A 115,343-nucleotide genomic window follows, 5' to 3' on the forward strand; every position below is an offset into this window, starting at 1 on the left:
CGCAAGCCACCATCGACTGGCGCTTCTCCGTGACCGATGCCCGTGAAAAACTCAAGCGGCTTTATCCATCTCATTCATCGTGATGAACTACTAGGTACGGGACAGTTCCCCCATCTAGCCGCTCTACATGGTATTTGCTTTTGTCTGCCTGACTTAAGGAGTGCCGCGCTGCGGCACTCCTTTCCCGATCTCTCGATGTTACGGCTTTACTCCGATGAGTTTCCAACCGCCATCCCGAGAGAGATTTGCTCTGCTGGACGATCCCACATAGAGGACATCTTTCGTTGGTAGCATCGTCCGCACACCGGCGACGGTGTCGGGATGGCCGAAACCGTTTATGGTCCACGGTACTGCCTTGGAATTCCCATCGGGGAAGACCCAAAGGTCGGCACCGGGATTCTTGCTGAAGTTGACGCTGGATCCCGAGTCGAGCGTTCCCACGGCCAGCTTTCCTTGGAAAACCGCCATGGTCCAGGTATAGACATTGGTCGGAACGTCGAAGCCCGCCGCGCCGTAGAGCGGGGTCATGCCGCCCAGATTGTTATCCACCATGCTCCAAGTGCTGCCGTTGTATTTCGGTAACTGCTTTTCCCCGTAGAGCAGTTGAATCTCGGGACTGCTACCGAAATTGCGGCCGCGGAAGATCGGAATGGCCCGGCTGAGGTTCTTTTGGGTTTCGGTACGATCCTGGGGCTCTCCGTAGGTACTTACGAACGTGCTATAGACCGACCACGGCGGGTTCATATGTCCCCAGTAGAGGTAACCGGCGAACGAGGCCAAGTCGCCCACCCCTTGGGTCGAGGCAACGAGGTCGTCGACTTCGTAGTCATTTACTTCCCAAACCTTGGTCCAAAGAGGGGCATGGATAAGCCGCAAGCCTCCTGCGGGAATCGGCGGACTCATCCAGATCCCGGCCGGCGGGTTGTTGGTTCCGAGGAAGCTGCCGACCGAGCTGGACAGTGTCGACGGACGCCAGGTGGCCACGAAAAGACGCCCTTCGTGCACGGCCAGATTGACCGCATCGTTGTCTACCATACCCACTGTCGTGAAGCTGAAAGGATTGCTTCGAGTTCCCGTCCAGCGCAGTATTTCGCCGCTTCCGGTGAGTGTCTGCACGCCGGTATACATGGCGCCCTGCGCAGAGACGAATTTGCGGATGTTGGCGTATCGCAACAAAGTCGTCGAGCCGAGATATTGTTTGGTATCGGCATCGAAGGCAAACAAATTGACGCTCACCCCGAGCTGGCCCGGACCGGCGAGTATTGCCACGCCATTGGATACGCCGGCCGACCGCAAGCCCAAGGTCTCGTTGATGAGCGGGTCGTTCGGCGTCACATTGGTTTGCTTACCGGTGGCGATGTCATAAACCCATACCTGCGGCGGTCTCCAGTCGCCCAGGAATTGGCGCAATGGTACCGGAACGCCGGGGTATTGGCTCAGCGAGCCCTCGAGGACGTTGATGGGATTGCCGGTGGAATCGTTAGCGAAATCGCATTCCTGCAATCCGTCGCCTGCGGTTTGTCCTATACCCGCGACATTGGCTCCAGTTCCGATCCAGAGGGTCTGTTTCCATTGGGCCAGACCCCAAAGATAGGCCTGATTTCGCTTGGGCGTCGTGCCGGTGGGGCAGGCTCCATTTGCCGACGCGGCGACATAAGGCATGCCGCAACCGTTCCAACACTCATCCGGGACGGCCTTCGCCAAGACGGTAGCGGTCTGCGCGTGGGAAACCGTTACCGCCGAATGGAAAATAAAAAGAGATAAGGGAAAAACAACTCGCCAATTGCACTTGATCATGTCGATACTCCTTTTTCCAAAGTGCATGTTTCCTGTTCGTATCATATTGCCCGTAACCGGGCAGAACTCGCATATTTGGTATATGTAATCGTTGAATTAAGTGGTTGCTTTCATTCTCCTCCTGAGTTGTTTTTGAATTTTTATTACGAGATTTCGGTATGGCACCGAATATTTTATTACGCGAATCTTATGCCATATCTATATTTTTAATTAGATCAATTATTTGCTTGGAGATAGTAAAGTGTCTGTAAAATTTTCTGACACCTTGATATTGCCGATCACGCGGGGAAGTTATGCCAATTCTTTGGAAAAATGATATTCAGCGAACGTAGGCTGAGCCGAAATCGTAATATGTCAGGATCATGTGTATATTTATAATTATAATTATAGGTTAATTACTTGGCTTGGTATGGCGAATCGATTGTAAAATTTTCTGACACTGTTATTTGCTTGAAAGGCTAATTCCAAATCGCTTTCGATAAGGACTTGCTTTCGTAGGGTGGGTTAGGCGCACATCAGCACTGATTGACCGCCGATCACCGCGCTTTGCGTGCGCCGTAACCCACCCTATCGAAAGCCGAATGGAATAAAATGCCGGCTCTCAGCGAGTTTTGATTAACTGAAAAACGCCGGGAGTCTAATATTAATGAATTATTTTTTAGCCCATGAAAGCTCTTTGTATATTCGATGTCTATGCAGTGGACGGTGCAAGTTCAGGCAGTACTATTAAAGTTGCGATAATTCGGGTTTTTATTTCGTTTTATATACTCTTTCGGTTGCGGGAATTTCTTTTTCTAATGCCAGTTGCCAACGAAATGCCCATTTCCATTTAATATTCCTCTTTGCCTCAGAAAATTCGTCTGTCAGCCTCTCCAGGTCCTTTTTCCGGAATCCCCGCAGGATGGAGATTAATCCATCGTGACGGGTAATGGTGGATGAGGCTGTAACAAAGGCGAACAATTCAAAAAGATGATAAGCAACAGGACTTCTGTGCAGGTCGTTGACCACAACTGCCAACCTGCACTGCTCGTAAGAATTCTTCAACAATTCTTCTGCCTTTCGGTTGTCGAAATGGTGAAGAAACAAGCTCATCACGACGATGTCAAACCGCCTTTTTTTAAACTCGTCCGAAAAAACATCTATCTTTTCAAAGCGTATCTCCGGAAAATCTTTCGATTGCGAAGTCGCATACCGAATAATCGAGTCGTTTATATCGACGGCGGTTACTGAAACCGGGATGTTTTTCCTTCGACACCATTTGACGACTGCTCTGGGAAGATCGCCGCTACCGCAACCCAGATCAACAACTTCTATCGGACGGCCGAAATCATGCTGTTCAAGTAACGGTGCGATGGCCGAAACCAACGCTTTTTCTCCGCCCAGCCAGCGGTTGACCCTGGCGATATCCTCTAGGTTTTTGATCAGATCATCACCGCCGAGCGTTGGGTCGTCGAGGAGCTCGCTGAGATTGGAGCGTTGCGAAAAGCTGTTCATGATTATTCCTCCAATTGTTTCAAACCACTGTGTTTTCACCGGAATTGCCACCATCAAACGGATGTCCGGACATAACGGATAGTCTTTCGTCATGCGTCCCGAAACATTCGCAGAAATGCCGATGACAATTCCGAAATGAAACTTCTCCATGGCGGCATCGTTGGCCGTTTCCATCGCCAGCCATTTGTCTACGCTGCCTTTCGGTGCGATCCACCCGTTTTGCGGAACGGCAATAAGTTATTAATCAGGCCCGTAAATACCCTCCTGGTATTTCGGGCCGCCGCCCAGGCCCGGTACACGCCCGGCCTGGGCTCACGCGGCTTGTCGCCGCGCCGGGGCATCCTTGCCCCGGATTAACCCGGCCTATATTTATAGGCCGGGTTAATAATCGGAGCCTCCTCAACCTAAGCCGCATCATTCCTGCGCATAGGGGTGCCCAGTCCGCTCGCATACCCATAGCGTTCTATTACCTGCCCCCAGCGTCGAGTAATTTCCTCCCTCAGTTCCGGGGTGAGGTCGTAGCGATTGGTACGATAATCGTTCGTCTCTTCTAGGTACTGCTTCAATTTGGGAAGCATTCGCTCGAAATCGCTTAGTTCCAGCTGGTCATACAGCTTACGGAGTTGCCCGACCGGATCTTGCACGAGGTCCTCGTATCGCAGTTCATGGAAGCGGGGGGCGTGGAGCAGCGGGCGTGCTTCCTTGATCTTCTGGAACATATGCAAGAAATTTTCGAACACATAGTCTTCCAGATCGTCGTATTTCGGTTCTTGCAGGCCCTGAGCCTCGTACAAGGATTTCCACAAATGCATCGTCGAGAGAAACAGGGTGTAAGGGTCGCGCACGATATGAACGAACTGTGCATCCGGAAACAGCTCGAGCAAGACCTTGATTCGATAAGTGTGGGTGGGGGATTTCAACAGGATACGTTTGGGGTTGCGTATCGTCAGCTGCTTGAGAAATTTTACGAAGGCGTCTTTCCAGCGCTGCAGCTCCCGCGACGGGACGTCTTCCAGACTGAAATATTCGGGGCAGGGATTGCGATTGGGAAAGGCGATCTTCTGGTAAGGGGAGGGCAGTCCGAGATTGCACAGCGCAAACTCGTCTTCCTGAGGACGTTCCCAACCCATGGCCATGTTGTCGAACGGCCGCTGCTCCGGTAATAGAGCCTTGAACAGGAAACCGAGCCAGTGCGCATCGAACCGCTCCGTGAGCAGAAAGCGGTTAGGGTTGAAGCACACGTAAGTGGTTGGATAGGTGAAACGGTCGTCCAGGGCGAGAAGCTCGTGGAGCCACGTGGTGCCGGAACGCCAATGTCCGATGATGAACAAGGGCGCTTGCTTGATTTCCGTTCTGCGTACCCGACGGTTCCATATCAGCTCTTGCAGACCGTGGCTCAAGCTGCCCAGCAGTATGACGAATGTCATGGCCACAATCCGGGGTATGCGTCGCACCCCAACGTCAAATCTGTTGTGGGCCAACATTCTTAGCCAGCCGAGAAAATTGCCCCCGAGCCAGATTTTGGCATACGACTTCTTTTCGCTCCGTGTCTTGCTATCGGTTGTATTCGTGGACAAATCCATTTGGGCGATTCCTTCTGTAAGGTTTAAATGAGTGACAGCGAGGCGTTTCCTCTGCGACGCGAAGCGTTCACTACGGCACGAAAAGTCGGCATCGGGACTGCCTCATTGCGCACCTGCGGCCGATCCGCAGCGATCCCGCTCAAACTCGGCCTTGGTGCATGTCGTGACGAGCGGAAAGTACTCTCCCATGTGCGCCGTAATGGCGGCGGGGTCGTTGTTGGTGCCGGCATAGTAGAGCAGCGCCTCGGTAAACGCCGGGTTTGGCTGCATGTGGCGCAGGATCAACGCCGGTATGGTATCGGTCGTAGGTAACCAGTTGGCTGCGTTGGCGGGCCGGCTCTCCGGATTGGAGAAGGCGACCGTCACATAGCCATCGCCATCTTGCGCCACCTGGGCATCGTACAAGCAGCCGTTAGTAGTCCATAAGCTCGAAGTATTGTGCATGCACAGAGACCAATAGCGGAGCTGCTCGTTGCCGGAAATATCGTCCGCAATACCCTGGAGGCCCTGGGTGTCGGGGAAGCTGGGCGCCCTGAAGCGCATCACCGTCACCTCGCCGCGCCAGGGACTCAAGAACACCAATAGATACCCGGTCTGGGCGTTGTAGTAGGTGCCCCGGCCGTTTGGCTGCGGAGTCACGGCCCGATAACGCGCCAGACCGTTGTTGAAATCGGAGGCGGAGGGACTCGGTATGTCCCCTGCTGCGGATGGGCCATTGACCTCACGGAGGCGAAGCTCGTCTCTCTCGGCGGGTAAGATTTGTGTTTCCCGTGTTTCGTCCGGCGACTCGGCGCTTTCTACTAATCTGATAAGCGCTCGCTTTTCTGCCTCCTGGATCTTCCGCATTTTCTCGCACATCTCGTGAATGCCTTCCAGGCTGGTCATTGCAGGGACATCGACGACGAAATAGAAATCCGGCTGAGGAATGCCGCCGAGCGAATCCGTGCCCGGATCGGGCAGATACACCCGGTAGGCTACGGAGTTGTATTCCGTCGTGCCCCCATCGTAACGATAGCCGCCGTAGAGGATATTCGCCGGCCTCGGCGGCTTAGGCGGCCGTGCCTCGGGCGGCACGTCCAGTAGATCGACGGTGTAAGCGCTTTCCGGGACGTACGGTGTATTCGGGAGGAACGGGTTTTCGCCGCGGTCGGGCACGATGTCGGTGTCGGCCAGCAGTGCCGTCGAAAACCCCAGGAAATCGTGGTTCTGCCAGGACATATAGCGCGCTCGAGGGAACCCGGTACGGAACCGGAAGTGTCCGCCCGGTGGATATGCCGGGAGCCCCTGCAAGAACCAGTACACGGCATTGCTTTCTATGGCCGGCGCAGTGCTGCTTTGAATCAACCAGCCCGAACATTCCGTCAGGGGAACCTCCTGGCCTCGGACCAGGTCCCCCTGGGCAAAACTTTCGCCGGGAAGCAACCCGAGCAGGCCGCTTCCCATCACTCCTGATATCGTCACAAGCTTGCGGAACGAATCCTTCATTGCACACCTCCTTAAAGGCAATGGGCCAATCCTTGGCCAGTCGAAGACATCCCCGAGCTTTGTGCTTTGCCATTTACTGTATTTGCTGACAATTCCATTTGGGTGGTTCTTTCCGGTGTAAGCCCCAAGTAAATGACTAAGGAGCGAAGCGGTTCTTCGAAACGCCGCTTCGTCCGTGCCGCGCGTCAACGGCATCGCTCCTCATCACCGCGTACCTTGCGGCGCCAGCCCGCAGCGATCCCGCTCAAACTCGGCCTTGGTGCATGTCGTGACGAGCGGAAAGTACTCTCCCATGTGCGCCGTAATGGCGGCGGGATCGTTGTTGGTGCCGGCATAGTAGAGCAGCGCCTCGGTAAACGCCGGGTTTGGCTGCATGTGGCGCAGGATCAACGCCGGTATGGGGCCGCTAGCGACGGGCAACCAGTTGGTCGCGTTGGCGGGCCGGCTCTCCGGATTGGAGAAGGCGACCGTCACATAGCCATCGCCATCTTGCGCCGTTTGGGCATCGTACAAGCAGCCCGTGGTAGGCAGCCCGGCCGTGGCATCGTGCATGCACAGAGACCAATAGCGGAGCTGCTCGTTGCCGGAAATATCGTCCGCAATACCCTGGAGACCCTGGGTGTCGGGGAAGCTGGGCGCCCTGAAGCGCATCACCGTCACCTCGCCGCGCGAGGCGCTCAAGAACACCTGGAGATAGCCGGTCTGGGCGTTGTAGTAAACGCCCTGGCCGTTCGGACGCGGTGTCACCACGCGGTAGCGGGCCAGATCATTGTTGAAATCGGAGGCGGAGGGACTCGGTATGCCCCCTGCTGCGGATGGGCCGTCGATCACGCGCTGGCCAATTTCTTCCTTCGCAATATTTGAAAGCGGCCTATCCTGCCTTGTCGCCAGAGACTCGGTGGTTTGAGCTACTGCGATAAGCGCTTGCTTTTCTGCGTCCTGGATCTTCCGCATTGTCTCGCACATCTCGTGAATGCCTTCCAGGCTGGTCTTTGCAGGGTCATCGACGACGAAATAGAAATCCGGCTGAGGAATGCCGCCGAGCGAATCCGTGCCCGGATCGGGCAGGTACACCCGGTAGGCTACGGAGTTGTATTCCGTCGTGCCCCCATCGTAACGATAGCCGCCGTAGAGGATATTCGCCGGCCTCGGCGGCTTAGGCGGCCGAGCTTCGGGCGGCACGTCCAGTAGATCGACGGTGTAAGCGCTTTCCGGGACGTGCGGTGTATTCGGGAGGAATGGGTTTTCGCCGCGGTCGGGGACGATGTCGGTGTCGGCCAGCAGTGCCGTCGAAAACCCCAAGAAATCGTGGTTCTGCCAGGACATATAGCGCGCTCGAGGGAACCCGGTACGGAACCGGAAGTGTCCGCCCGGTGGATATGCCGGGAGCCCCTGGACGAACCAGTACACGGCGTTACTTTCTATGGCCGGTGCTGTACTGTTCTCCATTATCCAGCCCGAGCATTCCGTCAGGGGAACCTCCTGGCCTCGGACCAGGTCCCCCTGGGCAAAACTTTCGCCGGGAAGCAACCCGAGCAGGCCGCTTCCCATCACTCCTGATATCGTCACAAGCTTGCGGAACGAATCCTTCATTGCACACCTCCGTGTAAAGATATGAGCCAACTCCATGGCCAACTGGAGATATCCCGTGAACTTCGTGCTTCGTTATCGATTTGCCGATGAATTCGATTGGGCGATTCCTGATTGCATTAAGAAACATTAACCCGGAATGTGATGCGCGCCCTCGATCGCACGAGGTTTGCGACTGCGTTCGGGAAGGAAGCCATCGTCGCCGTATTCGCGCGTATCAACGCCAATATGCGCCAAGACGGCGTCCGCCATTTCTTCAGCGCTAAACCTTGCTGCGATCGCCCGAGTGTTCTCGGTCAGTTTCCTGTGCAGCATCTCATCGGTGAGCAGACGCTCGAGCTGTTGGGCCAGGTCCTCGCTGTTCCAGGTTTTGAAGGTCAAACCGCCCGCCTTTTCGCCGTGCCGAATCACCTCGGTGATCCCGCCGTAATCGGGAACCAGCACCGGTGTTCCATAGCTCATGGCCTCGACGGCAACCAAGCCGAAAGGTTCTCGATAGACTGACGGATACACCACACACCGGCTATGTGCGTAAAGCGCGTTGCGAACCTCGGGCGAAACAGTGCCGGCATGGTGGACGACTATGCCGAGATAGTCGGCGAGCTCCGCAATTATTTTCTTATACGCTCGGCCTTTAGCCGTGGCACCGCAAATGACCAGTTGCATGGGAATTCGGCGGACGTCGAGGAGTTTGGCTGCGTAAAGCAAAAGATCGATGCCTTTTTCAACCTCCTGGCGTCCGATGTACGAAACGATCGAAATTCCTTTAAGGAGATTCGGAAACGCGGTTTTGAGAATCGAAAGAGGAGGTTTTTCGGTCGATTCCGGGAGATCGACGCCGTTATAGATAACCCGCAACCGCTCCGGATCGAGAGCCATCTCGTCTACAATGCGATTGCGATAATCCTGGCTGATCACTATGGCAGGCCAGGGCGAACCTTGAGTGACCTCGTTCAGCCGCTCGCGATATTCTGCAAACAAACCGGCCCGCCGCGCGTACTTGGCAAAGTCCTCGTCTCCTTGAAAGGTCAATAGGTAGTCAAAGGGATGAGTACCGTTTTTCTTCGCCGCCAGAGCGAGAGGTCCGATCGAGCCGAAGCTCATCATGAGATGGTCGACTTCGTCCAGGGCAAGATATTTGAGCAGCCGCTTGACGAGGAAACGATCTGGATTCGGCGTTTCATAAAGAGACCCGATGAGGTTCACCAGCAGTCTATCGATAAAGCCGGGGAAGTTCTGGGCAAGTCGAACTCGCAATCTGAGCGGAATTAGGTACAGGAGCGAGCCTATGATTCTGTCCAGAAACTCGGACGGTCGTCGAAACTGATAGCGGGTTGCCCGGCAGAGCATCCTTTGCTGGATTCCGTCGGCCACGAGGTCCGGGTTGCATTCCAGCATCCAATAAACGGCCACTTTGAAACCCCGTCTATGCAGAGCATTGGCAAGGGTGATGTCGCGTACGGTGGAGCCGAGATAGGAGCCATTGCCGATTGTGACGAAGGCAAACGCAGGCTTGGAATTCATTGGAAAGTCTCCTCCCTGGGAAATTGCTGATTCTTCTATTCAGCCGGTACTTCATGTAAACGCACAGATCATTCCAACATCGCCGCTCCAGCGCGAACGCGACTGGTTCGTTCGATCGTCCGCTGTCTCCAGGCATATCCCTGCCTCGGAACAGGCCGATGGAACGCCGTCAGGGCTCCCGACACCGCTGCACCGGGGTTGTCGCCGCGACGCTAGAGAATTTTCCTCTTTCGTGTAGCGCCCCCACGGGTGTGATAGGTCGGCAATCCTTTGCCGACGCCCTGGATCGGTGAGAGGCTTTGTCGGCAAAGGATTGCCGACCTGCAACCTTCCCAACCCACGCCGCTAGACCGTAATGAAAAACGCGCTAGAACGTGTACGCGGCGCCCACGAAGAACGAATAATTCAAGAGGCTGCCGAACTCGCTGTCGCGAGAGCCCGTGAAACCGTTGGCAATGACGTACAACAGCGTATGGTCGGTGGCTTCGTATTCGAAGATGCCGATCAGGCGGTCGGACTGGTCGTTCAGATTGTGGATCACCCGGAAATTCACGTTGAAATCGTTCCAGATCTCGGTATCCGAATACTGGAGCATCATGTAGTCTTGGCGAAACATGGGATCGGTGGAGTCGATTTCGCCCCTAAGGAAACATTGATCGATGCGATCCCGCAGGCAGCCGTTTTCGTTATGGAAATATTCCAGGTTGACGGTCGGTCCGGCCTCGAAGGTGTACGAGGCGCCTCCCAGTAATTCGAAGTCGCCGTAATCGCCGTGGGCGCCTTCTCCGTAGAGAAGCAGCGCGTCGGTCACGTTCCAGCCGCCGAAAAAGCCGACCCGGTAGCCGGTGTGTTCCCGGTACGAAGGGATGACGGAAAAGTACTTGCCGTCCCCGGTCCAATCGATCTTGAAGGCATAACCCGGCTGAAATTCCTGGCCTTGTGCCGAGCCGTCGGCGAATCCCGCTTGGTTGAGACCGAAACCCTGCTGCCGTCCCAATCGGCCTTCATCCGTATTGGCGATGAACGAAACGGCCCAGGTGGAATTCGGTATCCACACGGCCCGCGCATAGCCGAGTCCGGGAACTTCCACTCTCGGGTTGTTCCGCCCGTTCTCCTTGTTGAACGGGTTGGACGAAGACAGGAGCACCGACGGCCCCCACTGAAGGTTCTCGCGGCCGTAGGAAACGAACAACTCGTCCATCAGCCGGTAACGGGCGAACCACTCGTTCGTGTAGAACTGCGCCAGGCTGTCTTCTTCGCCCTCCGGGAACCCTTCCTCCCAGCGCTGCCACAGGTAGATGAAGCGTTGTTTGATACCCAGTTCCAACCGGCGGAAGTCCAGGTTGAGATCCACGCGCGGGTTGATCGACGCCTGATAGGTGGATATCTCCAGGATATTATTGGGATTCAGGCGCGAATTCATTTCCGGTTCCTGGAAAATTCCGAAAGCCAGGACGTTGATCCGCGAATAGAAGCCGCTCTTGATCTCGTCGAAAATGCTCACCGGCCCCGTGGATACGATCACGGGTTCGGTGGCCGCGGCCGCCGTTCCCGATATTGCGCACATGACAAAAACCCATAGTCCCCACGTTAGTCCACCGTTTTTTTTCATTTCATAAAGAGGTTGAGATTGAATACGTAATCCGGAAGTGGCTCGAACCGAGGCTTGGTGAGGTTGAGATAGGTCACGTCCTCGCTCATCAGTTCGTCGTACATGGTGATCTTGGAAATGAACGGACGCTCCTTTCCGTCGATAAGCACTTTATTGCCGTATTCCATTTCAGCCAGTTTGAATTTCTTTCCCGATACCGTGAAGTACTCCGCTTTCACCCCCACCAGGCGCTTTTTCGAAATCCAGTATTTGATACGATCGTACGTGGTCTTGTCGTTCTTGCTGGTGAGATCGAAAACATAGCATTCCTCGTCGCCCACCGTGTCGTCGGGCAACTGAGCAGCATTGTAGTCCTCGGCGTAATTGGTCGAGGCGATGTCGCCGTAGGCCGCGTTGCCCATCAGTTTCTGGCGCTGCGAAATGGGGACCGCCTTGCTCAGCCCAGGTTTGTAGAACCACATGTTGTTGTTCGACATGAGCAGTTTGTTGCCCTTGTACTTCGGCGGTGCGAGGCTTATTCCGGAGATGTCGAAGCCGCGCGCCTTGATGTCGTAATTCAAAGAGTCGGTACGGCCGTTTTCGATGGACTCTATCACCACTTCCCAGGAAATGCCCAGGAGGTTGCCCCGCGATTGATCCGCCGTCTTCAGTATAGTCTTGACGTCCGGCGAAGCCGACAACGGCGCGGCGGACAGCAATCCGGCCAGGATTAGCAAGCTTCCGAGCAAGAGGGTCGTTCTCATCGTCTTCTCCTTGTACTTTATCTACTCCATCGAAGCGGTCAACTGTCGCTCCTAGGTTCAGGTATGTCCCAGAGCGCCGACGATCTGCATGCGAGCTGCCGTGCGCGCCGGGAGACTGGCTGCGGCCAGGGAAAGAACGATCAGCAGCAGGATGCTGTAGAGCATGTAATCGGGCACCAGGTAGACCTCCAATGGCACCCGGCGGGTGATTTGGGGCGGTATCCAGGTCGGTTTGAAAAATGCGACGCCCGACCAGGTGATCAGGGTGAGGGCCATGCCGAGCAGCGATCCAAGAATCCCCAATAACATGCTTTCGGCCGCGAACAGTCCGACGATGCCGCGGCGCTTGAACCCCAGTGCCCGCAGCGTGCCGATCTCGCGGGTCCGTTCCATGATCGCCATGCTGACGGTATTGATCACGCTCATGACGACGATGGTGAACACGATCAGGAAGGTGAACAGGAAGATCACGTCGAACATCTGCTTCACCTTGGTGTAAAAGGTGGAAAGCTCGTTCCAGGTCTTGACTTCCAGCTTCAAGCCTTCTGCCGCCAGTTCTCCGGCCAGCTGGGCGCGCACGGTTTCCGTTGTGTCGTCGTTCGTCAGCAGCAAGGTCAGGCGATCCACGCTGCCGGTATCGTAGAGGCTCTGGGCGAACTTGAGCGAAACCGACATGAGCTTGTCCTCCAGCGCTTCGACCGGGCCATCGAAGAGCTGAAACACCTGGGCGTCGAGCGCGTTGATCTGTCCCGACACGGTGGGCGCCATGGCGACGGCGTCGGAGCCCAAGTCCAGATTAAGCTGCTCCGCCAGTCCCCGGCTCAGGCCGATGCCGTGAATGACGTCGTCCTCCAGGGATTTGCCGTCGAACAACTGGATTTTCCCTATCATCCCGCGGGCATGCTCGTTGATGCGGCGCACGGCGGACGGCACTCGGCCGGCGGCGATGAAGATCGTCGACACCTTCCCGTTGCTCAGAAGTCCCGAAATGTGGAGCTGCGGTGCCACCACCACGATTTCCGGATGCCGGGCCAGCACCTGTTGAATGACTCCCATCTCTTCTTCGTCGATGAGATAACGGGTCGGATCGAGTTTGCCTTCCTGGAGAAAGCCGGTCTTGAAAACGCTGAGATGGCCGTTACCCTGCGCGTAGATGTAGGAATCCTTGAGGCTGGTGAAGATGTAGGCGGTGAATCCGCCCAGGGTGTTGACCGCCGCAAAGCCGAGGCCGATCGCCAGAATCGTGAACAGCGACCGGCGCCGATTGCGGAAGAGATTTCTTAAGGCGAGCTTGATCCAGGTCATCATAAGCCCACCGATCGGTCTAGCCGCATGGCCGGCTGCTCCGGCGACCTGTCATCGATGATCTCGCCGTCGCGCATCTGAATCTGACGCTCCACACGTTCCAGCAGGCGCTGGTCGTGCGTGGAGAACACGAAGGTCGTGCCGTTGTTGCTGTTGAGTCGTCGCATGAGCTCGGTAATCCTCAAGGCGTTTTCGGAATCCAGATTGGCCGTGGGCTCGTCGGCGATCACCAGTGCCGGATCGGTAACCAGGGCCCGCGCGATCGCGACGCGCTGCTGCTGTCCGCCGGAAAGCTTGGCGGGACGATGCGCCGCGTGGTCGTCCAGCCCCACTTCGGCCAGACGCTTGCGCGCCGCTCGCCTTGCCTGTGCCGTGGAAACTCCGGAGATCTGCAGCGGAAGCATGACGTTTTCCAGAGCCGAGAGTACCGGAATCAGATTGAAGCTCTGGAAGACGAATCCGATTCCGCGGTTTCGAAGCTCGCTGCGCTGGTCGTCCGACAGCGCGGCCACATCCTGGCCTTCGAAACGCACCGTACCCGAAGAGCATACGTCGAGCAGCCCGATAAGATTGCAGAGGGTAGACTTGCCGGAACCCGACGGACCCCAGACGGCCACGAATTCGCCCCTATGAATAGACAGATTCACTGTCTTGAGAGCCGTTATACGGCTTTCGCCGAGGTGATAAACCTTCCCGACCTGGCGAAGCTCTACCAGCAGCGGCGGACCAATCCTGCTCATTATTCAATCCTTTGTGTGTTGATGGCGTTTAGGCTTGCCCCGCTTCCGTCTCCGCAGTCGCGGCGCCGGCATAGGCAATGACGAACTCTTCCAGGCGTACCGTCCGTACCATAATCGTTCGGCCGCTGTCTCGATGGACGATGTGGATCAGACCGTCCTCGCCTATGGCCTGCGCCTCGTAGGCTTTCGGCGAGCCGTTCATGCCGAGACCCAGCAACTTGGCGGCGACCTCCTTGGCGCACCACAGGCGGGTGGCCCATTCGTCGGGGGCGCCGCTCGTGTCACGGAGAAGCGAGCGTTCCGATTCGCCGGCCATGGTCTCCACGAAGCTCGGCTGGCGCGGGCGGATCGGTTCGATATCCACGCCCACGGGTCCCGCATGGGCGATGGCGATAGCGCGATGTTCGCTATGGCTGATGCTGAGCTGCGGCAACCGGTTCGCCTCGGGGACCGGCGCCACCTCGGGCTGGCCCTGGTCGTTGTTGCGAATGATCAGGGCGGCCGGGTGCAGCATTTCTTCCGTCCCGGCTTGCCGCGCCAGCCAGTCGCGCACGGCATCCTTGGCTGCGATGCGCCCCAGCAGCCAATGCTGCAGGCCCGGAGCATGCGAGCGCATGTCGGAAAACGTCTCCATCTCGTCCAGATGAAGGCAGAAGCGAGCGAGGAGCGTACTGTCGAAGCCGGCGATGTCTTCGCCTGAGATCATGCGGCAGCTGGCGGAAGGCGGGAGTGCCGGCAGGTCGAGCGCATGGCTCAGCAAATAGCGGGTCGGCAGGCGGCGAAAATTAAGTAGCCGCTTGTCCCAGCGGAACTTCCAGTCCGTCCAGTCCCTGATCCGCATCCAAACGGCGCTCGCGCCGTCCTGAATCTCGATGTCGGCGGAAAGGAGCTTGCCTTCGTCGCGGGTGATTTCGATTCGCACCGGGCATTGCGTTCCCGGCGTCGGGGTAGGCCGGTATAGCTCGAGCTTGCCGATGCCGACGGGAAAGACGTAGCGCTCTTTTTCCATGGCCCAGATTCCGATCAATTGTCCGACCGCATCGAGCAACGCCGGCTCGGTCAGAAACTGGGGCTTGCGTATGGATCGGAACATGATCTCGGGCGCTTTGACCACCAACTCGCCGGCGGCGCCCCGATCGCCCAGCACGATCTCCCCGACCAGGCATTGATACACGGGTCCGTGGAATAAGTGGCGGCCCCGGTAAATTTCCTCGGCGCTTTTGGGATAGAGACGGGCATTGGCGAACTCCGTGAAGCTGAGCTCGAGATCGAGACGATAGTAGGGCGCGAACAGGACGCGAGCCTGGATCGCCGGAGTCGCTTGGTCTTCGATATGGATGGCGGCGGCGATATGGCAAGTGTTCCGTTCGGCATCCCATTGCTCGAGACGGGCCGAAATCCGGAGACACAGGCGGTCGGTGTCGGCCAGCTCGATCCAGCGCGTGGCCTTCACGTCCTCGAAGCCGATCAGCCCGTAGCCGGGTGCGAGGCAGGCAGCCGTTTCCGCCAGGATCTCCAGGCTTAGGGTCATGGGAACTACCGGCAGACAGGCGAATAGCGGTTTCACCCCGGGCGCATGGACGAAGGCGTGATCCGCGAGATGCAGATCCTCGTCCAGGGTCAACTCGCGCTCCACGGTAATCGACCGGCCGGGCACATGATCGAGAATGCGCCCGATGAAAGGCAAAACGGGCTCGTCGCCGCGTTCCGCATTTTGCCTGGTCCAGTCCTGTGCCGCCGATGCCGGGTCGAACGCATCCCTCGGCTCGTCGGTTGTCGCCGTCGATTCGGCTGGGGAAGGTTCTGGAGTTTCGAGCTCCCTCAGTGACTCCACCTCGTATACCCGCCCGATCAAGGGCGGAAGATCGCTTTCCGTTGCGCGGCTCGATAGTTCCTTCATGATCAGACCTTTTCCAAAACGAGACCCGTAATCGTGAGTCCCGGTCCAAAACCCAGGCAGACGACGCGTCTCCCGCGGGGAATCGACTTGTCGTCCAGGATCGTTTTCAGGATATGAGGCACGGTCGCCGAAGACATGTTGCCGTTCTCGCGGAACACCTCCTTGCTGACCTCCACCTGATCTTCCCGCAGACCCAGTTCGTCCTGAATGTGTTCCACGATCTTCGGCCCGCCCGGATGAATGGCAAAGGTCAGCTCATCCTTTTGCGCGTCGAAATCGATCTCTACCCGCCGCAATAACGACTGGACGAAAGACCGGATGTGCTTCTTGAGGACCACGGGCACCATGACCGACAGGGTCATGTGGAATTGATGAGACCCCGGCACCCAGGTCATGTCCTCGGCGGAATCGGGCAGGAGATGTTCGTTGAACGCCAGGACCTTGAGGCCGGGAATTTTTCTCTCACGCGCCACCGGTTCCGGATACATCGAGTAGCGGATGAATCCGTCCGCGAACAAGGTCATGGTGATGATGTTCTCGGCACGGAAGTCCTCGATGTTGTTGTGGATCGACAGCAGTTCGGTGTGGATGATGTCCACCCGCTCCTTGGGCGGAGTCACCAAGCATTGCGAGGACGACAGAAAACCGTGCGCCATCTTGATGGCGGGGAAGGCGCCGTAGCAGCCCATGTGATAGCTGTGTGTGACCGTGGTGTCGAACCATTCCTTCCGTGCGACCATGCGCTCGACCGGGCTCGGCGCCAGGTAACCGGAGCAGGTCACGTGAATGACATCGTCCGGCGCTTTGGCCCCGTCGTCGTACATCTGGTTCAGACATCCGTCGACCACCTTGCCGTAGCTCTCGTGCCGGGCTTTGAGGTCCACGCCCTTCGGATCGTTCTTGTCCTTGAACAACTGCAAGTACTCATACTCGGGCTCCGCCAACGTGAACTCGCCGTCCGAGAAGCGGATATCGGTGAGGCGGGGAAAGAACACCAATTGCCGGCGCTTGATATGGGAAGGCGAGAGCGCGTACTTGTCCAGCTTCTCTTTCACTTCCCTGTGAACCCGGCGAAAGCCTTCCTTGTCGCAGATGTCATTGTTCAGGCAATAAGCCTTGGCGAAACCGAAGGCCGCCAGTTCGAGAGTGATGCGCTGCGGGACAGGTTTCGATACCCTCACCGGAGTGAAGTCCGCCAGTACCGCACTGTGTAGATTTGCCATATCCATATGCTCCGTTTACTCCTTGTCGGGTTCACTAGGGGATTCGGTCGAGCGGTCGCGGGGCATCACGCCACCGCCGGTGTCAAAACGGTCGAATCGACCGCGCGCCGCGTGGTTTCATCGCGCGCCGAGGAACGTCCGAGTCCGGCGGCGATCGCCTCGATGCTCGCTGCGATCACGAGTTCAGGCTCCTGCCGGTCGCGGCGTTCCAGCACTTCCAGGCAATGCCGAACCCCGGTTTCTACCGGGATCGGGCGGATGTTCCGGGAAGCATAGAGCTTGCGCAGTTCGTCGTTCACCATGCCGGAGTCCCAAGGACCCCAATTGATCGAGACGGTGTGGACGTTCGGCCACTCCACTGTCAGTCGGTCGGCCAGCTTGTTCAATACCTCGTTGGCCGCGCTGTAGTCGCATTGGCCCACGTTGCCGAACCGGCCGGCCACCGAGGAAAAGAGCACCAGGAACTTCAGCTTTGACGGGTCCAGCTTCCGGGCCATGGTCAGCGCCGGAATGACCTTGGTGTCATAAACCGCGTCGAAGGATTCCGGCGTCTTGGCGCGGATCAGCTTATCGTCGATGACGCCTGCGCCGTGGAGCACGCCGTCGATTCGTCCCCAGCGCGCATAGATGTCGTCGATCAATTGTCCGAAAGCAGCGCTATCGCGCACGTCCAAAGCATGGTAATCGACTTCTGAACCGGATTCCTTGAGGGCGGCCAGGTTGGCGCGGATCTGTCGTTCCTTGAGAACTCGTCTGAGTGCGGCCTCGACCTCGGCCGGTTTGACCTTACCGCTCTCGCGCCTCATCTCTCCGATCAGAAATTGCCGCAAGGCATCCGGATCGGCGATATTTCGGGTGGATGCCGATTCAGGCTCGGGCATCGGACTCCGTCCCACCAGCACCAGCCGCAGGCGCCGATTTCGCGTCAAGCCTTTGGCGATATCGGCGGTGATGCCATACGCTCCGCCCGTGACCAGAACCACGGCGCCGGAGTCCAGCTCCAGTTCCGGCCTGATGGTGCCATGGTCCGGGCGCTGTTGCAGATCGAGCCGCCAGCGTCCCTCCCTGGTGTGGCCTATTTCCAAGGTTTGATCGTCCGGGCGCAACTCCATCAAGACCCGTTCGATCGACTGGCTGGTCCCCAGGTTCGGATCAAGATCGATGCACTTTACCTTTAAATGCGGCCATTCGAGGGCGGCGCACTTGGCAACCCCGAGGGTGCCCGCTCGCTCTGCCTCGAACAGCCGAGACCGTTTCAGGCCGAATTGTCCGTCCAATGCGGTCAGATTGATCAGCCAGCCGCCCCCGGCCCGAACGTTCTCCTTGAAGTCCTGTTCCAGAGCTTTCAAGGTCAGGAACAGTGCCCGCGCCTCCGAGGGCCGATAGTCCTCGCTGCCTTCTGGCGTCTCCGCGCTCAATAGATTGATCAGCCCGCCCAGCGGTTTCCCGCCGGCTTTAAGGAAATCGCGCAAGCCGTCCAAGCCTTTGGGCGAGGACAAATCGACTTCCAAGCGATCACCGTCCAGGGCGCGGGTTTCGCGACCCGGGACAAGCTGCCGCGTGACATAGCCGATGCTGTTCAGCGCGTTACGAAGCGCCTCGCTGAGCTCGGAGGCATGCCCCAGCAACAGCATCATGGGTGGCGTGCCCGGATTGATGACCGTTCCCCCTTCGAGCGGAGCGGGAGCGGGCTTCACGACGTAACAGGCCACGCAGTCCGGTTGTTTGGCACCAGCGGTAGACTCCACCATCTCAACCGGCGAGATCGATGGTGGAGTCTGCAATTTTTTTGGCGAATCGGCGCCTCCCTGCGCTGGTTTCGGTTCCCGCAGCCGGTCGTACCAGGCGATGATCTCGTTCAAGGTCTTGAGACCCGACAGCTCTTCGAGCACCGTTTCCTCGTCACGTCCTTCCAGCAGGTTATGGTGGTCTTTCAGGGCACTGAAAACTTCGATCCGTTTGATGGAGTCGATGCCGAGATCGGCTTCCATGTGGGCATTGAGATCGAGCATGTCTTCCGGATAACCGGTGCGCTCCGATACCGAGCGGAGCAGATCGGCCTTGAACTGCTCGGTGGGCGCGAGCCCGGTGCCGCCGGCTGCCGGCGCCTTCACCGCCACAAGCGGTGCGGTGTCGCCACCGCCGGTGGGTTTGGCGGAGACCGGTCCGCCGCTACGGACGGCGGGCGTCGGAATGACGGACAACGGCCGTTCCCCTGCCGCTTCGGCGGGACCCGCGGTACGAAGCTGAAGCGGCAAAACGGGTGCCGGCGGCACGCCGTTCAGAACCGCTCCGCCGGACGCGGCCGCTGTCGCGACCGGTTGCGCTTGTGCCATCGAGGAGATTTCGGGCGATGCGACCGTCCACTGCTGCGCCGACAACGATGCGCCCGCCAGGTTGGCGTGCAGAAAATCCAGGAAGGAGCACAAGGTTCTTTGTTGCTCGCGCTGCAGATCGATGAGCTGGGCGACGCAGTTCTGGATCAACGAGAATCTCGGATCTGATCCCGCCGGGATTCCCTCTGCTGGCGGCCCCAAAGCCGGCTTCGCGGAGTTGGATGCTTCATGGTTCATCACGGAATACCTCCTTGTGTTGGTTGGAAGATCTTGCACCACGGCCAAGGACGGGCGCGCGCCCGCGGCCTGAGTTGGCGCCATATCGGTGGAAGCCGCCGGGGATTTCAATCCTGTCGGCAACGGCACGACATTCTTGGATGTGTCCGCCGAGTCGTGCCAGGGTACCGCCCGGCCGCCGTTGACCCGCCAAATCAGCGGTCCCGGATTGGCTTTCGCCCGAGCCTGGGCGAACAGCTCCGGCAGCGGACGGTCCGTCAGCCCGCGGTGTCTGAACCAGGTTTCGAAGCGTACCGGAACGCCCAGCGCGAACAGTTGAGTCAGAAGGTGGGAGAGCTGGAGCCAGCCGGGGCGCCCCGGAGCGTCGAGACCCAGAGCGGTGTGCGGCCGATCGGCCAGGATGCGGTCGACGAGTCCGCTCAGCACCAGACCGGGACCGATCTCCAGAAAAATCCGGGCTCCCGCGTCGTAGAGACGGTTCACCTCCTCCACGAAGCGCACCGGCTCGGCCAGATGGCGGGCTAGCAGTGCCCGGATTTCGGCAGGCTCGTCCGGATAGCGGTCGGCCGTGGTATTGCTGAAGATCGGGAACTCGGGAGAGCGGAAGTCGATCTTGGCCAATTCGGCGGCGAGTACGGCGCTGGCATCGGCCATGGCGGCGCAATGGAACGCGCCTCTGACCGCCAGTTTGGTTACGCGTAGAGAGTTCTTGGCCAATACCGCCGCCGCCTCGTCGATGGCTTCAGCCGGGCCGGCGATGATGGTCTGGTCCGGAGCGTTCAAATTGGCAATGCAGACGGCAAGTCCGTGCTCGGCGATCAGCTTTTCGAGCCGAGCGCCATCCGCGTCCACGGCGGCCATTGCCCCTCGGGAACTTTGTCCCGCGTCGGCGGCGATGCGTCCGCGAACTTCCGAGAGCCGGATCAGGTCGTCGCGATCGAGAGCGCCGGCGGCGCACAAGGCGACGTATTCCCCGTAGCTGTGGCCAGCCGTGAAATCGGGATGGACGCCATAGTTCTTGAGCAGTTCGAACGCCGCCAGCTCGACCGCGCCAAGCGCGGGTTGCGCGATCTGCGTTGCATTCAATGCACTTTGTTGCCGTTCCCGTTCCTCGTCGCTGAACGCCGGCAGCGGATAAATGAATCGGGACAGCGGCTGAGGCAGGCGCTCGGCGAGGAGAGTATCCGCCCGCTCGAAGAAGCCGTGCAGTTCGGGCTGGGTCGCGACCAGATCGCGCAGCATGTTGATCTTCTGCGATCCCTGGCCCGGGAAGACAAAGCATAAGCCACCTGCGGCATCGGACTCCCGATAATAAATGCCTTGAGGATGCCTGATCTCCGCTTTGTCATTATCGCGCAACTCGCGAAGAGCTAAATCGAGCTTTTGCCTGAGATCCGCAACCGACGTGGCGACCATGGCCAGCCGGCAGGCGCGGACGCCCGCGCCGGTTCCCGTTTTGACTTGTTCCGATTGCAGCGAATACGCCAATTGGGCGAGATCGAGATGTTCGGTATATTCGAGTCCCTGCTGCAGGCGTTCCACCGCGTGAACGATGTGAGAACGATTCGGTCCAAAAAAAATGAAGGGTTCGGCGTCACGGGGATTCAGATCGATTGCATCGGTGTCCCGGTAGTCGCCGCCGTATTCTTCCAGTACTGCATGGAAGTTGGTACCTCCGAAACCGAAGGCGCTTACGCCACAGCGTCGCGGATGTCCGTCAGGGTGAGCGAACCAAGGCCGGGTTTCGGTATTGATATAAAAGGGACTGTTTGTGAAATCCACGCGCGAATTGGGCGTTTCGACACCCAAAGTCGGTGGCAGAACGCGATGTTTCAGCGCCAAGGACGCCTTGATCAGCCCGGCAAGACCGGCGCTGACCTTGGTGTGGCCAATCATCGATTTCACCGAGCCGATGGCGCAGGACTGGGGCGCCGGATTGCATTCGCCGAAGGCAGTGTTGATGGATTCGATCTCCGACTTGTCGCCTACGGCGGTACCCGTGCCATGAGCCTCGATCAAACCGACCGTCGACGGATTCACCCCGGCGTCCTCGTAGGCGCGGCACAATGCACGCACCTGGCCTTGCGGATGAGGCGCGGTAAGGCTGCGATTGCGTCCATCGCTGGAAGCGCCGATCCCCTTGATGACGGAGTAGATTCGATCGCCGTCCCGTTCGGCGTCGCTCAGGCGCTTGAGCACCAGTGCCGCGACGCCCTCGCCGATAGCGATGCCGTCCGCACTGTCGTCGAACGGCCGGCATCGCCCGCGGGGCGAAAGGGCATGAGTTTGGGCGAACGCCATGAAAGCCACGGCATTATTGGTGCCGTCGATGGAACCCACCAGGGCCACGTCGGCGTCGCCATTTCGCAATTGCTTGATTGCCACGTCCAGCGCTGCGAGCGACGAGGCGCAGGCGGCGTCGACCGCGAAGTTGGTTCCTCCGAGATCCAAGCGGTTAGCTACCCGGCCGGCCACTACATTGCCGAGGAAGCCGGGGAACGAATCCTCGGTCCAGTTGGGAAGCTCGCGCTCGTAAAGAGTTTGCATGATGTGCTTCCGGGTCGCCTCGGGCAGCCCCGGAACCTTGGGCAGATAATGGGCCAGCAAGGTGCGGAAGATATAAATCGTGCCGAGGTCGTTCATTCCCCCGGAAGCGAATATGGCCGAGGTCCGCTCCTTGGGGAACGGGCGGCGGTCGAGCCCGGCGTCTTCCAGGGCGCGCTTCGCCACGTACAGAGCCAGGAGCTGCATCGGTTCGATGGAGCGCAGAGCGGCCGGGGGAATACCGAACACCGTGGGGTCGAATTGGACGTCGTCGAGGAAACCGCCCCATTTCGAGTAGCTCTTGTCCGGCGTTCCGCGCTTGGGGTCGAAGAAATCGGCCGGACGCCAGCGGTCGTCGCTGACCTCCCGGATGGTGTCCACCCGCCGGAGGATGTTCTGCCAGTACTGGCGCACGTCGCCCGCCTTGGGCAGCAGGCAGGCCATACCGATGATGGCGATATCATCCCGGTTCTGTCGCCGCGTCCAGCGTTTCGCCTCGGGCTCGTGCGCTGCGCCGGCAAGCAGTTCCTGGCTGCCCGTGGCGACCGCAGTGTGAAGCTCGGCGATCGTAAGGGTATTGTTCCTCAGCCGCGCGACTTCGCCCAGCATGTACATGCCCTCGCGCCGTTGCGTCTGGACATTTACCTTGACATACCGGTCGTCCGGGGCTGTTGCCGCGGACTGGCTCTTATGAGCGATACCCTTGGATGCGATGCGCAGTCGGCCGATGTTGAGCAGTTCGAGCACCTTCAGCGTGCGCTCTTCGGATTCCAAAGCCATTTGCAGTTCGCGCCGCGTCCGGTTGAACTCGTCGCAGAATTCCGTCTTGGCGCAACGGGTATAGATTCCGACGCCGGATTGGAGCAAGGCGGTTTCTCGGCAGGCGATCGCCTGGGCCTGAAACTCGTTCACGATTGCGCCGGTGTGGACGATTTCTTCGGTGAAGAGGTATGCCGTGCCCATGACGACCCCGATACTCATGCCGCGGGCGACGAGCGGCGCCGCCAGGACCGAAAGCATCGCAGCCGAAAGCTCGTCGTGGATTCCGCCGGCGAACAGCACCTGAACCGACTCGGGATCCTCCAGCTCTGCCGCAGTCAGGACTTCGATGGCCGATTCCCAGAGGATGAAGCTGGTGCGCGGACCGGTGTGTCCGCCGCATTCGCTGCCCTCGAAAATAAATTTGCGGGCGCCTTCCTTGATGAAGCTGTTAAGCAGCCCCGGCGAAGGTACGTGCAGATAGGTCATTATCGAGAGCGCTTCCAGTTCGCGCGCCTGACTCGGCCTTCCGCCGGCGACGATGGCGAAGGGGGGCTTGATTTCGCGGATGACATCGAGCTGTTCCTGACGCAGTTCCAGCGGCATGAAGCCGAGCAGCCCCACACCCCAGGGGAGATCGCCCATGAGTTTACGGGTGCTGCTCAACAATGTTTGGATTTGCGGTTTGCGCATGACGGACAGGGCGAGAAACGGAAGCCCTCCGGCGTCCGCCACCGCCTTCGCGAACTGGGCGGTATCGCTGACCCGCGTCATCGGACCCTGAACGATAGGAAACCGGGTGCCGTGTTTGCGCGCCAGAGGCGAGTCGGCGGACAAGGCCTGGTGCGAGCGCGCTTGCTCGATCAGCGAATCCATGCTTTCTTTCACAGCGGTGAGGATGCGGCCTACGGTGCCGTAGCGCTTGGCCAAAGGAGCTGCGAACGCGATATCCTGCCCGAGAGGCAGCAACGCGTCTTCGGTTTCTCCGAGGCGCTGTACCAGCTGGTCCCGCCAGGGTTCACCGCGAACCACCCGTTGCTCCAATTCCTGGAGCTTATCGCGGCCGGAGCGTGCGAACAGCCGAAACGGGGCTTCTTCCGGTGCGAGCAGAATCGTTTCGCTGCCGTCCAACTGGCTCCACATGCCGCGCAGATTTGAATGAGCGAGCGGGCTTTCGTCGGTCAGCCACAGTTGTTCGCACAATACGACGCCGTTCGCGCCGGCGAGCGCCGCCGCTGCAGCGCTGCGCAGCCCGATTCCGCCTTGAATCCAGTAGGGAATGTTCAGCCGTCCCTTGAGCTCCTGCAGCAGAATGAAAGTCGAGTGGCGACTAACCGATCCGCCCGCTTCATGGCCTTTGACGATCAGTCCGTCGCAGCCGGCGGCGATGGCGGCCTGGGCCGACGGGAAATCATGGACTTCGACGAAAACTCGGCGGGCGATGGATTTGACTCGCTTCCGCAGAGCAGTCAGTTCGGCCGGTGTCGAACCGGCGAGGACAAGGATGGGAACTTGGTATGGTAGGAGTTCGGAAAGTCGGTTGAGGTCTCGGGCTGCCAATCCGAGTACGTCCCAGCGGACCCCCCACTGCGCCGATTGGCTGGCGGCGGACGCCAGGCTGTCAAGCGCCGACGACAATGCATCTGGCATCTCCCGGTAGCCTAGATCCAAGATCCCGATTCCGTGGGCTCTTACGGCCGCGATGGCAATCTGCGGATCAAGACAGTGTGCCGGCGTGATAGCAATAAGCGTTTCCATCCGTTCACCTCCTATGTGATGGATACTTTCCCTAGCTGGAATTCAGATCCTGTAGCTTAGGCGAGCAGGATTTTCCTGAACCCCAGGCATTGCACGCAAAGATAACTTAGAAGAAGCGAGCTAAATCAGTTGCGTGAATTTATGTAAAAACAAGGGGCTAAAAGCCCAATTGTTTCTCAATCCAGTCATTGCGAGCTGATCATACCCAAATTCTCAAAAAAGCAAAAGTACATTTTGCCGTTGACAAGTGCGCCTTAAATTTGTGATTGTGGACTCCGCTAGAAACGGAGCGCGATTATGGACAATCGAATCTCGATTGAGAAACTCATGGAATATGTCGTTCCTGTGACCGAGTCCGGGTGCTGGATATGGATTGGGTCAATGCAGGAGGACAGTAGGCGCATGAACGCAGAGTGGGAAAACGTGCATCCGGACGAGTACTTCTGGGAAGTCCATTTCGGACACATCCCGACTGGACAGTGCGTTTGCCACAAATGCAACGTTCAATGTTGCGTCAATCCTAGTCACCTGTGTCTCAAGGCCACGGAAGGGGTATCCGGCGAGACAGCTTAATCCATTCGATCCATCACCGACCCGGGCACCGCCCGGATCAGCGGCGGCTTGGCTTTATTCTACCTGGCGGCTTTTTGAATGAGCCCCCGTTCGTAATGCTGCTTGATATCGACGTTGTAGCTTCCGTTTTTCAGCATCGTCTTGACTCGATAGGGTTGCCCACAGGGATCCAGGTCGATTTTCGCCAGATCGACGATGCGATGGGGCTGCGGATTTTTTTCCGAATCGAGCAGCATGATGACTTTCGGTTTGAGTTTTTGCCGAGGGTTGACTTCGATAACGAGGGCTACTTCCTCGTTGCTCATTTCAACGAGGCTTCCGGCCGGGTAGATGCCAAGGCATTCGATGAATTTCGATGCTAGTTCGGCATCAAGATGTTTTCCGCTCTCTTTGTAGAGAATCGCGATCGCCTCCATGTGAGTACGCCCCGATTGATACACGCGATCGCTGGTGACGGCGTCGTAGGTATCGGCAACGGCGACTATCCGGGTAAAAGAGGGGATTTCGGCATCGGTGAGGCCGGTGGGATAACCGGTTCCGTCGAGGTTTTCGTGATGCTGGTAAGCGACCTCGATGGCACCGGGATAGATGCCGTGGGAGGACATGAGTATTTCTCGGCCGTGCACGGTATGCGCCTTTACCAGAGTCATTTCTTCATCGGAGAGCCGCCCCGGTTTGTTGAGGACCTCCAGGGGGACTCTCATCTTGCCCATGTCGTGCATGAGCCCGGACAAGCCGAGATTCCGTAGCTCGTCGACGGACATGCCCAAGTGGCGGCCGAGCACGATCGAGAAGATACAGACGTTCATGGAGTGTTGGGACGTGTACTCGTCCCGATTCTTGAGCTGGGTCAACAGCAGCATGGCGTCGGGATTCTTGTAGACGCTGTCCACGCATTCGGAAACGGCCTCTTTTGCAAGCTGAATATCGAGGCCGCGACCGAAGCGGATTTCGTCCATGAATGTCTTGACCAGCTTGCTTGTCTGCTTATGCGTGTTTTCGGCGTTGTCGATCTCTTGTTCGACGGATAGGTGCTTTTCGGGCGGGGCGGCGGTCCACGATATGGACGAGGATTTGGCGGGCTGCTGCGTGTGCTCCGTTTCCGGATATTTTGTTTGGTAGGAATCGATGTAGACGTAATCGCAGACCTTCCGAACGGCTTCGATGTCCGCTTGTGTCGCGAGCATGAATCCTTGAAACAGAAACGGTGAATCCAGCCAAGGACGATCGAGTTCGCATACATACATCCCGATCTTCAGATCGCCGACGGGCACCTTGACCTTACCCAGGGTGGTTATTCCGTGAGAATCAAAAGACTTGTCCATAGGAGGCATTCCAAAAACAATCCGAAAGGCACGATTATTAATCAGGCCCGTAAATACCCTCCTGGTATTTCGGGCCGCCGCCCAGGCCGGTACACGCCCGGCCTGGGCTCACGCGGCTTGTCGCCGCGCCGGGGCATCCCTGCCCCGGATTAACCCGGCCTATATTTATAGGCCGGGTTAATAACAAGTATAGTTGGTGTGATTTTTGAGAATCGTGCTTAAGCCGGTTGGTGCCGATGTCGCTACTTGTTTTGGAGTATTGCGAATGATTTTGAATTTGTTTGGCCGGGCTTGCGGTTATTCAACAAAAAGGGCCTTGGGCTAGGCGTCCAAAGCCCTTTTTGTTTTTCCGACAAAACCAGATCAACGAAACGCTGAACAACTTTGATGTCGTTCATTCTCTTCGTCCGGACCGAGGAGAATCTTCGACAGGTCCATCACGAATGGAATCAGAGCTTACGGTTCGTCGAAGGGCCTGAAGAGCTTTCCGAACATGGCCCGACAGAATTGCGGCATATAGGACTCGGTGTAGCGCGCCGGGCTTTTTCGGCGCTATGGGCTCAGTTTTACCGTTCGCCCGTTAGCCGCGGACTCCAAAGCGGCGACGATGATCCGGCAATTGTCCTTTGCGTCGTCCAGCGAAAGCTGGGGCGCTTTTCCGGTCAGCGCGCATTCGCTGAAATGCTCGATTTCCAGTGTGAAATGGTTGGCCGCGGGCAGACGTTCTTCACACTGCCGCCCGTCTTCGGTCCACCACGAAAGCACCGGGATATCGCCCGGAAGCTGCCAGACGGTATGGCATTTCAAGCCGCCCTTGGTGCCTATGATTTCGTATTCCGAGCGCCGCGCCCGTTCGAAGCTGAAATCGAAATGGGCATGTTTGCCGTCTCCGAAATCGATGATGCCGCTGGTCGTGATATCCGCGCCGCTCTCGACGTATTTCGCGATGGCGGTGACGGCGAGGGGCGGCTCGCCGAAAAACATGCGGGCCGAATGGATCGCATAGCAACCGATGTCCCACATGGCGCCGCCGCCGCGCTCGACACTTTCCGCGAGGCGATACAAGCGTGCCGGCCGCATCATGAACGAGTAGGTGGCGCGGACGGAGCGTATGTCGCCGACGAGGCCGGAGCGGATTAGCTCCCGCACGCGCGCATGCTGCGGGTGGAAGCGGTACATGAAGCCTTCCATCACGGTCACCTTGTGCTGGCGTGCCGCGGCTTCGATTGCTTCGATATCGGCGACGGTCAGCGCCATCGGTTTCTCGCACAGTACGTGTTTGCCGTGCTGTATGGCGCGCAACGCCCATTCGGCGTGTTCGTGGTTGGCGAGAGGCAGGTAAACGGCTTCCACTTGGGCATCGTCGAGCAGCGCGTCGAGCTTGTCATAAGTCCGGACTCCCTGTTGTTGTGGCGCGTATTTCGCCAGTGTCTCGGCGGCCGCTCCGGGACGGCGGCTGGCAATGGCGACCAGTTCGGCATTCGAGGCATCGACGATGGCGGGCATCAGGCGTTCGTTAACGCGCGCGGCACCAAGTATGCCCCAACGGAGTTTTCGGTCAGTCATGATTCATCCTTTTTGCGAATTAACGTGCACATCATAGTGTCGCAGGAATCGGTGATCGTCTCCACCGCAAGGGCTTTGACAGCATCGACCGATCCGCCCCGTCCGCCCGACTCTCGCACTTGACACCGGTTCAGCGCGAGCGCATGGTTGCTGAATGGAGAGCACATGGGGAGTGCTTTGAATTTCTTTACTAACGTTGCGCTTTTGTCTTGGCCGACAAGTCAAAAGAGCAATGCATTGGGTTTTAACACCCCGCAAGGAGCTCATCATGTCACTAAGATCTTTGATTTCCACCGGCACCAAACTCTGGCTCGATTCCATCGATCCCGAACTGGTCGAAAGAGACCGCGCTCTCGGGGCCACCGGCGCGACCTCCAATCCCATCATCATCGCCGACATCCTCAACACGGGCCGCTTCGACGATCATATGCGCGCGTTGCTCGATGAAGGCATGGACAATTCGGCCATCGCCTGGGAGATGACCGATTACCTGGTGCGCAACGCTCAGGAGGTGTTCTTGCCCGTTTGGGAAGAAACCCGCGGCAACGACGGTTACGTCAGTTTCGAGCTCGATCCGCTCCTCGAAGACCGCGAGCTGAATCTGCCTCACGCCAAACGCGTCAAGGAGTACATCGAGCTCGGCAAGCATTGGGGCAGCGGGCACGTCAACCGCCTGATCAAGGTTCCCGCGACCCCGGCCGGGCTGGATTCGCTGGAGGAATTGGCCGCTGCCGGAATCAATCTCAACGTCACCCTCATTTTCTCCGAGCGCCAGTACAAGATCGCCCGTGAGGCCGTTTGGCGCGGTGCGCAGCGGCGCCCGAGCCTCGCTCATTTCAAGAGTGTGTACAGCATCTTCGTCTCGCGTGTGGACGTATACACGGAAAAGCAGATTCCGGAGCTCAGTCCCGACGCCCAGGGACAGGTCGGCATCGTTAACGTCAAGCGTCTCTGGCAGCTTAATCAGTCCTTCTGGAAGGACAGGAATCTGCCACTCCAGCAGGAAATCGTCTTCGCCAGCACCGGCACCAAGAAACCCGGCGATCCGCCCGACAAATACGTGGAAGCCTTGGCCGGCAGCGACATCCAGACCAATCCGCCCGCCACCAACGACGCTGTCGAGGGGCTCAACAAGCAATACACGCGCAAGGTCGATCAACTGCCGACCCAAGCCGTCCTAGACGAGATCGACGCCAAGGTGGACGTGGCGAAGATGGAGCAGGTCCTGATGGATGAAGGGACGGCAAAGTTCGCCGATCCGCACAAGGCGCTGTTGAAACTCATCGCGGAAAAGCACGAGGCCCTTGCGTCGACGTGATTTAGTTCGCCTATCCGTTCTAACTGCAACCACCTAAGGAGATGCCATGACCATCAAAGTTGGAGATCGCCTGCCCGAGGGCAAGCTGTACGAGTCTACCGAGTTCGACCCGGCTATTGGCTGTCCGATGAAGCCGCAACCGTTGAATGTCGGCGATCTCGTCAAGGGTAAAAAAATCGTGATTTTCGGCCTTCCGGGCGCGTATACGCCGACCTGCTCCGCGCAACATCTGCCCGGTTACGTCACGAATTTCGACAAGCTGAAAGCCAAGGATGTCGACGAAATCTGGTGCATGGCCGTCAACGATGCTTTCGTGATGGCTTCATGGGGCCGGGATCAGAAGGCCGGCGGCAAGGTGCGCATGATGGCCGACGGCAGCGCCGAATACACCCGGAAACTCGGACTCGAACTCGATTTGACCGAAAAAGGCATGGGTGTACGCTGCCAGCGCTTCGCGATGGTCGTCGACGATGGCGTCGTGAAGCATCTGGCCGTCGAGGCGCCTGGCAAATTCGAAGTCTCGAGCGCCGAGGCGATGCTCGCCCACTTATAAGAACGCCTTACTGTCTCCGGAGCCGCGGAAATCGTCACGCTGCGGCTCTTTCGCCGTCTGATGTAGAATGGCCGGCCTGTTTTCTTAACGGCACGGAACAATGCAATCAACCGATCCTTCGCTTACCGACATCCTTGGTGCCGCCGTCACGATCGCCCGTGGCGCAGGGGCCATTCTTCGAGAGGGATTCGAAACCCGTCGCGGCACTGCGGTGCAGTTCAAGACCAGCGATATCGACCCGGTCACCGAATACGACATCCGCAGCGAACAGTTCATCGTCGGCGAACTGCGCAAGCTTTTCCCTTCTCACCAAATTGTCGGCGAAGAGGGCGGAGCTTATCGCGCCGAGGAATCTCGCCCGCCTGCGCGGAATTACCTCTGGCACATCGATCCGCTCGACGGTACCGTGAACTTCGCGCACGGGTTTCCGATGTTCTGCGTATCGATGGGTTTGCTGATCGACGGCGTGCCTTCGCTCGGCGTGGTGTATAACCCCGCCACAGACGAGACATTCGCCGCCGCGCTCGGTTTGGGTGCCACGCGCAACGACCGGCCGATTCACGTGTCCGCGACGCTGGTGCTGAATCGTGCTCTGGTGATTACCGGTTTCTCTTACGATACCCATACCAGCGACAGCAATATGAAGAATTTCCTCGGCTTTCAGCGCAGCGCGCAAGCCACGCGGCGTATTGGTTCGGCCGCGCTCAACCTGTGCTATACGGCCACGGGACAGTTGGACGGACATTGGGAGATGAAGGTCAAGCCGCACGACATTGCGGCCGGCATCGTGCTGGTGCGCGAGGCGGGCGGTACCGTTACCGATTTCGACGGCGGCGACGAGATCTTGAGTACCGGCCGCATCGTTTCCAGCAACGGTCTGATTCATCGCGAGATGCTGGACGTCTTGAAAGCCGCCGACGATCGCGGTTGATGGAGGAGCTTCTCCCGCGGTTATACTTTTTCGCCCGCTGTCCCGGTGAAGGACGCGGGTGTCCGCCTACCTTAAATCAATAAGGAGTCATCATGAAAATCGGCATCGCTTCTGATCACGCGGGATTCGCCTACAAGGAAGAACTGCGTACTTGGCTAAGTTCTCTTGGCCATGAGGTCGTCGACTACGGCTGTTTCAGCGACGAACGAACCGATTATCCCACGTGGATTCGCCCGTGCGCCGTGGCTGTCGCCAACGGCGAAGTCGAGCGTGGCATCGTGCTGGGCGGCAGCGGGAACGGCGAGGCCATCGTTGCCAACCGAGTCAAGGGCTGCCGCTGCGGCTATTGCTTCAACGAGGAAACCGCCTATCTCACCCGGTTGCACAACGATGCCAACTGTATCGCCATGGGCCAGCGGATCATCAGTCTCGAAATGGCAAAGAAGATCGTTGAAACCTTCCTGTCCACCGAATTCGAAGGCGGCCGGCACGTGCCGAGGATCAAGGCGATCGATGAGTGATTCGGGATGCGGCGATGTCCCCGATAAGATGCCGCTAACCGAGAGCCGTAGGATGGGCAAAGGCCAACAGGCCGTGCCCATCTTTTCAGATGTTGGCAAAGGATTGCCGACCTCCGACTTTTTTCCGTCCCATTCGGTGGGTTACGGTGCGCGTCTAGCCATGCGGCCAAATCCGGTTTCTCGCTGGCGCACCTAACCCACCCTACCATCTGCGACAGCTCAGGGCGTAGGATGTGCTGAGGGACGAAGCGCCCTTCGACTAGGCTCAGGACAAGCATCAATCGCGAACCATGCCGGACCATCCCTGTCCGGCACCGTCCGGGCGATGCTGCCGCGCAAACCGGCCTTGCCACGCTACGCTTCGTTCAGCACGTCCTATGATCTGTTCGTAGGTCGGCAATCCTTTGCCGACAACGCCGCTAAAGCCACTGTCTGCGATTGGAAGGTCGCGACTAAAATGATTCTTCCGAACGGGCCAATCAGTCCTTTGTAATTACGGCTTGAGTGCCGAGGCTTCGCGAGCCAAGCGCGTGATTTCAGCCCAATTGCCGCTGGCGACCAAGTCTTTGGGGGTGAGCCAGGAGCCGCCCACGGCGACGACATTGGGAAGCTTGAAGAAATCCGGCGCGTTCTGCACGTTGATCCCGCCGGTCGGACAGAAACGCACGTTCGGAAACGGACCTCTGAACGAGTCGAGCATCTTGATGCCGCCCGCAGCCACGGCCGGGAAAAATTTCATGACGTCGAGGCCGGCTTCCAAGACTTGCATCACTTCGGACATGGTGGCAACGCCCGGGAAAAACGGCAGCTTGCTGTCTACGATCGCCTTCAGCAGGGTGGGCGTCGTGCCCGGCGAAACGCCGAATTGCGCACCGGCGGAAATCGCGGCATCGAGCTGAGCCGGCGTGGCGATGGTGCCGACGCCGACGATCGCGTCCGGGATTTCTTGCTTGATCACCCGTACGGCGTCCAGGCCGGCGGCGGTACGCAAGGTGATTTCTAATACGCGAATGCCGCCTTCCACCAAGGCGCGGGACAGCGGTACCGCGTCTTCCACGCGGTCCACCACCATCACGGGCATGACACTGGTCGCGGCAATGATCTGGTCAAGGTTCATAACAGGAATCTCTTCGTCGGTTGCAAAAAAGGAGAGCCGTGTCAGTCGTCGAACTGGAAAGTGGCGCCGCCGCGTTCCGCGGTGTCGGCCAGTTGGCGCAAGCCGGTGAACAGCTCCCGTCCGCAGCCGAACTGGTTGCGCGACAGGTCGGCCGTGGCGAGCTCGCGGCTGTTCCATTCGGCGGCCGGGACCTCGGCCTCCAGGCGGCCTTCCACCGCATCGAGCACCAGCATGTCGCCATCGCGCACCTTGGCGAGCGGGCCGCCCATCACGCACTCGGGCGAAATGTGAATCGCGGCTGGAACTTTTCCTGAGGCGCCGGACATGCGGCCGTCCGTAACCAGGGCCACCTTGAATCCGCGCTCCTGGAGGACCGCGAGCGAGGGGGTGAGCTGATGCAGTTCCGGCATGCCGTTAGCGCGCGGCCCCTGGAAACGGACTACGGCGATGAAGTCCCGTTCCAGTTCGCCGCGTTTGAAGGCGGCAATCAAGTCTTCCTGGTCGTCGAATACGATGGCGGGGGCGCGCACCACCCGGTTTTCGGGTGCGACAGCCGAGACCTTAATCACCCCGCGGCCGAGATTGCCGGTAACCAGGCGCAATCCGCCGTCCGAGCTGAACGGTTCGCCGGCCGGTGCCAGTACCGCGGTATCGAGGCTCTTCTCGCTGGCGGGGCGAAAGGCCAGTTGACCATTGTCGAGCCAGGGTTCTTCCGCCCAGCGGCGCAGACCCAGCCCCAGGACGGTCTGGACGTCTTCATGCAGAAGCCCTGCATCCAGCAGTTCGCGAATCAAAAAGCCCATACCGCCGGCGGCGTGGAAATGGTTGACATCCGCTTTGCCGTTGGGATAGACGCGGGCCAGCAGCGGAACGACCGCCGACAGATCGTTGAAGTCGTCCCAGTTGATTTCTATCCCGGCGGCTCGCGCGATGGCGATCAGGTGAATCGTGTGGTTGGTCGAGCCGCCCGTCGCCAGCAGGCCGACGATTCCGTTGACCACGGCGCGTTCGTCCACGACGTCGCACAGGCTCGGGGAGGATTTGTCCTGGGCGAGTCGTACTGCTTGCCGTGTGGCGGCGCGGGTCAATGCTTCGCGAAGTTCGGTGCCCGGGCTCACGAAGGCCGACCCGGGCAATTGCAGGCCCATGATTTCCATCAGCATCTGGTTGCTGTTGGCGGTGCCGTAGAACGTGCAGGTTCCGGCGCTGTGATAGGACGCCATCTCGGATTCGAGCAGGGCTTCTCGGCCGACCTTGCCTTCGGCGAACAGCTGTCTGACTTTGGCTTTCTCGGCGTTCGACACCCCCGAGGCCATTGGACCGGCGGGCACGAAAATGGCGGGCAGATGCCCGAAACGCAGCGCTCCGATCAAAAGGCCCGGAACGATCTTGTCGCAGACGCCGAGGAACAGATTGGCATCGAACACGCGGTGGGCAAGCGCCACGGCCGTAGACATCGCGATCACGTCGCGCGAGAACAAGGAGAGTTCCATGCCGCTTTGGCCCTGAGTCACGCCGTCGCACATCGCCGGGACGCCGCCGGCAACCTGCGCGGTCGCCCCCGCTGCCCGCGCCTCGGCTTTAATCACCGCCGGGTATTGTTCGTACGGTTGATGCGCCGAGAGCATGTCGTTATACGCCGTCACGATGCCGATGTTCGGGACTGTGGCGGCTTTCAACACCAGTTTGTCATTGGTCGGCATCGCGGCGTAGGCATGCGCCACGTTGGTGCAGGCGATGCGATTGCGCTCGACGCCTTTCTGACGGGCGCGTTTCATGCGCTCCAGATAGGCCTGACGCTTGGTTTGGCTGCGGGCGCGAATGCGCTCGGTGACGGCGAGCAATGTGGGATGTAGGGACATATGTTTCCGGCTGAAGTGGCGTCTTGTTCGGGTTGCGTCGGCGATGGGCAAGAGCATGCCCTGCAACGGGGCGCAGGCGCCACATTTAATCCAAGCCGCAAAAGCGTGTCAAGAAACGCGGCCGTTCGGCCCAGGGGCGGCTGGACAGTGGGAGGGGCGGCGAGTAGTATTGCAAGGTTTTTTCATCCGGGTTTTCCGGGTCTGCCTTTATACAACATGAGCTCGGCCGAGCCATAATCGGCACGATCTTTAACAAGAGGTTTCTGCGGTGAGTCAGCTCCCATTTCCCCAATCGTTCAACCTGGTTTTTTTTGGCGGTGCCGGTGATCTGGTCACGCGCAAATTATTGCCGGCGATGTACCAGTGCCATAAGACCGGCCGGCTGGTGGAGTCGGGCCGCATCCTCTGTCTCGATCTGCTGGACCTGACGCAAGAGGCTTTCCTCGCCATGGTGGATGACAAGGTCAGGCAATTCGTGCCCAAGGCCGACTGGGACGATGCGGTGTGGGCGACGTTTCTCTCGCGCCTGACCTACCTGAAACTCGATGCCACCCAGCAGGAGCAATACGTGGCATTGAAAACCTTGCTGAAGCAGTCCCCTGCCGAGGTAACCGTATTCTATCTGTCCACCGCACCGTTCCTGTTTGCGACGATTTGCAGCAATCTCACCCGGCAAGGGCTTAATGGTCCGAATAGCCGCGTCGTGCTGGAGAAGCCGCTGGGGCACGATCTGGCATCGAGCAATGCGATCACCGCGGATGTGGATCGGTTCTTCTACGAAAAACAAGTCTATCGAATCGATCATTACCTGGGTAAGGAGTCGGTACAGAACCTGATGGCGCTGCGCTTCGGCAACTCGTTGTTCGAACCGCTGTGGCGCCGAATGTGGATCAGCAACGTTCAGATCACGATTGCCGAAGATGTCGGAATCGGCAGCCGCGGAGGGTTCTACGACAAAACCGGCGCATTGCGTGACATGGTGCAAAACCATTTGCTGCAACTGTTGTGTTTTGTCGCCATGGAGCCGCCGGCCAGCCTCGATTCCGACGCGATCCGCAACGAAAAGCTCAAGGTGCTCGAGTGTCTGGTGCCGTTCACTCGGGAAGATGTTTTGACCAAGACCGTACGCGGGCAATACCGCGCTGGCGTTTCGGGCGGCCGTCAGGTGAAGGGATATTTGGAAGAGGACAATATCCCGGCCGGCAGCAAGACGGAAACCTTCGTGGCCATCAAGGCGGAGATCGCCAATTGGCGTTGGGCCGGAGTGCCGTTTTATCTGTTCACCGGTAAACGCTTGCCGACTCGGTTGGCTGAAATCGTTGTCCATTTCCATGATGTGCCGCATCATATCTTTCCTCTGCCGAGCAGCGGTTCGCGCGCGCCGTCCAAGCTGGTCATCCGCCTGCAGCCGGACGAATACATTCGTTTGTACCTCAACGCCAAGGCACCGGGCGATTCGATGGAGCTTCAGCCGGTGTCGCTCGATCTCGACTTCTCGGGAAAATTCAAGGGCCGCCGGGCCGAGGCATACGAACGCCTGCTGCTCGATACCATCCGTGGCAACCAGGCGCTGTTCGTGCGCCAGGACGAGCTGGAGCTGGCCTGGCGCTGGGTCGAGCCGATTCTGAACACGTGGGCCGCCGATCCGAGCGGTCCGAAACCTTATGCGGCAGGAACCTGGGGGCCGTCCGCATCTTCCGAGCTGCTGTCGCGCGACGGTTTTGGCTGGCATGACGAGGGTTAAGACATGGTAGACATTCGATGGTTTGACGATAACGCAAGCCTCGCACCGGCACTCGCCGCCGCGGTGGCTGCCGACTTGCGCGCGGTGTTGCAGACCGAGCCTCGGGCCGCGTTGGCCGTATCGGGCGGCCGGTCGCCGGTGCCCGTGTTCGAAGCTTTGCGCGACGAAGACTTGGACTGGGCACGCGTGGTCGTCACGCTAGTGGACGAGCGATGGGTGCCTGAAACCGATCCGGCCAGCAATGCCGCCCTGGTCAAGACTCATCTGCTGCAAGGTCGCGCGGCGGCGGCTCGTTTCGTGCCGCTCTATACCGGCAATGCGTCCGCCGAAGACGCCGAGGCGATCTTGGCGGCCACTTTCGAAAGCCTGCCCCTGCCATTCGCGGCGCTGATTCTCGGCATGGGAGACGACGGTCACACCGCCTCGCTATTCCCAGCCAGTCCCAATTTAGACGCCGGTTTGGCTCTGGGAGGTTCGGTCGCGGATACGCCGCCCTGTCTCGCTCAAGTGGGCGCAGTCGCGCCAACCGAACGCATGAGTATGACCTTGCCTTGGATTTTGCACGCCCGACGAGTCTATCTACAGTTCGGCGGCGCCAATAAGGCGGAGGTGTTCACTGCCGCGCTGGCTGAGCCGAACCGTCAATACCCCGTGAGCTTCGTGCTCACGCAAACGCAGACGCCCGTGGTGGTGTTCGCTGCAAGAAGCTGAGTCAAAAAACTACGGCGCATCGGCCGATCGTGCGGCGCGTCGTCTTTTAACGTGCACGAAGGTCATTGAAGGCTCGTTTCTACGGGGGATTCAAGCCCGAGGACGGAAAGGTCGACATATCTCTGAGGGGCGGATTAAAGCTCGAGGACGGAAATTCTCTCAGCGGCGGATTGAAACCGCTCGGCTGCGAGATCACGGTTACGGGCGATTCGGTCACGATTCTGACGACGGTGCCGGATTCTCCGCCGATCTGCAAGGGCACTCGGGCGACGGAATCGGGCGTTCCGGTCAGCGACAATAAGATCAAATCACCCGAGCTTACCTGTGCCTGCCCCCGGATTTCTCCTTCCGGAAATGCGGCCGAGCTGACATTCACGAAGATGTTGCCGTCTCTCATGGCCGCAGCCAAATCCGGAAGCGTGGCTATGTTTCTTCCGATCGTGGAAACGCAATCTACCCCTTGAATGATATTGGCTCCGGTTATGGTCGATTGTACTTGCAGTGTGCCGTCCCAGCTGCCCTGAATCGCATTCAGAAGCGGAACGATTGCGGGCCCGGGCGCGCCTACTGGACCGCAATGCAGCTGGATTCCGGTGACGTTTACCCCATTGGTGAGAGCCAAGATGAACGACATCACGGTTTCGTCCGGATTGAATTCGAAACCCGCTTGGCCCGACATCGAGGTGGTCACTGGTGCGGGTATTTCCTCGGAACCGCTGAGAACAGCGTCGAACCGAAGGGGCAAGGTGTTTCCGTTGCTTCCATGAGCCATGCCCGCGGCAATAATCGAACAGAGCAGTATCGGTACAGTGCGGCGGTTCACGTCTGATCTCCTTAGTCGTATCTATCCACCGGAAACATCGAGCGAACGCGAATCTCCCACGTTACCAGCGACGTCGATGACTTTTCCCGGCAATCCAAGTGCACTGTCGGTTTTCTCTAGGATAAGGCTTTAACCTGAGACAAATACTTTTCCGGAGATGTTCCGAGTGATGTCGGGGCGGGTCGCCCCAATCGAACGTTTGTAGTGTTGATCGTCGAAGGCCCGGAAGTGTAAACAGTCGTACCCGATGCGCTATAGTTGCTCCTTCGAATGTTTTCGCAGAATGGCCTTAAGAAGATGGAGACAAGGGCTGCCAGACGTGTCCGCTTATACGGGACGTTGCGGTTTCGCCGGACTCGTCAGGCCCGATACACGCTACCGGAGGGTTTAATGAAGAAATGCTTGTCCTTCGTTGTTCTGTGCTTTGTCGTCGCTTTCGGTTCCGCGAGTAAAGCCGAGGTATATAAGGTAACGGGTCCCGACGGAAAAGTGACGTACACCGATAGTCGTGCGGAAGGCGGCAACAGTGCCAAAGTCGAACTCGTCGAGATTGACTCTTACTCGGGCTCGCCCGAAGTTTCATCGGTTGAAGGCGCCGCGGTATCCCAGAAAGTGACGATTTTTACCACCGAATGGTGCGGCGTGTGCCGGAAGGCGAAATCGTATATGGCAAGCCACGGTATTGCCTACGATGAATTCGATATCGAGAAATCTCGGTCCGCCAAGACTCGATTCGATCAGCTCGGTGGCAGGGCCGTTCCGGTCATCCTGGTCGGAAATGAAAAAATGACCGGATTTTCCCCGACGAAGCTTGAGACCATGCTGAAGGACGCTGGCATTTGATTTTCGAATCCGCCGTAGTATCCGATCGTGTAGAGATGCCGCAGGGACATCTACCGGGGAGAAGGTCGGCGTTTACGGAATCCAAGAGTTCATTTGACTTATGCAAGGGATGAGAAGATATGCAGCCGGAGAAGCAGAGAGTTTCGATTGTTCGATGGGCCCGGCGGGCCATAGTCATTGCTGTCGCGTTGGTCGTATTGATCGTGGCCGCCTTGTTTATCGTGGGCAGAAAACCGCCTACCGAAGAGGTTATCCCGCCGGTTCCGCCGGCGCCTCAGGAGCCCGGTAGAGCACCGATTCCGGAGCCGCAAGTAGAGGTTCCGGCTGCGGTCGAAATTTCCATCGCGGGACAGGGTGGGCCTGGTTGCGAAGCCGAGAAGAATGCACACGAAGTGATCGTCAAGGAAATGGGCGGGAAGGATATTTTCGATGCTTACGAAAAAGGCGTGTTGCTGACCGACGAGGAAGGCGTGACGAATAAGTATTACTTGGATGTCGATGGCGTGCCGGAAGACAAGAAGTCCCAACTGCCGGTCCTGTTCGCAACGGGAAACCATCTGAAAGTGCGATATGTGATTTGCGGGAGCGGAGGACTTCGGTTTCTGACGTCCGTACAAGCGCAGCCGAACGGTTGATGGAAGAAGGCTTGTTTCAGTTTGCGCTAACGGCTTTTCTGACTTTGGCCGTGGTCGTTGATCCGCCCGGCGCGGCACCGATGTTTATCGCTTTGACCCGCGGACTGGGAAAAAGCGAGCGGCGCAAGACCTTGAGCCGCGCTTTGCTCATCGCTTTCGGCGTAACGGTTTTTTTTCTGCTGGCCGGCAAATATCTGCTCGCGCATCTCGGGGTTACCGTGCACGCGTTCGCGATCAGCGGAGGCATTCTCCTTTTCGTGACCGCAATGCCCATGCTGTTCGGGCAGCGTGCCGGCCTTCAGGCGCCTAAAGTCGAGGAAAAGCGCACGGCAGGCGAAGACATCGCGATTTTCCCGCTCGCAATACCCTTGCTTTCCGGGCCCGGCACCATTACCGCCGTTCTGCTGCTAGCCAATAGAGCCGGTACGGATACCCGTCGCATGAGCGTGCTTGCCGGCGTCATCGCCGCAATTTATCTGATCACGTGGTTGCTGTTGTACGTCAGCGAAATCGTTACGGGATACCTCGGCGAAAGCAAGGTGCATATCATTACCCGCGTCCTTGGCATCGTGCTTGCGGCGCTTGCGGCGCAATTCGTTCTCAACGGCATCGCGGGTTTTTACCATTCTTTGATCCATCCTTTAAATTAACTGCAATAAAACCATGAAAGTACTGATAGTCGGCGGCGGCGGGCGTGAGCACGCTTTAGCCTGGAAAGCAGCGCAGTCTCCCAAAGTGGAGACGGTTTTCGTCGCACCCGGCAATGCCGGAACGCTTGCCGAACCGAAAGTGGAGAATCGTCCGATTGCGGCCGAGGATATTCCGGGCTTGTTGGCATTCGCTAAGGAGCGGGCCATCGATCTTACGATCGTCGGTCCCGAAGCTCCGTTGGTGGCCGGCATCGTGGACGAATTCCGCGCGGCGGGGCTCAAGTGCTTCGGCCCCACTCGGCTTGCCGCGCAGCTTGAGGGCTCCAAGGCATTCTGTAAGGATTTTCTGGCTCGCCACGGTATTCCGACCGCCGAATACCAAACGTTTACGGCGGTCGACGAGGCGGTCGCCTATATCCGGCGAAAAGGTGCGCCGATCGTGATCAAGGCGGACGGATTGGCCGCCGGCAAGGGTGTGGTCATCGCTCAGTCGGAACACGAGGCGGTAGATGCCGTAACCGACATGTTGTCGGGCAATGCCTTCGGTTCTGCGGGCCATAGAGTCGTGGTCGAGGAATTCCTGAGGGGCGAGGAAGCCAGCTTCATTGTCATGGCCAACGGGCTGGACGTCCTGCCCATGGCGACGTCCCAGGATCACAAGGCGCGGGACGACGGAGACAAAGGCCCCAATACCGGCGGTATGGGCGCTTATTCGCCGGCCCCGGTGGTGACGCCGGAAATCCATGATCGCATCATGAAGGAAGTGATCGAGCCCACGCTGCGCGGAATGGCGGCGGACGGCATCCCTTACTCCGGCTTTCTTTATGCCGGGGTGATGATCACGCCGGACGGCACGCCCAAGGTGCTCGAGTTCAACTGCCGTTTCGGCGACCCCGAAACCCAGCCAATCATGATGCGGCTCAAGAGCAATCTGGTCGATCTGTGTCTTGGCGCAGTGGAAGGGCGCTTGAGCCGGGTTAGCGCCGAATGGGATGAGCGCGCGGCACTGGGTGTGGTATTGGCGGCGGGCGGATACCCCTTCGATTACGACAAAGGCGACGAAATCGAGGGCTTGCCGGAAAGGGAGGGGGCCGATACCAAAGTCTTTCATGCCGGTACGGCGCGGTCGGACGGCAAGATCGTTACGGCCGGGGGACGCGTGCTCTGTGTGTGCGCCTTGGGCGAATCCGTTCTGGAAGCTCAGCGGAAAGCGTATGAAAAGGTGCGAGAAATCCGCTGGGAAAACATGTATTACCGCACCGACATCGGCTACCGGGCTATAGGCCGCTGACCGGGTTGAAGATGGGCGATCAGCGCGGCGCGGTTTTTAGCGGCAGGTTCACGACCTGCGGATAACCGTCGAGTTCGAGCCCGATGCGCAGGATTTTGGCGCTTCGGGCTTCTTCTTTTCCGGGAAAAAACAGATAGCCGTAAGCCAGTTCCCCTGGTTGCAATCGCTGGTTGCGCAGCGATTTTCCGATCAAATCCCGGCGTATGCGGTCTTCCAGGTCTTGCGAGTCTTGTCCTCCGCCGACGATTGCTCCGACACCGGCGCCCGCGGCGGCGTGTTCGGGCAGATCGTTGCTGAGTCCGTCGCCAAACCCGCCGTACAAGATCATCCCGATAGCGAACGAGGTCAGCGCACCGGCACCGGCGCCCCATGCGGCGCCTCGCGCCGCATTGCCCATCAGGGTGCCGAACTGCATGGCACTCGCCACGCGGTTATGGGCTTGCTCGCCGGTCAGCAGCGGCCACGCCTGGGCATCCTGATCGATCAGAAACGTTTGCTGCGGGTTGACCCTGACGACGCTCGCGCTTTGATTATCGATGAGGAGACGTACCGGGAGTAGTCCGGCTTTGCGTATGTCGAATCCGAACGCTTGCTCTGCCTGTTCGGGATCAGCGTAAGCTTCTGCCGCCACGCGAGCACCCTCCACGTCCACGTGATCGCGGTTCGACGAGGGCAGCGGCACGGGAGGAATGCGGTTCTCATAGGTCATACAGGAAACCAGCAGGGCGCACATCAATAAAAGCGCGCGTCGGCCGGCCGGGAGGAAAATCGGTAGTGTCGGAGATTGTTTCATTTTCTGAGAGGCCGGATCGGAGCAATCCGCGCGCTGCGGGACGATGACTTCAATTATAATCCATCGTTTTGAAGCGCCTGCGAATCGACTCACTCAAGAGGGATATACGTTACTCATGTTTCAAGAGAACGAAATTTCCGAAAGGACTTTATCGCCCGCTCAACAGGATGTGCAACGGCTCTTCCAGTTTGTGGCGGCCCAGGTAATCGGACAGGATACTCTGATCGAGCGGATGCTGATCGCGCTGCTCGCGGATGGGCACATTCTCGTGGAAGGTGCGCCCGGCCTTGCCAAGACTCGGGCGATCAACGTGCTGAGCCGGGCCGTCGAGGGCGATTTTCACCGCATTCAATTTACCCCGGACTTGCTGCCGGCCGATCTGACCGGCACCGAGATCTATCGTCCTCAGGACGGTTCGTTCCATTTTCAGCCCGGACCGTTGTTCCATAATTTGGTGCTGGCCGACGAGATCAACCGTTCGCCGGCCAAGGTGCAGTCGTCCCTGCTCGAAGCGATGGCGGAACGCCAGATTACCGTCGGTCGCGTGACCTACAAGCTGCCGGATCTGTTCATGGTGATGGCGACACAAAATCCCATCGAACAGGAAGGAACGTATCCGCTGCCCGAGGCGCAGTTGGACCGTTTCATGCTGTATATCCGGATCGGTTATCCCGAAGCCCAGTACGAGCGCGCGATTCTGCGGCTGGTGCGGGAAGAATCCCGGCGCGGACGTGCCGCCTCGGAGGCGGAGTTCAAGTCCGTCAGCCAAGAGACCTTGTTTACGGCGCGGCAAGAAGTGCTCGATCTCTATATGGCCGATACCCTGGAGGAATATCTGCTGCAACTGGTGCTGAGTACCCGCAACCCCGGAGCTTACGGCAAGGAACTCGAACGCTGGCTGCAATACGGCGCGAGTCCCCGCGCCAGCATCGCCCTGGATCGCTGCGCCCGTGCCCGAGCCTGGCTGTACGGACGCGATTACGTGACGCCCGAGGACATTCAATCCATTGCTCCGGACGTGCTGCGCCATCGCTTGATCTTGAGCTATGAGGCGGAAGCGGAAGGCGTGTCGTCGGACCGCGTTGTCCAGGAGCTGCTTCGCCGGGTAGCCGTGCCTTAACCGAGCCGCTTGCGCCGATGTGCTAAAGTTCAATAAGCACATCAGACCCTTTTCGTCGGCGAAGCGGTGCGAAATCATCGGCGCTACTCGCTCGCCGGCGGCTTTAGAAAACGAGATTACAGAGATATAGCCCGATACATGCAGCCATTCCAAGCGGAATTTATCGAATACGCACTCCAATGCGGCGTCTTGCGCTTCGGTGATTTCACCCTGAAGTCCGGTCGGCACAGTCCGTATTTCTTCAATACCGGGCTCTTTGATACCGGAGCCCGTCTGGCAAAGCTCGGCGAGTTCTATGCTAAGACCATGTTGCACGAGGGCATCAAAGCCGATGTCTTGTACGGCCCGGCTTATAAAGGTATCCCCCTGGTTTGCGCCGCGGCCATGGCCCTGGCCCGGGAAACCGGGGAGGAAGTCCCGTTCGCCTTCAATCGCAAGGAGGCTAAGGATCACGGCGAGGGCGGTTCGCTCGTGGGAGCGCCGCTTACAGGTTCGGTGCTGATCGTCGACGACGTGATTACGGCTGGTACCTCGGTGAGGGAGTCGGTGGACATCATCCGGGCTGCCGGGGCGGCACCGAGCGGCGTTCTGATCACCCTGGATCGGCAGGAAAAGGGACGGGGCGAGCTTTCCGCGGTGCAGGAAGTCGCCAATCAGTTTCAGTTGCCGGTTTATTCCATCGTCACGCTGCGCAATATTCTCGAATTTCTTCAGAAGGCCAATCGTCGCACGGACGTTGAAGCGATTCGGGAATACCAGTCCCGATTCGGCGTGTTATGACACCTCTAACCGGTTTTCGCGTTGCCTGGATCACGTTTGCCGTCGCCGTTTATGGGGCGGGCAGCGATGCCGCGACTTACCGGTGGGTCGACGAAAAAGGCGCCGTGCATTACTCCGACCGGGTTCCGCCCGAGGAGGCCAAGCACCGCCGCTCCAAGCTCGATGCCCAAGGGCATGAGGTGGAAGTGCTCGAGGGGGTCAAGTCGCCGGAGCAAATCGAGGGCGAAAACCAGCTCAAACAGTTGCGTCTCGACCAGGAGCGGATTTTGGCCGGGCAGCGGGATCGGGATTTGGCGCTGCTCAGAACCTACCGCAGCGAGGAAGAGATCAACCTGGCCTTGCAAGGAAAATTGAACATGCTGGATTCCTTGATCAAGGTGACCGAAGCCAATAAACAGCGCCAACAGGCGTTATTGGACGGACAGGAAAAGCGCGCCGCAGATCTGGAGAAAAAAGGGCAGGCGATTCCAAAAAGTCTACGCGACACAATGGAAGCGGCACGACGACAGATCGCCGGTCACGAGGCGAAAATAAAGCGCATCGAAGCCGAAAAAGCCTCAATTTCGGATAGCTTTGCCAAGGACATCGCCCGCTTCAAAGCGATCAACGACCCGAAGCGCGGCTTGAGATGGCATCAAACCTGGATCGAGTCGCCGAATAGCGCGGATAAGTCCGATACCGGGAACATCATCGTCAGCGCTGTTTCCTGCTCAGCGGGAGCGATGTGCGACAAGGCGTGGAGCCTTGCGCGAGCTTACCTGCTCGAACATACCGATACACCGTTATCCATCGATAACGACAAAATCCTGCAAACGGCGGCTCCCCGTGACGAGCGGGAGTTCACTACAACCGTTACCCGCATCACCCGCAAAACCGAGAACGTCATTTTTCTCGACATACGGTGCCGGCCGTCGACAGTCGGCGAAACGCTTTGCGCAAGCCCCGAAGTTCGCCAGATCCGTGCCGGTTTCAAGCCTTACGTAGAGGCCGGTTTGGCCGGTCCTGGGTGAGTTTCGTGAGCGGGCACCTCGAAAAACTTCGAGGTGCTCGTACGGGGCAGTGATGCCCCGTCGTTTTCGGCCGCGTAAGCGGCTGAAAACGTAAGCCAAGCCGAAACCGCGTTTGGGCTTGGCGAAGAGAAAAACCGCCGGGAAGGCGGTTTTTCGAGGTTTCAAGCGCCGGTTCCGTTAGCGACGCATCAGGAGCGTGCCGATCCCCTGATCGGTGAAAAGCTCCAACAGCACGGCGTGGTCGATCCGTCCGTCGATGATGTGAACGCTGGCGACGCCGCCTTTGAGAGCGTCCGTGGCGCAGCGCACCTTCGGGATCATGCCGGAGGTAATGGTGCCGTCCGAGATCAAATCATCCACTTCGGACAGGGATAGCCCGGTCAATAGACTTCCTTCCTTGTCCAGAATGCCCTTGGTGTTGGTTAAAAGTATCAGCTTTTCGGCTTTCAAGACCTCCGCCATTTTGCCCGCCACCAAGTCGGCATTGATGTTGTAGGAAAAACCGTCGGCACCGACGCCGATCGGTGCGATGACCGGGATGAAATCGCCCTGTACCAGCATGTCCACCACGGACGGGTCGATGCTCTCGACCTCGCCGACATGGCCCAGATCGATGATCTCGGGTTCCTCGGTTTCCTCGGTTTCCGGAGAACGTTGCTTGACCACGATCTTGCGGGCACGCACTAAGTCGCCGTCCTTGCCGCTCAGTCCGACCGCCGAACCGCCATGCCGGTTGATCAAATTGACGATTTCCTTGTTGACCAGGCCGCCGAGCACCATTTCGACTACATCCATGGTTTCGGCATCGGTCACCCGCATGCCTTGCACGAATTCGCTGGTCTTGCCCAAACGTTGCAGCAGATTGCCGATTTGGGGGCCGCCGCCGTGGACGACGACCGGATTGATGCCGACGAGCTTCAGCAACACGATGTCCCGGGCGAAGCTGTTCTTGAGCCGTTCCTCGGTCATGGCATTGCCGCCGTACTTGACGACTACGGTCTTGCCTTTGAAGCGCCGGATGTAAGGCAGCGCTTCGATCAGGACGTGCGCGATGTGGGTTGCGGAGTTGATTTCGATGGACTCTTGCTTTTTCACGGATGACTCCAGGAGAGTGGGGCGGAAGCACGCTGTTCCGCCGGATGTCTGAATCCTATTGATGCCCCGTATGTCCGAAGCCCCCAGCGCCTCTTCGGCTGGTTTCGAAGTCATCGACCCGTTCGAATTCCACCTGCACTACCGGCACGAACACCATCTGCGCAACACGGTCGCCGATCTGGATTTCGAAGGATTCGGTTCCCCGGTTCCAGCAGGAGACGAAAACCTGGCCCTGGTAATCGGAATCGATCAGGCCGACCAAATTGCCGAGCACGATGCCGTGCTTGTGTCCGAGTCCCGAGCGCGGCAACAGTACGGCGGCGAGATTGGGGTCTTCGATGTGGATGGCGAGCCCCGTCGGAATCAGTTTGGATTCGCCCGGTTCGAGCCGTAGCGGTTCGTCGAGGCAGGCCCTAAGATCCAGCCCGGCCGCGCCGGAGGTGGCGTAATGGGGCAGGGGAATCTCGCTCCCGAGGCGCTTATCGAGAATCTTTAACTGAATTTTGCGCATGATAACGTTCGGCAATGAGTCGTATGAGTTGTTCGGCAATGGTTTTCTTCGGAGCTAGCGGCAAATAGGTATGACCGCCGTTCCAGCAAACGAAGAGCGCGTTGTCGTCGTTTTCGAATCCGCCTTTGTCACGCCCGACCCAGTTGGCGGCCACCATGTCCAGCGATTTGGCCGCCAGCTTGTGCCGGGCATAGTCTTCGAGTTTATCGGTCTCGGCGGCGAAGCCCACGGTGAACGGGCGTTTCGGCGAGGCGCTGACGGCGCTCAGTATGTCCTGGGTCTTGCGCAGTGTCAGAACCATCTCCGACTGGTTTTTCTTGATTTTTTGGTTCGCTGTGGTTTCCGGGGAATAGTCAGCCACCGCCGCGGCGCCGATATAGATATTGGCGGACGGGACCTTGTCCATGACGCAGCGGTACATGTCCGCGGCGCTCTCGACCCATGAGACCTCGTGTACGTTCGGGACCTTCAGGGCCGTGGGGCCGGTCACCAGACTGACCTTCGCGCCAGCCCGCCCGGCGGCCTCCGCAAGCGCGTAGCCCATCTTGCCCGAGCTTCGGTTGCTGATGTAACGCACCGGATCAATCGGTTCGCGGGTAGGGCCAGCGCTGATCAGGACCGACAGTCCGGCCAGAACCCCGCCTCCGAAGAAGCTTTCCAACTCCTCCAAAATCCGTTGCGGTTCTAAGAGCCGGCCCATGCCGACCTCGCCGCAGGCCTGATCGCCTTCCGCCGGCCCGAGTATTCGAACGCCCCGGTCGGACAGGCGGCGGACGTTCTCTTGGGTCGCCGGGTTGTCCCACATGGCCTGGTTCATGGCGGGGGCGAAGGCGATCGGGGCGCGGGTTGCCAGGCACACCGTCGACAAAAGATCGTCGCCGAGTCCGATCCGGAGCTTGGCAATGAAATCGGCCGTGGCCGGCGCGATCAGCACCAGATCCGCCCACCGGGCCAGGCTGATATGCCCCATGGCCGATTCCTCGCCGGTATCGAGCAACTCGGTATGCACCGGATTGCCAGAAAGCGCCTGAAACGTCAGCGGAGAGACGAAAGCCGTCGCTGCATGGGTCATGACGACCCGTACCGAGGCGCCGGCATTACGCAAAAGTCTGGTCAGTTCGGCAGCTTTGTAGGCGGCGATACCGCCCGTAACACCCAAAACGATGTTTTTACCGGTGAGATAGGTCAATGTTGGCTGGTTTCGATAAGAGGTTGAGCCGCCGCATTATGGCAAGTTTGCGTTACGGCTTCTATGCTTTGCTGCGATTCGGTTTGAAACACTTTATTGGACGGGGGGAGCTATGCCCATCACGGATTGGCCCGACGACGAAAGACCGCGGGAAAAGCTGCTTCAAAAAGGACCGCTGGCTTTGTCGGACGCGGAGCTGTTGGCGATTTTCCTGCGCACGGGGGTCAAAGGCAAAACCGCGGTGGATCTGTCTCGCGAACTGCTGACCGAGTTCGGCTCGCTGAGGGCATTGCTGGAAAGCGACTTCGAACGGTTCAGCCGCAGCCGCGGGCTCGGGACGGCCAAATATGCCTTGCTTCAGGCCGTGCTCGAAATGGCCCGAAGACATCTCAAGGAGACGCTCCGGCGCGGAAGCGCGCTAACCAGTCCCGACCTGACCCGCCGCTATCTCGCCGCGCAGTTGCGCAGCCATCCTCACGAGGTATTCGCGGCTCTCTTTCTCGACAATCAGCACCGGATCATCGAATTTGAAGAACTGTTCCGGGGCACCATAGATGGAGCCAGCGTCTATCCTAGGGAAGTGGTGAAAAAGGCCTTGTCCTTCAATGCCGCGGCCGTGATATTCGCCCACAACCATCCTTCGGGCATCGCCGAACCCAGCGAGGCCGACAAGCACATCACGCACAGGCTCAAGCAAGCCTTGTCGCTCATCGATATACGCGTGCTCGATCATTTCATCGTTGGTGACGGGGAAGCCTATTCTTTCGCTGAGCACGGGTTGATATAGTGCGTTGCTAAGCGATCTTGTCGATGGAGCCGAACATGCAGCGTGTACCCGAGCCGGAATTGATGGACGAGGAAGATCAGGCCCGTGCCTATGCGGAAGCGGATTTTTCCGAGCCGCACGATCATTTCGTCTCCCTGTTTCGATCCGCGTTTCCGGACGACACGCTGGCCGGCGCAGTTCTCGACTTAGGCTGCGGTTCGGCCGACGTAACCGTGCGTTTCGCCCGCGCCTTTCCGAATTGCCGGATCGACGGCGTGGACGGCGCCGAAGCCATGCTCGAGTTCGGCCGTAAAGCCGTTCGCTCGGCAGGCTTGGAGCAGCGTATCCGGCTGATCAGAGCCTATCTTCCCGATGCCACCTTACCGCTGACGTCTTACGATGCGGTGATCTCGAATTCGCTGCTCCATCACCTGGCCGATCCCATGGTGTTATGGGCGTCCGTGAAGCGGTGGGGAAAATCCGGCGCGCCGATTTTTATTATGGACCTGCTGCGGCCCGAGAGCGAAGAGCAGCTAAACGAACTGGTCCGGCAGTATGCGGCCGACGCGCCGGAGGTGCTGAAACGGGATTTCTCGAACTCCCTTCGTGCGGCTTACCGGCCGGATGAAATCCGCGCGCAATTGGAGAAAGCCGGCCTAGCCGATTTTGCCGTCACTATCGTCAGCGATCGTCATCTCGTCGTGTCGGGCCGACTTTCTTTGCTGGAAACCCAGCGTTAAGCGGGTGACCGAGGCCGCTTTCATGGCCGAATAGAGTCAGTTCTTGCACGACGCATTTGTCGCGTTGACTCGAGGACCGCCGCCGATTCTGTCGTTGCTCCGGACTCCGGGCAAGACGCTCAGCACATTGTCGCCCGTGCCGCCTTAATGGCTCGGCGACACGGATCACCCTTATGCCGCATCTGTGTAAACATCTCAGACGCGGCGAATCGTCCCCGCGCATTGCTCGGCGTGTCACGGGAGGAGGCGCAGTAGAAAGGCTAAAGACAACATCGGACGCTGTGGAAAACAATCATCGTATCTGGCTGTCAAGTCCAATATAGCCGTATGGTGCAAATACCCTTGGCGGTTAGCCTAAGCGCCTTGTACTGCAAGGGTAATTGTTCTAATGTAGGCTTTTTATTAGGACTTTAGAACGATAAAGGGCGGCCATGGCCATTCGGAATGCATTTTATGCCCAATCCGGCGGTGTAACCGCCGTCATTAACGCATCGGCATGCGGTGTGATCGAAACCGCGCGGCGGCACCGTAATCATATTGGTAGTGTTTATGCCGGGCGGAATGGCATTATCGGTGCGTTGACCGAAGATCTTATCGACACGGCTCAGGAATCCGATCAAGCCATTGCCGGGCTGCGGCACACGCCGGGCGGCGCTTTCGGCTCCTGCCGCTACAAGCTGAAGGGACTCGAGGAGAGCAAGGCGCAATACGAACGGCTGATCGAAGTCTTCAAGGCCCACGACATCGGCTATTTCTTCTACAACGGCGGCGGCGATTCGGCCGATACCTGTCTGAAAGTGTCTCAGCTTTCGGAGAAGATGGGTTATCCATTGTGCGCCATTCATATTCCCAAGACGGTCGATAACGACCTGCCCATTACCGACAACTGTCCCGGTTTCGGTTCCGTAGCCAAGTACATTGCGGTTTCCACCCGTGAAGCGAGCTTCGACGTGGCCTCGATGGCGGCCACTTCAACCAAGATATTCGTGATCGAGGTCATGGGGCGCCATGCTGGCTGGATCGCTGCCGCCGGAGGATTGGCGGCCGATGCGGAACACGATATCCCGCTGGTGATCCTGTTTCCCGAAATTCCCTTCGATCAAACCGAGTTTCTGGCCGCGGTCGACGAGAGGGTCAAGCGTTACGGTTATTGCTCGGTAGTGGTCTCGGAAGGCGTAAAGGGGGCGGACGGCAAGTTTCTGGCCGATGCCGGTATCAAAGACGTTTTCGGCCACACCCAGCTTGGCGGTGTCGCCCCGGTCATTGCCGCTCTGATCAAGAGCTCGCTGGGCCACAGGTATCACTGGGCCGTGGCCGATTATCTGCAGCGCGCCGCCCGGCACATTGCTTCCAGAACCGATGTCGAACAGGCTTACGGCCTCGGTAAGGCCGCCGTCGAACTGGCTTTGGATGGCCGGAATGCGGTCATGCCCACGATCGATCGTATTTCCGATTCGCCCTATCGGTGGAAGATCGGTCACGCCGACTTGTCGGACGTGGCCAATGTGGAAAAGAAGATGCCGCGGGAATTCATTTCTCCAGACGGCTTCGGCATTACCGATGCTTGTCGCGCCTATTTGCTCCCTTTGATAGAGGGCGAAGATTACCCGCCGTACAAAGATGGCTTGCCGAATTACGTCGTGTTGAAAAATGCGTCGGTTCCCAAGAAGCTGACCAGCCAATTTGCAGTTTGATTTCCGAGTTCATGCCCCATGTGACGTAAAAACAAGAAAGCAAAAAGAGGAGGAGAAAATGGCTTATTTACTCGTCGCCCGCGCGCAAGAGGGCGTCCGGTTAGTGCTGAATGACCGTCGCTGTAAAATGATCGCCGGTTTGGGACTCATCGAGTTCCTATACATCGGTTTCACAATCGGCTGGGGAGTGGCTTTCGCGTTCACGGCTGCGGTTGCCGCCCTGATCTACGGAATCCTTTCCATTGCCTGGATTAATATTCAATCGCCGGGCAATGAGCGCATGGTGGAAATTGCCTCCGCCATTCAGCAAGGCGCCAAAGCTTATCTGAACCGCCAGTACAAGACGATCGGTCTGGTCGGCGGGGTTCTCTTCCTCGTTATCGGTGTCGCCCTCGGGTGGGCTGTCGCCATCGGCTTTGCCGTCGGTGCGGTGCTGTCCGGCGTTGCCGGTTACATCGGCATGAACATCTCGGTGCGCTCCAATTCCCGCACTGCACAGGCCGCATATCAAGGCATGAATGCCGCTTTCACCGTGGCTTTCCGGGGCGGTGCCATCACCGGCCTGTTGGTGGTCGGATTGGGCCTTTTGGGTGTCGCCGGTTACTATGTCATCCTGAAAGCCTCCGGCGTCGACGATCCGTTGCACGCACTGGTGGGACTCGCCTTCGGTGGTTCTTTGATTTCCATCTTCGCCCGTTTGGGCGGCGGCATCTTTACCAAGGGCGCCGACGTGGGCGCCGATTTGGTGGGCAAGGTCGAGGCCGGGATTCCCGAGGACGATCCCCGAAATCCTGCGGTCATCGCCGACAACGTGGGCGACAACGTGGGCGATTGTGCCGGCATGGCCGCCGACTTGTTCGAGACCTACGCGGTGACGATCGTCGCCACCATGCTGCTGGCCAGCCTGCTCACTGCCGGGTCGGAGAACGCCATCGCTTATCCCTTGGTGCTCGGCGGAATTTCCATCATTGCATCCATAATCGGCACTTCTTTCGTGGAGGTTGCCGAGGGACGCAAGATCATGAGCGGCCTCTACAAAGGCGTCATCGTCTCCGGCGGCTTGTCCGCCCTGGCGTTCTATCCGGTCACTCTGGCATTGTTCGGTGGCGATGTTTCGTTTGCGGGCGAATCGATTTCGGCCCACAGCATCTATTTCTCCGCCCTCATCGGTCTTGTTCTTACAGGGGTGATGGTCGCCATCACCGAATACTACACGGCAACCGAATTCAAGCCGGTTCAGCATATCGCATCGGCGTCGACCACCGGGCACGCTACCAACATCATCGCGGGGCTTGGCATCTCCATGAAGTCGACGGCGGGCCCCGTTGTTGCCGTATGTGCCAGCATCTGGGGAGCCTACGAGCTGGCCGGTTTGTTCGGAATCGCCGTGGCGGCCACGGCAATGCTGTCCATGACCGGCATGATCGTGGCGCTGGACGCCTACGGTCCCATTACGGACAACGCCGGGGGCATCGCTGAGATGGCCGATTTGCCCGCCGAAATCCGTAACATCACCGATCCTCTCGATGCCGTCGGCAATACCACCAAAGCGGTAACCAAGGGGTACGCCATCGGCTCCGCAGGGCTTGCCGCGCTCGTGCTGTTCGCCGACTACACCCATAATTTGGGCGGCGGCATTACCTTCGACTTGTCGAACCACATGGTGGTCATCGGGCTTTTCATCGGCGGCTTGGTGCCTTATCTGTTCGGTGCTTTGGCCATGGAGGCCGTGGGCCGTGCCGCAGGCGGAATCGTTAACGAGGTTCGGCGGCAGTTCCGCGAGATTCCCGGCATCATGGACTATACCGCCAAGCCCGATTATTCGAAGGCGGTGGACATGCTGACCGTGGCCGCGATCAAGGAAATGATCGTGCCATCCCTGTTGCCCGTGGCGATACCCATTCTGGTGGGGTTGCTGCTCGGTAAGGAGGCATTGGGCGGCGTACTCATCGGTTCGATCATTACCGGGCTGTTCGTGGCCATTTCCATGACCACCGGAGGCGGTGCCTGGGATAACGCGAAAAAATATATAGAGGACGGCCATTATGGCGGCAAGGGGTCCGAAGCCCATAAGGCGGCGGTGACCGGCGATACCGTCGGCGACCCGTACAAGGACACGGCGGGCCCGGCCGTGAATCCGATGATCAAGATCATCAATATCGTGGCTCTTTTGATCATTCCGTTACTGTAAGTGACGCGACGATCCAGTTATCGAGGCCGGCTTTGCCGGCCTCTTTGTTTCATGCATTTTTGATTCCTTTGTCTAGTCGGAATAGGCGAGCGATTAGGTCTAACCGAATATTCATTCGTTAATATCGGGTTTGAACCCATGGTGCGCAAAACAATCTTGAATGAGATCCACCGGCAGGCCGGCGGACGCATGGTGGAGTTCGCGGGTTGGGAGTTGCCGCTTCATTATGGTTCGCAACTGGAGGAGCATCATGCCGTGCGCCGGGATGCCGGTGTTTTCGATGTGTCGCACATGACCGTCATCGATCTCGACGGCGCGGATTGCGGGCGGTTTCTGAGAATGCTCCTGGCGAACGATGTCGATCGATTGAGCGGTCCCGGCAAGGCTCTGTATAGCTGCGTGCTTAACGAGAGCGGCGGGATACTGGATGACTTGACCGTTTTCCGCAGGGCAGGGGATCGGTTTCGGATTGTGAGCAATGCCGCTACTCGCGACAAGGTCATCTCTTGGATACAGCGGCAGGTCTCTGGATTCTCCGTGGGCTTCCTGCCCAGACAGGATCTCGCGATTATCGCGGCGCAAGGGCCGGAAACGAGGCGCAAAGCGCGTGATGGCCTGCCTTCCGAATTGCATGCGGCCGTTATGTCCTTGGCGCCGTTCGAATTTGCCGAGGCTGACGATTGGTTTTTGTCTTGCAGCGGATATACCGGCGAAGACGGTTTGGAAATCATCTTGCCTCAGGCCGATGCTGCTGCCCTGTGGGCAGTACTGATCGCTAACGGTTTTAGACCCTGCGGGCTTGGGGCGAGGGATACCTTGCGTCTTGAAGCCGGAATGCGGCTTTATGGATTGGACATGGACGAGACCGTAAGCCCTTTGGAATCCGGACTGGGTTGGACCGTGGCCTGGGAGCCGGTCGAGCGGCAGTTTATCGGTCGCAAGGCCTTGGAGGAGCAGCGGAAAATCGGGCAACTGCGCCGTTTTGTGGGACTCGTGTTGAACGATAAAGGCGTGCTGCGCCATGGGCAGAAGGTCGTCGTTCCGCCGTTTGGTGAAGGTGTTGTTACGAGCGGGATTTTCTCGCCTACACTGAATCGCTCGGTCGGCTTTGCTCGTCTGCCTCCCGGCAGCTATGAGCGTGCCTGGGTAGAGATTCGCGGCCAATCGAAAGAGGCGTGGATTACGCCGCCACGTTTTGTCAGGCAGGGGCACGCGGCTTTCGGCTTGGATCGAATTTAGCAGCTATTAAGCTAGTATTTATAGGGTGGTTAGCATGGGCTCGCCGAGTTGTATGTGAGGCGTGTCACATAAACGAAAATAATATTCCGCCTTGGAGTGTGAGCGGCTATAGATGAATACCCTCGTATTGGCAATCGGTATCCTCAGTCTCGGTGTGGCGGGCTGGCTCGGCTTCAAGTTGGTCGCCGCTAAAAGGACCGCTGCTCGTTCCGATATTCAGGATCCTTCGGATTCGTTTCTGTTGGACTCGCCCAGTGTCGAGCCCACGCTCATCCGAACCGAGCCGGTTCCTCCCGAAATTCTTAAGCGTTTGGCGCCGCTGGCAACACTGAGCGAGGAGGAACTGATCGCCTTCGCTTCCGGGCGCCTAATGGAGTTCTATCCGGCAGGTTCGACCGTGCTTCGTGGCGCTGAAATGCCCGAGACGGCAGTGTTTCTGCTTAAAGGCACGGTTATGGTCGGGCCGGAACGTGGCGGCAAGACGAAGGTGGATTCGGATAGCGATGCCGCACGCTTCCCGCTGAATCGCGACGGGCTGAGTTCGATTGCGGCGAATGCCTGGACGGACGTTTGGGTGCTGCGCGTGCCCGCAGTGATCTTGCGACAGTATGCGGAGAGATCGAGCGCCCGGACGATAGTTCCGCCCGATTTGACTCGATCGCCGCTTCCTCGTGAACTGGGTGGGAGCAATTTGTTTTATGTCTTCTGCCGTACCTTTCATAAAGGCAAGCTCGACTTGCCGGCTTTTCCGTCCGTGGCCTTCAAATTAAGGCAGGCCATGCGCGAGGAGATCGATTTCGTAAAGGCGACAAAAATCGTGCAGATGGATCCCGTACTTGCGACTAAGTTGGTGCAAGTGGCCAATTCTCCTCTCTATCTCACGGCCGAGCCGGTCAAGACGTGTCAGAGCGCCATTGCTCGGCTAGGTCTGGTGGCGACCCGCAACCTCATTTTCACCATGAGTATGAAAGGTCTCTTCAACGCGGGTAGTCCGCAGATCAGAAAACTCATGTTGGACGTGTGGAAGAGCAGCCTTCAACTGTCGGTGATTTCTTCCGTGCTGGCGGCGAGAACCGGTCAGGTCGATCCCGATAAAGCGCTGTTGGGCGGATTGATCGTTCGCATCGGCGCCATTCCTTTTCTGTCTTTTGCCGAAAAATTTCGGTCTGAGTATCACGGCTCGGCGGAACTCGAGGCAGCCCTGCCGATTATTCAAGGGCCGGTCGGCCAATATTTGCTCGCTAAGTGGGAGTTTGCCGACGAATATCTCGATCTTCCGATCATTGCCGAGCAATGGAACTACTCGTCGGGTACGGATCGGCTGGGTTTGGCCGATATCGTCCGGCTAGCGGCCTGGCACAGTTATGTCGGAACGCCCAAGATGGGAGATTTGCCCCCGATCACCGAATTACCCGCATACGCTAAGCTCAAAGATGCCACGCTGACTCCGGAGCAGTCGCTCAAGGTATTGTACGATGCCAAGGAGCAGATTGCCGAAACCTTGAGGGTATTCGGTCAGTAATGTATGTAACAGTTTTCGACAGTGTCCTGTGATAGAGTTGAGAAATGAGCTTGCTGACACGAATTTTCGGTTCTAGGAGGCAAACAGCCAGCCTCAAGACGCAAACACCGGTCGAGGACGGGGCGGACGCTTATCCGCAAGCTGCGAAAATCGTTCCTTCGTCACGGGAGGGGATGTCCATCAACTTGGACATCCTGAAAGAATTGTTTCCGATCCGCACCCTCAGCGAAGACGAATTGGACGCATTCGTTTTGGAGAGAAAGGCCGAGGTTTATGGACCCGGCACGATTCTGTTCAAGGCCGGGGAACCGATCGAATCGATTCATTACCTCTTGGGAGGGACGGTTCTGATGGATCTCGGTGACGGGAAAACTTACGAGATCAGTGCAAATACTGCCAAAGCGAGGTTTCCCTTGTGCTGCGGCAAGCAGTACAGCGCCACGGCGTACGCGCAGACCGAAATTCAGATATTGCGCGTCGCCAGCAAGATCATGAGTCGAGGCGTGGTCAGGTACGAATCGGCGCAAACTCTAATAGACTCCAACGATGAGCGGATTCCGGAAGCTGTTCGGGGAGGCCGGCTGTTTCAGGCTTTCGCCCAGTCTTACGGCGAGGAAGAACTGCGAATCCCCTCTTTGCCGGACGTGGCTTTCAAGCTAAGGCAGGCCATACAACACGATGTCGACATCCGTGAAGTCGTCAACATCGTTCAACTCGATCCCGCCGTTGCCGCCAAACTTGTTCATGTCGCCAATAGCCCTCTGTACTTGCCTGTTCGTCCGATCAATAATTGCCACGATGCAGTTTTGCGTTTGGGGCTGGCGGCGACCCGGAACCTGGTGACCAGCTTTTGTCTGAGGCAGGTTTTCCGTGGTCAAGACCCTTACATCAATCAAGCCCTTCACAGGCAGTGGGAAACGAGCATCAAGCTATCCAGCCTCTGTTATGTTTTAGCCGCCGAGAACGAAGGAGTGAGTGAAGAGGAAGCCTTGTTAGCCGGATTGGTTGCCGATATCGGCGTAGTGCCGTTTCTCTATTTTGCCGAAAAGTTTCCTCGCGAGTACTGGAGTCCGGACGAGATCGAGTCGGCGATGCCTCATATTCGGGGTCCGGTAGGGGCTTTCTTGCTGAAAAAGTGGGATTTTCCGGCCGATTTGATCGAAATCCCGATGCTGGCTGAAGAATGGTATCACGACAGCGGCAATGCCCTTGCTCTCAGCGATATCGTGATCTTATCCAGGCTGCATAGCTATATCGGTACGCGTCGCATGGCGGAGCTGCCGGCAATCAATTCCATTCCGGCATGCGCCAAACTCAAGGATAGTCGGTTGTCGCCGACCCATACCCTTAACGTCCTGCATGAAGCCAAGGAGAGGATCGATCGGACTATGAAGTTTTTCAAAACCTGACGTGGCCGTATTCCGTCCAACGTATATTTCCATTTGGTTTTTTTGAGTTTATGAGCAACCCATTACTTGATATGGATGGTCTTCCGCCGTTTTCGCGTATCAAAGCGGAGCATGTCGTGCCGGCTGTCGAACGGATATTGGAAGAAAACCGTGCTGCTATCGCGAAATTGCTTGAACATGGAAAAACAGATACCTGGGAACACCTGGTAGAGCCGTTGGAAGACTTGGATGACCGGCTAAACAAAGCCTGGTCTCCGGTAAGCCACATGAATGCCGTGGTGAACAGCGACGAGCTTAGAGAGGCCTACAACGCGTGTCTGCCGCTGTTGAGCGAATACGGGACGGAAATCGGCCAAAACGAGGAATTGTACGCGGCTTACCGCGGGCTTGCCGAAAGCCCGGGTGCAACCGAATTGGATACCGCGCAAAAGAAGATCCTTGAAAATGCGCTCAGGGATTTTCGTCTGTCCGGCGTTGAATTGACTCCGGAGAAAAAGTCCCGCTTCAAGGCCATTGCCCAAGAACTCTCCAAACTCGCCAGTCAATTTCAGGATAACGTGCTCGACGCGACGCATGCCTGGAGCAAGCACATCGAGGATGAAAAGCTGCTGAGCGGATTACCCGAGTCGGCGGTTGCGATGGCGCGCCAAGCAGCTGCGGCGCAGGGTAAGAGAGGTTGGCTGTTCAGTCTGGAATTCCCGTCTTATATTGCCGTGATGACTTATGCGGACGATCGGGATTTGCGCCGCGAGTTCTACACCGCCTACAACACTCGCGCGTCCGATCAAGGTCCTGATGCCGGACGCTGGGACAACTCCGAAGTCATGGAGAGGATTCTCGCCTTGCGCCATGAAGAGGCGCGGCTTCTCGGATTCTCGAACTATGCGGAATTGTCGCTTGCCACCAAAATGGCGCCCTCGACCGATGAGGTGATGCATTTTCTGAACGATCTGGCGCGCCGCAGCTTGCCTCAGGCGAGACGAGATCTCGAAGAGCTGAAAAACTTCGCAAGCCAAGAGCATGGTCAAGAAACGCTGGAATCTTGGGATCTGACTTATTATTCAGAGAAGCTTAGGCAGCATAAATTCGCCTTGTCCGAAGAAGAGATTCGAACCTATTTCCCCGTCAATCGGGTTGTTCCCGGGATGTTCGGCGTGGTCGAACGCTTGTACGGGCTTCAAATCCGGGAAAAATCCGGGGTGGATGTTTGGCATCCGGACGTCAGGTTTTATGAAATCCTTGGCCGCTCGGGCGATTTGTTGGGCGGTTTCTATCTGGATCTTTATGCGCGGCCGAAGAAACGTGGCGGAGCCTGGATGGACGAATGCGTCACCCGGCGCAGAATCGGCCAAAAGATACAGCACCCGATCGCGTATCTGACTTGTAATTTCACGCCTCCGACCAATGGCGAGCCGTCCTTGTTGCGGCATGACGAGGTGTTGACCTTATTCCATGAATTCGGTCATGGCTTGCACCATATGCTGACCAAGGTCGATTACCTGGGTGTTTCCGGCATCCACGGCGTGGAATGGGACGCCGTGGAACTGCCGAGCCAGTTCATGGAAAACTTTTGCTGGGAACCCGATGCGCTGGGACTCATATCGGGCCACTATCGGACCGGCGAGCCTTTGCCGGAAGATTTGCTTGACAAGATGATCGCAGCCCGCAATTTCCAGTCGGGCATGCAGATGGTCCGCCAGCTCGAATTCAGTGTGTTCGATTTCCGCATTCATTTGGAATACGATCCGAGCCGGGGTGGCCGGATTTATCCGATACTCGACGACGTCAGAAAGCAGGTGGCGGTATTTGTCCCGCCGCCTTTCAACCGGTTCCCGCACAGTTTCTCGCACATCTTCGGTGGGGGCTATGCGGCGGGCTATTACAGCTACAAATGGGCGGAAGTCTTGTCCAGCGACGCTTTCTCGCTGTTCGAGGAAGAAGGCATTTTTGCGCCGGACGTAGGCCGCTCGTTCTTGGAAAATATCCTCGAGCAAGGCGGCAGCCGCAAGGCCATGGAGCTTTTCACCGCCTTCCGCGGCCGCGAGCCGACGATCGATGCCCTGCTAAGGCACAACGGCATCGTTGAAGCGGCTTAGCGAATATACAAATCCTTATAATGAAGGCAGGGCGAGGGCGACGTAAGTTGCCCCGCTCGTTGTTTTGTCTTTTAACCGATATCCGCAGCTTGCCGTAGAGTAGGATGAACAGGCTCAGGCGCCGGTGCTTTGGGGGCGCCGGTTTTTCGTAACGAAAGTGAATCCATAACAACGACGTCTATGCCATACCGGCCGTTTGCCAGGGATTACGTCCTTCTCTGGTGCGTTCTCGTTTTCTCTGGCCTTGCCTTTAGGCCTCTTATACCCGTCGATGAAACCCGCGCCGTATCGGTAGCCTGGGAGATGTGGCTGCGAGGCGATTTCCTCGTACCTTCCCTGAACGGCGAACCGTACAGTCACAAGCCGCCTCTTTTCCAATGGATCATCCATTTGAGCTGGCTCATCTTCGGCGTCAACGACTGGACGCCGCGGTTGGTAGGTCCCTTGTTCGGCTTGGCCAATCTGATTCTGACCGAGCGTTTGGCGCGCCGGCTGTGGCCCGAGTTGGAGTCGGTATCCCGCCTGGCTCCTTTGATTTTGCTCGGTCTTGCGGTCTGGTCCATGTGGACCACCTTGACCCTCTACGACATGCTGGTGGCCTTTTTTGCCTTGCTGGGCGTGTTGGGTATTCTGCGCGCGGCTCAAGAACCTTCCTATCTCGGCTGGTTGATGACGGCTGTCGGGATCGGTGGAGGGGTACTGTCCAAAGGGCCCATCATCTTGCTGCTCATACTGCCGGTCGGTCTGCTGGCACCTTGGTGGATGGGGCGCGTTCCGCGTTCGGGCTGGGGCGGATGGTACGCCGGTATTCTGGCGGCTACCGTCTTGGGCGCGGCCATTGCCTTGGCATGGGCTATTCCCGCCGGCATGTCCGGGGGCGAAGAGTACGCCCAAGCCATCTTTTGGGGGCAGTCGGCTGGCCGCATCGCCAATTCCTTCGCTCATAAGCGATCATGGTGGTGGTATGCGGCCATATTGCCGATTTTTTTGTTTCCATGGATTCTTTGGCCGGGTCTTTGGCGCAAGCTGATCGAGCTAAAGGCGGATCTGAAATTGCGCTTCTGCATTCTTCACATTGCAGCCGTATTGATACTGTTATCGGCTGTCAGCGCCAAACAGATTCATTATCTGCTTCCTTCTCTGCCCATCTGGGCACTGATCTTCGCCCGGGTATTCGGCGATCCGTCGATTCAGGTCGGGCGCTTTGGTCAACGGGCATTCGGAACGGTCGTATTGGGCTTGGGGCTGGCGTTGGCTTTGCTTCCGGGTATCGCCGGTGTTCTCGGCTTTCCGAAAGCCGATAGCACAGTCGTGGCCGTCGCCGAAGCATCGCCCTTGATCGCGAGAGCGCTGATCATCGGACTGGGTGCTTTTCTACTGCTATGGCGGCCCGGTGACTCGGCAACGATGGTGCGGGCAGTCGTGGGAGCGATGATCGGCGTGGTGCTGGCCGCGCATCTCATTTATATCGAGGCAGGGCGATCTCACCACGACATGCGGCCTATGGGAACTCGTCTTGCCCAGTTGCAAGCGCTGGGAGCATCGATTGCGCATTGGGAAAAATACAGCGGGGATTTTCAATTCGTCGGGAGGCTGAAAGAACCGCTCAAGGTGCTCCACACGCGTAAGGCGCTGTCCGAATGGTTGGCCGCACACCCCGATGGTTATGTTGTCATCGTGTATCGCGGTAGCAAGAAGGCATTTGAGGAGAGTGCCGAATTTTCCCAGCCTTATCGGGGCAATCGCCGTATCGGATTATGGAAAGCGTCTGCTCTACTTGCGCGGCCGGATGTGGTTGCCCGACTGACAGGCTGAGCGGGCTAAACCTTGGCCATCTTTCCGAGCGCAGGCTGTGGCTTAACGAGTCCCATAGACGACGATCGTCTTGCCTTTGGCCGAAAGGAGTCCCTGTTCTTCGAGATTTTTCAGAACCCTTCCCGCAACCTCCCTGGAGCAGCCTACGATGCGGCCCAGTTCCTGCCGGGTGATGCGGATTTGCATGCCGTCGGGGTGCGTCAGTGCTTCAGGCTGCTTGCATAGCTCTATGAGGGTGTGCGCGATACGACCGGAAACATCGAGGAATGCGAGGTTGCCGACCTTGCGGCTGGTGTGTAAAAGCCGCCGGGACAGCTGACGCCCTAGGAGATTCAAAATGCCTACGGCATGTTCGGCGAGTTCGCCGTTGAGCAATTGAGAAAATCGAGCATAACCTATCTCGGCAAGTTGGCTCGGTTCACGGGTCGTGACCGTCACATCCCGAAGCATGGAGCCCATGAATACTCCGATTTCGCCGATAAACTCTCCCTTGTTCAGATAAGCGAGTACGATATCGTCACCGCTCGGCTTGTGCGCCAGACTGACCGTAACCGCGCCTTCGATGATGTAATAGAGCGTGTCTCCTGCATCTCCGGGCCGAATAATGTGCGTTTTGTTGGGATAACGACGGCGATGGCAATACGGCAGGAGATTTGCCAGAGCCTCGTCCGGTTTCGAGAGAGAATGCATAGGCGTTGCGGGTCTCGTGAATGGAAAGCGATCTATCAAGTTTAGCAGCGATTAATTTCGCTTGGCCCGGCGGGGAATTGTGATAAAGTATGCGGCTATTTTTACTCGGGGGTCTTCGATGAAGGCGCGCGTCAAGTGGGTAGAAAATGCGCTGTTCCTGGCTGAATCCGGCAGCGGTCACACGGTAGTCATGGATGGGCCGCCGGAATCGGGCGGCCGGAATCTCGGTGTGCGTCCGATGGAAACCTTGCTGATAGGGATGGGGGGATGTACGGCGTTCGACGTAGTACATATTCTCCGCAAAGGGCGGCACGATGTGCGGGATTGCGAGCTACAGCTCGAAGCTGAACGGGCGGAAACCGATCCCAAGGTTTTTACTCGGATCCACGTGCATTTCGTCGTTAAAGGCAAAGGACTGAGCGACGCAGTGGTCAACCGAGCGGTTCAACTCTCCGCGGAGAAATATTGTTCCGCATCGATTATGCTCGGGAAAACGGCCCAGATTACGCACGACTATGAAATCATCGAAGTCGAGTGAACGATGGACAGGTTTCTCGGTCTCATGAACTTTTGGCACCGGCCCTGCACTTTATTCGTGAGCGCGTGCGGTCAAGGGGCAGTTACAACCGACTACGGGGGTAATCGTTAGATCGATGGAAAAATTGCAGTTACACGGTTTCAATAACCTCACCAAATCGTTGAGCTTCAATATTTACGACATCTGCTATGCCAAATCGGGCCAGCAGCAGCGTCGTTACATCGAGTACATCGACGAGATGTACAACGCCAAACGCTTGACGCAGATATTGACCGATGTGAATGCGATCATCGGCGCCGAAATTTTGAACATAGCGCGTCAGGATTACGAGCCTCAGGGCGCCAGCGTGACCATGCTCATCTCGGAAGGGCACGTGCCGGATACCATCACCAATATCGAGGCGCCGGGTCCCGCGCCGGAATCCGTGGTGGCGCATCTGAACAAAAGCCACATCACGGTGCACACTTATCCGGAAAGTCACCCCTATGGCGGCATTAGCACCTTTCGGGCCGATATCGACGTATCCACCTGCGGCCGGATTTCGCCGCTAAAGGCGCTCAATTATCTGATCCACAGCTTCGAGTCCGATATCGTGATCATGGATTACCGCGTGCGCGGCTTCACGCGCGATATCAGCGGCCAGAAGCATTATAACGATCACGAGATCACGTCCATTCAGAACTACATTTCGGATGCGATGGCGGAGCGGTATCAGATGATCGACGTGAACGTCTATCAGGAGAAAATTTTCCACACCAAGATGATCCTGAAAGACTTCCATCTCGACAATTATCTGTTCGAGACCGACAAAGATGCGCTGACCGACGAGGAGCGTATCGCCATCCAGAAGCAGCTCAAGCAGGAAATGGCGGAAATCTTCTACGGCCGAAATTACAAACTGCGGCGATGAGGATCACGGTCTCTAGCACGACTCCGTAAACCCCATAACTCCAAAAAGCCGGCGCTGAGCCGGCTTTTTTTATCGAACGAGCTGCCGCGCGAGTAGCGTGACCGGATGCAGTACTTCGATATGGCCCAGCCCTCTCTGCTTAAAGCCGGCTCTTAAATGCACTGCGCAACCCGGATTGGATGTCGCCAGGAAATCAGGTTTGATAGCCGTCACCGATTCGAGTACATCGTCCCGCAGGTCTTTAGCCATTTCAGGGTGTTCCAGCATATAACTGCCCGCGGCACCGCAGCAGCGCTGGGAGTTGGGTAGGGATGCTACGTCGAGGGACGGTATGCGGTGGAGCAGGTCGGCGCCGTGACGTTCCGCCCGCAACACGTTCTTCAGGGTGCACGGGGTATGCACGCAAACCTTGGCGGCCAGGGGTTTGAACTCGATGTTGTCGGGCCAGGAGAGTTCTGCAAGGAACTGGCTGATGTCCTTGACGCGCTTGGCAAGATCGGCTGTGGCTTCCAATTGCCGATAGTCGCGCAGCATCGCACCGCAGCCGCTCGCGATGGTGATGATGGTGTCCGCGTCGGACAAATTAAAAGCGGCCAGATTGCGATCCATGAGCTTTCGCGCTGAAGCCTGATCGCCGGCATGATGATGCAGCGCCCCGCAACATACCTGCGTGTCCGGCACCCGAACGCCGACGCCGAGCCGGTTCAGTACAAGCAGAGTTGAAGAGACGGTCTCGGCATCCAGAAGGTTTGCCGTACAGCCGAGAAACAGGGCGACCCGGCCACGCTCGTTCTGGCCTTGTGCGGGATAAAAGTCGTTCCAGCGTACCGAAGTGGATATATCCGGAAGTCCCGCGTCGAATTGGGACAGTCCCAGTGCTTTCAGCAAGCCCGTCTTTTGTAGCAGTCCTTTGCTCTCGCGTCCCGATTTTTCTACCAGGCGTTCCACCCAGCGGGAAGCGCGCTTATTGGTCAGCGCAATCTTGATCCCGGCGGACTTGATGCGAGCCGATGTGGTTTTTCCCACCTCGCCGGTTTCGCCGCGAAACCGATCGACGAGGCTGCCGTACGGAACATAGGCCGGACAGACCGCCTCGCAGGATCGGCACAAGAGGCAATTATCGATGTGACTTACCAATTCCGGCGTCGCAGCGAGTGATCCTTGTGCCCAGCCCTGGATCAGGGCGATGCGTCCGCGCGGGGATTCGTTCTCGTCCAGAGTTTTGTTGTAGGTAGGGCAATGGGGCAGGCACAGCCCGCATTTGACGCAGAGGTCGGTGTCGGAAAACCGTTCGGATCGATTCAAAGAAGTTCGAGAAAAACTGTAACTGGTTAGTGGCGAAAATGCCGCGTGCCGGTAAAGACCATGGCCATGCCGTGTTCGTCGGCGGCCGCGATCACTTCCGGGTCGCGTATCGAGCCGCCCGGCTGAATGACGGCGGTGATCCCGGCCGCGGCGGCCGAATCCACCCCGTCGCGGAACGGGAAGTAAGCGTCCGAAGCCATAACCGAGCCTTGAACGGCAAGTCCTTCGTCCGCGGCCTTGATCGCCGCGATGCGCGCCGAATAGACGCGGCTCATTTGTCCCGCACCTATGCCGATGGTTTGGCGGTTCTTGCAATACACGATGGCGTTGGACTTGACGTACTTGACCACTTTCCAAGCAAACAAGAGATCGGCCATTTCGTCTTCGGTTGGGGCGCGCTGGGTGACGATACGCAAATCTTCCCGAGCAACAACGCCCAGGTCGCGGTCTTGTACCAGGAGACCACCGGATACGCGTTTGAAATCCCATTCCGGCGCGGGAGCGCTAGCCCAAGGACCGGATTCCAAAACCCGTACGTTGGCTTTTCCGCTGAGCACTTGAAGCGTACCCTCGCCCAGCCGGGGAGCGATGATCACTTCCACGAACTGTCTTTCGATGATGGCGCGGGCGGTTTGCACATCCAGCGCTTGATTAAAGGCGATGATGCCGCCGAACGCGGAGGTTGGGTCGGTGGCGTAGGCGCGGTCGTAAGCCTCCATCAGTGTCTTGCCCTGCGCGACGCCGCATGGATTGGCATGCTTGACGATGACGCAGGCAGGCGAGTCGTCGAAAGTCTTGACGCATTCGAGCGCCGCATCCGCGTCGGCGATATTGTTGTAGGACAGTTCCTTGCCCTGAAGCTGTTTCGCCGCAGCGACGGTGCCGCTGGGCACGCCGGGTACAACGTAGAATGCCGCTTTTTGGTGCGGATTTTCCCCGTAGCGCATCGCTTGGGCTTTGCGGAAACGCATCACGAGCGGGTCCGGGAATGTGTCCGAGTCTTCGGCCTTACCGAGATAAGCCGCAATGGCGCTATCATAGGCAGCGGTATGCCGGAAACTTTTGATCGCCAGCTTGAATCGCATGTCATCGGACAGACAGCCGGCTTGCGCTTGAAGTTCCCCGAGAACCTCGGGGTAATCGGTTGGGTCGACGATTACGCCCACCGATTCATGATTCTTGGCGGCCGCACGGATCATGGCGGGACCGCCGATATCTATGTTTTCGATGGCTTCGGCGAGTTCACAGTCGGGCTTGGAGATGGTTTGCTCAAAGGGATAAAGATTGACGACCACCAGATCGATGGGAGAGATGCCGTGTTGCGCCATCACATTCTCGTCGATCCCGCGGCGCCCGAGAATGCCGCCGTGGATCTTGGGATGCAAAGTCTTGATCCGTCCGCCCATCATTTCGGGAAAACCGGTATAGTCGGATACTTCCACTGCCGCGATGCCGTTTTCGCGCAAAAGCGCGGCTGTCCCGCCCGATGACAGGATCTCGATTCCAAGGTCAGCCAGTCCTCGGCAGAATTCCACAAGTCCGGATTTGTCTGACACGCTAACGAGTGCTCGGGAGACTTTGATTTTCATGAAAAGATGACGCGGGCAGCTGAAAATTAAAAAAGATTACTCAATGCCATACTGAAGCATCTTCTTGCGTAAGGTGCTGCGGCTAACGCCGAGTACCAGCGCCGCCTTACTCTGGTTATGACCGCATTGCTCCAATACGGTTTCGATCAAGGGCTTTTCCACTTCGCTGATGACCATGGCGTAGAGATCCGTTGCCTCATGCCCGTCGAGCTGAGCAAAGTAGCGCGTCAGGGTCATGCGTACGTGGTCGCTCAAGAGCAATGTGGCATCGGTTTTGAACTCGACGGCATTGGGCATTGCCTCGATATTCCTTGCTTGTGCTTTCATGCAGCCAATTTCCGACTTTCTTCGTTAAACAATTGGTTTATTAAATCCAGTTGCTGATTGGCACCGTCTTGAATGTTGAACAGCGGGCCGAAATCCGGCGGGCAGGAAAGATGGCTCAGGTACCAACCGACGTGCTTGCGCGCGATCCGCACTCCGAGATGTTCGCCGTAGAATGCATAAAGTCCGTTCAGATGTTCCAAAATGACATCCCGCGTTTCCTCCGCTCCGGGCAGTCCGGACTCGACGCTTCCGCTAAGAAAATGGTCGATGCGACGAAACAGCCAAGGGTTTCCGAGGGCGGCTCGACCGATCATGACAGCATCGGCACCGGTGAGTTCGAGGACGGCCGCTGCTTTTTCCGGCGAATCGACGTCGCCGTTGGCGATCACCGGGATGCCTACAGTTTGCTTGACCTGGTGAATTGTAAGGTATTCGGCTTGCCCGGAAAAGCCGCAGGCTCGGGTGCGACCATGAATCGTGATGGCGCGAATGCCCGCATTCTCGGCGATTTTCGCAACGGTGACCGCGTTGCGGTGGTTGGGGTCCCAGCCGGTGCGTATTTTTAGCGTGACCGGTATCTCCACCGCTCCGACAACCGCTTCCAAAATCCGCGCGACCAGGCGTTCGTCTCTGAGAAGCGCCGATCCGGCGGCTTTGTGGCACACTTTCTTGGCGGGACAGCCCATGTTGATATCGATGATCTGTGCGCCTCGATCGGCGTTGATTCTGGCGGCTTCGGCCATGGCGGCCGGATCGTTGCCGAGAATCTGTACGGCACGGGGTTCCGGCTCTCCGGCGTGATCGCTCCGTCGCAGGGTCTTGCGATCATGGCGCAAGGCGGGATTGGCGGACACCATTTCCGATATGGCGAGAGCTGCGCCGTAACGACGGCATAGCATTCGGAAGGGGCGGTCAGTTACGCCGGCCATAGGAGCCAGAATCAAGCGGTTAGCCAGTCGATACGGGCCGATATACATAGTGATGAGTCTATTGCGGGCGCAAAAGTCTAGCCGGATCAGGGTATGGACGCAAAAATTTTTCCTGCCATTCGTCCATGTTTTTAAGCCGCTGCAAGTCTTCAGGACGGTCGATATCCCACAACGGGGAGAGCTCCGCCCACCGCCAGCGCAGCTTTTCAAGCCGTTGCCGCGTCTCGTTCAGCACCTCCGCTCCGCCCCATGGCATGTTTCGGAACAGTTCGCCGTCGGTCCGGGTCAGCCCGAGCAAGCAGTAACCGCCATCTTCGGCCGGACCGACGACCGCATCGTTTCCGTTCATCAATGCGATGATCGCATTTTCCACATAAAGGGGATCGAGCGCCGGACAATCGGTGCCGATAATGATGATCTGGTTCGCCTTCTCGAGAGACTCGCGGGCAGCGTAGGCCATGCGCGCTCCGAGGTTGCCCCGGCATTGCGTTTTCAGGGCTGCTCCCAACAGTTCCAAGCCGACAAATTCGGGGTGGCCGGTATCGGGAGAGCACCAAAGCTGTACCGGGCACAGGTTTGCGTGCAGCATCTCCCGGCCCGTTTTGCGGAGTAGAGCAGTATGCAACCGTGCCGCCGCTTCCGCGCTTAGAGCGGGAATCAATCGGGTTTTTACTTGCCCCGGAATCGGCGCCTTCGCCATGATGGCCAGGGTGGCAAGCGGAAAACGGTAGTCCGACATACTTCAACGGAACGGCAAAATCAGCAGCCGCGAAAAGTCTAGCAGTTTTGGATCGCGTTGGTCTTTGAGGCCGATTTCCATGCCTTCTTGGCCCAGGAGCGGCGTTGCGCAATAAGTGCCGCACAGCTTGTCCCAGAACGGCACGGAAAATCCGAAATTGCTGTCCATTTCCGGCTTGTAGGTCGAATGATGGATGCGGTGCATGTCCGGGGTGATGAGAAACAGTCGGAGTCTCCTTTCCCACGGAGCCGGGATGCGCGCATTTCCGTGATTGAACAAAGCACAGGCGTTCAAAAGTATCTCGAAGACCAGAATGGCCGTCGGCAATATTCCGAAAGCGATGGCTAAAGCCATTTTGTAGTAGGTCGACAGGACGATTTCCAAGGGATGAAAACGGATGGCCGTGGTCGTGTCGAAACCGAGGTCGAGATGGTGAATCTTATGCAATCGCCAGAACAGCGGAACCCGATGAAAGGCGATGTGCTGGAGGTAGATGGCGAAGTCGAGCAGGAGTAAGCCAGCTGCGAAGGATAAACTGTAAGTCAGGGCGAGTTGGTTGAACAGGCCCCAGTGGCTTTCGAGTGCGAACTCTGCGGCGAAATATGCGCCTCCGCCGCTTAAGATGCGTGCGACGGCGGAGTTGAGGGTCATCAGGCCGAGGTGCCGCGCAAGCCGGCGTATCTTGCCTTCGGGAAACGTCCGGAATGGACTACGCCACTCCCATAACAGCATCATGCCAAGCACGCCGAGAAAGAAAACAAGACGGAGGATAGATTCAGTCATGGCGGTAATATGCGGCGGCTAACTTGGCCGGATTGGTCCCGAGAAAATAGAGCAGTCGCAGTTTCCACATGAGGAGGATAGTACGCACCGTTCCGTTTTGTTCCCATCGCCGGCTGGACGTTATCACCCGCTCCAGAAGGCAGGCGGGGCTAGCGATGCGTTTTAGCCGCTCGCTCAGCGCTATGTCCTCCATGAGTGGGATCTCCGGAAAGCCGCCTATGCGCTCGAAGATGTCTCGCCGCACGAATATGGCCTGGTCGCCCGTCGCGATGCCGGTCAAGCGAGAGCGCCAGTTCATCAGGGTTTCGACGATCCGCAACAACGGACGATTCCCGGACAGCCGCACGTCGAAGCGTCCCCATGCGGTCTGGGATTCGAAAACTTTTGTTAACGCGAGGAGTGCGTTCTCCGGCAATCGGGTGTCGATATGGAGAAATAACAGGTAGCCGCCCGTCGCTACGCTTGCGCCGGCATTCATCTGCGCGGCTCGCCCCTTGGGCGCGCGTACGATCGACGACACGAATTCACGGGCCAGGTTCGGACTACCGTCCGTGCTTCCGCCGTCGGCAACGACGATTTCGATTCCCTGACTTCTTAACGGCTGCAGCCGGGATAGCGCCTCCCGGATTATGTCCGCCTCGTTCAAAACCGGAATGATGACAGACCAACGAACGTTTGCGGGCATGTCGCGACACGAGTCGCGGGACGGTTCGGCGGCCGGCCTCTCAGCTAAGCCGTTCGATCTGTTTGTCATGCCGCCGACTCAACAGTGCAAGCGATATCAAAGCTCCGGTCAAGGCAAAAGCCATGTCCGATTGCGCATCCCACAGATCGCCTTGCATCGCCAGAAAATCCTCGGCCCCGTCTCTCAAGGCCACCGCAACGGCCCATTCAACGAGCTCGTAGGCGGCACTGAGCGCGAGGCACAGGGCCGCCACAATCGCGGCCAGCCAGCGTCGATCCCGAAAAACGCCGGAACGAATGAAAATTTCTCGAAAAACAACCGCGGGCGAAAACCCTTGAAAAAAATGAGCCAGCTTGTCGAAGTTGTTTCGCTGACTCCCGAATAGCGGTTTCAGCCAATCGAAAAAAGGAACTTTGCCGAACGAGTAATGCGCGCCGACGAGGATCAGCAGGCATAAAGCCAGGATCAGGCTATAGGCCAGAGGAGTCAGAGGAAAGAGACGATGCGTGGCGATTACTGCGACGAACGCGGCCATGGCGGGTATTGCATCCAAAAGCCAGACGCTATAGCTGTACGGCTGAACGACCGACCACGCCAGCACGGAAACAAATGCAAAAATAAAGATGTTGAACAATGATCTGATATCTCCAGCGGTTTCCATTAAACATTGACTAATTACGGCTCCATGAGTAGCCTTTACGCCAGCTTACGAGATTACTCTAAGTCGTCCGAACCACACTTCGCAAAATGGCCGTGCAACGTTACGGCCGTATCGAGTTCAAGGAGGGAGCATAGTGTACGTTAAGCCTTCAATCCGGTCGCATCGGGTGTTCAAGGCGACAGCGCTGCACGCAAAGGACGGCACTTTGCCGAATTTCAATCCATCGCCCTTGTTTTCTTCGCGGCATCGATCCGTTTTCGACAAGCCGCGGCGCGCCTCCTATGAAATCACTCGTCTGAAGAGTCAATCTTTCAAAACCTTGGCTTGTCGGAGGCAATCGAATCGTGGCTGAGGTGTTACTCATAAGCCGGTGCTGGCGCGCCGAATGTTTCGATCAGTTCTATTCGGTGTTGTTCCATCAACGTGTCCCGCCGATTTAGCGGTCGGCGGCAGGCAAGGAAGTGATAATGATAAAAAAATGCATAGTCTTCATTTGTGGGGCATTTTTGCTTGCGCTCGTAGATAGCGGTGTTTCCTACGCCCGTACGAAGGCGGGAGCGACGAAATCAGCGGTAGAGGACACCGTTCCTCGGAGTGAATACGAGAAACTGAAACAAGAAGTCGAGGCGCTGAAGGCGCAGGTCCAGATTCTCATCGAAAACGAAACTTGGGAGCGAGAGTCCTTGCCGCAGGCGCAGGCACAGAAAACCCAAGAAGCGGCGGCAGAGACATCCGAGCAAGGGGAGAAGACGGCGACGGCACAAGCCGAAACGGCTCCCGCCGCGCCCAAAAAAGTATCTCCGGAAATGGGGTTGAAGGAGGGGGACCGAGAAAAAGAGGCGGAGGAGGCCAAGATAGAACTCGATCAATTCCTGAGATCGCAAAAGGTCTTGTTCAAGAGAGGCGATCTGCAGGTCGAGTTCATCGCGAGTTACGCTCAAGATACATCCGAAATATCGCCATATAAATTGAGGGCTAGAGCGGCAAGCGCTGGTGTTTTGTTTCGCTACGGCTTGATCGACGATCTCGAACTGGATATATCCGTTCCATTTAATTTCCAAGAGCTAGAACTAGATACAATTCAGCCGTTTTTTGCTCGCGAAGGCTTTAGGCGGCAGGATGGTTCCGGACTGGGTGACGTCAGCGGCAGTCTGCGATGGGGCGCCTTGCACGAAGAGGGCCTCGTTCCGGAAACAACGTTGAGCCTGAACGTCAAATCCAATACCGGACACGAGGGGCGCGGCCTTACGAGTGTTTTAGGGCCCAGCGTAGGGTCCAATTTACTGATCGTAGATCCCAGTTTAGGCACAGGCTTTTGGAATGTCGGTGGCTCCGTATCGCTCGTCAAGACGGTAGATCCGGTAGTTCTCTTCGGTTCTCTGGGTTACAACGCGGTCCTCGAAGACGGCAGAATTGACCCGGGCGATCAAATTCCTTATTCCCTCGGTATGGGCTTCTCGTTGAACGATCGGGTAAGTTTCTCCACAGCCTTGAACGGTGCCGCGATACTGCGAGACAAGATCGATGGTCGAGAAATTACGGGTTCCGGCAGGGATATTCACTCGCTCAACTTGGCCGTTACCGTACAGGTGGCTAAGGGCTTATTTGTGGAACCCTTCGTAAATTTCGGCTTGACCGAAGAGGCCACGGATTTTTTCGCGGGCGTCAACGTTCCGTACCGGTTTGATCGACAGTATCCCCTGCCTTTTTTCCGATGAGCAGAGCGTCTATCTAACTAAAGGAGATTAAATGCTATGAGTAGCTGTTTTATTCAAGGTTTCATTCTCCCGGTTGGAGAAGAGAGTGGGGTGGCTCATTTTCGACTCCTTTAACGTAGTTGATCAGTAAAACATGGTGTTGGTAATAAGCCGGAGGTGTTTGCAAACTGCATAAGAAAGTTTTTGCATTGGATGCGGCTGCCTAAACGATATGACCTAGTTCGCGAAACAATTGACCCAGGCTAGGCAGGCTGACCGGCACCCTGTTATCGGTTTCGACGTTTTTTCTTAGCCAAAACTTGCACGGATCGCAAGGTTGGGAAGATTACATGGAAAGTATCAACGTTCTTTACCTCGCCCTCAAACCAGAGGCAGATGATGCCGTTTCATCGATAAGAAATGCGGTGGGACGCAATATTCATGTTACGTGTGATCCCGCACAAGCTCGGAATCTTTTGAGTAGTGGCGATTTTCATGTCGGGCTCATTCAATTCGAGCCATTCGACGAAAACTTTTTCCAGCGCGTTATCGGCGACATTTTTTATTATCCGGAAGGGTCATCCATGCAGTGGGTGGCTTTGGTATCTTCGTCGTCTATGGAAAACGAGGCGGTCTGCCGGCTTATCGCAGAGTATTTCTACGATTATCACACGTTGCCTTTCGATATCGACCGACTCAGGATTACACTCGGTCATGCATCCGGCATGGCGGGAGTTAGAAGGAAGGTATTTCCGCGTACAAGCGAATGGCTCAACAAAAGCGAGTTGATCGGCTCAAGCCCGGCCATGAGGCGGGTACTTCACAGTATCGACAAAGTTTTATCTTATGACTTGCCAGTTTTGATCACGGGAGAAAGCGGCACCGGCAAGGAATTGGCCGCGTTAGCCATTCACAATCATTCACCACGTTCCGAAGGACCTTTTGTTGCCGTCAACTGCGCCGCTTTGCCGTCCAATCTGATTCAGTCGGAACTTTTCGGTTACGAGAAAGGCGCTTTCACCGGTGCCCATCAGCGAAAACTGGGATTAATCGAAAAAGCCGGAGGGGGTACTCTTTTTCTGGATGAAACCGGTGAATTACCGCTTGATTTGCAAGCCAATCTTCTTCGCTTTCTCCAGCAGAAAACCATTTATCGAGTCGGCGGCCACGAAGAGATTGCCGTCGACGTCAGAATCATTTCGGCAACCCATGTCGACCTAGAGGAAGCTGTCCGCAAAGGGCGTTTCAGGGAAGATCTTTATTATCGACTCAATGTCTTGAGGGTTACCATGCCGCCTTTGCGTGACCGGGGTTACGATATTGAATTACTGGCGGAGTACTTTCTAAATAGTTTCAAGAAACAAAATGTCTGTAAGGCAAGGCAGTTCAGTCGGCGTGCGTTGAAGGTGATGCGGCACTACAGTTGGCCTGGAAACGTGCGCGAATTGAAAAACCGCGTAGAGCGTGCGCTGGTCATGTGCGACGACGCGTATATTTCGCCGGCGGATTTGGGTTTGGAGGAATATTCGCCGCAGCCTCTCGCGCTAAACCTGAAGGCTGTCAAGGATCAGGCAGAGAAGGACATACTCCACCGGGTATTAGATCAGGCGGGCGACAGCGTAGTGACGGCTGCTCAAATATTGGGGGTATCCCATGTTACGCTTTACCGGTTGATCAAGAAGCACGATATTAAACTTCAAAAATAATTTTTTCCATTTAAAAAACCTGTCGTTACGGTTGAGCTAGCGAAGCAGGAAAATCCTTTTACCCGTTTGACCGACGCACGTCTGGCTGCCTCGGAGAGAATTTGCAGCGATGGTGATATGCCTGCGCGCCTGCAAATTACCTCTGATACTCTCTTGGTTATGCTCTTCGGTTTTTGCGGCATTGGCTCAACTAAGGGCCATGATTGCTCGTTGCACGGGAGTGTCTTTAAGGATTTGTTAGTCGGCTTTTTTCAAAAAGTTAAATTCACTGAAAATATTAGTCACTCAATATAATCAGTCACTTAGAGTTGCTGGCGGTATAACTGAAGGATGGGAATAACAAAATTGTAAAAGTGGGCCGGTGTTTCGGGAGCCGCCTGGTTGGCGCGAGGCACTCGGGCCGGAAGCCAAGGACGCGGCGGGGCCGCTTCGAGGAATCTCAGCTTTGGGGCAGGGGGTAACCGTTTTGTTATACCGAATTCACCGCGATAAAGTCCTGTGATATGACCGGGTTATTCACCCTATTACAGCCGTGTAACACGGGTGGCAGTTATGGCCGGAGCGCTGACGTACCTTAACGGGAATGGGGCGGTTTTAGATCGGCTTGTTTCGTCTGGCTTACGCCCTTTAAACCCGGAAATAAAGGCGTGGCTCAATACCTCAGGCAACGCGGTGCGTTTACCTTTTTCAAAAACGTACATTTTCAAGCTGGAAAGCGGGCGGTGGAGGTATGTCATGCCGGCGGAATCTGGGGCGGCGGCAGGGGCGGCGCATATGGAAAATAAAAAACTCGTTTTAAAACAATTGAAAATGGCTGGTCGGGATTCTGGTGGTCAAAGGTGGCACGAGGTCTGCAATATGGTTATCGGTCGCAAGGATGCGACTCGAACAAAAGGGAATTTGATAACTGTGATCTTGCTGCGCACTGTTCTGAGGAACGGGTGCGATGGTAAGGGATGAATTCATTAGGCAAGACCTAGAAAGGAGTTCGATTATGAAATCGTATGCATTGGCTGCTGTGTTGTCTTCGGTGATGGTTGCCGGTCCGGCGTTGGCCGACAACGATTTTCGTGCTTTGGGGCAGGTGTCCAATCTGACGCCGATGACGGAAACGCAGCTCGCGGCCGTCGAGGGCGGCCAGTCTTGCTCGGGTGGTTTATTCAATCTTGCGAACACCTGTCTTAACGTAGCCGTACCTACCGTAGTTGCAATTAACCTGGGCATTTTGGGGAGTCCCAGCCAGTATATTAAGCAAATCACGTCACAGTATATTCAATAACAGCGAACTCGGAGTCCCGATGGCATCCTGATCGGGACCGGGGAATCAGGCGGGGGGCGATCATCAGTCGGCCCTCGCCTTTTTGATGAGAGCCTGGCGAGAGCCGAATGGGTTGAAAGTATCGGCTTGAAAGGTTGTTTTTATACGGAAAATGGGTATCGATGCGAATTCAGCACGATATCCTCAGAGCGCAAGAGTCTATATCGTAAAGCAATCCATTTTCTGTTTTGAGCGTTATTTCGTTCCCCAAATCTTCGGGTATTCCCTGTTGTGTTTTATCGGTTGATCAATAAGCACGATATCAAACTTCAAAAATAACTCTCCTCATTTACAAAAGCCTGCCATCGTGGCCGAGATTGCGGAGCGGAAAATCGGCTGTTGTCGGTACTGCTTCGAACGTCCGTAAGCGCTGTTGATATTCCCTACATTAACCCCGGTACGTCCAAATCGGTATCTTGCTGTTCTTTCTTCGCCGTGTCGGCGAAGAAGAGCGCCCCGACTGCCCGCTGACTGGAGTGGATCTAAACGCCCGGCAGCTCGGCAATATCAAGAAGTTAAATTCACCGAAAATATTAGTCACTCAATATAATCAGTCACTTAGAGTTGCTGGCGGTATAACTGAAGGATGGGAATAACAAAATTGTAAAAGTGGGCCGGTGTTTCGGGAGCCGCCTGGTTGGCGCGAGGCACTCGGACCGGAAGCCAAGGACGCGGCGGGGCCGCTTCGAGGAATCTCAGCTTTGGGGCAGGGGGTAACCGTTTTGTTATACCGAATTCACCGCGATAAAGTCCTGTGATATGACCGGGTTATTCACCCTATTACAGCCGTGTAACACGGGTGGCGGTTATGGCCGGAGCGCTGACGTACCTTAACGGGAATGGAGCGGTTTTAGATCGGCTTGTTTCGTCTGGCTTACGCCATTTAAACCCGGAAATAAAGGCGTGGCTCAATACCTCAGGCAACGCGGTGTGTTTACCTTTTTCAAAAACGTACATTTTCAAGCTGGAAAGCGGGCGGTGGAGGTATGTCATGCCGGCGGAATCTGGAGCGGCGGCAGGGGCGGCGCATATGGAAAATAAAAAACTCGTTTTAAAACAATTGAAAATGGCTGGTCGGGATTCTGGTGGTCAAAGGTGGCACGAGGTCTGCAATATGGTTATTGGTCGCAAGGATGCGACTCGAACAAAAGGGAATTTGATAACTGTGATCTTGCTGCGCACTGTTCTGAGGAACGGGTGCGATAGTAAGGGATGAATGCATTAGGCAAGACCTAGATAAGGAGTTCGATTATGAAATCGTATGCATTGGCTGCTGTGTTGTCTTCGGTGATGGTTGCCGGTCCGGCGTTGGCCGACAACGATTTTCGTGCTTTGGGGCAGGTGTCCAATCTGACGCCGATGACTGAAACGCAGCTCGCGGCCGTCGAGGGCGGTCAGTCTTGCTCTGGTCTTCTGAGTTTCGCGAACACCTGTCTTAACGTAGCCGTACCTACGATCACCGCGTACAACGTGAGTTTTCTCGGGCTACTTGGAGCTACCACCCAGAGCATTAAGCAAGTTACAAACCAGTATATTCAATAACGGCGAACTCGGAATCCCGATGGCATCCTGATCGGGACCGGGGAATCAGGCGGGGGGCGATCATCAGTCGGCCCTCGCCTTTGTGATAAGTCGGCGGCATACCTCGTTTGAACTCGGGGCTAATGTGTCGTCAAAATCGAATTGTTCATGCAGGAAAAGGAGTTCGATCATGAAAGCATATGCATTGGTTGCTGTGTTGTCTTCGGTGATGGTTGCCGGCCCGGCGTTGGCCGACAACGATTTTCGTGCTTTGGGGCAGGTGTCCAATCTGACGCCGATGACTGAAACGCAGCTCGCGGCCGTCGAGGGCGGTCAGTCTTGCTCTGGTTTTTTCAGTATTGGAAACACATGCCTCAATGTAGCCGTACCTACGATAACTGCGGTTAATCTGAGCCTCTTCGGACGAGCCTTCCAGGATATCGTACAGGTCACGAACCAGAGTATCCACTAACGGCAAACTCGGGGTCCCGACGGCATCCTGATCGGGACCGGGGAGTCAGGCGGGGGCGGTCAGTCCGTCCCCGCCTTTTTGCTGAACACGCGGTGAGAAACGAACGGGACCCAAGGATTGGCTCGCGAGCTTTTTTTCGCTACACCGTCTAAGGCGTATTGACCAACAATGGATCACTAAGGAAATCATGGAGAGACCTATGAAAACCTTATTCATACCGGGTGGCTTGATAACGCTTTCGTTATTGTCCATGATCTCGGTCCATGCTGAGTCCGATTTTCATGCGATGGAGAAGCTTTCCCTGCAAGATGCGGATATCGTGTCGTCTTGGCTGAACGACAGTGAGCTCGATCGAGTAGAGGGAGGGCTGGATATTTTGAGTGTCGCGTCAGGTCTGGGTGACACGGAGGTGCTGACGCAAGCCTATCTGGCGCAGGCGGCGCTTCAAAACGCCATGAACACGTCAGCAGCCGATGGCGGCATTACGCAAAATCAGGTGGACAGGACAACATCGCTACGTCAGGCTTGCGAATCACAAGCATGCACTCAAAGTGCGAACCTAACGACTAATTCGCGGATTTAGTGGTATAAGGAAACATCGTCCATCGCTGTCTGGTTTAGGGAAAGGGAATGACAAAGATAAGCGGCTTAATTGTGTGGGGGGTGTTGCTGTGCGCTGCCATGGCACACACGGTTGTGGCCGAGCCGAGAACGGCGCCCGCGATAACGCGGCATACCTTGATCGAGCTCCGGGATCGGGCGGTCGTCAAGCAGCGTCTCGATTATTCCTGTGGTGCCGCGGCATTGGCGACCCTGCTGCGGTACTACTATGGCGAGGATACCTCCGAGCAAGATATTCTGAATCGCCTTAATGCAATTTTGGTCAATTTGACCAAGGAGCAATGGGCACACAAGAAGCGGATCGGTTTTTCGCTGCTCGATCTCAAGAAGGTGGCTCAGCAAAAAGGCTACCGGGCAGCAGGCTTCGAATTGACGATCGATCAGCTAAAACAGCTGATAGCGCCCGTCCTGGTCTACGTGCATCCTTTCGGATATCACCATTTCGCCGTACTGAGAGGAATTGCTGGTGACCGGGTCTACCTTGCCGATCCCGGGCGCGGCAACCTGCGAATGAGTCTATCGCGCTTTCAAGACGAGTACGGCGGCGTCATCTTCGTGCTGGGAAAGCCGGGGGAAGAAAACATCGTGTCCTATCCACTGGCGCTGGGAAGGCCTTCCGACTACCCGGAAGTGCGGTTGCGGGATTTCGCCGAGCGAGCCGACATTCTGACCAGTTCCGCGACCAATCTGAATGTCAGGATACACCCACCGCGTTAGCTTAAACCCTATTGTCCGGGGGGGGCGGGTGCGGGAGATGGTCAAGGGTGCTGTTTGGGAGAGTCGAAGAAAACCAGACGGCCGCTCCCGTGCATGACGTATGCCCAGGCATCGACCGGGAACTTGATCGCAGCGATTCCGCAGGTCGGAAGAGTGCCGAGACTTTCGCCGGTCAGCCGAGTGACCAGTTCGCTGAGATCGGGGTTGTGGCCGATTAGGTAGACTCTGTTATGGATATTCTCTAGGGACCGAATCAATTCGAGGAGAGCCGGTGTCCCTTGCAGGTAAATGCTGTCACGTACCGCGATTGCCCGGCTGTCGTAGCCGACCGCTTCCGCGATCAGTTCGGCGGTTTCGAGAGCGCGTTTTGCCGGGCTCGTTACGATTAGATCCGGTTCCTGTCCGCGAAACTTCAATACATCGCCCATGACCGGCGCATCGCGTTTGCCGCGGTTGTTCAAGGGACGGTCGATATCCGCCAGAAACGGTTGATCCCGGTCGGATTTGGCGTGACGGATGACGATTAGGCTTTTCATGGCGGCGACCGCGCGCTGTTTCCAATTTGATCACGGCATTTTCATGAAACGATCTTTCCTGTACAAGAGGGGGAAGCTGGACGCGCTTTCGATGGAAGAGCTCGGACAGTACCTCGACGGAATGATTTTTCGTTATGCACCGGCAGGTTATACTATGCCCAAATGGCGTGTTTCCGCCGCGTTCTCATCCTCTTTCGTGGTCCTAAGATTCCGACTGAGTCGTATTTGAAGCAGTTCGTTCTTTTTAATACACCCGTTTTGCAAGCAAAGTCCGTAATACTCGATCACGACAGTGATCAGTCGAGTATTCTTGGCGTGCTTGTCGTTTAGTAATGCCTTGACAATATTGTGGGTTTTGCTATTTAGGGCTAATTTGCCCCGGCTTTTGAGCTCGGGCAAGGAAAAATGCATGTGAACGTAAGAGATCTGAGCCTGGTCCGCAGCACAAGATTTGGTTACTGAGTTTCCGAGGAAAAACACACTGTGAGCTTTCGAAGCTGGATTGTCGTCTTTTTGTGTCCTTTATTTTTCAATGATGCCTTGGCCGAGCCCGGCAAGCCGGCGCCGCCGCCACCCCAAGTTCCAGCTCCGAGCGCACCCGTTACACCTCCGGCCGACAAAGCGCCGGCCAAGCCTTTCGAGTTTTCGGATGTGGAGCAGAAGGCAAAGGAATTAGCCCGCAAGCCTTATGTGCGCGACGAAGCCGGGATGCCCGAGTTTCTGACCAAGCTGGATTACGATCAATACCGCGATATTCGGTATAAACCGGAAAAAGCCCTCTGGCGCGATGAGAACCTGCCCTTTCAAATTCAGGCGTTCCATCGCGGTTTTATGTTCAAGGACCGCGTGATCATCAATATCGTGGACCACGGAAATGCGACGCGGCTCGCGTATTCGCCGGAACTATTCGACTTCGGCAAGAATCAATTTCCCAATCCACTTCCCGCGGATCTAGGATTTGCCGGTATACGCTTCCATCATCCGCTGCGGAAAGACGACGTCTCCGACGAAATCGCCGTTTTTCTAGGCGCCAGTTATTTCCGGGCGGTCGGATTGGGACAGTTGTACGGCTTGTCCGCGCGCGGGCTGGCGATCGATACCGGTTTGCCTAAGGCGGAGGAGTTCCCGATCTTCAAAGAGTTCTGGATTGAAAAGCCGGCGAAGGACGCGAGTTCGCTCACGGTGCACGCTTTACTGGATAGCCAAAGGGTAACCGGCGCTTATCGCTTCGTCATTCACCCCGGCCTTGATTTGACCATGGATGTGACGAGTCACCTTTATTTTCGCCAGAGCATCGAACGGATTGGAATTGCGCCGCTAACCAGCATGTTCTTTCACGGCGAGAACACCGATCGTTTCATGGACGACTTCCGGCCGGAGGTGCACGATTCCGATGGCTTATTGATCGGGAGAAGCACCGGCGAATGGGTATGGCGTCCGTTGAACAACCCGCGCCAGCTTCGCATCAGCGTCTTCAGAGATGAGAAGCCCGTGGGTTTCGGCTTGATGCAAAGAGACCGCAATTTCGATCATTACCAAGACTTGGAAGCCAGCTATAACCGCCGTCCCAGCGCCTGGATCGAAGCTTTGGGCGATTGGGGGCCGGGCGCGGTTTACCTGATTGAAATTCCGAGCGACGCGGAGAAATACGACAATATCGTCGCTTTTTGGGTGCCCGATCAGCCAACCGGAGAAGGCAAGGAATATACGTACAGCTATCGTCTCCATTTCGAATTGGACGAATTCACCGCGCCTGGCGGCGGAAAAGTCGCGGCCACCCGTATCGGCGCGACCATTCCGGATAGTCCTAATCGCAAATTCGTCGTCGAGTTCGCCAGTCCTACGCTCAAGCTGCTCAGCGACAAGGCCTCGGTCGAAGCCGAGGTAAGTGCTTCCGCCGGTAAGATTACCAATACCGTGGTTCAGAAAAACAGTGAAAATGATCAGTGGCGTTTGAGCTTTGATTTAGAACCCGAAAAAGATAAAGACCCGGTCGAGTTGCGTGCGATGTTGAAATCCGGCAAGGATGCGCTTACCGAAACGTGGGTTTATCAGTGGAACCGTCGATGAATCAAGTACGGATTTTAGAAGAGATGATAACGTCCGGCGATGCGGACTCCGCTCCTCAATCATGGCTTCCCGGGATCAAGGAGCGGGTCGTCGCCTACCTGCAGAGCCTCGGCTTGTCTCGGCAGGATCTGATCGAGAACTTAGCCGACGACTGTCTGAACCGTGCCCGCCGCCGGGTCGGACGCGGGGCTGGAGACGAATTGCTCAAGCGTGCGATAGAGGAGGCCCAGCGGCGTTTCGACCACGCCTTGGCGCGAGCCATGCGCTTGTCTCCGTCCAAGGATCCTCATCCCATAGCGGCGGCCCGCGCCGCCTTGCTGCTGACCGGTTGCCCGTCGGCCAGCGACGCTCTGTTCGGAAATCCGGATCCGCCGTCTGAGACGGGTGAAATGCTAAGAGAAATTCTGCCCCGACCCACTCCGCCCGAGGACTCCGTTCCTATGGCCGAACAGCCGCTGAGATTCTGGCTGTTCAAATCGACTCATCAAAGCAGCTAACCCTTTTTCAAATATGTCTTCCAATGCCAGCGCTCTGCCGGGCTATGTCCGCACTTTAAGGCGAACGTTTTTCTTCACTCTGGTAACCCTGACGGCCTTCGCGGCGCTTGCCATGATAACGAGCGCTTTCCTGCAGAACGGAATAACGCCGCAGGAGATCGTGCTGCTCATACTTTATACCTTGCTGATTCTGTGGATCAGCACCTCGTTTTGGACCGCTACGCTCGGATTCTGGTGCTTGCTTCGGGGTGGCGACAAGCGCTCGATTTCGAGACTGGTCCCGAATCCGGACATGACGTCCGACCAGGAGCCGGCGCTCACGGCGCTGGTGATGCCGATCTACAACGAGGATCCGGTGCGGGTATTCGCGGGACTGCGGGCGATTTATCAGTCGCTCCGCGAAACCGGGCGCGCGGACGAGTTCGAACTGTTCATCCTCAGCGATACGCGCGATCCCGATACCTGGATGCAGGAGGAGGTAAACTGGTATCGCATGTGCCGCGACTTCAATGCGCACGGCAAAATCTTTTACCGCAATCGCGAGAAGAACATCGCCCGCAAGAGCGGCAACATCGAGGATTTTTGCCGTCGCTGGGGCGGCCGTTACCGCTACATGATCGTCCTCGATGCTGACAGCCTCATGGCCGGTGAGACGCTGACGAAAATGGTGGATCTGATGGAGGCTCATCCCCGCGTCGCACTGATTCAATCACCGCCGCTGCCGGTAAATCATAAATCCTTGTTCGCCCGTATCCTCCAGTTCGCCAGCAGTTTGTACAGCGACATCTTCATTGCCGGGATCAATTTCTGGCAGCTCTCGGGTAGCAATTATTGGGGGCACAACGCGATTATCCGCATGCAGCCCTTCGTTCGGCATTGCGGTTTGCCGAAGTTGCCGGGGCGGGAGCCATTCGGCGGCGAGATCTTGAGCCACGACTTCGTCGAGGCGACTTTGTTGCGCGAGGCCGGATGGGAGGTGTGGCTGGCGGCCGATCTCAAGGGCAGCTACGAGGAGCTGCCGCCGACGCTGATCGACTACGCCAAGCGCGATCGGCGTTGGTGCCAGGGGAATTTGCAACATTTGCGCATGGTGTTCGCCCGCGGCTTTTCTGGACTCAGCCGTTTGTATTTTCTGATGGGCATCATGTCCTATCTGTCCTCGCCGTTATGGTTGCTGTTTCTGGTTTTAACCGGCTTTGAGGCGTATGTGCAGAGCCAAACCATGCCGGTTTATTTTTTCGGCGACAATATTTTTCCGGTCTGGCCCGAGTCTTATGCGGTCGAGATGACGACGGTCTTGCTGGTGACGCTGGCCATGCTGTTTCTGCCGAAATTCTGGAGCTTTTTGCTGCTCCTGATGCGTCCCAGAATAATCAAGGGCTATGGCGGCGTGATACGCGCCGCTTTCAGCGTCTTTTTCGAAAGCGCATTTTCAGTGCTGACGGCGCCTGTGCTCATGCTGTATCAGAGCAAATTCGTCGTCGCCATTTTGCTGCGTCGCAGCGTCGGCTGGCCTCCGCAAAATCGCGGCGATCACCGTTTGAGCCTCAAGGAAGCCACTCTGGCTCACGGCGGGCAGACGCTGACCGGGTTGGGTGCCGGATGGCTGAGCTACGAGTATGTGCCTGACTTTTTCCTGTGGCTGATTCCCGTTCTGGCCGGGTTGGTCCTTGCCATACCCGTTTCGATCCTTTCCAGCAGCACGTCGGTGGGTTCGCTCGCCCGTAAACTCGGATTTTTCCTGACTCCGGAAGAGTATAAGGCGCCGCGTGTCGTCGAACTGCTCCACGAAAATCTTGCCCGTACCGAGCAAGCGGGTGCGCAAAATGAAGGCGAGTTGAACGTTGCCGATCCGGGAACGTATTCCCTCCACTTCGCTCTTTTGCCCGATCGTCCGGTGAAAAAGCGCCAGCGCCACCAGTTGCGCGCTTTGGTGTACCAATTGGTGGAAGAGGGGCCGGAAACGCTGTCCGCCGCCGACAAGCGTGCCTTGATTTCCGATCCGGAGACGCTGACTCGGTTGCACACCTTGGCTTGGAGCCGGAAGGACAAGGACACCCCTCAATTGTCCTGAGGAGCGACCGCCCATGAACGAGCGGTTGCGCTCATTGATCCTCCACCAAGAGGCCTTGAAGAACTGCGTGCGTTGCGCCGGGATGATCGGTCCGGTGGTGATGGGGCGCGCCGTGTTGTCGCCCGTGATCCTCATCGGCCAGGCGCCGGGCGGCAAGGAAGGGCAATTCGGAAAGCCGTTTGCGTGGACAGCGGGAAAAACCCTTTTCAAATGGTTTGCCGAGATAGGCATATCCGAAGACAATTTTCGCCGCAACGTCTACATGGCGGCCGTATGCCGCTGCTTTCCCGGCAAGAACCCGAAAGGCGGCGATCGGGTTCCGTCTCCGGAGGAGATCGATCGTTGCGCCGATTGGCTGAATGCCGAAATTCGGCTTATAAGACCCAAGCTCATTATTCCGGTCGGCAAGCTGGCGATCCGTCAAATTCTCGTCGCCGATAGACTGGATCAGGTGATCGGGCTTAGGCACGAGCTTTGTCGAGAAAGTCTAGAGATAGACGTAATACCCTTGCCTCACCCGTCCGGGGCCTCCACCTGGCACCGCCGAGAACCCGGCAAAACCCTGCTGCATAATGCGTTAAGGCTAATTCGCGAGCATCCCGCTTGGGGTGAGGTCTGTCACGGCTCGAGCGACGGCGTTTTGACATAGCGCAAAAGTTATGCACAACGGATGAGTTGTTTTTCAGTGCTTTCGGTGTACCGGCGTCAGGTTTTTGACGTTTTTGGCAAGTTTTTGATTATTTGCATGTTTTGGCCCAAGAATAAAAATCGTCAAATTAAGGAAAGATCAGGACCGGCGGGGTTTCAAAAGTGTTTTAAGACTGCATTCCACAAACTTATCCACAGGTTCTGGGAAGTTCTTCTTTTTAAGGAGTGCGACAGAATGCTTATCAATAATCAATGGAAGATCTAACAAAGGAATTCCGATGCAAACAATCAACGCTCAGGTAAGGCCGGAAGGCACTCTGGAGGTTTTGTCCAAGCTGGAAGTGGCGAAGCTGCTCGATACCAGCCAGGGCGGTCTTCACGAGCTCTTCCGGCGTTGTTCGCTGGCGGTCCTGAATTGCGGCAGCGCTGTCGATGACACCAAGCTGGTGCTCGAGCAACATAAAGACTTTGACATTCGCGTATTGCAACAGCAGCGCGGTATCAAGCTGGAGGTGCTGAACGCGCCGGCCTCGGCTTTCGTCGACGGCGAGATGATCAAAGGCATACGGGAGCATCTGTTTTCGGTGCTTAGGGATATCGTTTTCACCGGATCGGAGATCGTATCGAATTCGGCGTTCAATCTGGGCAAGTCGGAAGATATCACCAGCGCCGTTTTTCACATTCTGCGCAACGCGGGCAGCCTGATCACGAATACCTCTCCGAACTTGGTCGTATGCTGGGGAGGCCATTCGATCAGCCGGGAAGAATACGATTACACCAAGGAGGTCGGCCATGAGCTGGGGTTGCGGGGGCTCAACGTCTGTACCGGCTGCGGCCCTGGAGCCATGAAGGGGCCGATGAAAGGCGCCACGATCGGCCATTCAAAACAACGTATCTACGAGGCCCGCTACGTGGGCATTTCGGAGCCGGGAATCATCGCCGCGGAGCCTCCGAATCCCATCGTCAACGAGCTGGTCATCATGCCTGATATCGAAAAACGCCTCGAAGCGTTCGTAAGGCTCGGGCATGGCATCGTCGTCTTCCCGGGCGGGGTCGGCACGGCCGAGGAGATTCTCCACCTCTTAGGGATTCTGCTTCACCCCGACAACAAGAATTTGCCTTTTCCGGTCATTTTGACGGGGCCTGCGGAGTGCGCCGGCTATTTCGAGCTTATCGACCGGTTTATGGTTTCGACGATCGGTCGAGACGTGCGCCGATGTTATCGGATCATCGTCGACGATCCCGCCGGCGTTGCCCGGGAAATGAAAGAGGGGATCAGCCTGGTGCGGGAATTCCGGAAACAGAACGGTGACGCCTACTATTTCAACTGGCTGCTGAAGATAGAGCAGCAGTTCCAGATCCCTTTCGTACCCTCGCATCAGAATATGGCTTCATTGGAATTGCATCGACAGCAGGAGCCTCACCATCTGGCAGCCAACCTGCGCCGAGCCTTTTCCGGAATCGTGGCTGGAAACGTGAAGGCGGAAGGCATACGAACCATCGAGGAGCATGGGCCTTTCGAGCTGCGGGGGGACGCGGAGGTCTTGAAGCCTCTGGATGAGTTGTTGGCGGCGTTCGTCGCACAGGGCCGCATGAAGCTTCCGGGCGTGCGTTACGAGCCGTGTTACCGGCTGGTAGCGTAAATTTTGAGGAAAAAACGATTTAAGAGGAGTTCGAGATGTTCATTGCCATGAATCGATTCAAGATTGCTTTAGGGAAAGAGAGCGAATTCATTGCAATCTGGCGGAATCGTGAAACCTACTTGCATGAAGTTCCGGGATTCCGTGAATTTCATCTGCTTCAAGGTCCGAGCAATGAGGACTTCACGCTGTTCGCTTCCCATTCGACGTGGGAGTCGAAAGAGGCTTTCGAAGCCTGGACGCGTTCGGAGGCATTTCGCAACGCTCATGCCAGCGCGGGCGGAAGCAAGGGGCTCTACCTCGGACCGCCTCAGTTCGAGGGTTTCGAGGTCGTCCTTTAAGCGATCGGTCGAGCCCTCATGGGATCTCTAGAGCATTTTCCTGTTCGGCGTAGCGCTCCCAAGCTGCAGTAGGTCGGCAATCCTTTGCCGACACACGCGGTAGACGAGGGGCTTTGTCGGCAAAGGATTGCCGACCTACAAATTATTTTGGCCCGCATTTTGAGCAATCGGATCGCCGGATAATCCGGTACGGTGGGGCAAAGGAGTTATTTCGCCGCTTTCTGCACGATGCTGTCGATGCCTTTCTTGCGCAGGTAGGCCCTGATCTTGTCGGCATCGGCCAGAGTGGCGTACGGGCCGATTTTGACGCGGTACCAGGCCGAATTATCGATCTCGATCATTTCGATCTTGGCCTTGATCTTGATCTTGGCCAGGTCGCCCTTCAGTTGCTCGGCATTCTGTAGATTGTCGAAAGATCCTGCCTGCACCAGATAAAGCGCTGCGGTGGGTTTGCTTCCCTGGCTTTCTTCCCGCTTGATCGTTTTAATCTCGCTTTCAGGAATGATGACTTCCTTTTCGGGGAGGATCTTATAAAAAGTAAACCGGGGCTCGCGCGACTTAATCGGCTGCGGTTTCTGCTCGGGTTTTTGGGCGGCTGTTTTCTTGCCCTCGGTGTTTTGTTTCCTTTCCTGCTGGGGCTGACTCTTTTTTTCGGCTTCCGGAACCGCAGCAGCGGCTTGAGGCGCCGGCGCGGGTATGGACACGGGTTCCGGGGCCTTTGGAGGGGCCTCGCTATCGGCACCTGAGAAAACGTACACAACGAGCCCGATCGCACCAGCAATGCCGACCGCCGCTAGGCCCCAACGTCTCGGAATTTGGAGCTGGCGTTTTCGGTATCCCGGAATCCGGTGCTTATAGTCCTTGGACATGCCTTTACATTGCTTCGGGTGCGGAAACGTCCAGCAGGCTTAAACCGTTGCCGATCACCTGTCTCACCGCGGCAATCAAATTGAGCCGGGCATCCCGTAACGCGGCATCCTCCACCAGGAACTGGTGGGCGTTGTAATAAGTGTGGAATTCGTACGCCAGCTCGCGCAGATAATGCACCAGATGATGAGGCTCGTGCTGAACGGCCGATTGTTCCACAACCTCGGTATAGCGGGACAGCGTGTTGATTAATGCCAACTCGTGCGTTTCCGTCAATAGGTCCAGACGATTCATGCCGCCGGCGAGGTCGCGTTTCCAGCCTTTTTCGTCCAACTGCCTAAACACGCTGCAAATCCGCGCGTGAGCGTATTGCACGTAATAAACCGGATTTTCGTTGGTCCTCGAGGTGGCCAGCTTCAGGTCGAAATCCATATGCTGGTCGGATTTTCGCATGACATAGAAGAACCGGGCCGCGTCTTTGCCCACTTCGTTGCGAAGCTGCCGGAGCGTTACGAATTCTCCGGAGCGGGTGGACATCTGGACTTTTTCTTCCCCGCGATATAACACCGCGAACTGGACCAGCAGCACGTGGAGCCGTTCCGGGGCGCCCCCCAATGCCTTGATGGCGGCCTTGACGCGGGGAATGTAGCCGTGATGATCGGCGCCCCAGATGTTGATGATTTGATCGAAGCCGCGCTCCAGCTTGTTCAAATGATAAGCGATGTCGGATGCGAAATAGGTCATCTGACCGTTTTCTCGAACCACCACCCGGTCCTTTTCGTCCCCCAGCCGGCTCGAAGCGAACCAGGTTGCCCCGTCTTTTTCGTAGAGATAGCCCGCTTCTTGAAGCTTTTCCAGCGCACGCTCGATGGCGCCGGTATCGGCCAGGCTGCGTTCCGAAAACCACTCGTCGTAATGAACCCCGAACTCCTCCAGATCCTGGCGAATGTCGTCGAGGATGCTGTCGAGGCCGGCGTCGAACACGATTCGGTAATCGTCGGCGCCGAGCAGCGACTTGGCCCTTGCCACCAGCGCATCGATATGAACTTCCTTATCGCCGCCCTGGGGCTCGTCCGGTGGAATGTCCGCCATGACTTCGGCGGTCGGGCGCCGGTATTTCTCCCCGACTCGCTTGTGCAGATCCCAGGCAATCGTCCGAACGTATTCGCCGCGATAACCGTTGCTCGGGAAGGTCAGCACCTCGCCGCATTCTTCCAGGTAGCGGAGCCACACGCTGGCGGCCAGAATATCCATCTGCCGGCCGGCATCATTGACGTAGTACTCCCGGTGTACCTCGAATCCGGCGGCAGCAAGCAGGTTCGCCACCACGGCGCCGTAGGCCGCGCCGCGCCCGTGTCCCACATGCAAGGGGCCGGTCGGATTGGCCGAGACGAATTCCACCTGAACTTTGCGGCCGGCGCCGACGGCGGTCTTGCCGAACTCGTGCCCGGCTTCGTGAATATCGGCGACGATTCGATGTTGAGCCTTGGGATCGATGAAGAAATTGATGAATCCGGGGCCTGCGACCTCCAGCTTGGCGACGATGCCGTCATGGGGCAGTGCCGCCACGATTTTTTCCGCCAACTGTCGGGGATTGCATTTGGCGGCCTTTGCCAGGGTCATTGCGAGATTGGAGGCGAAATCGCCGTGCTGCGCATCGCGCGCACGCTCCACCATAATGGTCGGATCGATATCGGGAGGTAGCTCGCCATTCGCTTTCAATGCGGAAACGGCGCCATGCAGCAGATTCTCCAGACGTTTTTTCATGCGGGGAATGGTTAGGACGGGAAAAATGAGCGGCTATTATCCTAAAATCGCGGACGTGCTTGCAACGCAGCGACTGCCAAGGGCCTGTGAATGCCGCATGGTCGCCTTCCTGTCGCTCGTCTTCCTGGCTCAGCCCCAAACGCCGTTCGTCCCGAATGGTTTTTCGGAACTATGTATTTCTACTTATAGGCCGGTTGCGGCCGGTCCGATTAATCTGCGGGCAAGTTGATCGCCCTTGCAGTCCGCTGCAGCACATCCGGAGGAGTGGCATGAATGCCGATCTGGTGCAGGCATCGAATCTTTGGCCGTTCATCGCTTATATCGCGGCGATCATGGTCGTAATCGCGGCGATGTTGGTGATCCCCCGTTTTCTTGCCCGGCCCAGTCGCGGACGCGCGACCGGCGAGCCTTTTGAATCCGGCGTCGTGCCAGTAGGCGATATTCATGTGCGCCTCACCATACGGTTTTATCCGGTCGCCATCTTTTTCGTGATCTTCGACCTGGAAGCCGTTTTTATCCTCGCTTGGGCCGTCGCCTTTCGCGAGGCCGGGTGGATCGGGTACATCGAAATGCTGGTGTTCATCGGCATTTTGCTGGCCGCTCTGGTTTATCTCTGGCGGATCGGCGCTCTGGATTGGCGTACCGAGCGGCAGAAATTGCAGGATGCCCGACTACAAATTTAAGGGGAGTACGGGATGGAGTGGACTCTTACCAAAGCCGATTCCGACCCAGCGCCCCGCCCCGGCGAGCGCGTCAGCGAGGAAGCCATGCGCCGCAACCTGCTCATGGCGAAGTTGGAGGACCTGATCGCCTGGGGTCGAGCGAATTCCGTCTGGCCTTTCAATTTCGGGCTTTCCTGTTGCTACGTCGAAATGGCCACCGCTTTCACGAGCCGTTACGATATCGCCCGCTTCGGTTCCGAGGTGATCCGGGCAAGCCCGCGGCAAGCGGACCTGATCGTGATTTCCGGCACGGTCTTCATGAAAATGGCTCCGGTCATCAAGCGTCTCTACGAGCAGTTGCTGGAGCCGCGCTGGGTGATTTCCATGGGGTCGTGCGCCAATTCGGGCGGGATGTACGATGTTTACAGTGTGGTTCAGGGTGTGGACAAATTTTTGCCGGTCGACGTGTATGTGCCGGGCTGCCCGCCGCGTCCGGACGCCTTGCTCGAAGGTCTGATCCTGCTGCAGGAGTCGATCGGAAAAGAGAGACGGCCCCTAGGCTGGACGGTCGGCGAAGGCGGTGTTCAGAAAGCGCCGATCAAAAGCTTCCGAGACCTCAAGACTCCGGAGCGCATGAGGGCCACCGAGTTGCGCAGTCCGGATCGCCTTTAAGGTATTTAGGATGACTTTTACCACGACGGCAGGCAGCGCGACAACGACGGAAAGGCCGAAGACCGGCGCTATCGTCGGCGAACTCCGGCGCCGTTTCGGGGATGACGAATTTACCGTTCAATCCACCTATGACGGCATTCCAACCCTTTGGGTAAGCAAGGACCGTTTCGTCGATTGTCTGACTTATCTGAAGCGCGAGACCGAGCGGCCATACCCCATGCTGTTCGATCTCACCGCGGTGGACGAGCGCCTGCGCCAATACCGGGATGGGCTCCCGGCCAGCGAATTCACGCTGGTCTATCATCTTTTGTCTTTCGATCGGAACGAGGATATCCGTCTCAAGGTCGCCTTGGCCAATGGCGGTTTGAGCGTGCCGAGCATCGCCTCGCTTTGGCCCAACGCCAACTGGTACGAGCGCGAAGTCTACGACATGTTCGGGATTCGCTTCGAAGGCCATCCGAATCTCCGCCGTATCCTGATGCCGCCCACCTGGAAAGGGTATCCGCTGCGCAAGGACCATCCGGCGCGGGCCACCGAGATGGGGCGGTTCTCGTTGCCCGAGCAAAAGCAGGAGGCGGAGCAGGAGGCCTTGCGGTTTGTGCCCGAGGAATGGGGCATGAAACGGCAGAAGAACAGCAGCGATTTTCTGTTTCTCAATCTCGGCCCTAACCACCCCAGCGTGCACGGGGTATTCCGCATCGCCCTGCAGCTCGACGGCGAGGAAATAGTCGATGCCGTGCCGGATATCGGCTATCACCATCGTGCCGCGGAAAAGATGGGCGAACGCCAGTCCTGGCATACCTACATCCCTTATACCGACCGGGTGGATTATCTCGGCGGCTCGCTGAACAACCTGCCTTACGTCATGGCGCTGGAACAAATGGCCGGCATCGAGGTGCCGCCCAGGGCGCAGACAATCCGGGTGATGATCTCGGAGTTTTACCGGATCAACAATCACCTCTTGTTTTACGGCACCTTCGCACAGGACGTCGGACAACTATCGCCGGTTTTCTACATGTTCGTCGATCGCGAGAGGGTCTTCGAAATCATCGAAGCCATTACCGGTGGGCGCATGCACTCCAGCTTTTTTCGCATCGGCGGCACGGCGATGGATTTGCCCGAGGGCTGGGACAAGAAGGTGCGGGAATTCGTCGACTATTTTCCGAAACGGCTGGCGCACTACGACAAGATGGTGCTGGCGAACAGCATCCTCAAGCGGCGCACCCAGGGCATCGGCGTTTACGACACGAAAGAGGCGATCGACTGGGGCGCTACCGGACCGGGGTTAAGGGCCACAGGTCTCGCCTGGGACTACCGCAAGGCGCGTCCCTATTCCGGCTACGAAAATTTCGAATTCGAGGTCCCGTCGGGGAAAAACGGGGACTGCTACGACCGGTGCCTGGTGCGGGTCGAAGAAATGCGGCAGAGCTTAAGAATCATCGAGCAATGCCTGAACAACATGCCATCGGGCCCCTACAAGGCGTTTCATCCGTTGACGACTCCACCGCCGAAAGCGCGGACCATGCACGACATCGAGACGCTGATCCAGCACTTTCTGAACGTCAGCTGGGGGCCGGTAATCCCGGCCGGGGAGGGCTCCGCCTGCGTGGAAGGGACCAAGGGGCTGTATCGCTATTACCTGACGAGCGACGGCAACACGACGTCCTACCGTACCCGCGTCCGTACCGCCTCGTTCCCCCATCTTCAGATGATTCCACTGATGTCGCGCGGCCTCATGATCGCCGATCTCATCGCGATCCTGGGGAGCATCGATTTCGTGATGTCGGATGTGGATAGGTGAGGGGGATATGACGTTTCTAAATGGCTTGTTTGCGGAGGTTGAGGATGTCGGTCTAGCCAGCGGGTTTGGGGTAGTGGCAGCTGGTGCTGCCGGTGATTTTAGATGCGGGTCTCGCCCCGCGGGCGAGTTACTTTTGCAAACCCCATCCATGGGGTTTGCCCTTTGGGCCCGCCTTCGGCGGTCCAAACTCGCTCCCGGCGAGTTTGTCTTTGCTTGCCCAAAGACAAATTTGTCGGGAACAAATTTGGACGCGCGAAGTGCGCCCGAAGGATTTGCGCCAGGACAGGCGCAAATCCAAAGTAACCAAAAGAAACGGCGCCCGAGCGGCATGCTTTTCCTGCGCTTCTCGCTTTGGCGCTGGGGCGACAGAAGGAGCTTCCCTGCTCCTCTGTCGCCGCGCGTCTTCCTGACGCGCCCCTTCGGGCATTCCAGCGCCAAAGCTTGCGATGCTCGGGCATGCCGCACGGGACAAAAATAGCAATATCCCGTATGACGCACCTGAGCATCGCAGTCCTGGACCGGAAAAGCCCGAAGGGGTGCGCAAAGGATTGCGCACGTGTCCCGAGGGACATGGAAGTCCCTTCGGGACGCCCCGCGGCCAGGACGAGAAGCGCAGGAAAAGTGCGTCATCCGGGCGGCGTTTTCTTTGGTTACTTTCTTTTGGCCGAACAAAAGAAAGTAACCCGCGTGCGGGGCGGTTCCCCGCATCAAAAAATGATTTTTCGGGTTCTCTTATGAACGAAGCCCGCATCTTGAGCGAACAGGAAACCGCCGAAATCCTCGCGGCCGCGGGTCATTATCCCGATAAATCCGCCGCCTCCGTCGAGGCGCTCAAGATCGTGCAGAAATATCGCGGCTGGGTGTCGGATGAAGCGTTGAAAACCGTTGCCGGGCTCTTGGAGATGTCGCCGGACGAACTGGATGGGGTGGCGACGTTTTACAACCTGATCTTTCGAAGGCCGGTCGGCGAGAACGTCATTCTTTGTTGCGACAGCGTGAGCTGCTGGATGCTGGGGGCCGATAGAATCCGTGGGCATCTATCCGAAAGGCTGGGCATCGGCTTGGGCGAAACCACGACGGACGGACGTTACACGCTGCTGCCGATCGTCTGTCTCGGCGCATGCGATCGCGCGCCGGTGCTGATGGTCGGCGAAGAGCTTTACGAAGACGTGGACGAATCGAAAATCGATGAGCTATTAAAAAGGAACGGCCAGACATGGACAGACCGCTGACGCAGAACATCAAGCCCGATCTCTCGCCGGTGACGCTGGACGATTACCGCCGCGCCGGTGGCTATGAGGGCTTGGCCAAAGCCTTGAAAGAAATGGCGCCTGCGGACGTGATCGGGGCGGTCAAGGATTCCGGGTTGCGCGGGCGCGGCGGTGCCGGGTTTCCCACCGGCGTCAAGTGGAGCCTGGTGCCGCAGGGCGAGTCGGCGGAGCAGAAATATGTGGTGGTGAACGCCGACGAAATGGAGCCGGGCACTTTCAAGGATCGCCTGCTGATGGAGGCCGACCCGCACCAGCTCATAGAAGGCGTGGTCATCGCCGCCTATGCCGTGCAGGCCGATACGGCCTATATCTTTCTCCGGGGCGAATACCATCTTTCCGCGAGCCGGCTTGAGCAAGCCTTGGGGGAAGCGCGTAGCGCCGCCTATCTCGGCAAAAACATTCTGGGCTCGGACTTCGATCTGGAGATACATCTTCATACCAGCGCGGGGCGCTACATCTGCGGCGAAGAGACCGCGCTCCTGAATTCGCTCGAAGGCAAGCGCGCAATACCGCGCGCCAAGCCGCCGTTTCCCCAGATCAGCGGACTGTGGGGCCGTCCGACGGTCGTCAACAATGTCGAGACCTTTTGCAACGTGCCCCATATCATCCGCAACGGCGTGGACTGGTACCGGGGATTGGGCCGGGGCGAGGATGCCGGCACCAAGCTGTTCGGCGCGAGCGGTCGGGTCAAGAAGCCGGGGTTGTGGGAACTGCCCATGGGCACGCCGATCCGGGTACTGATCGAGGAATGCGCCGGCGGCATGCAGGAGGGGTATACGCTGCGAGGGTTCCTGCCCGGCGGCGCATCCACGGATTTTCTGCTGCCCGAGCACTTGGATCTGCCCATGGATTTCGACGCGATGATGAAAGCCGGCAGCCGGCTCGGCACCGGCACCATGATCGTGCTGGACGATCAGACCTGTCCGGTGCGAATGGTGCTCAACCTGGAGCGGTTTTTCGCGCAGGAATCCTGCGGCTGGTGTACCCCCTGCCGGGACGGGTTGCCGTGGGTCGTCGAACTCCTCGAAGGCCTTTTGGTCGGACGTGGCCGGCCGGAGGACCTGGACCAACTCGAACAGCTCGCGCGCCTGATGGGACCCGGCAATACCTTTTGCGCGCTCGCGCCCGGGGCCGCCGAGCCGTTACAGAGCGCATTGAAATATTTCCGGGCCGATTTCGAACGCTATTTGAAACCGGCATCGACTGCAAGGGTGGCCTGATAGGATTCAATCCATGGCAAAAATCACGGTAGACGGCCAGACCTACGACGTAAAAGCGGGAGACAATCTGCTCAAGACCTGCTTGTCGTTGAGGCTAGATTTGCCGTACTTCTGCTGGCATCCGGCCCTCGGGTCCGTGGGCGCCTGCCGGCAATGCGCGGTCGTGCAGTACAAGGACGAGAGCGACGCCCAGGGGCGGCTGGTCATGGCCTGCATGACCCCGGTGACCGAGGGCCTCCGCGTGTCCCTCGAAGCTCCTCAGGCACGGGAGTTCCGCGCCGGAGTCATCGAGTTCCTGATGACCAATCATCCTCACGATTGTCCGGTGTGCGAGGAGGGCGGCGAGTGCCATCTCCAGGACATGACGGTCATGACCGGGCATACCTTTCGTCGCTATCGCGGCTTGAAGCGCACCCACCGAAACCAGTATCTGGGACCGTTCATCAATCACGAGATGAACCGCTGCATCGCCTGTTACCGCTGCGTTAGGGTTTACCGCGACTACGCCGGAGGCAAGGACCTCGACGTGTTTGCATCCCGCAACAACGTCTATTTCGGGCGCTTCGAGGACGGCGTTCTGGAAAACGAGTTCAGCGGCAATCTGGTCGAGGTCTGTCCCACCGGAGTTTTCACCGATCGGACGTTCAGCCAGCATTACGTCCGGAAGTGGGATCTACAGCATGCGCCCTCGATTTGCGTGCACTGCGGGGTGGGATGCAATACCAGCCCCGGCGAACGCTACGGAACGCTTAGGCGCATCGTCAATCGCTATAACGGAGAGGTGAACGGCTATTTTCTCTGCGATCGGGGCCGCTTCGGCTACGGATTCGTGAACAGCGAGCGGCGCATACGCCAGCCGATGCTTCGCGGAGAGCCGGTCTCCGGGGAGACCGCGCTGGCCCATTTTCAAGGCTTGCTGGGCGGTCACACGATCGGAATCGGCTCTCCCCGCGCCTCGTTGGAAGTCAACTTCGCCCTGCGGGAACTGGTCGGCGCCGAGCATTTTTACGCCGGTTTTGCCCAGGGGGAGGCATCGCTGGCAGCGGCCATACTGGACGTGCTGAGACATTGGCCGGTCCATAATCCGTCGCTGCGGGAGGTGGAGCAGGCGGACGCCGTCTTGATCCTGGGCGAAGACGTGGCGAATACCGCGCCGCGTGTGGCGCTCGCGTTGCGCCAGGCGGTTCGGAACCGCGCTTTCGAACGCGCCGACCGGCTCAAGATACCGCGCTGGCAAGATGCCGCCGTAAGAGCGGCGGCTCAAGGCGAGAAGAGCCCGCTGTTCGTCGTAGCGCCTAACGCTACCCGGCTGGACGACATAGCGGAAGCGATCTGCCGGGGAACGCCGGAAGACATCGCGCGGCTGGGCCTGGCAATCGCCAACCGGATCGATGCCAGCGCGCCGGCGGTGGCCGACCTTTCGCAAGAGGACGAACATCTGGCGGAACTCATCGGCGATACCCTCACTGCCGCGGCGCATCCGCTCATCGTCTCGGGCACCGGTTGCGGCAGTCTCTCCGTGGTCCGGGCGGCGGCCAATATCGCCTTAGCCTTGAGCAACCGGCGAGAAGGAAGGGCTGTCGATCTGTGCTATGTCGTGCCGGAATGCAATACGCTCGGATTGGCGATGATGGACGAGCGCAGCGTCAAGGACGCCTTCGCCGCGGCGAAGACCCGAGACTTGAACACTGTGATCGTGCTGGAGAACGATCTTTACCGGCGGGCGGACGCCGGGGCCGTGGACAGCTTTTTCAACGGTACGCGGCATGTGGTGGTGATCGATCATATTCGCCACGGCACTGCAGCCAAGGCCCAATTACTTCTTCCGGGAAGCACGTTTGCGGAAACCGAGGGCACTCTGGTCAGCCTCGAGGGGCGGGCGCAACGTTTTTATTCCGTCATGCCGGGCAGCGGCGAAATCCGCGACAGCTGGCGCTGGCTAGCCGATGCCGCAGCGAAACGCTGGTCGAACATCGATGCGCTTACCGCCGCTTGTGCCGCGGCTCTGCCGGAATTCGGGCCGATCCGGAACGCCGCTCCGCCGGCGGGTTTTCGTGTCGAGGGCGAAAAGGTCCCGCGCGAACCCCATCGCTATAGCGGACGGACCGCGATGTTTGCAAACCGCGAAATCCATGAACCCAAGCCGCCCGACGACCCCGATTCGGCTTTGGCGTTTTCCATGGAAGGCGCAAGTGTCGACGTGCCGCCGGCATTATTGCCATTCGTCTGGGCGCCAGGTTGGAATTCGCATCAGCAGGCCGTCAACAAATTTCAGGATGAGGTGAGCGGGGCTTTGCGAGGCGGCGATCCCGGGGTGAGGCTTTTCGAGTCGCCGGAAACGGCGGAGCCCCGCTGGTTCGACGAAGTGCCCTACCGTCTACGCGACGAAGCCCGTTGGCGGGCCATCCCGCTTTACCACGTTTTCGGCAGCGAAGAGCTGAGCGCGCTATCGCCGCCATTGGCGGAGCGGGTGCCGGCAGCCTATGCCGCGCTGCACCCGGAGGATGCGGAAAGACTCGGCGTCGGCGAGACCCTGGCGGTGCGGCTGAACGAGCGCGTCGTGCGTTTGCCGCTGAGGCTGGAATCGTCCTTACCGAGAGGCGCCGTGGGCATCTCCGCCGGCCTTGCCGGTCTGTTCCGTAGCGATCTTCCGGCATGGATCGCCATCGAAAAAGAAGGGGAGAGGCCATGACGCTGGGGTCGCCGTTCGATATCGCCGGCATTCTCGGGGCGTTGATCACCGTGGCGGCGCTCTTGATCTGGGTCGAACGCCGGCTGCTCGCCATCTGGCAAGACCGTCTGGGCCCCAATCGCGTGGGACCTCTGGGACTGTTCCAGGTCGTCGCCGATATGCTCAAGATCCTGAGCAAGGAAGACTGGATTCCGCCCTTCGCCGACAAACCGGTATTCGTGCTCGCTCCGGTCGTGATCATGGGATGCATGCTGGCCGCTTTCGCGGTGATTCCGATCGCGCCGGACATCGGAATCATCGATTTCGACTTCGATTTGCTTTATGTGCTGGCGGTCCTGGCGCTGTCGGTGTACAGCGTGGTTCTGGCCGGTTATGCGTCCAACAGCAAATACTCGCTGATCGGTTCCCTGAGGGCTACGGCGCAGGCCATCAGTTACGAGGTATTTCTGGCGATGTCCGCGTTGGGGGTCGTCATGCTGGCCGGAACCTTCGATTTGCGCGCCATCGTGGAAGCGCAAAGGGACGGATGGTTCGTGGTGCCGCAATTTCTGGGATTCATCCTGTTCTTTATCGGGGTTCTCGCGGAAACTCACCGCACCCCGTTCGATCTGCCGGAAGCGGAAAACGAGCTGGTGGCCGGCTATCACACCGAATATTCCGGCATGAAGTTCGGCATGTTCTTCGTCGGCGAGTACATCGGCGTTACCCTCGGGGCGGCCCTGATCGTCACTCTGTTCTTCGGCGGCTGGTTGGGGCCGGTCTTGCCGCCCCTGGCTTGGTTCACGATCAAGACCGCCGTCTTTATCCTGCTGTTCATTCTGGTGCGCGGTTCCCTGCCGAGACCGCGCTATGACCAGCTCATGTCGTTCGGGTGGCTGGTGATGCTGCCGCTGTCGTTCCTGAATTTACTGGTTACCGGAGCCGTCATCCTATGGCGATAGGGCATCGGAGGAACGAAAAGCTGGCTTCGCCTGTATCACCCATGGCTGTGGGTGAGCCGTCATGTTGAAGGACTTCTTGACTCAGTTCCAGACGCTATGGACTGTGTTCCAGCATACGTTCACCAAGGCGGACACCGTGCAATATCCCGAGGAGAAGCCGGCCCTGGCCCCGCGCTATCGCGGACGAATCGTGCTGACCCGCGACCCCGACGGGGAGGAACGCTGCGTGGCCTGCAACCTGTGTGCGGTGGCATGTCCCGTGGACTGCATCGCCCTGCAGAAGACCCAGGACGAATACGGCCGCTGGTATCCGGAGTTCTTCCGCATCAACTTTTCCCGCTGTATCTACTGCGGGTTTTGCGAGGAGGCCTGTCCGACCTACGCCATTCAATTGACGCCGGACATGGAGATGAGCGAGTACGACCGCCGCAACATGGTTTATGAGAAGGAGCATCTTTTGATCGACGGGACCGGCAAATATCACGATTACAACTTCTACCGCGTCGCCGGGAAAAGCGTGGCCGGAAAAGATAAGGGCGAGGCCGAGAACGAGGCGCCGCCGGTGGACGTCCGGAGTCTGTTGCCTTAGGAGAACGACCCCATGCTGTATGTCCTGTTTTATTCCTCCGCCTTGATCAGCGTGATTTCCACGCTGCTGGTGATCGTTTCGCTCAACGCGGTGCACGCCCTGTTGTACGTGATTTTGTCCCTGCTGGCTTCGGGCGTCGTGTTCTTTCTCATGGGGGCGTACTATGGAGCGATGCTCCAGATCATCGTTCACATCGGGGCGATCATGATGCTGTTCCTGTTCGTGGTGATGATGCTGAATCTGGGGCGGCGAACCCTGGAGCAGGAGAGAAAGTGGCTGCCGCCTGCCGCGTGGCGGTGGCCGTCCGCGATGGCGGCGGTGCTACTGACCGAGCTGATCTTCGTCCTGATGCAGGAAGAGCGGGCCGCGCTCGGCCATATCGTCGCATCCAAGGAGGTGGGCATTCGGCTGCTCGGACCTTATGTGCTGGCAGTGGAATTGGCGTCCATGCTTCTCCTGGCCGGATTGGTCGGGGCTTATCACTTGACCCGGCAGGAGGTGAAGAAATGAACGGAACCATTCCCGAGGCACACGGACTGCTGTTGGCGGCCGTCCTTTTCGCGCTGGGGCTCACCGGCGTTCTGGTGCGGCGCAACCTGATCTTCATGCTGATCTCCCTGGAAATCATGCTGAATTCGACGGGGCTCGCTTTCATCGTCGCCGGCTCGCGCTGGAATCAGGCGGACGGGCAAATCATGTTCCTGCTGGTGCTTGCGATGGCGGCGGCGGAAGTAGGCGTGGCCATGGGCTTGGTGACGCAGATTTATCATCGGTTCGAGACCTTGGATGTGGACGCTTTGAGCCGGATGAAAGGTTGAGTGCCGCTGCCGTGAAACCGATCGGCTGGATGGATCAAAAACATCGACGCCGTGAAGGGGTCGGATTTTAGAAGATTTTTCACCGCCATCTTGCGACATGGTATAGGAAACGCCGCCCTACACCCCGCAAAATGGAGGCCGAAAGAGTTGTAGGTCGGCAATCCTTTGCCGACAAATCCTGCGTCGGCAAAGGATTGCCGACCTACAGCAGCTTCGGGCGTACACCACATTGGTACATGCGCTCGCAAGGAAACCGAGGGACGGGGGCATTCCCCTGAAAAGCGATAGAAGCAGGACAACCCTTTAACTAACAAGGAGAAATACGGGTGCTGAACTACTTGGGTCTTATTCCGCTTTTCCCATTGATCGGTTTTCTGATTCTGGTGGCGAGTCAGGGGAATATGCCGAGGCGCTGGGTGCCCTGGATCGGCGCCGGATCCGTCGGGTTGTCGGCGGTGCTCGCGGCGCTGGTCGGCATCGAGTTCTTGAGCGGCTCGCTCGAACCCTACTGTCAGACGCTGTGGACCTGGATGCGAGTGGGCCATTTCGCATCCGGCTTCTCGCTTTATCTCGACGCCTTGTCGCTGAACATGATGTTCGTGGTGACCGGCGTCGGATTTCTCATCCATGTCTACTCGGTCGGCTTCATGGCGGACGATGCCGGCTACGCCCGTTTCTTCGCGTACATGAATCTTTTCGTATTCGCCATGCTAGTCCTGGTCTTGGCGGACAACCTGGTGCTGTTGTACCTGGGCTGGGAGGGCGTCGGTCTGTGCAGCTATCTTCTGATCGGCTTCTGGTACGAGAATCCGGAGAACGGCGCGGCGGCCCGGAAGGCTTTCGTGATGACGAGGGTAGGCGATACGGCGATGGCGATAGGCCTGTTTCTTCTGTTCGCGCGGCTCGGCACCCTGGATATTCAAGCACTCTTGAACAGAGCCTCCGCGGCCTGGCCGGTCGGCTCCGGTATGGCCGCGCTCGCCGCCCTGCTGCTATTGGGCGGCGCGGTCGGCAAGTCGGCCCAATTGCCGCTGCAAACCTGGCTGCCCGACGCCATGGCCGGTCCGACGCCGATCAGCGCCCTGATCCACGCCGCGACCATGGTGACCGCCGGGGTTTATCTGATCGCCCGCACCCACACCCTGTTCGAACTGGCGCCCGCAGTGCTGCAATTGGTCGCCGTGATCGGTGCCGTCACCCTGCTGATCGCGGGTTTCACCGCGCTGACCCAGCGCGATATCAAACGGATTCTGGCGTACTCCACCATCAGCCAGATCGGTTACATGTTTCTGGCGCTGGGGGTGACCGCGTTCTCGTCGGCGATTTTTCATCTGACGACCCACGCCTATTTCAAGGCGCTCCTGTTCCTCGCCGCCGGAGCGGTGATTCACAGCTATCACCACGAACACGACATCTTCCGCATGGGAGGACTCAGAAAACGGCTGCCGATCGCGTTTTGGAGCTTCGTCATCGGCAGCGCCGCCCTGACCGCTCTGCCGTTCACCTCGGGCTATTTCAGCAAGCACGAGATCCTGGCTTCCGCCTTCCATGCGGAGAACGGCTTCTGGTTCTGGGCTGCCGGAACGCTAGGGGCGCTGTTGACCGGCATCTACAGCTTTCGGCTGGTGTTCATCGCCTTTTTCGGCCCGGAAAACGAGCGGGCTTCGGAGCATCTCGGGTTCGCCATGAGTGTCCCGCTCATCCTGCTGGGCGCACTGGCCTTGCTGGGCGGATTTGTTTCCATGCCGCTGGGTTCGGTGTTTCCGAGATCCGAACCGGGCGAGTTGGGATTGATCGCCGGGATCTTCACCGATCTGGCGCCGCTCGTCGGTGTGGGTATCGCGGTTCTCCTCTATCTGCTCCGAACCTACCCGGTCGAAGCCCTGACGGAAACCCGATGGGGCGATATGCTGCACCGCTTCTGGTTTAGCGGCTGGGGATTCGATTGGCTGTACGGAAAGCTGCTGGTCAACCCGTTCCGCTGGCTGGCCGCCGTCAATAGCAGCGATATCGCGGACGATATCTACCGGGGGATCGCGGCCGCCAGCCAGTATGCGCATCGCGCGTTCGCCGCCACCCAAACCGGACAATTGCGCTGGTATGTCGCCGCGTTCACGGGGGGAACCGTGTTGGCCATCGCGCTGGGGATTTTGTCGTGATGCTCGCGACGCTGATTCTGGTGCTGGCGGTCGGCGGCCTGCTCGCCTGGCAGGCGGAGCGCTACGGCACGAACGCCCCCCGCTGGATCGCCCTCGTGACGCTGATAGTGGACGGGGCGTTGCTGGTCCCTTATTTCGCCGGCGGCTTTCCCGAAGCCGGCGTTTGGCTGGACGATCTCCGCCTGCACTGGATACCCCGCTTCGGCATCAGCTTTCATCTCGGACTGGACGGCGTCAGTCTGTTGCTGGTCGCCTTGACGGTTTTTCTCGGTCTCATGGCCGTGGCGGCGTCCTGGACCGAGATCCGGGAGCGGGTGGGGTTTTTCCACTTCAATCTCCTGTGGACGCTGGCCGGCGTGCTAGGCGTGTTCCTCGCGCTGGATCTGTTTCTGTTCTTCGTGTTCTGGGAAATCATGATCGTACCCATGTATTTCCTGATCGCGCTGTGGGGACACGAGAACCGGGCTTACGCGGCGATCAAGTTCTTTTTGTTCACCCAGGTCTCGGGACTCTTGATGTTGCTGGCCATGGTGGTTCTGGTGATCATCCATCAACGAGATGCCGGCGTTTATACCTTCGACTACTTCGACCTCTTGCAGACGAGTCTCGAGCTCAATACCGCCTGGTGGCTGATGCTGGGATTCTTCATCGCCTTCACCGTAAAGCTGCCGGGCGTGCCGTTCCATACCTGGCTGCCGGACGCGCACACCCAGGCGCCGACCGGGGGCAGCGTCATTCTGGCGGGGGTGATGCTGAAAACCGGCGCCTATGGCTTGCTGCGTTTCGTGATCCCGCTGTTTCCCGAAACCGTTGCCGATTTTTCCCCCATCGCGATGGGATTGGGCGTGGCCGGCATTCTTTATGGCGGCATGCTCGCTTTCGCGCAGTCGGACATGAAGCGACTGGTCGCTTACAGCAGTGTCAGCCACATGGGGTTCGTGCTGGTCGGGCTGTTTGCCTGGAATGCGCTGGCGCTGCAAGGAGTGGTGATTACCTTGCTGGCCCACGGCATTTCGTCGGCCGCCCTGTTCGTCCTGGCCGGCGCGGTGCAGGAGCGCATCCATACCCGCGACATGAATCGGATGGGCGGGTTATGGACCGACGTGCCGCGCATGGCGGCCATCGGATTGTTCTTTTCCGTGGCTGCGCTCGGCATGCCTGGGCTCGGCAATTTCATCGGCGAGTTCCTGGTGCTGCTGGGCGCTTACCGGGTGGATGCCGCCATGACGGCAGCCGCGGCCTTGGGTTTGATCATAGCGCCGGTTTATTCGCTGATTCTGATTCAACGGGCTTTCCACGGCGAAACGCGGGAGATTCATCGAATCCGCGATTTCGGCGCGCGCGAATTGGCCCTGATGGGTTTTCTGATCGTGGCGACGGTTTGGATCGGGATGTATCCGCAGTCCATGCTGGACGTCTCCGATACGTGGCTGAAGAATAGTTTGAGAGGCTGGGGAGAGGGCGTCGCCCAGCCGAATGATTCGCAACCGCCGGGCGAGCGTTTGGCGGATCGGGGAGAGCCATGATCACCGCAACCGATCTTCTCGCGCTTTTGCCTTTGATCGTGCTGTCGGCCGTGGCGGTGATCGTGATGCTGGCCATCGCCGTACACCGCAATCATCGTCTCGCCTTCCTCCTGACGGTCGCCGGCATTCTGATCTCGCTGATCACGGTCCCGCTGGTTTCGGATCTCGTGCCGAGGCTGATCACGCCGCTCGTGCTGGTGGATCGCTACGCCCTGGTCTTTACCGTCATGGCCTACGCCGCGGGCCTGGTCGCGGCGGTGCTGTGCTGGGAGTATTTCCGCGTTCGCGAGGGCCACCAGGAAGAAGTATATCTGCTGATTCTGACGGCGCTGCTGGGTGCCGGAGTTCTGGCGGCCGCCCATCATTTTGCGTCGTTCTTCCTGGGGCTCGAGATCCTCAGCGTGTCGCTGTTCGCGCTCATCGCCTATCCGCTGCGCGAAAACCGGGCGTTGGAAGCGGGCATCAAATATCTCGTGCTGTCCGGCGTAGCCTCGGCCTTCCTGCTGTTCGGCATGGCCTTGGTCTACGCCGAGACGGGCACCATGGAGTTCGCGGTCTTGGGCGGGAGGCCCGGAACCTTTCCTTCCGTCATCGGAACTATCCTGATCCTGGTGGCCGTGGGTTTCAAACTATCGCTGGTGCCCTTTCATCTGTGGACCGCCGACGTCTATCAAGGGGCGCCGGCGCCGATCACGGCCCTGCTCGCCACGGTTTCCAAGGGCTCGGTTTTTATCCTGCTGCTGCGCTACGGACTGGAAAGCGGCGTTTTTCGCGTTCCGGTGGTGAGCGTACTTCTGGCCTTGATCGCCGTGGTTTCCATGCTGGTGGGCAATTTTCTCGCCTTGCGGCAGAACAATGTCAAGCGCATTCTGGCCTATTCTTCGATAGGTCACATGGGCTATCTGCTGGTGGCGCCGGTCGCGGCGAACGTCGTTGGCGGAAACTTGGCGGCCGAGGCGCTGTTGGTTTATCTCGCCGCTTATTTCGCCATGACGCTGGCGGCATTCGGCGTGGTGACGGTGATGAGTCCGGCCGATCGCGAAGCGGAGGAGTTGGACGATTATACCGGCCTGTTCTGGACTCGTCCCTGGCTCGCGACCGTGTTCAGCGTGGCGCTCCTCTCTCTGGCCGGCATACCGCTGACCGCCGGATTCATCGGCAAGTTCTATTTGTTCACCGCCGGAAGTCATGGGGCGCTCTGGATGTTGCTGGGCGCGCTCATCATCGGCAGTGGACTGGGGCTCTACTATTACATCCGCATCGTCTTTCAAATGGCCCAAGCGCCGGCCGCGCTGCAAGCGAGACCGGAGGCCCGGCCGGTCGGGGCGCATCTGGTGCTGGCGATATTGCTTCTCCTGATTTTCGGTCTGGGGGTTTACCCGGCTCCTTTCATCGATCTGCTGCATCCGGAGATCAACGTTCCGAAGCAAAGCGCCGCGCAGCAGTAGGTCGACAATCCTTTTCCAATCGCAAACGGGCGTTTAGAGCGTTTTCCGAATCGGTGTAAGGGATTCGGATTTGTAGGTCGGCAATCCCTTGCCGACGTATCGGCTCGGCGAAGGGCTTTGTCGGCAAGGGATTGCCGACCTACGTTCTCCCCTCCCGGAACGAATCCGTACACCGGGATGGAAAACGCTTTAAGTACATTCCGCAAATATTTGCGGAATCTCGACAGGTTGGCTTGATTGGCGGGGTTGTCCTGCAGGTTGCCTATGCCGCAAGACTTCCCTGAATGTACTTAATCGGCCCCTTCCAATCGCAAACGGTCGCTTTAGTCGCGACCCTTCCAATCGCAAACGGCATCTCTGGGAGCGCCAGAGCTGCCCTTCCGACAAAGCCCTTCGCCAACTCGGTGTGTCGGCAAAGGATTGCCGACCTACGAATTTCCCGATCCTCGCCGCTGAACGGCGGTGAAAAACACTCTAACAGGCCATTTGCAGTCAATCCTTCCGTGCGAGTGGAAACTGCTCTAAGAACTCTCCTCCAAAAATAATCCAATCCTCATCTGATTTTAATTTTTCCCTCGGCAGTTCGCTCATCTTGCTCCCGTAGGCTAATGCTCGAAGGCTGTCTCTGTCTCCGTACTCGGCAGCCTTCTCGATGTCGCGAGGAATAACAAGAGGTTCACGAACATGCCACTCGGTTTTGGAATCGTATTCAGAGGACTTTACAAACAGTATGGGCACACAGTGATCGTGTTGTTGAGATTTCTGGACATCGCGATGCTGCTGGCCGCTGCTTGGGTCGCCTTTTATTTCTGGCATCAGAAGCCGGTCATCGATCAGGACCATAGGGTCGTGATCGCTCTCGGCATTCTGGGAGCCATCATTTTCTTCGAGATCGGGCAGATTTATCGCCCGTGGCGTAACGACGCGATGCGGGGGGAACTGGTCCGCATCCTGCGAGCCTGGCTATTCACCTTGATCTCGGTCGTATCCATCGTCGCCCTGGTCCGCTTGCATGTGTGGCTTGGTTCCAGCTATCGCTGGATCGCGACCTGGGGTGTGCTGGGCTTTCTGTTCGTCGTTCTCTCGCGAGCGGTGCTTTCGCGCGTGCTCCGGATATTGCGCGCCCGCGGCTGGCAGCAAGGCCGGATCGTGATGGTCGGGCTGAACGAGATGGCGATCGCCGCGAGCCGGCAGTTGAACGAATCGCCGTGGGCCGGTTTGCAGGTGATCGGTTATGTCGACGACCGCGCCAATCCCAGAGGGCTGGCCGGAGATGTTTCCCTGCCTCGGCTCGGCGGGCTCAAGGATCTGGCGTCCCTGGTGACGCGCGAAGCCATCGACGAAGTCTGGGTCGCGTTTCCGTTCAAGGGCGAGTCGCGCGCGGAACAGGTGCTTCACGAACTGCGTCATTTGCCGGTCAGCATCCGGCTGGTGATCGACTGCTTCGCTTTCAAGATGAGCAAGTTCCTGAATCTGAACGAAGTCGCCGGCATCCCGACGCTCGATATTTCGGTGTCGCCGTTGCACGGCATCAACCGCTACATCAAGGAAATCGAAGACCGCCTGTTGGCGCTGATCCTCCTGATTCTGGCGAGCCCCGTGATGCTGCTCATCGCCGTCGGGGTGAAGCTCAGCTCGCCGGGTCCGGTGTTCTATCGCCAGGAGCGGGTAGGCTGGAACAATCGGTCGTTCGTCATGCTGAAGTTCCGGTCCATGCCGGTGAACGCGGAGTCGAAAACCGGTCCGGTCTGGGCCAAGCCCGGCGAAAACCGCGCCACGCCGTTCGGGGCCTTCCTGCGCAAGAGCAGCCTGGACGAACTGCCGCAGCTCATCAACGTGCTCAAGGGCGACATGTCTCTGGTGGGCCCGCGGCCCGAGCGCCCGGATTTCGTGGAAGTGTTCAAGGATCAGGTGCCGAACTACATGAAGAAGCACATGGTGAAGGCCGGCATCACCGGCTGGGCGCAAGTGAACGGCTGGCGCGGCGACACCGACCTGAACAAGCGCATCGAGCACGATCTTTATTACATCCAGAACTGGTCGGTCTGGTTCGATCTGGAGATCGCCATGAGAACCGTCGTATCCGGCTTCGTCAACAAGAACGCCTATTGATGTGGGCCTTGCGGGAAAGGGGTAAGCATCCATGATTGCATCGTCATTTTCGAATTCGTTGGTCGGGAAGCCGGGGGCGCTGGCCGGGATTCTGGCGCTGTGGCTGTCCGTTTTTCTCCCCGGCTGTTCGCTGACCCCCGGCATGGATATGAAGCGGGGCAGCGATATCTCGGACGCGACCGTGCCGGTCATGAAGGACGGCAAGCTGGTCAAGGAGAAGGTCAAGATCGTGCCGATCACCGCCGATTTGATCATCGAGCGGGAAAACGCAAGACTGCAAGACGCCAGCAAGCTCACCCTGCCGAGCTCGGAAGCGGGGGCGGGGCCGTACCGGGTCGGGCCGCACGACCGATTGCAGATCACGGTTTGGGATCACCCCGAGCTCAACGATCCGGGCGGAGAGAAGATTCTGCCCGAACTGGCGGGCAAGGTCGTTCAAGATGACGGCACGATTTTCTACCCCTATGTCGGCACCGTTCACGTGGCGGACAAAACCGTGTCCGAAATCAGGGATCTGTTGAGCGAGGGGCTTTCCAAATATTTCAAGAAGGTCAAGCTCGATGTCCGCGTGCTCTCGTTCGAGGCCCACAAAGTTGCCGTGGTCGGCGAGGTGAAACATCCGGGGGTCCAGTCGATGGTGGATACGCCGCTCAATGTCGCGGAAGCCATCAGTCGCGCGGGCGGCGTGACGGCGGAGGCGGATTTGAGTCACGTGACCTTGTCGCGCGGGGAAAAGCTCTATCCGATCAACCTCCAAGCCCTTTATGAACAGGGCAATAACGGCCAGAACTTGCAACTGATGGACGGCGACGTGCTGAACGTACCCGATCGCTACCACAGCAAGGTCTTCGTCACCGGCGAAGTGGGGCGGCAGCAGGCGCTGCAAATCCACAAGGGCAAAATGACGCTCGCGCAGGCTTTGTCGGAATCCAACGGAGTCGACTTCAATACTTCCAACACGGAGGAGATTTACGTCATTCGGGCCGGACAGACCAAGCCGGAAATTTTTCAGCTCGACGGGGAATCGCCCGATGCCATGATTCTGGCCGAACAATTTTCGCTGCAGCCGCACGACATCGTTTTCGTGGGTACGGCCGGTGTCACCCAGTGGTCGAGGGTACTCAACCAGTTGCTGCCGTCGTCCTTTAGCCAGGTCATGACCCGAGGGGCGTTTTATGGGTTCTAGCCCGGTTGCCGGAAGCGCTTCGTCTTTCGACTTCTCTCCCGAAGCAGAACCCGCAGTAGGTCGGGAATCCTTTCCCGACGCTAATGGATACTACCGGCACCTTCGTCGGCAAAGGGTTGCCGACCTACAACTGACGGTTCGTAGACCGAGATAAGCCTGGCCGGCGTGAAATCGAAGGGGCGTTTGTTGTTCCCGGCAAATGGCTTCGAAGATACGAATGGACTTCAGTCTCTTTCAACCGAATCGATATGTGGATTGAGTCATGAATATGCACGGACATAACGAGATTAGCCTGCTCCCGCCGCCGAACCTGTCGCGGATCGAGGAGCCGAGCGTCAGCATCAGGGACTATGTCGATCTGTTGCTCGAAGGCAAGAAAACCATCCTTCTGATATTGCTTTCGATATTGACGGTGACGGTGGTCTATCTGATCTTCGCGCCCCGCACGTACAAGGCGGATGCCCTGTTGCGGATCGACAAGAACAAGGCACTGCTCACGGCCCCGCTCCGCAGCGAGGCCAGCAAGTCTCCGGCCGAGGCCGAAAATCCGAGGGCGCAGCGGGAGGTCGAAATCCTGAGATCCCGTTCGGTTCTCGGCAAGGTCGTCGACGGTCTGAATCTGACGGTGGAGGTCACGCCCAGGTATCTTCCTCTGATCGGCGAGACGCTCGCGCGCTGGCACGATCCGCACGACGGCGTGGCCGGCGCCTGGTGGGGCTTCAACCGCTGGGCCTTCGGCGGCGAGAGGATCAAGGTCGCCGAGTTCACCGTTCCCGATCGGTATCTGGGAAAAGACTTCACCCTGATCGCTCTGGACGGCGGGCGCTTTCAACTGCTCGACCCCAAGGGAGAACCGGTGGGCGAGGGACGGGTAGGCGACAGCGTCGAGATCGATGTGGGCGAAGCCGTACCGGTCGTGATCAAGGTTTCGGAACTCAAGGCCCATCCCGGCACTTATTTCGATCTGACCCGGGAAAGCCGACTGACGGCCATCGAAAAACTGAAGAAGGCGTTCACCGTCAAGGAAGCCTCCAAGGATACGGATATTCTCAACGTCGAACTCAAGGGGCGCGAGCCTGAGCAGCTCGCCAAATCGGTCAACGACATCGCCACGACCTATGTAAATGCGACGGTGAACTGGGAATCGGCGGAAGCCGGGCAAAAATTGGCCTTCCTCGAAAGCCAGTTGCCTGTCGTGAAGGAGCGCCTGGAACGGGCGGAGCAGGCATTGAGCGCATACCGGCAGCAACACGGCGCGGTCGACATCTCCGCCGAGGCCGAGGTGCTCTTGAAGCAGGCGGCGGAAATGGAAACCCTGGGCATCCAGCTCAGACAAAAGTACGAGGAACAGACCCAGCGCCTTACGGACGCGCACCCCGACATGATGGCGACCAAGGCCCAGATCGGCCGGGTCGAGCGCAAGCTGGCGGACCTCAACAAGCGGATCAAGGAGCTGCCGCGCACGCAGCAAAACATGGTGAGCCTGTCGCGCGACGTGCAGGTCAATACCGAGCTGTATACCTCGCTGCTGAACAGCGCCCAGGAACAGCGCGTGGCCGCCGCGGGATCGATCGGCAATTCCCGTATCGTCGATTTTGCCGTTATCCCGGAAAAACCGCACTGGCCTAAGCCGATGCTCCTTATCGCCATAGCCACGGTGCTGGGCATGACCTTGGGGGCGGCGATCGTATTCCTGCGCAATTCGCTGCAGCGTCACGACAATTACCCGGCACTGCTGGAATACCGGGTCGGGATTCCCCTTTACGCGGCGATACCGCACAGCAAGAAGCAAAAGCGTCTGGCGAGATTGGTCGATCAGGATCAACCGGCGGTGCTGGCCAGCCAGGCGCCCCACGACATTTCGGTCGAATCGCTGCGCGCCCTGCGGACGACTCTGGAAGCCACGCTCGCCAGCGGCGAAAGCAAGATCATCATGATCAGCAGTCCCGCGCCCGGCATGGGTAAGTCTTTCGTCAGTTCGAATCTGGCTGCGCTGTTGGCCAGCATCCGGAAGCGGGTGCTGATCATCGACGCCGACCTCCGCAACGGTCGGCTGCATGAAGCCTTTTCCGTTCAGAAAGAGCAGGGGCTCTCGGATCTCCTTGCCGGTACGGCTTCTCTGGCCGAGACGATCACCAGCCTTCCCGAGGTGGGAGTGGATTTCATCTCGAAGGGGCGGAACGTGTCGAACCCCGCGGAATTGCTGGTGCTCGGCGGCCTGGACGCGATCCTGGAGGACCTGAAAGCCTTCTACAACCACATCGTGATCGACTCGCCGCCGATCCTGGGCGCCACCGACGCCGCCATCATCGGCAAACACGCCGACGCCACCTTCCTGGTGGTCAAGGAAGGACGCTACACCGCGCAGGAACTGGAGGTCAGCTTCCGTCGCTTCCAGCACGTGGGCATCAAGCCGAACGGCTTCATCATGAACGACATGAAAGAAGGGTCGTCGTATTACCCGTATTACGGGTATGCGTATCCGAAGGCGGTTTAAAAGGATTTTGGTTTTTTCTAGTGTGAGGAAGCTGGTTGATGTTGGGCAAGCACGTAGATGTTCGCCTTCGGCGGGGATTTGTTTTAAAGCGGGGTGTCGCCCCGCACGCGGACTACGCTGCGAAGTCCGTCCGTGGACTTCGCCCTTCGGGCCAGCGTTCCGCTGTCCCAATTCGCTCCTGGCGAATTGGTCTTTTGCTCGGCCAAAAGAAAGTAGCCAAAGAAAAGGCCGCCCGGTTGCCGCTTGAATCCTGTGCTCCTCGCTTTCGGCGAGAGGCGATCGAAGGGCCATCCTTGGCCCTCGATCGCCGCGCAGAATCCATTCTGCGCCCCTTACGGGTTATTCCCGCCGAAAGCTCCGGTGCTCGGCGCGGCAAACGGGAGGAAAACACACGTCTTTGTCCGCTTAAACAACTCTATCCACACTCCACTGGCGAGATCGGCGATCGCCTCACAGTAGCCTGTTTCGGGATTGACCATTGTTCGATAAAAAGGATTTCGGTCTCCTTCCCGTATGGCGACCCCGAGCATCGGAGCCTCGGACCGGAACAGCCTGAAAGGGCGCGCGAGGGATCGCGCGCGGCGACCGAGGGACAGGGATGGCCCTTCGGTCGCCCCCGGTCCGAGGCGAGAAGCGCAGGATTAAGGGCGCCATTCGGGCGGCCTTTCTTTTGGGTACTTTTCTTTGGCCGCACAAAGAAAAGTATCTCGCCGGCGGGGCGAGACCCGCATCCAAATAACCCGCCGCATTAGCGGCACCATTAAAGAGAGCTTTGGTTGGCACTGCAAACAGCCAAGAAACTTTATAAACGATGAAAATCCGACTCGAAAAAGACCTACCCGTACTTCTGATCGCTCTGGTGAGCGTGTCGGCTCTTGCCTCGCTGCCTCAGGTCGAATCGGCGTGGAACGGGGTCAAGGAGGTTTACGGAGAGCAGGACTTCGGGTTGCGCATCTTGCGCGAAGTGATGCTGGTGGTCGTGGTCGGCTATGCGGCGCTGGAACGGCGGTTCTGGAACGGCGCGGCGACCGGTTCGATGTTCGCTTTTCTCGCGGTGGTCGCGAGCTATGCGCTGTTCGAGGTCGCCTACGCGCTGTTTCTGGATTTGCCGCTGGTGGTGCCGATGTCGGGGCTTCGCGTGTTCGAATACCTGCCGCTGGCGCTGATCGGCTTCATGACGGCGCGGCTGGGCGCGGCCGAGACGGTGATCCTGAAGTTCACGTCTTATCTTCGCTATTACATCGTCCTGCAAGGCGTGTTGGCCATTGCCCAGGCGCTGTGGGCGCCGCCTCTGGTCGGCGTGTCGATTCTGGGCGGCGGCCGTCCGTTCGGCACTTTCGTCAGTCCCAATCTGTTCGGCGCGGCGATGTCGACCTGCACACTTTTCTTTGCGCTGGCCGAAGCCCCAAACGTCCGGAAATGGATGTACGCGACCACCTTCCTGGCCTTGCTGAGCGGCTCTCGGACGGCGCTGCTCAGTTCCTTCCTGGTTCTTTTCTTTCAGTTCTTTTCGAAGGTCCGTCCCCGCGACCGCTGGGCCCTGGTTCTGCCCGCGCCGGCGCTCGCGGTTGGTGCACTGCTGTTGGCTTCGAGTCCGCTGCTGAGCGGCCGGGACGATGCCGATCCCACGCAGGACGGCCGCATCGCGCTGTGGCAAAGAATGCTGAGCAACAATATCAATGACATGCCGGATCTTCTGTTCGGCTGGGGGCTCGGGCTAGGTTCCAACACCATCAACGTTTTGTTCGGCGCCGAACATTTTCCGGGGCAGTTCGATTCTGACAGCCTGTATCTTTTTCTGCTCAACGGGTACGGCTTGATCGGCCTCTTGGCTTATCTGGTGTTCGTCTGGATGTCCGCCAAAATGTCCGGTTATCCACAAAAGGGATTGGCGATGACCTTCATTGTCGTGGCGGGTTTGCCATTCAATCTTTGGGAGTATTTTCCCCAGAATGCGATGCTGATGTTCCTGTGGGGCGCGGTCGTGGGAACCGCGCGTGCGCCGAATTTACAGCCGTCGCGGGCGACGGCGGCGAGTTACCGCGGCTATGGCGAACAAATCCGTTAAACCCTCGTCGGGACGGCGAATCTTCGGAGACGCCTCTTGGGCATTGCTCGGCCAGGTTGGGTCGGGCGTGGTGCTTCTTTTGGGCACCCGGATCATCACCGAATTGGTTTCGCCCGAGGTTTACGGCCAGGTCGCCTTGCTGACCGGCATCGTGGCGCTCGGCGTCGGCATATTTGCCTATCCGTTTATCTGTGCGGGAATGCGTCTGCTGCCGGAGTGCCTGGAACCAGGCAAGCGGTCGGCGTTGCACCGGGTCGTCCGCGGTCTGGCCGCGCGTTCAAGCACAGTCGCCGTGTTTTTTCTGGCGTTCGGAGGGGCGGCGTACAGCCAGATGACCGGGTTGGATCCCTGGTTGTTCGGGGTCGCTGCCCTGCTTTTTTTAGCTACCGTGCGCCGGGAAATAGGATTCCAATTGTTGATCGGCGAACGCCGGCAGCGCGAAGCCAGCCTTTGGCAGACCAGCGACGGCATTCTGCGGCCGCTGTTCGCCATTCTGTTGGTGTGGTACTGGGGGCCGAACGCCGCCTGGGTGCTTTTGGGTTATGCCTTTGCCAGTATCGCCTCAAATACGGTCTGGTCGTTCGTTCACAGGCCCAAACGGAGCAAAAGGATCCGGCATCGTTCGGCAGTTCTGGGGAACCTCAAACGGGACGTCAGGGCTTATGCGGTGCCGCTGATTCCGATGGAACTGTTGTCCTGGTTCAGCGGCCTGGGCGACCGGTATATCGTCGGCTATTTGATGACGGCGGCGGATGTCGGCATCTACGCGGCCGCATACACCCTGACCAACGAGGCGTTCAACCGTAGCGCCATCGTGCTGTTGCGCACTTTTCAGCCGGTGTACTTCCAGCATTTCTCGGCGGGCCGGAAAGAGCAGGCGTTCAAGATCTTCTGGATTTGGCTGAGTTGCGTGGCCGCCATGGGCATAGCGGGCGTCGTGGCCCTGGTGGTGCTGAAAGACTGGGTGGCCGGCTTGCTGCTGGCGGGGAGCTATCACTCCGCGGCCGTACTGATGCCCATCATCGGGGCCGGTTGCGCGCTGCAAGCCTTGGGGATGGTGGCCTCGCAACCTCTGCTGGCGGTCAAGCGGACGCGGCCCTTGCTGGTCGGCCGTTTGTGCGGGGCCATCGCCGCCGCCGTCGCCATACCCTTAATGATTCAGAAATACGGTCTGATTGGCGCGGCCATGGCCGCTCCCGTTTATTTCGGCATCGAGGCCTTCGTCATGGCCATGCTGGCGAGGCCTTGGCGGATGATGGGCGCGGCTCGGCGGGAGGGCTTGTATCCGGAGCCCGAGGCTACGAGTTGTTGAACGGAGCGGATGATCCGAATCTGGAAGATTCGCCTTTCGAAATTGATTTCAACCCAGAAGTTGTGAAAAACCGTAGCGAGCGGCCCGCCTCCGCGCCGACAAATCGGCACGACAGCCGATTTGCACGGCAGTGCCGCCCCCGGAGGGTGCCGCACAGGGAACGTGCGGCATGACAAGCGCAGGCGTACATTGGAGTACGTTGAGCATCGCAGGAGTGGAGGCGGGCCGCGCAGTAGGTTTCTTCACAACCTCGTATTCCATAGGAGTTAGGTAAATGCCCGTACCTCTGTATTTTTTCTCTGATATCGCCTGGGACGAGAGCGATGCGGTGCTGGCATCGACGGGTTCCGCCATATACGGAGACATTCTGCGGGAATGCGTTGCCTGCGGCAGCGAGAATCTACGCTTTTGGCGAAGGAAGCGTTACCAGTACACCCTGGACAGCAGCGTCGAGACCTTTCATATCTGGCGCTGCTCCGATTGCGGTACCGGTTTTCTGAATCGGCCGCCTCATGCGGATTGGCTGAAAACCATTTACCAATACTCGGGCCAAGCGCTTACCGAACCGGTGACGGTCGCGGACATCCTCGCGCGCGAGGCGAAATTCCCCAACATCACGGTCGACGCCGCACGCATGGCGCGCAATGCGGATCGGTATAACGGTTCGGGAAACAAACGAGCGCTGGATATCGGTTCGGGTTTCGGATTCTACACGCAGGCCCTCAGAAGAGAAGGTTATCGCACCGTCAGCATCAATCCCGGCAGATATGAAAATGCCGTTTTCAAGGAGCTCAACGGGGACGAGCCGATACCTCTCATGTTCGACTCCTTTCAGGATTCAGAACCTTATGGGGTAGTCATGATGTCGCAGGTGCTGGAGCACCTTTTGGGACCGGAACAGGCGATCAGGAAAGTATCCGGACTATTGGCGCCGGGCGGTGTTCTGGCTTGTGCCGTGCCCAATTTCGAATCGTTTAACGTGAAACTGCTCGGTACTCAGGATAATGCCTGTTTATGGGTGCCGGAACATGTCAATTACTTTACGGAAAAAGGTTTGAGATTACTGCTCGAACATAACGGACTTAAGGTGGTGAAAATGGAACAGACAACCAGAATTCAACCGAAGGCACTGGCAAAACGCATCAAAGCCGGACAGATGTTGTCGTCTTTTCTGGAATCCCTGGTGATAAACCTGCAAAAGCCGTTTTCGCAAGTTGTCAATTCGCTGGGAATGGGCACGTATATCAGCGTATACGCCGTCAAATCGTAGCTGGTTCAACGGAAGAGATGAAATGAATAATCGTATGCTGACCATCGTGATTTTGACCAAGAACGAGGAAGACAATCTCCCCCGTTGCCTGGACGGGATACCCAACCGATACCCCGTCGTGATCGTGGACTCCGGGAGTACCGACCGGACGATTTCGATCGCGAAAGAGCGCGGCTGCACGGTTTACGAAAATCCCTGGCCGGGCTTCGCGGAGCAGCGCAACTTCGCGCTGCAGCGCTGCAATATCCGAAGCCGCTGGGTTTTATTCGTCGACGCGGACGAGATTTATCCGGCTAGGTTCTATAACTGGTTCGAATCGCAGATCGCCGCCTCGGATTCGATCGATGTCGTGATGGCGCCGTCGATTCTTTATCTGCGCGGGAAACGG

At 57.9% G+C, this 115,343-nt stretch carries 94 protein-coding genes (1 of these 94 running past the window's edge); 59 read left to right on the forward strand and 35 right to left on the reverse strand.

All coding sequences use genetic code 11. The features are described from left to right. Window positions 1-198: 198 nt before the first annotated feature. The 16 genes from JOD69_RS00005 to JOD69_RS00085 form a co-directional block, all read right to left on the reverse strand. Window positions 199-1,797: a hypothetical protein gene (locus JOD69_RS00005; protein WP_086133189.1), complete on the reverse strand. Its 1,599-nt coding sequence runs from the start codon at window positions 1,795-1,797 to the stop codon at window positions 199-201. Window positions 1,798-2,547: 750 nt separating this feature from the next. Next, the gene (locus tag JOD69_RS00010) at window positions 2,548-3,465 is read right to left on the reverse strand and encodes a methyltransferase domain-containing protein (RefSeq protein WP_077730252.1); all 918 of its coding nucleotides are present in this window, start codon (window positions 3,463-3,465) and stop codon (window positions 2,548-2,550) included. Between the two features lie 230 nt (window positions 3,466-3,695). Then, on the reverse strand, window positions 3,696-4,718 hold the full coding sequence (locus JOD69_RS00015; protein ID WP_168183720.1) for a sulfotransferase: 1,023 nt from the start codon (window positions 4,716-4,718) through the stop codon (window positions 3,696-3,698). Window positions 4,719-4,976: 258 nt separating this feature from the next. After that, a complete protein-coding gene (locus JOD69_RS00020; protein ID WP_086133187.1) occupies window positions 4,977-6,359 on the reverse strand; it encodes a hypothetical protein in 1,383 nt (460 codons plus the stop codon). Window positions 6,360-6,563: 204 nt separating this feature from the next. Then, on the reverse strand, window positions 6,564-7,952 hold the full coding sequence (locus JOD69_RS00025) for a hypothetical protein (RefSeq protein WP_156880098.1): 1,389 nt from the start codon (window positions 7,950-7,952) through the stop codon (window positions 6,564-6,566). 126 nt (window positions 7,953-8,078) lie between these two features. Continuing rightward, window positions 8,079-9,473 carry a glycosyltransferase family 4 protein gene (locus tag JOD69_RS00030; protein ID WP_086133185.1) on the reverse strand — a complete coding sequence of 465 codons (1,395 nt, stop codon included), beginning with the start codon at window positions 9,471-9,473 and terminating at the stop codon, window positions 8,079-8,081. Window positions 9,474-9,840: 367 nt separating this feature from the next. Next, window positions 9,841-11,085, reverse strand: a complete 1,245-nt coding sequence (locus tag JOD69_RS00035; protein ID WP_210023712.1) for a hypothetical protein — start codon at window positions 11,083-11,085, stop codon at window positions 9,841-9,843. Beyond that, window positions 11,082-11,828 carry an outer membrane lipoprotein-sorting protein gene (locus JOD69_RS00040; protein ID WP_077730257.1) on the reverse strand — a complete coding sequence of 249 codons (747 nt, stop codon included), beginning with the start codon at window positions 11,826-11,828 and terminating at the stop codon, window positions 11,082-11,084. The genes JOD69_RS00035 and JOD69_RS00040 overlap by 4 nt, the downstream gene beginning before the upstream one ends. A 57-nt stretch (window positions 11,829-11,885) precedes the next feature. Beyond that, complete coding sequence (locus JOD69_RS00045) at window positions 11,886-13,136, reverse strand: ABC transporter permease (protein ID WP_210023713.1); 1,251 nt, start codon at window positions 13,134-13,136, stop codon at window positions 11,886-11,888. Continuing rightward, window positions 13,133-13,873: an ABC transporter ATP-binding protein gene (locus JOD69_RS00050; RefSeq protein WP_077730259.1), complete on the reverse strand. Its 741-nt coding sequence runs from the start codon at window positions 13,871-13,873 to the stop codon at window positions 13,133-13,135. Before JOD69_RS00050 ends, JOD69_RS00045 begins: the two co-directional genes overlap by 4 nt. 28 nt (window positions 13,874-13,901) lie before the next feature. Continuing rightward, complete coding sequence (locus tag JOD69_RS00055) at window positions 13,902-15,773, reverse strand: 4'-phosphopantetheinyl transferase superfamily protein (protein WP_210023714.1); 1,872 nt, start codon at window positions 15,771-15,773, stop codon at window positions 13,902-13,904. A gap of 2 nt (window positions 15,774-15,775) precedes the next feature. Next, window positions 15,776-16,996, reverse strand: coding sequence for a type III polyketide synthase (locus tag JOD69_RS00060; protein WP_077730308.1), 1,221 nt, complete (start codon window positions 16,994-16,996; stop codon window positions 15,776-15,778). 65 nt (window positions 16,997-17,061) lie between these two features. Next, complete coding sequence (locus JOD69_RS00065) at window positions 17,062-24,630, reverse strand: type I polyketide synthase (protein ID WP_210023715.1); 7,569 nt, start codon at window positions 24,628-24,630, stop codon at window positions 17,062-17,064. 632 nt (window positions 24,631-25,262) lie between these two features. Next, the gene (locus JOD69_RS00075; RefSeq protein ID WP_077730263.1) at window positions 25,263-26,528 is read right to left on the reverse strand and encodes an HD-GYP domain-containing protein; all 1,266 of its coding nucleotides are present in this window, start codon (window positions 26,526-26,528) and stop codon (window positions 25,263-25,265) included. A gap of 242 nt (window positions 26,529-26,770) precedes the next feature. After that, a complete protein-coding gene (locus JOD69_RS00080) occupies window positions 26,771-26,926 on the reverse strand; it encodes a hypothetical protein (RefSeq protein ID WP_210023716.1) in 156 nt (51 codons plus the stop codon). A 154-nt stretch (window positions 26,927-27,080) separates the two neighbouring features. Continuing rightward, window positions 27,081-28,094, reverse strand: coding sequence for a Gfo/Idh/MocA family oxidoreductase (locus JOD69_RS00085; protein WP_086133179.1), 1,014 nt, complete (start codon window positions 28,092-28,094; stop codon window positions 27,081-27,083). Between the two features lie 268 nt (window positions 28,095-28,362). On the opposite strand from JOD69_RS00085, the gene JOD69_RS00090 reads away from it, so the two are divergent. The 4 genes from JOD69_RS00090 (at window position 28,363) to rpiB (ending at window position 31,417) form a co-directional block, all read left to right on the forward strand. Beyond that, on the forward strand, window positions 28,363-29,412 hold the full coding sequence (locus tag JOD69_RS00090) for a transaldolase family protein (RefSeq protein WP_210023717.1): 1,050 nt from the start codon (window positions 28,363-28,365) through the stop codon (window positions 29,410-29,412). Between the two features lie 46 nt (window positions 29,413-29,458). After that, complete coding sequence (locus tag JOD69_RS00095) at window positions 29,459-29,965, forward strand: peroxiredoxin (protein WP_077730266.1); 507 nt, start codon at window positions 29,459-29,461, stop codon at window positions 29,963-29,965. Between the two features lie 100 nt (window positions 29,966-30,065). Next, on the forward strand, window positions 30,066-30,896 hold the full coding sequence (locus JOD69_RS00100; RefSeq protein ID WP_210023718.1) for an inositol monophosphatase family protein: 831 nt from the start codon (window positions 30,066-30,068) through the stop codon (window positions 30,894-30,896). Between the two features lie 92 nt (window positions 30,897-30,988). Then, complete coding sequence (gene rpiB / locus JOD69_RS00105) at window positions 30,989-31,417, forward strand: ribose 5-phosphate isomerase B (protein WP_077730268.1); 429 nt, start codon at window positions 30,989-30,991, stop codon at window positions 31,415-31,417. Between the two features lie 493 nt (window positions 31,418-31,910). Here the strand turns inward: rpiB and JOD69_RS00110 are convergent, their stop codons facing one another. Both JOD69_RS00110 and edd read right to left on the reverse strand, forming a co-directional pair. After that, on the reverse strand, window positions 31,911-32,534 hold the full coding sequence (locus JOD69_RS00110) for a bifunctional 4-hydroxy-2-oxoglutarate aldolase/2-dehydro-3-deoxy-phosphogluconate aldolase (RefSeq protein ID WP_077730269.1): 624 nt from the start codon (window positions 32,532-32,534) through the stop codon (window positions 31,911-31,913). Window positions 32,535-32,575: 41 nt separating this feature from the next. Continuing rightward, complete coding sequence (edd, locus tag JOD69_RS00115) at window positions 32,576-34,396, reverse strand: phosphogluconate dehydratase (protein ID WP_086133176.1); 1,821 nt, start codon at window positions 34,394-34,396, stop codon at window positions 32,576-32,578. 268 nt (window positions 34,397-34,664) lie between these two features. Here edd and zwf point away from each other — a divergent pair, with 268 nt between their 5' ends. Then, window positions 34,665-36,140 (forward strand): glucose-6-phosphate dehydrogenase, encoded by a 1,476-nt coding sequence (zwf, locus tag JOD69_RS00120; protein ID WP_166642659.1) that lies wholly within the window; start codon window positions 34,665-34,667, stop codon window positions 36,138-36,140. A gap of 3 nt (window positions 36,141-36,143) precedes the next feature. Beyond that, window positions 36,144-36,851, forward strand: a complete 708-nt coding sequence (pgl, locus tag JOD69_RS00125; protein WP_086133175.1) for a 6-phosphogluconolactonase — start codon at window positions 36,144-36,146, stop codon at window positions 36,849-36,851. Between the two features lie 79 nt (window positions 36,852-36,930). Here the strand turns inward: pgl and JOD69_RS00130 are convergent, their stop codons facing one another. Continuing rightward, window positions 36,931-37,674 (reverse strand): CHRD domain-containing protein, encoded by a 744-nt coding sequence (locus tag JOD69_RS00130; protein WP_086133174.1) that lies wholly within the window; start codon window positions 37,672-37,674, stop codon window positions 36,931-36,933. Window positions 37,675-38,064: 390 nt separating this feature from the next. Here JOD69_RS00130 and JOD69_RS00135 point away from each other — a divergent pair, with 390 nt between their 5' ends. From JOD69_RS00135 to purD, 4 genes are all read left to right on the forward strand, one after another. Next, complete coding sequence (locus tag JOD69_RS00135; protein WP_168175406.1) at window positions 38,065-38,517, forward strand: glutaredoxin domain-containing protein; 453 nt, start codon at window positions 38,065-38,067, stop codon at window positions 38,515-38,517. Between the two features lie 119 nt (window positions 38,518-38,636). Further along, the gene (locus JOD69_RS00140; protein WP_086133173.1) at window positions 38,637-39,152 is read left to right on the forward strand and encodes a hypothetical protein; all 516 of its coding nucleotides are present in this window, start codon (window positions 38,637-38,639) and stop codon (window positions 39,150-39,152) included. Beyond that, window positions 39,152-39,802 (forward strand): MarC family protein, encoded by a 651-nt coding sequence (locus JOD69_RS00145; protein WP_086133172.1) that lies wholly within the window; start codon window positions 39,152-39,154, stop codon window positions 39,800-39,802. Before JOD69_RS00140 ends, JOD69_RS00145 begins: the two co-directional genes overlap by 1 nt. Before the next feature lie 13 nt (window positions 39,803-39,815). Next, window positions 39,816-41,093, forward strand: a complete 1,278-nt coding sequence (gene purD, locus JOD69_RS00150; RefSeq protein ID WP_086133171.1) for a phosphoribosylamine--glycine ligase — start codon at window positions 39,816-39,818, stop codon at window positions 41,091-41,093. Window positions 41,094-41,112: 19 nt separating this feature from the next. Here the strand turns inward: purD and JOD69_RS00155 are convergent, their stop codons facing one another. Continuing rightward, window positions 41,113-41,802, reverse strand: a complete 690-nt coding sequence (locus JOD69_RS00155; RefSeq protein ID WP_240506781.1) for a hypothetical protein — start codon at window positions 41,800-41,802, stop codon at window positions 41,113-41,115. 199 nt (window positions 41,803-42,001) lie between these two features. Here JOD69_RS00155 and JOD69_RS00160 point away from each other — a divergent pair, with 199 nt between their 5' ends. The 3 genes from JOD69_RS00160 to JOD69_RS00170 all read left to right on the forward strand — a co-directional run bounded on the left by JOD69_RS00160 (window position 42,002) and on the right by JOD69_RS00170 (window position 44,796). After that, a complete protein-coding gene (locus tag JOD69_RS00160) occupies window positions 42,002-43,006 on the forward strand; it encodes a MoxR family ATPase (protein ID WP_077730278.1) in 1,005 nt (334 codons plus the stop codon). A 138-nt stretch (window positions 43,007-43,144) separates the two neighbouring features. Then, complete coding sequence (gene pyrE, locus JOD69_RS00165) at window positions 43,145-43,786, forward strand: orotate phosphoribosyltransferase (protein WP_086133169.1); 642 nt, start codon at window positions 43,145-43,147, stop codon at window positions 43,784-43,786. After that, complete coding sequence (locus tag JOD69_RS00170; protein ID WP_086133168.1) at window positions 43,783-44,796, forward strand: DUF4124 domain-containing protein; 1,014 nt, start codon at window positions 43,783-43,785, stop codon at window positions 44,794-44,796. Before pyrE ends, JOD69_RS00170 begins: the two co-directional genes overlap by 4 nt. 177 nt (window positions 44,797-44,973) lie before the next feature. On the opposite strand, the gene argB is transcribed toward JOD69_RS00170, so the two are convergent. From argB to coaBC, 3 genes are read right to left on the reverse strand one after another with little or no spacing between them, the layout of a single operon-like run. Beyond that, window positions 44,974-45,891: an acetylglutamate kinase gene (gene argB / locus JOD69_RS00175; RefSeq protein WP_086133167.1), complete on the reverse strand. Its 918-nt coding sequence runs from the start codon at window positions 45,889-45,891 to the stop codon at window positions 44,974-44,976. A 55-nt stretch (window positions 45,892-45,946) separates the two neighbouring features. After that, window positions 45,947-46,402 carry a dUTP diphosphatase gene (dut, locus tag JOD69_RS00180; RefSeq protein ID WP_077730282.1) on the reverse strand — a complete coding sequence of 152 codons (456 nt, stop codon included), beginning with the start codon at window positions 46,400-46,402 and terminating at the stop codon, window positions 45,947-45,949. Continuing rightward, complete coding sequence (gene coaBC, locus JOD69_RS00185) at window positions 46,371-47,591, reverse strand: bifunctional phosphopantothenoylcysteine decarboxylase/phosphopantothenate--cysteine ligase CoaBC (RefSeq protein ID WP_077730283.1); 1,221 nt, start codon at window positions 47,589-47,591, stop codon at window positions 46,371-46,373. The genes dut and coaBC overlap by 32 nt, the downstream gene beginning before the upstream one ends. Before the next feature lie 112 nt (window positions 47,592-47,703). On the opposite strand from coaBC, the gene radC reads away from it, so the two are divergent. From radC to JOD69_RS00230, 9 genes are all read left to right on the forward strand, one after another. Then, window positions 47,704-48,378: a DNA repair protein RadC gene (gene radC / locus JOD69_RS00190; RefSeq protein WP_086133166.1), complete on the forward strand. Its 675-nt coding sequence runs from the start codon at window positions 47,704-47,706 to the stop codon at window positions 48,376-48,378. A 35-nt stretch (window positions 48,379-48,413) separates the two neighbouring features. After that, a complete protein-coding gene (locus JOD69_RS00195) occupies window positions 48,414-49,097 on the forward strand; it encodes a class I SAM-dependent methyltransferase (protein WP_077730310.1) in 684 nt (227 codons plus the stop codon). Window positions 49,098-49,528: 431 nt separating this feature from the next. After that, entirely contained in the window at window positions 49,529-50,791 is a 1,263-nt protein-coding gene (locus tag JOD69_RS00200; RefSeq protein WP_086133165.1) for a 6-phosphofructokinase, read from the forward strand. Between the two features lie 58 nt (window positions 50,792-50,849). Further along, entirely contained in the window at window positions 50,850-52,982 is a 2,133-nt protein-coding gene (locus tag JOD69_RS00205) for a sodium-translocating pyrophosphatase (RefSeq protein WP_205780763.1), read from the forward strand. A gap of 138 nt (window positions 52,983-53,120) precedes the next feature. After that, entirely contained in the window at window positions 53,121-54,221 is a 1,101-nt protein-coding gene (gene gcvT, locus JOD69_RS00210; RefSeq protein WP_086133164.1) for a glycine cleavage system aminomethyltransferase GcvT, read from the forward strand. A 112-nt stretch (window positions 54,222-54,333) separates the two neighbouring features. Beyond that, window positions 54,334-55,743, forward strand: coding sequence for an HDOD domain-containing protein (locus JOD69_RS00215; protein WP_086133163.1), 1,410 nt, complete (start codon window positions 54,334-54,336; stop codon window positions 55,741-55,743). Window positions 55,744-55,787: 44 nt separating this feature from the next. Continuing rightward, on the forward strand, window positions 55,788-57,152 hold the full coding sequence (locus JOD69_RS00220; RefSeq protein ID WP_077730288.1) for an HDOD domain-containing protein: 1,365 nt from the start codon (window positions 55,788-55,790) through the stop codon (window positions 57,150-57,152). 50 nt (window positions 57,153-57,202) lie between these two features. After that, window positions 57,203-59,248 carry an oligopeptidase A gene (gene prlC, locus JOD69_RS00225; protein ID WP_077730289.1) on the forward strand — a complete coding sequence of 682 codons (2,046 nt, stop codon included), beginning with the start codon at window positions 57,203-57,205 and terminating at the stop codon, window positions 59,246-59,248. Between the two features lie 303 nt (window positions 59,249-59,551). Beyond that, window positions 59,552-61,063 (forward strand): glycosyltransferase family 39 protein, encoded by a 1,512-nt coding sequence (locus JOD69_RS00230; RefSeq protein ID WP_168183718.1) that lies wholly within the window; start codon window positions 59,552-59,554, stop codon window positions 61,061-61,063. Between the two features lie 42 nt (window positions 61,064-61,105). Here JOD69_RS00230 and crp read toward each other — a convergent pair whose 3' ends face one another. Next, the gene (crp, locus tag JOD69_RS00235) at window positions 61,106-61,753 is read right to left on the reverse strand and encodes a cAMP-activated global transcriptional regulator CRP (RefSeq protein ID WP_077730291.1); all 648 of its coding nucleotides are present in this window, start codon (window positions 61,751-61,753) and stop codon (window positions 61,106-61,108) included. Between the two features lie 118 nt (window positions 61,754-61,871). Here crp and JOD69_RS00240 point away from each other — a divergent pair, with 118 nt between their 5' ends. Continuing rightward, window positions 61,872-62,291: an OsmC family protein gene (locus JOD69_RS00240; protein ID WP_077730292.1), complete on the forward strand. Its 420-nt coding sequence runs from the start codon at window positions 61,872-61,874 to the stop codon at window positions 62,289-62,291. 103 nt (window positions 62,292-62,394) lie between these two features. Continuing rightward, window positions 62,395-63,201: an adenosylmethionine decarboxylase gene (speD, locus tag JOD69_RS00245; protein WP_240502507.1), complete on the forward strand. Its 807-nt coding sequence runs from the start codon at window positions 62,395-62,397 to the stop codon at window positions 63,199-63,201. Between the two features lie 69 nt (window positions 63,202-63,270). Here speD and JOD69_RS00250 read toward each other — a convergent pair whose 3' ends face one another. From JOD69_RS00250 to JOD69_RS00285, 8 genes are read right to left on the reverse strand one after another with little or no spacing between them, the layout of a single operon-like run. Next, window positions 63,271-64,506, reverse strand: coding sequence for a (Fe-S)-binding protein (locus JOD69_RS00250; protein ID WP_086133161.1), 1,236 nt, complete (start codon window positions 64,504-64,506; stop codon window positions 63,271-63,273). 26 nt (window positions 64,507-64,532) lie between these two features. Beyond that, entirely contained in the window at window positions 64,533-66,095 is a 1,563-nt protein-coding gene (gene purH / locus JOD69_RS00255; RefSeq protein ID WP_077730295.1) for a bifunctional phosphoribosylaminoimidazolecarboxamide formyltransferase/IMP cyclohydrolase, read from the reverse strand. 36 nt (window positions 66,096-66,131) lie between these two features. Next, window positions 66,132-66,422: a helix-turn-helix domain-containing protein gene (locus JOD69_RS00260; RefSeq protein WP_077730296.1), complete on the reverse strand. Its 291-nt coding sequence runs from the start codon at window positions 66,420-66,422 to the stop codon at window positions 66,132-66,134. Further along, window positions 66,419-67,399, reverse strand: a complete 981-nt coding sequence (dusB, locus tag JOD69_RS00265; RefSeq protein WP_086133160.1) for a tRNA dihydrouridine synthase DusB — start codon at window positions 67,397-67,399, stop codon at window positions 66,419-66,421. Before dusB ends, JOD69_RS00260 begins: the two co-directional genes overlap by 4 nt. A gap of 10 nt (window positions 67,400-67,409) precedes the next feature. Then, window positions 67,410-68,090: a TIGR04282 family arsenosugar biosynthesis glycosyltransferase gene (locus tag JOD69_RS00270; protein WP_077730298.1), complete on the reverse strand. Its 681-nt coding sequence runs from the start codon at window positions 68,088-68,090 to the stop codon at window positions 67,410-67,412. A 3-nt stretch (window positions 68,091-68,093) separates the two neighbouring features. After that, on the reverse strand, window positions 68,094-68,873 hold the full coding sequence (locus JOD69_RS00275) for a sterol desaturase family protein (protein WP_077730299.1): 780 nt from the start codon (window positions 68,871-68,873) through the stop codon (window positions 68,094-68,096). Then, window positions 68,866-69,558 carry a TIGR04283 family arsenosugar biosynthesis glycosyltransferase gene (locus JOD69_RS00280; protein WP_077730300.1) on the reverse strand — a complete coding sequence of 231 codons (693 nt, stop codon included), beginning with the start codon at window positions 69,556-69,558 and terminating at the stop codon, window positions 68,866-68,868. The genes JOD69_RS00275 and JOD69_RS00280 overlap by 8 nt, the downstream gene beginning before the upstream one ends. Before the next feature lie 40 nt (window positions 69,559-69,598). Then, on the reverse strand, window positions 69,599-70,192 hold the full coding sequence (locus JOD69_RS00285) for a DUF2238 domain-containing protein (RefSeq protein ID WP_086133190.1): 594 nt from the start codon (window positions 70,190-70,192) through the stop codon (window positions 69,599-69,601). Between the two features lie 494 nt (window positions 70,193-70,686). On the opposite strand from JOD69_RS00285, the gene JOD69_RS00290 reads away from it, so the two are divergent. The 9 genes from JOD69_RS00290 to JOD69_RS00330 all read left to right on the forward strand — a co-directional run bounded on the left by JOD69_RS00290 (window position 70,687) and on the right by JOD69_RS00330 (window position 78,271). Then, on the forward strand, window positions 70,687-71,937 hold the full coding sequence (locus JOD69_RS00290; protein ID WP_086133159.1) for a transporter: 1,251 nt from the start codon (window positions 70,687-70,689) through the stop codon (window positions 71,935-71,937). Between the two features lie 329 nt (window positions 71,938-72,266). Next, window positions 72,267-73,622, forward strand: a complete 1,356-nt coding sequence (locus tag JOD69_RS00295; protein ID WP_077731759.1) for a sigma-54 dependent transcriptional regulator — start codon at window positions 72,267-72,269, stop codon at window positions 73,620-73,622. A 552-nt stretch (window positions 73,623-74,174) separates the two neighbouring features. Next, the gene (locus JOD69_RS00300) at window positions 74,175-74,582 is read left to right on the forward strand and encodes a hypothetical protein (RefSeq protein WP_210023720.1); all 408 of its coding nucleotides are present in this window, start codon (window positions 74,175-74,177) and stop codon (window positions 74,580-74,582) included. Window positions 74,583-74,616: 34 nt separating this feature from the next. After that, window positions 74,617-74,901: a hypothetical protein gene (locus tag JOD69_RS00305; protein ID WP_077731757.1), complete on the forward strand. Its 285-nt coding sequence runs from the start codon at window positions 74,617-74,619 to the stop codon at window positions 74,899-74,901. A gap of 847 nt (window positions 74,902-75,748) precedes the next feature. Then, complete coding sequence (locus JOD69_RS00310; protein WP_143735235.1) at window positions 75,749-76,156, forward strand: hypothetical protein; 408 nt, start codon at window positions 75,749-75,751, stop codon at window positions 76,154-76,156. A 35-nt stretch (window positions 76,157-76,191) separates the two neighbouring features. After that, window positions 76,192-76,482 (forward strand): hypothetical protein, encoded by a 291-nt coding sequence (locus JOD69_RS00315; protein ID WP_077731755.1) that lies wholly within the window; start codon window positions 76,192-76,194, stop codon window positions 76,480-76,482. A gap of 169 nt (window positions 76,483-76,651) precedes the next feature. Further along, the gene (locus tag JOD69_RS00320; RefSeq protein WP_156881973.1) at window positions 76,652-76,933 is read left to right on the forward strand and encodes a hypothetical protein; all 282 of its coding nucleotides are present in this window, start codon (window positions 76,652-76,654) and stop codon (window positions 76,931-76,933) included. 199 nt (window positions 76,934-77,132) lie between these two features. Continuing rightward, on the forward strand, window positions 77,133-77,516 hold the full coding sequence (locus tag JOD69_RS00325; RefSeq protein ID WP_077731753.1) for a hypothetical protein: 384 nt from the start codon (window positions 77,133-77,135) through the stop codon (window positions 77,514-77,516). 47 nt (window positions 77,517-77,563) lie between these two features. After that, window positions 77,564-78,271, forward strand: coding sequence for a C39 family peptidase (locus tag JOD69_RS00330; RefSeq protein ID WP_086133661.1), 708 nt, complete (start codon window positions 77,564-77,566; stop codon window positions 78,269-78,271). A 41-nt stretch (window positions 78,272-78,312) separates the two neighbouring features. On the opposite strand, the gene JOD69_RS00335 is transcribed toward JOD69_RS00330, so the two are convergent. Then, entirely contained in the window at window positions 78,313-78,807 is a 495-nt protein-coding gene (locus JOD69_RS00335; protein WP_077731751.1) for a histidine phosphatase family protein, read from the reverse strand. A gap of 483 nt (window positions 78,808-79,290) precedes the next feature. Between JOD69_RS00335 and JOD69_RS00340 the strand changes: the two genes are divergently transcribed. The 6 genes from JOD69_RS00340 (at window position 79,291) to JOD69_RS00365 (ending at window position 86,077) form a co-directional block, all read left to right on the forward strand. Continuing rightward, window positions 79,291-80,877, forward strand: coding sequence for a glucan biosynthesis protein G (locus JOD69_RS00340; protein ID WP_240506858.1), 1,587 nt, complete (start codon window positions 79,291-79,293; stop codon window positions 80,875-80,877). Continuing rightward, the gene (locus JOD69_RS00345; protein WP_077731749.1) at window positions 80,874-81,374 is read left to right on the forward strand and encodes a hypothetical protein; all 501 of its coding nucleotides are present in this window, start codon (window positions 80,874-80,876) and stop codon (window positions 81,372-81,374) included. Before JOD69_RS00340 ends, JOD69_RS00345 begins: the two co-directional genes overlap by 4 nt. Before the next feature lie 13 nt (window positions 81,375-81,387). Next, the gene (gene mdoH / locus JOD69_RS00350) at window positions 81,388-83,448 is read left to right on the forward strand and encodes a glucans biosynthesis glucosyltransferase MdoH (RefSeq protein ID WP_086133658.1); all 2,061 of its coding nucleotides are present in this window, start codon (window positions 81,388-81,390) and stop codon (window positions 83,446-83,448) included. Between the two features lie 13 nt (window positions 83,449-83,461). Then, entirely contained in the window at window positions 83,462-84,097 is a 636-nt protein-coding gene (locus JOD69_RS00355) for a uracil-DNA glycosylase family protein (RefSeq protein WP_240506855.1), read from the forward strand. Window positions 84,098-84,374: 277 nt separating this feature from the next. Further along, complete coding sequence (gene ppnN, locus JOD69_RS00360) at window positions 84,375-85,739, forward strand: nucleotide 5'-monophosphate nucleosidase PpnN (protein ID WP_086133656.1); 1,365 nt, start codon at window positions 84,375-84,377, stop codon at window positions 85,737-85,739. A 35-nt stretch (window positions 85,740-85,774) separates the two neighbouring features. Continuing rightward, a complete protein-coding gene (locus tag JOD69_RS00365) occupies window positions 85,775-86,077 on the forward strand; it encodes an antibiotic biosynthesis monooxygenase (RefSeq protein WP_086133655.1) in 303 nt (100 codons plus the stop codon). A 206-nt stretch (window positions 86,078-86,283) separates the two neighbouring features. Here the strand turns inward: JOD69_RS00365 and JOD69_RS00370 are convergent, their stop codons facing one another. Further along, window positions 86,284-86,781, reverse strand: coding sequence for an SPOR domain-containing protein (locus JOD69_RS00370; RefSeq protein WP_240502602.1), 498 nt, complete (start codon window positions 86,779-86,781; stop codon window positions 86,284-86,286). 169 nt (window positions 86,782-86,950) lie between these two features. Next, on the reverse strand, window positions 86,951-88,711 hold the full coding sequence (gene argS, locus JOD69_RS00375) for an arginine--tRNA ligase (RefSeq protein WP_086133654.1): 1,761 nt from the start codon (window positions 88,709-88,711) through the stop codon (window positions 86,951-86,953). Between the two features lie 269 nt (window positions 88,712-88,980). Between argS and ndhC the strand changes: the two genes are divergently transcribed. The 20 genes from ndhC to JOD69_RS00475 form a co-directional block, all read left to right on the forward strand. Beyond that, complete coding sequence (gene ndhC / locus JOD69_RS00380; protein WP_077731742.1) at window positions 88,981-89,394, forward strand: NADH-quinone oxidoreductase subunit A; 414 nt, start codon at window positions 88,981-88,983, stop codon at window positions 89,392-89,394. A gap of 12 nt (window positions 89,395-89,406) precedes the next feature. Beyond that, the gene (locus JOD69_RS00385; protein ID WP_077731741.1) at window positions 89,407-90,045 is read left to right on the forward strand and encodes an NADH-quinone oxidoreductase subunit B; all 639 of its coding nucleotides are present in this window, start codon (window positions 89,407-89,409) and stop codon (window positions 90,043-90,045) included. 10 nt (window positions 90,046-90,055) lie between these two features. Continuing rightward, window positions 90,056-91,846: an NADH-quinone oxidoreductase subunit C/D gene (gene nuoC, locus JOD69_RS00390; protein WP_086133653.1), complete on the forward strand. Its 1,791-nt coding sequence runs from the start codon at window positions 90,056-90,058 to the stop codon at window positions 91,844-91,846. A 734-nt stretch (window positions 91,847-92,580) separates the two neighbouring features. Then, on the forward strand, window positions 92,581-93,078 hold the full coding sequence (nuoE, locus tag JOD69_RS00395; RefSeq protein WP_086133652.1) for an NADH-quinone oxidoreductase subunit NuoE: 498 nt from the start codon (window positions 92,581-92,583) through the stop codon (window positions 93,076-93,078). Further along, on the forward strand, window positions 93,063-94,337 hold the full coding sequence (nuoF, locus tag JOD69_RS00400; protein ID WP_086133651.1) for an NADH-quinone oxidoreductase subunit NuoF: 1,275 nt from the start codon (window positions 93,063-93,065) through the stop codon (window positions 94,335-94,337). The genes nuoE and nuoF overlap by 16 nt, the downstream gene beginning before the upstream one ends. 13 nt (window positions 94,338-94,350) lie before the next feature. Next, a complete protein-coding gene (nuoG, locus tag JOD69_RS00405; RefSeq protein ID WP_086133650.1) occupies window positions 94,351-97,029 on the forward strand; it encodes an NADH-quinone oxidoreductase subunit NuoG in 2,679 nt (892 codons plus the stop codon). Continuing rightward, window positions 97,026-97,970 carry an NADH-quinone oxidoreductase subunit NuoH gene (nuoH, locus tag JOD69_RS00410; RefSeq protein ID WP_077731735.1) on the forward strand — a complete coding sequence of 315 codons (945 nt, stop codon included), beginning with the start codon at window positions 97,026-97,028 and terminating at the stop codon, window positions 97,968-97,970. The genes nuoG and nuoH overlap by 4 nt, the downstream gene beginning before the upstream one ends. 61 nt (window positions 97,971-98,031) lie before the next feature. Beyond that, the gene (gene nuoI / locus JOD69_RS00415; protein WP_077731734.1) at window positions 98,032-98,559 is read left to right on the forward strand and encodes an NADH-quinone oxidoreductase subunit NuoI; all 528 of its coding nucleotides are present in this window, start codon (window positions 98,032-98,034) and stop codon (window positions 98,557-98,559) included. Window positions 98,560-98,574: 15 nt separating this feature from the next. Then, window positions 98,575-99,069, forward strand: coding sequence for an NADH-quinone oxidoreductase subunit J (gene nuoJ, locus JOD69_RS00420; RefSeq protein ID WP_205780840.1), 495 nt, complete (start codon window positions 98,575-98,577; stop codon window positions 99,067-99,069). Further along, window positions 99,066-99,377 carry an NADH-quinone oxidoreductase subunit NuoK gene (gene nuoK, locus JOD69_RS00425; protein ID WP_077731732.1) on the forward strand — a complete coding sequence of 104 codons (312 nt, stop codon included), beginning with the start codon at window positions 99,066-99,068 and terminating at the stop codon, window positions 99,375-99,377. Before nuoJ ends, nuoK begins: the two co-directional genes overlap by 4 nt. A gap of 326 nt (window positions 99,378-99,703) precedes the next feature. Next, window positions 99,704-101,536 (forward strand): NADH-quinone oxidoreductase subunit L, encoded by a 1,833-nt coding sequence (nuoL, locus tag JOD69_RS00430; RefSeq protein WP_086133649.1) that lies wholly within the window; start codon window positions 99,704-99,706, stop codon window positions 101,534-101,536. Further along, window positions 101,536-103,062, forward strand: a complete 1,527-nt coding sequence (gene nuoM / locus JOD69_RS00435; RefSeq protein WP_240506859.1) for an NADH-quinone oxidoreductase subunit M — start codon at window positions 101,536-101,538, stop codon at window positions 103,060-103,062. Before nuoL ends, nuoM begins: the two co-directional genes overlap by 1 nt. Continuing rightward, window positions 103,059-104,510 (forward strand): NADH-quinone oxidoreductase subunit N, encoded by a 1,452-nt coding sequence (locus JOD69_RS00440; RefSeq protein ID WP_240506853.1) that lies wholly within the window; start codon window positions 103,059-103,061, stop codon window positions 104,508-104,510. The genes nuoM and JOD69_RS00440 overlap by 4 nt, the downstream gene beginning before the upstream one ends. Before the next feature lie 684 nt (window positions 104,511-105,194). Then, window positions 105,195-106,622 (forward strand): undecaprenyl-phosphate glucose phosphotransferase, encoded by a 1,428-nt coding sequence (locus JOD69_RS00445; protein WP_077731729.1) that lies wholly within the window; start codon window positions 105,195-105,197, stop codon window positions 106,620-106,622. A 31-nt stretch (window positions 106,623-106,653) separates the two neighbouring features. Then, window positions 106,654-107,808 carry a polysaccharide biosynthesis/export family protein gene (locus JOD69_RS00450; protein WP_205780838.1) on the forward strand — a complete coding sequence of 385 codons (1,155 nt, stop codon included), beginning with the start codon at window positions 106,654-106,656 and terminating at the stop codon, window positions 107,806-107,808. Window positions 107,809-108,070: 262 nt separating this feature from the next. Further along, window positions 108,071-110,305: a polysaccharide biosynthesis tyrosine autokinase gene (locus JOD69_RS00455; RefSeq protein WP_240506852.1), complete on the forward strand. Its 2,235-nt coding sequence runs from the start codon at window positions 108,071-108,073 to the stop codon at window positions 110,303-110,305. 811 nt (window positions 110,306-111,116) lie between these two features. Further along, window positions 111,117-112,373 (forward strand): O-antigen ligase family protein, encoded by a 1,257-nt coding sequence (locus JOD69_RS00460; RefSeq protein ID WP_086133647.1) that lies wholly within the window; start codon window positions 111,117-111,119, stop codon window positions 112,371-112,373. Beyond that, window positions 112,354-113,685: a lipopolysaccharide biosynthesis protein gene (locus JOD69_RS00465; RefSeq protein ID WP_077731727.1), complete on the forward strand. Its 1,332-nt coding sequence runs from the start codon at window positions 112,354-112,356 to the stop codon at window positions 113,683-113,685. The genes JOD69_RS00460 and JOD69_RS00465 overlap by 20 nt, the downstream gene beginning before the upstream one ends. Before the next feature lie 274 nt (window positions 113,686-113,959). After that, the gene (locus JOD69_RS00470; RefSeq protein WP_077731726.1) at window positions 113,960-114,955 is read left to right on the forward strand and encodes a methyltransferase domain-containing protein; all 996 of its coding nucleotides are present in this window, start codon (window positions 113,960-113,962) and stop codon (window positions 114,953-114,955) included. Between the two features lie 22 nt (window positions 114,956-114,977). After that, window positions 114,978-115,343, forward strand: partial view of a glycosyltransferase family 2 protein gene (locus JOD69_RS00475; protein ID WP_240506850.1) — the 5' portion only. Its footprint extends 477 nt past the window's final position; only the first 366 of its 843 coding nucleotides appear in the window; it begins with the start codon at window positions 114,978-114,980; its stop codon lies off the right edge, out of view.

The organism is Methylocaldum sp. RMAD-M (assembly GCF_017832375.1).
GTDB lineage: Bacteria > Pseudomonadota > Gammaproteobacteria > Methylococcales > Methylococcaceae > Methylocaldum.

What these genes read in the sequence shown, in the direction of transcription:
- JOD69_RS00005 (WP_086133189.1), bottom strand. Translation starts at nt 1,797, where the DNA reads ATGATCAAGTGCAATTGGCGAGTTGTTTTTCCCTTATCTCTTTTTATT.
- JOD69_RS00010 (WP_077730252.1), bottom strand. Translation starts at nt 3,465, where the DNA reads ATGGAAACGGCCAACGATGCCGCCATGGAGAAGTTTCATTTCGGAATT.
- JOD69_RS00015 (WP_168183720.1), bottom strand. Translation starts at nt 4,718, where the DNA reads ATGACATTCGTCATACTGCTGGGCAGCTTGAGCCACGGTCTGCAAGAG.
- JOD69_RS00020 (WP_086133187.1), bottom strand. Translation starts at nt 6,359, where the DNA reads ATGAAGGATTCGTTCCGCAAGCTTGTGACGATATCAGGAGTGATGGGA.
- JOD69_RS00025 (WP_156880098.1), bottom strand. Translation starts at nt 7,952, where the DNA reads ATGAAGGATTCGTTCCGCAAGCTTGTGACGATATCAGGAGTGATGGGA.
- JOD69_RS00030 (WP_086133185.1), bottom strand. Translation starts at nt 9,473, where the DNA reads ATGAATTCCAAGCCTGCGTTTGCCTTCGTCACAATCGGCAATGGCTCC.
- JOD69_RS00035 (WP_210023712.1), bottom strand. Translation starts at nt 11,085, where the DNA reads ATGAAAAAAAACGGTGGACTAACGTGGGGACTATGGGTTTTTGTCATG.
- JOD69_RS00040 (WP_077730257.1), bottom strand. Translation starts at nt 11,828, where the DNA reads ATGAGAACGACCCTCTTGCTCGGAAGCTTGCTAATCCTGGCCGGATTG.
- JOD69_RS00045 (WP_210023713.1), bottom strand. Translation starts at nt 13,136, where the DNA reads ATGATGACCTGGATCAAGCTCGCCTTAAGAAATCTCTTCCGCAATCGG.
- JOD69_RS00050 (WP_077730259.1), bottom strand. Translation starts at nt 13,873, where the DNA reads ATGAGCAGGATTGGTCCGCCGCTGCTGGTAGAGCTTCGCCAGGTCGGG.
- JOD69_RS00055 (WP_210023714.1), bottom strand. Translation starts at nt 15,773, where the DNA reads ATGAAGGAACTATCGAGCCGCGCAACGGAAAGCGATCTTCCGCCCTTG.
- JOD69_RS00060 (WP_077730308.1), bottom strand. Translation starts at nt 16,996, where the DNA reads ATGGCAAATCTACACAGTGCGGTACTGGCGGACTTCACTCCGGTGAGG.
- JOD69_RS00065 (WP_210023715.1), bottom strand. Translation starts at nt 24,630, where the DNA reads ATGGAAACGCTTATTGCTATCACGCCGGCACACTGTCTTGATCCGCAG.
- JOD69_RS00075 (WP_077730263.1), bottom strand. Translation starts at nt 26,528, where the DNA reads ATGGACAAGTCTTTTGATTCTCACGGAATAACCACCCTGGGTAAGGTC.
- JOD69_RS00080 (WP_210023716.1), bottom strand. Translation starts at nt 26,926, where the DNA reads ATGAACGACATCAAAGTTGTTCAGCGTTTCGTTGATCTGGTTTTGTCG.
- JOD69_RS00085 (WP_086133179.1), bottom strand. Translation starts at nt 28,094, where the DNA reads ATGACTGACCGAAAACTCCGTTGGGGCATACTTGGTGCCGCGCGCGTT.
- JOD69_RS00090 (WP_210023717.1), top strand. Translation starts at nt 28,363, where the DNA reads ATGTCACTAAGATCTTTGATTTCCACCGGCACCAAACTCTGGCTCGAT.
- JOD69_RS00095 (WP_077730266.1), top strand. Translation starts at nt 29,459, where the DNA reads ATGACCATCAAAGTTGGAGATCGCCTGCCCGAGGGCAAGCTGTACGAG.
- JOD69_RS00100 (WP_210023718.1), top strand. Translation starts at nt 30,066, where the DNA reads ATGCAATCAACCGATCCTTCGCTTACCGACATCCTTGGTGCCGCCGTC.
- rpiB (WP_077730268.1), top strand. Translation starts at nt 30,989, where the DNA reads ATGAAAATCGGCATCGCTTCTGATCACGCGGGATTCGCCTACAAGGAA.
- JOD69_RS00110 (WP_077730269.1), bottom strand. Translation starts at nt 32,534, where the DNA reads ATGAACCTTGACCAGATCATTGCCGCGACCAGTGTCATGCCCGTGATG.
- edd (WP_086133176.1), bottom strand. Translation starts at nt 34,396, where the DNA reads ATGTCCCTACATCCCACATTGCTCGCCGTCACCGAGCGCATTCGCGCC.
- pgl (WP_086133175.1), top strand. Translation starts at nt 36,144, where the DNA reads ATGGTAGACATTCGATGGTTTGACGATAACGCAAGCCTCGCACCGGCA.
- JOD69_RS00135 (WP_168175406.1), top strand. Translation starts at nt 38,065, where the DNA reads ATGAAGAAATGCTTGTCCTTCGTTGTTCTGTGCTTTGTCGTCGCTTTC.
- JOD69_RS00140 (WP_086133173.1), top strand. Translation starts at nt 38,637, where the DNA reads ATGCAGCCGGAGAAGCAGAGAGTTTCGATTGTTCGATGGGCCCGGCGG.
- JOD69_RS00145 (WP_086133172.1), top strand. Translation starts at nt 39,152, where the DNA reads ATGGAAGAAGGCTTGTTTCAGTTTGCGCTAACGGCTTTTCTGACTTTG.
- purD (WP_086133171.1), top strand. Translation starts at nt 39,816, where the DNA reads ATGAAAGTACTGATAGTCGGCGGCGGCGGGCGTGAGCACGCTTTAGCC.
- JOD69_RS00155 (WP_240506781.1), bottom strand. Translation starts at nt 41,802, where the DNA reads ATGACCTATGAGAACCGCATTCCTCCCGTGCCGCTGCCCTCGTCGAAC.
- JOD69_RS00160 (WP_077730278.1), top strand. Translation starts at nt 42,002, where the DNA reads ATGTTTCAAGAGAACGAAATTTCCGAAAGGACTTTATCGCCCGCTCAA.
- pyrE (WP_086133169.1), top strand. Translation starts at nt 43,145, where the DNA reads ATGCAGCCATTCCAAGCGGAATTTATCGAATACGCACTCCAATGCGGC.
- JOD69_RS00170 (WP_086133168.1), top strand. Translation starts at nt 43,783, where the DNA reads ATGACACCTCTAACCGGTTTTCGCGTTGCCTGGATCACGTTTGCCGTC.
- dut (WP_077730282.1), bottom strand. Translation starts at nt 46,402, where the DNA reads ATGCGCAAAATTCAGTTAAAGATTCTCGATAAGCGCCTCGGGAGCGAG.
- radC (WP_086133166.1), top strand. Translation starts at nt 47,704, where the DNA reads ATGCCCATCACGGATTGGCCCGACGACGAAAGACCGCGGGAAAAGCTG.
- JOD69_RS00195 (WP_077730310.1), top strand. Translation starts at nt 48,414, where the DNA reads ATGCAGCGTGTACCCGAGCCGGAATTGATGGACGAGGAAGATCAGGCC.
- JOD69_RS00200 (WP_086133165.1), top strand. Translation starts at nt 49,529, where the DNA reads ATGGCCATTCGGAATGCATTTTATGCCCAATCCGGCGGTGTAACCGCC.
- JOD69_RS00205 (WP_205780763.1), top strand. Translation starts at nt 50,850, where the DNA reads ATGGCTTATTTACTCGTCGCCCGCGCGCAAGAGGGCGTCCGGTTAGTG.
- gcvT (WP_086133164.1), top strand. Translation starts at nt 53,121, where the DNA reads ATGGTGCGCAAAACAATCTTGAATGAGATCCACCGGCAGGCCGGCGGA.
- JOD69_RS00215 (WP_086133163.1), top strand. Translation starts at nt 54,334, where the DNA reads ATGAATACCCTCGTATTGGCAATCGGTATCCTCAGTCTCGGTGTGGCG.
- JOD69_RS00220 (WP_077730288.1), top strand. Translation starts at nt 55,788, where the DNA reads ATGAGCTTGCTGACACGAATTTTCGGTTCTAGGAGGCAAACAGCCAGC.
- prlC (WP_077730289.1), top strand. Translation starts at nt 57,203, where the DNA reads ATGAGCAACCCATTACTTGATATGGATGGTCTTCCGCCGTTTTCGCGT.
- JOD69_RS00230 (WP_168183718.1), top strand. Translation starts at nt 59,552, where the DNA reads ATGTGGCTGCGAGGCGATTTCCTCGTACCTTCCCTGAACGGCGAACCG.
- crp (WP_077730291.1), bottom strand. Translation starts at nt 61,753, where the DNA reads ATGCATTCTCTCTCGAAACCGGACGAGGCTCTGGCAAATCTCCTGCCG.
- JOD69_RS00240 (WP_077730292.1), top strand. Translation starts at nt 61,872, where the DNA reads ATGAAGGCGCGCGTCAAGTGGGTAGAAAATGCGCTGTTCCTGGCTGAA.
- purH (WP_077730295.1), bottom strand. Translation starts at nt 66,095, where the DNA reads ATGAAAATCAAAGTCTCCCGAGCACTCGTTAGCGTGTCAGACAAATCC.
- JOD69_RS00260 (WP_077730296.1), bottom strand. Translation starts at nt 66,422, where the DNA reads ATGAAAGCACAAGCAAGGAATATCGAGGCAATGCCCAATGCCGTCGAG.
- dusB (WP_086133160.1), bottom strand. Translation starts at nt 67,399, where the DNA reads ATGTATATCGGCCCGTATCGACTGGCTAACCGCTTGATTCTGGCTCCT.
- JOD69_RS00270 (WP_077730298.1), bottom strand. Translation starts at nt 68,090, where the DNA reads ATGTCGGACTACCGTTTTCCGCTTGCCACCCTGGCCATCATGGCGAAG.
- JOD69_RS00275 (WP_077730299.1), bottom strand. Translation starts at nt 68,873, where the DNA reads ATGACTGAATCTATCCTCCGTCTTGTTTTCTTTCTCGGCGTGCTTGGC.
- JOD69_RS00280 (WP_077730300.1), bottom strand. Translation starts at nt 69,558, where the DNA reads ATGCCCGCAAACGTTCGTTGGTCTGTCATCATTCCGGTTTTGAACGAG.
- JOD69_RS00290 (WP_086133159.1), top strand. Translation starts at nt 70,687, where the DNA reads ATGATAAAAAAATGCATAGTCTTCATTTGTGGGGCATTTTTGCTTGCG.
- JOD69_RS00295 (WP_077731759.1), top strand. Translation starts at nt 72,267, where the DNA reads ATGGAAAGTATCAACGTTCTTTACCTCGCCCTCAAACCAGAGGCAGAT.
- JOD69_RS00300 (WP_210023720.1), top strand. Translation starts at nt 74,175, where the DNA reads ATGGCCGGAGCGCTGACGTACCTTAACGGGAATGGGGCGGTTTTAGAT.
- JOD69_RS00305 (WP_077731757.1), top strand. Translation starts at nt 74,617, where the DNA reads ATGAAATCGTATGCATTGGCTGCTGTGTTGTCTTCGGTGATGGTTGCC.
- JOD69_RS00310 (WP_143735235.1), top strand. Translation starts at nt 75,749, where the DNA reads ATGGCCGGAGCGCTGACGTACCTTAACGGGAATGGAGCGGTTTTAGAT.
- JOD69_RS00315 (WP_077731755.1), top strand. Translation starts at nt 76,192, where the DNA reads ATGAAATCGTATGCATTGGCTGCTGTGTTGTCTTCGGTGATGGTTGCC.
- JOD69_RS00320 (WP_156881973.1), top strand. Translation starts at nt 76,652, where the DNA reads ATGAAAGCATATGCATTGGTTGCTGTGTTGTCTTCGGTGATGGTTGCC.
- JOD69_RS00325 (WP_077731753.1), top strand. Translation starts at nt 77,133, where the DNA reads ATGAAAACCTTATTCATACCGGGTGGCTTGATAACGCTTTCGTTATTG.
- JOD69_RS00330 (WP_086133661.1), top strand. Translation starts at nt 77,564, where the DNA reads ATGACAAAGATAAGCGGCTTAATTGTGTGGGGGGTGTTGCTGTGCGCT.
- JOD69_RS00335 (WP_077731751.1), bottom strand. Translation starts at nt 78,807, where the DNA reads ATGAAAAGCCTAATCGTCATCCGTCACGCCAAATCCGACCGGGATCAA.
- JOD69_RS00345 (WP_077731749.1), top strand. Translation starts at nt 80,874, where the DNA reads ATGAATCAAGTACGGATTTTAGAAGAGATGATAACGTCCGGCGATGCG.
- mdoH (WP_086133658.1), top strand. Translation starts at nt 81,388, where the DNA reads ATGTCTTCCAATGCCAGCGCTCTGCCGGGCTATGTCCGCACTTTAAGG.
- JOD69_RS00355 (WP_240506855.1), top strand. Translation starts at nt 83,462, where the DNA reads ATGAACGAGCGGTTGCGCTCATTGATCCTCCACCAAGAGGCCTTGAAG.
- ppnN (WP_086133656.1), top strand. Translation starts at nt 84,375, where the DNA reads ATGCAAACAATCAACGCTCAGGTAAGGCCGGAAGGCACTCTGGAGGTT.
- JOD69_RS00365 (WP_086133655.1), top strand. Translation starts at nt 85,775, where the DNA reads ATGTTCATTGCCATGAATCGATTCAAGATTGCTTTAGGGAAAGAGAGC.
- argS (WP_086133654.1), bottom strand. Translation starts at nt 88,711, where the DNA reads ATGAAAAAACGTCTGGAGAATCTGCTGCATGGCGCCGTTTCCGCATTG.
- ndhC (WP_077731742.1), top strand. Translation starts at nt 88,981, where the DNA reads ATGAATGCCGATCTGGTGCAGGCATCGAATCTTTGGCCGTTCATCGCT.
- JOD69_RS00385 (WP_077731741.1), top strand. Translation starts at nt 89,407, where the DNA reads ATGGAGTGGACTCTTACCAAAGCCGATTCCGACCCAGCGCCCCGCCCC.
- nuoC (WP_086133653.1), top strand. Translation starts at nt 90,056, where the DNA reads ATGACTTTTACCACGACGGCAGGCAGCGCGACAACGACGGAAAGGCCG.
- nuoE (WP_086133652.1), top strand. Translation starts at nt 92,581, where the DNA reads ATGAACGAAGCCCGCATCTTGAGCGAACAGGAAACCGCCGAAATCCTC.
- nuoF (WP_086133651.1), top strand. Translation starts at nt 93,063, where the DNA reads ATGGACAGACCGCTGACGCAGAACATCAAGCCCGATCTCTCGCCGGTG.
- nuoG (WP_086133650.1), top strand. Translation starts at nt 94,351, where the DNA reads ATGGCAAAAATCACGGTAGACGGCCAGACCTACGACGTAAAAGCGGGA.
- nuoH (WP_077731735.1), top strand. Translation starts at nt 97,026, where the DNA reads ATGACGCTGGGGTCGCCGTTCGATATCGCCGGCATTCTCGGGGCGTTG.
- nuoI (WP_077731734.1), top strand. Translation starts at nt 98,032, where the DNA reads ATGTTGAAGGACTTCTTGACTCAGTTCCAGACGCTATGGACTGTGTTC.
- nuoK (WP_077731732.1), top strand. Translation starts at nt 99,066, where the DNA reads ATGAACGGAACCATTCCCGAGGCACACGGACTGCTGTTGGCGGCCGTC.
- nuoM (WP_240506859.1), top strand. Translation starts at nt 101,536, where the DNA reads ATGCTCGCGACGCTGATTCTGGTGCTGGCGGTCGGCGGCCTGCTCGCC.
- JOD69_RS00440 (WP_240506853.1), top strand. Translation starts at nt 103,059, where the DNA reads ATGATCACCGCAACCGATCTTCTCGCGCTTTTGCCTTTGATCGTGCTG.
- JOD69_RS00445 (WP_077731729.1), top strand. Translation starts at nt 105,195, where the DNA reads ATGCCACTCGGTTTTGGAATCGTATTCAGAGGACTTTACAAACAGTAT.
- JOD69_RS00450 (WP_205780838.1), top strand. Translation starts at nt 106,654, where the DNA reads ATGATTGCATCGTCATTTTCGAATTCGTTGGTCGGGAAGCCGGGGGCG.
- JOD69_RS00455 (WP_240506852.1), top strand. Translation starts at nt 108,071, where the DNA reads ATGAATATGCACGGACATAACGAGATTAGCCTGCTCCCGCCGCCGAAC.
- JOD69_RS00460 (WP_086133647.1), top strand. Translation starts at nt 111,117, where the DNA reads ATGAAAATCCGACTCGAAAAAGACCTACCCGTACTTCTGATCGCTCTG.
- JOD69_RS00465 (WP_077731727.1), top strand. Translation starts at nt 112,354, where the DNA reads ATGGCGAACAAATCCGTTAAACCCTCGTCGGGACGGCGAATCTTCGGA.
- JOD69_RS00470 (WP_077731726.1), top strand. Translation starts at nt 113,960, where the DNA reads ATGCCCGTACCTCTGTATTTTTTCTCTGATATCGCCTGGGACGAGAGC.